Source organism: Streptomyces sp. SN-593 (genome assembly GCF_016756395.1).
GTDB classification, from domain to species: Bacteria; Actinomycetota; Actinomycetes; order Streptomycetales; family Streptomycetaceae; genus Actinacidiphila; species Actinacidiphila reveromycinica.
On record NZ_AP018365.1, the window covers coordinates 6,281,603 to 6,385,000 of the forward strand.

General features: G+C 74.4%; 87 protein-coding genes, 2 pseudogenes and 1 riboswitch (2 of these 90 only partly in view). Of the genes and pseudogenes, 71 read left to right on the plus strand and 18 right to left on the minus strand.

From position 1 onward, the window contains the following. From nsdA to RVR_RS26805, 6 genes are all read left to right on the plus strand, one after another. Positions 1-150: the final stretch of a transcriptional repressor NsdA gene (gene nsdA / locus RVR_RS26780; RefSeq protein WP_202239222.1), read on the plus strand. Its footprint begins 1,314 nt before the window's first position; only the last 150 of its 1,464 coding nucleotides appear in the window; its start codon lies beyond the left edge, outside the window; its stop codon occupies positions 148-150. A 269-nt stretch (positions 151-419) separates the two neighbouring features. After that, positions 420-1,745 (plus strand): ammonium transporter, encoded by a 1,326-nt coding sequence (locus RVR_RS26785; protein ID WP_202236453.1) that lies wholly within the window; start codon positions 420-422, stop codon positions 1,743-1,745. Continuing rightward, complete coding sequence (locus RVR_RS26790) at positions 1,742-2,080, plus strand: P-II family nitrogen regulator (protein WP_202236454.1); 339 nt, start codon at positions 1,742-1,744, stop codon at positions 2,078-2,080. The genes RVR_RS26785 and RVR_RS26790 overlap by 4 nt, the downstream gene beginning before the upstream one ends. Positions 2,081-2,237: 157 nt before the next feature. Then, positions 2,238-4,670 carry a [protein-PII] uridylyltransferase gene (locus RVR_RS26795; RefSeq protein ID WP_202236455.1) on the plus strand — a complete coding sequence of 811 codons (2,433 nt, stop codon included), beginning with the start codon at positions 2,238-2,240 and terminating at the stop codon, positions 4,668-4,670. A gap of 107 nt (positions 4,671-4,777) precedes the next feature. Then, a complete protein-coding gene (gene ffh / locus RVR_RS26800; RefSeq protein WP_202236456.1) occupies positions 4,778-6,319 on the plus strand; it encodes a signal recognition particle protein in 1,542 nt (513 codons plus the stop codon). 206 nt (positions 6,320-6,525) lie between these two features. Continuing rightward, a complete protein-coding gene (locus RVR_RS26805; RefSeq protein ID WP_202236457.1) occupies positions 6,526-7,062 on the plus strand; it encodes a GNAT family N-acetyltransferase in 537 nt (178 codons plus the stop codon). A 63-nt stretch (positions 7,063-7,125) separates the two neighbouring features. On the opposite strand, the gene RVR_RS26810 is transcribed toward RVR_RS26805, so the two are convergent. Beyond that, on the minus strand, positions 7,126-7,629 hold the full coding sequence (locus RVR_RS26810) for a ribonuclease FAU-1 family protein (RefSeq protein ID WP_202236458.1): 504 nt from the start codon (positions 7,627-7,629) through the stop codon (positions 7,126-7,128). A gap of 156 nt (positions 7,630-7,785) precedes the next feature. After that, a complete protein-coding gene (locus RVR_RS26815) occupies positions 7,786-8,679 on the minus strand; it encodes an MDR/zinc-dependent alcohol dehydrogenase-like family protein (protein ID WP_202236459.1) in 894 nt (297 codons plus the stop codon). A 237-nt stretch (positions 8,680-8,916) separates the two neighbouring features. Between RVR_RS26815 and proS the strand changes: the two genes are divergently transcribed. The 18 genes from proS (at position 8,917) to RVR_RS26905 (ending at position 24,555) form a co-directional block, all read left to right on the plus strand. Beyond that, positions 8,917-10,329, plus strand: a complete 1,413-nt coding sequence (gene proS / locus RVR_RS26820; protein ID WP_202236460.1) for a proline--tRNA ligase — start codon at positions 8,917-8,919, stop codon at positions 10,327-10,329. A gap of 317 nt (positions 10,330-10,646) precedes the next feature. Further along, positions 10,647-11,237, plus strand: a complete 591-nt coding sequence (locus tag RVR_RS26825; protein ID WP_202236461.1) for a hypothetical protein — start codon at positions 10,647-10,649, stop codon at positions 11,235-11,237. A gap of 147 nt (positions 11,238-11,384) precedes the next feature. Beyond that, complete coding sequence (gene rpsP / locus RVR_RS26830; protein ID WP_202236462.1) at positions 11,385-11,825, plus strand: 30S ribosomal protein S16; 441 nt, start codon at positions 11,385-11,387, stop codon at positions 11,823-11,825. 2 nt (positions 11,826-11,827) lie between these two features. Further along, positions 11,828-12,067, plus strand: a complete 240-nt coding sequence (locus tag RVR_RS26835; protein WP_202236463.1) for an RNA-binding protein — start codon at positions 11,828-11,830, stop codon at positions 12,065-12,067. A gap of 160 nt (positions 12,068-12,227) precedes the next feature. Further along, positions 12,228-12,896, plus strand: a complete 669-nt coding sequence (rimM, locus tag RVR_RS26840) for a ribosome maturation factor RimM (RefSeq protein ID WP_202236464.1) — start codon at positions 12,228-12,230, stop codon at positions 12,894-12,896. 1 nt (position 12,897) lies between these two features. Continuing rightward, entirely contained in the window at positions 12,898-13,719 is an 822-nt protein-coding gene (gene trmD / locus RVR_RS26845) for a tRNA (guanosine(37)-N1)-methyltransferase TrmD (RefSeq protein ID WP_202236465.1), read from the plus strand. A gap of 146 nt (positions 13,720-13,865) precedes the next feature. Then, a complete protein-coding gene (gene rplS, locus RVR_RS26850) occupies positions 13,866-14,216 on the plus strand; it encodes a 50S ribosomal protein L19 (protein WP_202236466.1) in 351 nt (116 codons plus the stop codon). 45 nt (positions 14,217-14,261) lie between these two features. Beyond that, a complete protein-coding gene (gene lepB, locus RVR_RS26855; RefSeq protein ID WP_202236467.1) occupies positions 14,262-14,969 on the plus strand; it encodes a signal peptidase I in 708 nt (235 codons plus the stop codon). Then, positions 14,962-16,122, plus strand: a complete 1,161-nt coding sequence (gene lepB / locus RVR_RS26860) for a signal peptidase I (protein ID WP_202236468.1) — start codon at positions 14,962-14,964, stop codon at positions 16,120-16,122. The genes lepB (RVR_RS26855) and lepB (RVR_RS26860) overlap by 8 nt, the downstream gene beginning before the upstream one ends. A 142-nt stretch (positions 16,123-16,264) precedes the next feature. Beyond that, a complete protein-coding gene (gene lepB / locus RVR_RS26865; protein WP_202239224.1) occupies positions 16,265-17,206 on the plus strand; it encodes a signal peptidase I in 942 nt (313 codons plus the stop codon). 34 nt (positions 17,207-17,240) lie between these two features. Then, positions 17,241-17,981 (plus strand): signal peptidase I, encoded by a 741-nt coding sequence (gene lepB / locus RVR_RS26870; protein WP_202236469.1) that lies wholly within the window; start codon positions 17,241-17,243, stop codon positions 17,979-17,981. Between the two features lie 110 nt (positions 17,982-18,091). After that, on the plus strand, positions 18,092-18,418 hold the full coding sequence (locus RVR_RS26875) for a DUF2469 domain-containing protein (RefSeq protein ID WP_018562949.1): 327 nt from the start codon (positions 18,092-18,094) through the stop codon (positions 18,416-18,418). 96 nt (positions 18,419-18,514) lie between these two features. Continuing rightward, entirely contained in the window at positions 18,515-18,877 is a 363-nt protein-coding gene (locus RVR_RS26880) for a YraN family protein (protein WP_202236470.1), read from the plus strand. Next, positions 18,877-20,595, plus strand: a complete 1,719-nt coding sequence (locus RVR_RS26885) for a YifB family Mg chelatase-like AAA ATPase (RefSeq protein WP_202236471.1) — start codon at positions 18,877-18,879, stop codon at positions 20,593-20,595. The genes RVR_RS26880 and RVR_RS26885 overlap by 1 nt, the downstream gene beginning before the upstream one ends. A 41-nt stretch (positions 20,596-20,636) precedes the next feature. Then, on the plus strand, positions 20,637-21,902 hold the full coding sequence (gene dprA / locus RVR_RS26890; RefSeq protein WP_430393183.1) for a DNA-processing protein DprA: 1,266 nt from the start codon (positions 20,637-20,639) through the stop codon (positions 21,900-21,902). 279 nt (positions 21,903-22,181) lie between these two features. Continuing rightward, the gene (gene whiG / locus RVR_RS26895) at positions 22,182-23,018 is read left to right on the plus strand and encodes an RNA polymerase sigma factor WhiG (RefSeq protein ID WP_202236472.1); all 837 of its coding nucleotides are present in this window, start codon (positions 22,182-22,184) and stop codon (positions 23,016-23,018) included. Between the two features lie 65 nt (positions 23,019-23,083). After that, positions 23,084-23,641, plus strand: coding sequence for a TetR/AcrR family transcriptional regulator (locus RVR_RS26900; protein WP_202239239.1), 558 nt, complete (start codon positions 23,084-23,086; stop codon positions 23,639-23,641). Positions 23,642-23,670: 29 nt separating this feature from the next. Beyond that, positions 23,671-24,555 (plus strand): TIGR03620 family F420-dependent LLM class oxidoreductase, encoded by an 885-nt coding sequence (locus tag RVR_RS26905; RefSeq protein ID WP_202236473.1) that lies wholly within the window; start codon positions 23,671-23,673, stop codon positions 24,553-24,555. A gap of 201 nt (positions 24,556-24,756) precedes the next feature. On the opposite strand, the gene RVR_RS26910 is transcribed toward RVR_RS26905, so the two are convergent. Beyond that, a complete protein-coding gene (locus RVR_RS26910) occupies positions 24,757-25,518 on the minus strand; it encodes a peptidoglycan DD-metalloendopeptidase family protein (protein ID WP_202236474.1) in 762 nt (253 codons plus the stop codon). A gap of 276 nt (positions 25,519-25,794) precedes the next feature. Here RVR_RS26910 and rpsB point away from each other — a divergent pair, with 276 nt between their 5' ends. From rpsB to RVR_RS26955, 9 genes are all read left to right on the plus strand, one after another. Then, positions 25,795-26,721 (plus strand): 30S ribosomal protein S2, encoded by a 927-nt coding sequence (rpsB, locus tag RVR_RS26915; RefSeq protein WP_202236475.1) that lies wholly within the window; start codon positions 25,795-25,797, stop codon positions 26,719-26,721. Between the two features lie 115 nt (positions 26,722-26,836). Beyond that, a complete protein-coding gene (gene tsf / locus RVR_RS26920) occupies positions 26,837-27,673 on the plus strand; it encodes a translation elongation factor Ts (RefSeq protein WP_202236476.1) in 837 nt (278 codons plus the stop codon). 244 nt (positions 27,674-27,917) lie between these two features. Then, positions 27,918-28,727: a UMP kinase gene (gene pyrH / locus RVR_RS26925; RefSeq protein ID WP_202236477.1), complete on the plus strand. Its 810-nt coding sequence runs from the start codon at positions 27,918-27,920 to the stop codon at positions 28,725-28,727. A 109-nt stretch (positions 28,728-28,836) separates the two neighbouring features. After that, entirely contained in the window at positions 28,837-29,394 is a 558-nt protein-coding gene (gene frr / locus RVR_RS26930) for a ribosome recycling factor (RefSeq protein ID WP_202239241.1), read from the plus strand. 164 nt (positions 29,395-29,558) lie between these two features. Beyond that, on the plus strand, positions 29,559-30,485 hold the full coding sequence (locus tag RVR_RS26935; protein WP_430393184.1) for a phosphatidate cytidylyltransferase: 927 nt from the start codon (positions 29,559-29,561) through the stop codon (positions 30,483-30,485). Positions 30,486-30,611: 126 nt separating this feature from the next. Next, complete coding sequence (gene rlmN, locus RVR_RS26940) at positions 30,612-31,730, plus strand: dual-specificity RNA methyltransferase RlmN (RefSeq protein WP_202236479.1); 1,119 nt, start codon at positions 30,612-30,614, stop codon at positions 31,728-31,730. 41 nt (positions 31,731-31,771) lie between these two features. After that, positions 31,772-31,913: riboswitch (TPP riboswitch) on the plus strand. A 20-nt stretch (positions 31,914-31,933) separates the two neighbouring features. Further along, entirely contained in the window at positions 31,934-33,004 is a 1,071-nt protein-coding gene (locus RVR_RS26945; RefSeq protein ID WP_202239243.1) for a thiamine ABC transporter substrate-binding protein, read from the plus strand. Beyond that, positions 32,983-34,668, plus strand: a complete 1,686-nt coding sequence (locus RVR_RS26950; protein ID WP_430393185.1) for an ABC transporter permease — start codon at positions 32,983-32,985, stop codon at positions 34,666-34,668. Before RVR_RS26945 ends, RVR_RS26950 begins: the two co-directional genes overlap by 22 nt. Further along, positions 34,665-35,726 carry an ABC transporter ATP-binding protein gene (locus tag RVR_RS26955; protein ID WP_202236480.1) on the plus strand — a complete coding sequence of 354 codons (1,062 nt, stop codon included), beginning with the start codon at positions 34,665-34,667 and terminating at the stop codon, positions 35,724-35,726. The genes RVR_RS26950 and RVR_RS26955 overlap by 4 nt, the downstream gene beginning before the upstream one ends. A gap of 369 nt (positions 35,727-36,095) precedes the next feature. Here the strand turns inward: RVR_RS26955 and RVR_RS26960 are convergent, their stop codons facing one another. The 5 genes from RVR_RS26960 to RVR_RS26980 all read right to left on the minus strand — a co-directional run bounded on the left by RVR_RS26960 (position 36,096) and on the right by RVR_RS26980 (position 41,572). After that, complete coding sequence (locus RVR_RS26960; protein ID WP_237405421.1) at positions 36,096-37,172, minus strand: LOG family protein; 1,077 nt, start codon at positions 37,170-37,172, stop codon at positions 36,096-36,098. A gap of 389 nt (positions 37,173-37,561) precedes the next feature. Then, positions 37,562-38,674 carry a hypothetical protein gene (locus tag RVR_RS26965; protein ID WP_202236481.1) on the minus strand — a complete coding sequence of 371 codons (1,113 nt, stop codon included), beginning with the start codon at positions 38,672-38,674 and terminating at the stop codon, positions 37,562-37,564. Positions 38,675-38,762: 88 nt separating this feature from the next. Next, positions 38,763-39,569, minus strand: coding sequence for an ABC transporter ATP-binding protein (locus RVR_RS26970; protein WP_202236482.1), 807 nt, complete (start codon positions 39,567-39,569; stop codon positions 38,763-38,765). Between the two features lie 159 nt (positions 39,570-39,728). Further along, complete coding sequence (locus tag RVR_RS26975) at positions 39,729-41,108, minus strand: aspartate aminotransferase family protein (RefSeq protein WP_202236483.1); 1,380 nt, start codon at positions 41,106-41,108, stop codon at positions 39,729-39,731. A 2-nt stretch (positions 41,109-41,110) separates the two neighbouring features. After that, positions 41,111-41,572 carry an Lrp/AsnC family transcriptional regulator gene (locus RVR_RS26980; protein WP_202239249.1) on the minus strand — a complete coding sequence of 154 codons (462 nt, stop codon included), beginning with the start codon at positions 41,570-41,572 and terminating at the stop codon, positions 41,111-41,113. Between the two features lie 206 nt (positions 41,573-41,778). Between RVR_RS26980 and RVR_RS26985 the strand changes: the two genes are divergently transcribed. Beyond that, a complete protein-coding gene (locus tag RVR_RS26985) occupies positions 41,779-43,224 on the plus strand; it encodes a gamma-aminobutyraldehyde dehydrogenase (RefSeq protein ID WP_237404984.1) in 1,446 nt (481 codons plus the stop codon). 135 nt (positions 43,225-43,359) lie between these two features. Here the strand turns inward: RVR_RS26985 and RVR_RS26990 are convergent, their stop codons facing one another. Together RVR_RS26990 and RVR_RS26995 are read right to left on the minus strand one after the other, a co-directional pair. After that, positions 43,360-44,067, minus strand: coding sequence for a glycerophosphodiester phosphodiesterase (locus tag RVR_RS26990; RefSeq protein WP_202236485.1), 708 nt, complete (start codon positions 44,065-44,067; stop codon positions 43,360-43,362). A gap of 4 nt (positions 44,068-44,071) precedes the next feature. Beyond that, positions 44,072-45,202, minus strand: coding sequence for an adenosine deaminase (locus tag RVR_RS26995; protein WP_202236486.1), 1,131 nt, complete (start codon positions 45,200-45,202; stop codon positions 44,072-44,074). A 406-nt stretch (positions 45,203-45,608) separates the two neighbouring features. Between RVR_RS26995 and RVR_RS27000 the strand changes: the two genes are divergently transcribed. From RVR_RS27000 to RVR_RS27030, 7 genes are all read left to right on the plus strand, one after another. Next, positions 45,609-46,838, plus strand: coding sequence for a polyamine ABC transporter substrate-binding protein (locus tag RVR_RS27000; protein WP_202236487.1), 1,230 nt, complete (start codon positions 45,609-45,611; stop codon positions 46,836-46,838). A gap of 37 nt (positions 46,839-46,875) precedes the next feature. Then, a complete protein-coding gene (locus RVR_RS27005; protein ID WP_202236488.1) occupies positions 46,876-48,132 on the plus strand; it encodes an ABC transporter ATP-binding protein in 1,257 nt (418 codons plus the stop codon). Then, positions 48,129-49,070, plus strand: coding sequence for an ABC transporter permease (locus RVR_RS27010; RefSeq protein ID WP_202236489.1), 942 nt, complete (start codon positions 48,129-48,131; stop codon positions 49,068-49,070). The genes RVR_RS27005 and RVR_RS27010 overlap by 4 nt, the downstream gene beginning before the upstream one ends. Beyond that, positions 49,070-49,867 (plus strand): ABC transporter permease, encoded by a 798-nt coding sequence (locus RVR_RS27015; protein WP_202236490.1) that lies wholly within the window; start codon positions 49,070-49,072, stop codon positions 49,865-49,867. Before RVR_RS27010 ends, RVR_RS27015 begins: the two co-directional genes overlap by 1 nt. A 1-nt stretch (position 49,868) precedes the next feature. Further along, positions 49,869-51,263 carry an NAD(P)/FAD-dependent oxidoreductase gene (locus tag RVR_RS27020; RefSeq protein WP_202239251.1) on the plus strand — a complete coding sequence of 465 codons (1,395 nt, stop codon included), beginning with the start codon at positions 49,869-49,871 and terminating at the stop codon, positions 51,261-51,263. A 140-nt stretch (positions 51,264-51,403) separates the two neighbouring features. Then, positions 51,404-51,853, plus strand: coding sequence for a hypothetical protein (locus tag RVR_RS27025; protein WP_202236491.1), 450 nt, complete (start codon positions 51,404-51,406; stop codon positions 51,851-51,853). Between the two features lie 94 nt (positions 51,854-51,947). Continuing rightward, the gene (locus RVR_RS27030; protein ID WP_202236492.1) at positions 51,948-53,453 is read left to right on the plus strand and encodes a CoA-acylating methylmalonate-semialdehyde dehydrogenase; all 1,506 of its coding nucleotides are present in this window, start codon (positions 51,948-51,950) and stop codon (positions 53,451-53,453) included. Here RVR_RS27030 and RVR_RS27035 read toward each other — a convergent pair. Together RVR_RS27035 and gabT are read right to left on the minus strand one after the other, a co-directional pair. Next, positions 53,425-54,024: a phosphatase PAP2 family protein gene (locus tag RVR_RS27035; protein ID WP_237404986.1), complete on the minus strand. Its 600-nt coding sequence runs from the start codon at positions 54,022-54,024 to the stop codon at positions 53,425-53,427. The two genes, RVR_RS27030 and RVR_RS27035, sit on opposite strands and share 29 nt — an antisense overlap. Before the next feature lie 438 nt (positions 54,025-54,462). Beyond that, positions 54,463-55,794: a 4-aminobutyrate--2-oxoglutarate transaminase gene (gene gabT / locus RVR_RS27040; RefSeq protein ID WP_202236494.1), complete on the minus strand. Its 1,332-nt coding sequence runs from the start codon at positions 55,792-55,794 to the stop codon at positions 54,463-54,465. A 227-nt stretch (positions 55,795-56,021) separates the two neighbouring features. Here gabT and RVR_RS27045 point away from each other — a divergent pair, with 227 nt between their 5' ends. The 9 genes and pseudogenes from RVR_RS27045 to RVR_RS27085 all read left to right on the plus strand — a co-directional run bounded on the left by RVR_RS27045 (position 56,022) and on the right by RVR_RS27085 (position 69,295). Further along, positions 56,022-58,394, plus strand: a complete 2,373-nt coding sequence (locus tag RVR_RS27045) for a type IV secretory system conjugative DNA transfer family protein (RefSeq protein ID WP_237404987.1) — start codon at positions 56,022-56,024, stop codon at positions 58,392-58,394. A gap of 82 nt (positions 58,395-58,476) precedes the next feature. Continuing rightward, complete coding sequence (locus RVR_RS27050; protein ID WP_202236495.1) at positions 58,477-60,069, plus strand: PucR family transcriptional regulator; 1,593 nt, start codon at positions 58,477-58,479, stop codon at positions 60,067-60,069. A 250-nt stretch (positions 60,070-60,319) separates the two neighbouring features. Further along, the gene (locus tag RVR_RS27055) at positions 60,320-61,780 is read left to right on the plus strand and encodes an aldehyde dehydrogenase family protein (protein WP_202236496.1); all 1,461 of its coding nucleotides are present in this window, start codon (positions 60,320-60,322) and stop codon (positions 61,778-61,780) included. Positions 61,781-61,931: 151 nt separating this feature from the next. Then, the gene (locus tag RVR_RS27060; protein WP_202236497.1) at positions 61,932-63,854 is read left to right on the plus strand and encodes an acyl-CoA dehydrogenase family protein; all 1,923 of its coding nucleotides are present in this window, start codon (positions 61,932-61,934) and stop codon (positions 63,852-63,854) included. 229 nt (positions 63,855-64,083) lie between these two features. Then, positions 64,084-65,334, plus strand: a complete 1,251-nt coding sequence (gene dxr / locus RVR_RS27065; protein WP_202236498.1) for a 1-deoxy-D-xylulose-5-phosphate reductoisomerase — start codon at positions 64,084-64,086, stop codon at positions 65,332-65,334. Next, positions 65,331-66,386, plus strand: a pseudogene (locus RVR_RS27070) (M50 family metallopeptidase); the annotation flags it as partial. The gene dxr and the pseudogene RVR_RS27070, both read left to right, overlap by 4 nt. Positions 66,387-66,471: 85 nt before the next feature. Then, positions 66,472-67,626: a flavodoxin-dependent (E)-4-hydroxy-3-methylbut-2-enyl-diphosphate synthase gene (ispG, locus tag RVR_RS27075; RefSeq protein WP_202236500.1), complete on the plus strand. Its 1,155-nt coding sequence runs from the start codon at positions 66,472-66,474 to the stop codon at positions 67,624-67,626. Positions 67,627-67,759: 133 nt separating this feature from the next. Then, positions 67,760-68,605, plus strand: a complete 846-nt coding sequence (locus tag RVR_RS27080) for a GNAT family N-acetyltransferase (protein ID WP_202236501.1) — start codon at positions 67,760-67,762, stop codon at positions 68,603-68,605. 144 nt (positions 68,606-68,749) lie between these two features. Continuing rightward, positions 68,750-69,295, plus strand: coding sequence for a GNAT family N-acetyltransferase (locus RVR_RS27085; RefSeq protein ID WP_202236502.1), 546 nt, complete (start codon positions 68,750-68,752; stop codon positions 69,293-69,295). 37 nt (positions 69,296-69,332) lie between these two features. On the opposite strand, the gene RVR_RS27090 is transcribed toward RVR_RS27085, so the two are convergent. Genes RVR_RS27090 through RVR_RS27100 form a run of 3 tightly spaced genes read right to left on the minus strand, consistent with a single transcriptional unit; the run spans position 69,333 to position 71,283 of the window. Beyond that, on the minus strand, positions 69,333-70,292 hold the full coding sequence (locus RVR_RS27090; RefSeq protein WP_202236503.1) for an aminoglycoside phosphotransferase family protein: 960 nt from the start codon (positions 70,290-70,292) through the stop codon (positions 69,333-69,335). Positions 70,293-70,334: 42 nt separating this feature from the next. Continuing rightward, entirely contained in the window at positions 70,335-70,754 is a 420-nt protein-coding gene (locus RVR_RS27095; RefSeq protein WP_202236504.1) for a ferritin-like domain-containing protein, read from the minus strand. Positions 70,755-70,761: 7 nt separating this feature from the next. After that, on the minus strand, positions 70,762-71,283 hold the full coding sequence (locus RVR_RS27100) for a hypothetical protein (protein ID WP_202236505.1): 522 nt from the start codon (positions 71,281-71,283) through the stop codon (positions 70,762-70,764). A 138-nt stretch (positions 71,284-71,421) separates the two neighbouring features. Here RVR_RS27100 and rimP point away from each other — a divergent pair, with 138 nt between their 5' ends. The 12 genes from rimP to RVR_RS27160 all read left to right on the plus strand — a co-directional run bounded on the left by rimP (position 71,422) and on the right by RVR_RS27160 (position 89,622). Next, complete coding sequence (gene rimP, locus RVR_RS27105; protein ID WP_202236506.1) at positions 71,422-72,018, plus strand: ribosome maturation factor RimP; 597 nt, start codon at positions 71,422-71,424, stop codon at positions 72,016-72,018. Positions 72,019-72,020: 2 nt separating this feature from the next. Further along, positions 72,021-73,004 (plus strand): transcription termination factor NusA, encoded by a 984-nt coding sequence (gene nusA, locus RVR_RS27110; protein WP_202236507.1) that lies wholly within the window; start codon positions 72,021-72,023, stop codon positions 73,002-73,004. A gap of 106 nt (positions 73,005-73,110) precedes the next feature. Next, on the plus strand, positions 73,111-73,389 hold the full coding sequence (locus RVR_RS27115) for a YlxR family protein (RefSeq protein ID WP_202236508.1): 279 nt from the start codon (positions 73,111-73,113) through the stop codon (positions 73,387-73,389). Positions 73,390-73,566: 177 nt separating this feature from the next. Beyond that, positions 73,567-76,668, plus strand: a complete 3,102-nt coding sequence (infB, locus tag RVR_RS27120; protein WP_202236509.1) for a translation initiation factor IF-2 — start codon at positions 73,567-73,569, stop codon at positions 76,666-76,668. Between the two features lie 109 nt (positions 76,669-76,777). After that, on the plus strand, positions 76,778-77,071 hold the full coding sequence (locus RVR_RS27125) for a DUF503 domain-containing protein (protein ID WP_202236510.1): 294 nt from the start codon (positions 76,778-76,780) through the stop codon (positions 77,069-77,071). A 44-nt stretch (positions 77,072-77,115) separates the two neighbouring features. Then, positions 77,116-77,625 carry a 30S ribosome-binding factor RbfA gene (gene rbfA / locus RVR_RS27130; protein ID WP_202236511.1) on the plus strand — a complete coding sequence of 170 codons (510 nt, stop codon included), beginning with the start codon at positions 77,116-77,118 and terminating at the stop codon, positions 77,623-77,625. Continuing rightward, positions 77,622-78,518 (plus strand): tRNA pseudouridine(55) synthase TruB, encoded by an 897-nt coding sequence (gene truB / locus RVR_RS27135; RefSeq protein WP_202236512.1) that lies wholly within the window; start codon positions 77,622-77,624, stop codon positions 78,516-78,518. The genes rbfA and truB overlap by 4 nt, the downstream gene beginning before the upstream one ends. Before the next feature lie 435 nt (positions 78,519-78,953). After that, the gene (locus RVR_RS27140; RefSeq protein ID WP_202236513.1) at positions 78,954-83,342 is read left to right on the plus strand and encodes a serine protease; all 4,389 of its coding nucleotides are present in this window, start codon (positions 78,954-78,956) and stop codon (positions 83,340-83,342) included. Positions 83,343-83,558: 216 nt separating this feature from the next. Next, positions 83,559-86,399: a PEP/pyruvate-binding domain-containing protein gene (locus RVR_RS38695; RefSeq protein WP_272933112.1), complete on the plus strand. Its 2,841-nt coding sequence runs from the start codon at positions 83,559-83,561 to the stop codon at positions 86,397-86,399. Next, positions 86,396-87,325 (plus strand): hypothetical protein, encoded by a 930-nt coding sequence (locus RVR_RS27150; protein WP_202236514.1) that lies wholly within the window; start codon positions 86,396-86,398, stop codon positions 87,323-87,325. The genes RVR_RS38695 and RVR_RS27150 overlap by 4 nt, the downstream gene beginning before the upstream one ends. A gap of 525 nt (positions 87,326-87,850) precedes the next feature. Continuing rightward, positions 87,851-88,522 (plus strand): phosphatase domain-containing putative toxin, encoded by a 672-nt coding sequence (locus RVR_RS27155; protein WP_237404988.1) that lies wholly within the window; start codon positions 87,851-87,853, stop codon positions 88,520-88,522. Positions 88,523-88,662: 140 nt separating this feature from the next. Then, entirely contained in the window at positions 88,663-89,622 is a 960-nt protein-coding gene (locus RVR_RS27160) for a bifunctional riboflavin kinase/FAD synthetase (protein ID WP_202236515.1), read from the plus strand. Positions 89,623-89,827: 205 nt separating this feature from the next. On the opposite strand, the gene RVR_RS27165 is transcribed toward RVR_RS27160, so the two are convergent. Then, the gene (locus tag RVR_RS27165; protein ID WP_430393247.1) at positions 89,828-92,638 is read right to left on the minus strand and encodes a MinD/ParA family ATP-binding protein; all 2,811 of its coding nucleotides are present in this window, start codon (positions 92,636-92,638) and stop codon (positions 89,828-89,830) included. A 972-nt stretch (positions 92,639-93,610) separates the two neighbouring features. Then, a pseudogene (locus tag RVR_RS39200) lies at positions 93,611-93,736 on the minus strand (SCO5717 family growth-regulating ATPase); the annotation flags it as partial. 295 nt (positions 93,737-94,031) lie between these two features. Between RVR_RS39200 and RVR_RS27170 the strand changes: the two are divergent. The 6 genes from RVR_RS27170 to RVR_RS27195 all read left to right on the plus strand — a co-directional run bounded on the left by RVR_RS27170 (position 94,032) and on the right by RVR_RS27195 (position 100,501). After that, complete coding sequence (locus RVR_RS27170; RefSeq protein WP_202236516.1) at positions 94,032-94,739, plus strand: chloramphenicol phosphotransferase CPT family protein; 708 nt, start codon at positions 94,032-94,034, stop codon at positions 94,737-94,739. A gap of 152 nt (positions 94,740-94,891) precedes the next feature. Beyond that, the gene (rpsO, locus tag RVR_RS27175) at positions 94,892-95,179 is read left to right on the plus strand and encodes a 30S ribosomal protein S15 (protein ID WP_033173003.1); all 288 of its coding nucleotides are present in this window, start codon (positions 94,892-94,894) and stop codon (positions 95,177-95,179) included. A 346-nt stretch (positions 95,180-95,525) separates the two neighbouring features. Then, on the plus strand, positions 95,526-97,745 hold the full coding sequence (locus RVR_RS27180; RefSeq protein WP_202236517.1) for a polyribonucleotide nucleotidyltransferase: 2,220 nt from the start codon (positions 95,526-95,528) through the stop codon (positions 97,743-97,745). After that, positions 97,742-99,118 (plus strand): M16 family metallopeptidase, encoded by a 1,377-nt coding sequence (locus RVR_RS27185; protein ID WP_202236518.1) that lies wholly within the window; start codon positions 97,742-97,744, stop codon positions 99,116-99,118. Before RVR_RS27180 ends, RVR_RS27185 begins: the two co-directional genes overlap by 4 nt. 88 nt (positions 99,119-99,206) lie before the next feature. After that, positions 99,207-100,004 (plus strand): 4-hydroxy-tetrahydrodipicolinate reductase, encoded by a 798-nt coding sequence (dapB, locus tag RVR_RS27190; protein ID WP_202236519.1) that lies wholly within the window; start codon positions 99,207-99,209, stop codon positions 100,002-100,004. A gap of 5 nt (positions 100,005-100,009) precedes the next feature. Beyond that, on the plus strand, positions 100,010-100,501 hold the full coding sequence (locus RVR_RS27195) for a tetratricopeptide repeat protein (RefSeq protein WP_202236520.1): 492 nt from the start codon (positions 100,010-100,012) through the stop codon (positions 100,499-100,501). 7 nt (positions 100,502-100,508) lie between these two features. Here RVR_RS27195 and RVR_RS27200 read toward each other — a convergent pair whose 3' ends face one another. Then, complete coding sequence (locus RVR_RS27200) at positions 100,509-101,051, minus strand: hypothetical protein (RefSeq protein ID WP_202236521.1); 543 nt, start codon at positions 101,049-101,051, stop codon at positions 100,509-100,511. 167 nt (positions 101,052-101,218) lie between these two features. On the opposite strand from RVR_RS27200, the gene thyX reads away from it, so the two are divergent. The 3 genes from thyX to RVR_RS27215 all read left to right on the plus strand — a co-directional run. Further along, positions 101,219-101,980 carry an FAD-dependent thymidylate synthase gene (gene thyX, locus RVR_RS27205; protein ID WP_202236522.1) on the plus strand — a complete coding sequence of 254 codons (762 nt, stop codon included), beginning with the start codon at positions 101,219-101,221 and terminating at the stop codon, positions 101,978-101,980. Between the two features lie 182 nt (positions 101,981-102,162). Next, positions 102,163-103,062 (plus strand): 4-hydroxy-tetrahydrodipicolinate synthase, encoded by a 900-nt coding sequence (dapA, locus tag RVR_RS27210; protein ID WP_202236523.1) that lies wholly within the window; start codon positions 102,163-102,165, stop codon positions 103,060-103,062. A 253-nt stretch (positions 103,063-103,315) separates the two neighbouring features. Beyond that, positions 103,316-103,398, plus strand: partial view of a ribonuclease J gene (locus RVR_RS27215; protein ID WP_202236524.1) — the beginning only. 1,603 nt of this gene lie beyond the right edge of the window; 83 of the gene's 1,686 nt are visible here — the first part of the coding sequence; the start codon lies at positions 103,316-103,318; the stop codon falls past the right edge of the window.

The window sequence follows — 103,398 nt, forward strand, 5'->3', positions numbered from 1 at the left end:
GTCGCCAAACGGGTCCGCTCCGAGCGGGTCAACACCCGCATCCGCAAGACCACCCACGCCGCTGTCCGCGACTTCGGTGACGTTCCCGAGGTGATCGCGTTGGCGGAGCGGCTTTCCGAGGAACTCCCGGAAGTCGCCGAACCCGCGTGAACGGCGCACTCCCCACGACCGGTCGAACGCACTGATCGGCCGCTCGGACGATCACCCGGGCGCCAGGCTGATGGCCTGCTTTCCCACCCGTATACATCCTTCACCGAACACCCGGATGGTTCATCTCCGCGTAACACGGGTGACTTCTTCGTCACGGCGGTGAAACATCCTATGGCATCGGGTGAAACCCGCCTCGGCCAACCTCAAGGCCAATACCGGCCCACCCCTGCACCGCCCGCACGGGCCGTTCGGATGACGAGGAGACGCCGATGGCACCAGCCATCATCACACTGGCCGCGGACGCGCCCAAGCTCGACACCGGCAATACCGCATTCCTGCTCCTGAGCTCCGCGCTCGTGATGCTGATGACACCGGGGCTGGCGTTCTTCTACGGCGGAATGGTCCGCGTGAAGAGTGCCCTGAACATGCTGATGATGAGTTTCATCAGCCTCGGGATCATAACGCTGCTGTGGACCGGATACGGGTTCAGTTTCGCCTTCGACGGCGACAACGGCGGATTCCTCGGCGGCACGAGCTGGCTCGGCCTGCGGGACATCGCGCCGGACGACCTGTGGGGCGCCACCGGCACCCCGGTCTTCGCGTTCGCCGCGTTCCAGCTCATGTTCGCGATCATCACCCCGGCGCTGATCAGCGGCGCGCTCGCCGACCGGGTCAAGTTCACCGCCTGGTCGCTGTTCATCGCCGTGTGGGCGACCGTCGTGTACTTCCCGGTGGCCCACTGGGTGTGGGGCGGCGGCTGGCTCGGCCAGAAGGGCGTGATCGACTTCGCCGGCGGCACCGCGGTGCACATCAACGCCGGTGCGGCGGCCCTCGGCGTGATCCTCGTCATCGGCAAGCGGGTCGGCTTCAAGCGCGACCCGATGCGCCCGCACAGCATGCCCTGGGTGATGCTCGGCGCCGGCCTGCTGTGGTTCGGCTGGTTCGGCTTCAACGCCGGCTCGGAGATCACCGCCGACGGCGTCGCGTCGACCGTCTTCATCAACACCCAGATCGCCACCGCGGCCGCCATGATCGGCTGGCTCGCCTACGAGCGGCTGCGCCACGGCTCCTTCACCACCCTGGGCGCCGCCTCCGGCGCCGTCGCCGGCCTGGTCGCGATCACCCCCTCCTGCGCCTCCGTCAGCCCGCTCGGCGCCATCGCGGTCGGCGTCATCGCCGGTGTCATCTGCGCCGCGGCGGTCAGCCTGAAGTACCGCTTCAACTACGACGACTCGCTCGACGTGGTCGGCGTCCACATGGTCGGCGGCATCGTCGGCTCCCTGCTGATCGGCCTGCTGAACACCGGCGGTGTCGGCCAGGACGTCAAGGGCGTCTTCTACGGCGGCGGCTGGCACCAGCTCGGCGTCCAGGCGATCGGGGTCTTCTCCGTCCTCGGCTACTCCCTGGTCTGCTCCGCGATCCTCGCCAAGCTCATCGACATGGCGATGGGCTTCCGGGTCCCCGAGGACGTGGAGATCAGCGGCATCGACCAGGCCGAGCACGCGGAGACCGCATACGACTTCACCGGAGTCGGCAGCGTCTCGCACGCGGCCCCCTCGGGCGTCGAGACCGTGACCAGGAAGGTGGACGCGTGAAGCTCATCACCGCCGTCGTCAAGCCGCACCGGCTCGACGAGATCAAGGAAGCCCTCCAGGCGTTCGGCGTCCAGGGCCTGACCGTCACCGAGGCCAGCGGCTACGGCCGCCAGCGCGGCCACACCGAGGTCTACCGGGGCGCGGAGTACACCGTCGACCTCGTGCCCAAGATCCGGATCGAGGTCCTCGTCGAGGACGCCGACGCCGACGAGCTCATCGAGGTCGTGGTCAAGGCGGCCCGAACGGGCAAGATCGGAGACGGGAAGGTGTGGAGCCTGCCGGTCGACACGGCCGTCCGGGTCCGCACCGGCGAGCGCGGCCCCGACGCGCTCTGACGACCCAGGGGATGCGACCGGGGGCGGGCGGGCGGTGCCACGCGGCCCCGCGCCCCAGGCGCGCGCCGGCGTGAGCCGGCCGGCCTCCGGCCGCACCCCGGGCCGCAGGCCCCGGCCACCCCGCGCCGCGGCCCGACCACGAGACAGCGGAGCACGAGTGACCGACAGCGTCGAAGCGGAAGGCCACGGCTACGCGGCGGCCCGGCTGCACCTCCTCACCGAGGAGGGGCGGTCCGGGCCGCCGCGCCGTGCCGCCCTGGCCACCCTCACGGACCGGTGGCTGGCCGGCCTGGCCACCGAGGCCGCCCGGGAGACCGGCACCACCGGCTGGGCACTGGTCGCGGTCGGCGGCTACGGCCGCGGCGAGCTGTCCCCGCGCAGCGACCTCGACCTGCTGCTCCTGCACGACTCCCCGCAGCCCGTCGCCCCCCTCGCCGACCGCCTCTGGTACCCGGTGTGGGACCTCGGACTCGCCCTCGACCACTCCGTCCGGACCCCGGAGGAGGCCCGCAAGACCGCCGCCGACGACCTGAAGGTCCAGCTCGGCCTGCTCGACGCGCGGCACGTCGCCGGCGACGCCGCCCTCACCTCCGCGCTGCGCAGCACCGTCCTCGCCGACTGGCGCAACCAGGCCCCGAAGCGGCTGCCCGAGCTGCGCGAGATGTGCGCCGAGCGCGCCGAGCGCCAGGGCGAGCTGTCGTACCTGCTCGAACCCGACCTCAAGGAGGCCCGCGGCGGCCTGCGCGACGCCACCGCACTGCGCGCCGTCGCCGCCTCCTGGCTCGCCGACGCCCCCCGCGAAGGGCTGGAAGAGGCCCGTACCCGGCTGCTCGACACCCGCGACGCCCTGCACCTGGTCACCGGCCGCGCCACCGACCGGCTCGCCCTCCAGGAGCAGGACCAGATCGCCGAGGCCCTCGACCTGCCCGACGCCGACGCCCTGCTGCGCCAGGTCTACGAGGCCGCCCGCCGCATCTCCTACGCCTCCGACGTGACCTGGCGCGAGGTCGCCCGGGTCCTGCGGGCCCGCGAGTCCCGCCCGCGCCGCCGCGGCCTGCTCGGGCGCGGCCGCACCCCCAGCTCCCAGACGGCCGCCGAGCGGGTCCCGCTCGCCGAGGGCGTCGTGGAGCAGGAGGGCGAGGCGGTCCTCGCGCTGGCCGCCAGGCCCGAGCGCGACCCCGTGCTGCCGCTGCGCGCGGCCGCCGCGGCCGCCCAGGCCGGCCTGCCGCTGTCCCTGCACGCGGTACGGCGCCTCGCGGCCGCCGCCCGGCCGCTGCCCGTGCCGTGGCCGGCCGAGGCCCGCGAGCAGCTCCTCACGCTGCTGGGGGCGGGCGAGTCCGCCGTACCGGTCTGGGAGGCCCTGGAGGCCGAGGGACTGGTCACCCGGCTCATCCCCGACTGGGAGCGGGTCCGCTGCCGGCCGCAGCGCAACGCCGTGCACCGCTTCACCGTCGACCGGCACCTGGTGGAGGCGGCCGTCCAGGCGTCCGGCCTCACCCGCCGGGTCGGCCGCCCCGACCTGCTGCTGACCGCGGCCCTCCTGCACGACATCGGCAAGGGCTGGCCCGGCGACCACAGCGAGGCGGGCGAGGTGATCGCCCGCGACGTCGCCGCCCGGATCGGCTTCGGGGCCGCCGACGCGGAGACCCTCGCCCTGCTGGTCCGCCACCACCTGCTGCTCATCGACACCGCGACCCGCCGCGACCTGGACGACCCCGAGACCGTCCGCACCGTCGCCGAGGCCGTCCGCGACACCTCCACCCTCGAACTGCTCGCCGCCCTCACCGAGGCGGACGCGCTGGCCACCGGGCCCGCCGCGTGGAGCACTTGGCGCGCCTCCCTGCTCGCCGACCTGGTGGAGCGGGTGGCCGGCGCCCTGGACACCGGGGACCTGCCCGACAGCGCCGACCGCGAGCCCACCGCCGAGGAGGAGCGGCTGGCGATCGAGGCGGCCCGCACCCGCGGCCCGGTCCTGGCCCTGCACGCCAGGGCCGAGCCGGAACCCGAGGGCGACGCGCAGGACGAGGCGCTCGGCGTCGAACTGCTCCTGGCGGTGCCCGACCGGCCCGGCCTGCTCGCGCACGCCGCCGGGGTGCTGGCACTGCACCGGCTCACCGTGCGCGCCGCCGACCTGCGCGCGGTCGATCCGGTGGGGGAGGGGCCCGTGGCGCTGCTGAGCTGGCGGGTGTCGGCGGAGTACGGCGCGCTGCCCGAGGCCGCGCGGCTGCGGGCCGACCTCGCCCGCGCCTTCGACGGCTCCCTCGACATCGAGGCGCGGCTCGCCGAGCGGGAGGCCGCCTACCCGCGGCGGCGCGGTGTGGTGCCGCCGCCGCCCCGGGTCACCATCGCCCCCGGGCACACCTCGCAGACCGCCACCGTGCTGGAGGTGCGCGCCCACGACGCCCCCGGCCTGCTGCACCGCATCGGCCTCGCGCTGACCGCGACCGCCGTCACGGTGCGCTCGGCGCGCATCTCCACCCTGGGCGCCAACGCGGTCGACGCCTTCTACCTCGTCGGGAAGGACGGCGACCCGCTCCCGCCGGCCCGCGCGGCCGAGGTGGCGCACCAGGTCGAGGCCGCCCTGCGGTGACCGCCGATTCCGGCGGCTTGCGCCCGGGGCCTCCGGACCGGCGCGCGGGGCGGATACCCTGGAAGGCGACTGTCCTAGCCCCCGACCCCTGAGGACCTGCGACCACCGTGTTCGACACTCTGTCTGATCGCCTCGCGAATACCTTCAAGAGCCTCCGGGGCAAGGGCCGCCTGAGCGAGGCGGACATCGACGCCACGGCACGCGACATCCGCATCGCGCTGCTGGAAGCCGACGTCGCGCTCCCGGCGGTGCGGGCCTTCATCGCCAACGTCAAGCAGCGGGCCCTGGGCGCCGAGGTCTCCCAGGCGCTGAACCCCGCGCAGCAGGTCATCAAGATCGTCAACGACGAGCTGGTCACGATCCTGGGCGGGGAGACCCGGCGGCTGCGCTTCGCCAAGCAGCCGCCGACCGTGATCATGCTCGCCGGCCTCCAGGGCGCCGGCAAGACGACCCTCGCGGGCAAGCTGGGCCGGTGGCTGAAGAAGGAGGGCCACGCCCCCCTGCTGGTCGCCTGCGACCTCCAGCGCCCGAACGCGGTCAACCAGCTCTCCGTGGTCGCCGAGCGGGCCGGCGTGGCGGTCTACGCGCCCGAGCCCGGCAACGGCGTGGGCGACCCGGTCAAGGTCGCCCGGGACTCCATCGAGTTCGCGAAGACCCAGCAGTACGACATCGTCGTGATCGACACCGCCGGCCGGCTCGGCGTCGACCAGGAGATGATGCAGCAGGCCGCGGACATCCGGGACGTCACGCACCCCGACGAGATCCTGTTCGTGGTCGACGCGATGATCGGCCAGGACGCGGTGAACACCGCGGAGGCGTTCCGCGACGGCGTCGGCTTCGACGGCGTGGTGCTCTCCAAGCTCGACGGCGACGCCCGCGGCGGCGCCGCCCTGTCGATCGCGCACGTGACCGGCAAGCAGATCATGTTCGCGTCCAACGGCGAGAAGCTGGACGACTTCGACACCTTCCACCCGGACCGCATGGCGTCGCGGATCCTGGGGATGGGCGACGTCCTGTCGCTGATCGAGAAGGCCGAGCAGACCTTCAGCCAGCAGCAGGCCGAGGAGATGGCCGCCAAGCTGGCGAAGGGCCCCAAGGAGTTCACGCTCGACGACTTCCTGGCGCAGATGGAGCAGGTCCGCAAGATGGGCTCCATCTCCAAGCTGCTCGGCATGCTGCCGGGCATGGGCCAGATCAAGGACCAGATCAACAACCTGGACGAGAAGGACGTCGACCGCACCGCCGCCATCATCAAGTCGATGACGCGCGCGGAGCGGGCCGACCCGCACATCATCAACGGCTCCCGCCGGGCGCGTATCGCCAAGGGCTCGGGCGTCGAGGTCAGCGCGGTCAAGAGCCTTGTGGAGCGGTTCTTCGAGGCGCGCAAGATGATGTCCCGGATGGCGCAGGGCGGCGGCATGCCGGGGATGCCCGGGATGCCGGGCATGGGCGGCGGCCCCGGCCGGCAGAAGAAGCAGCAGAAGCAGGCCAAGGGCAAGCGGCAGTCGGGCAACCCGATGAAGCGGAAGGCCGAGGCCGCCGCGGCCGCGGCCCGGCGCGAGCAGCAACAGCAGCAGGGCGGCCCCGCGGGCCTGCCCGGCGGCAAGGACTTCGAACTGCCGGACGAGTTCAAGAAGTTCATGGGCTGACACCTCGTGGGTGGCAGGGGCCGGCGGTCGCGGACCGTCGGCCCCTGCCGCGCGTCCACGCGGAAAGGAAGGGCGCGCGCGGGCGTGTGCCGCCCGTGCGCCCAGGCGGTGGGCCCGCCCGCCGCGCGGTCCGCCACCCCGCGCGCCCCCTTCCTTTCCGCGTGGACGGCGCGCGGTGGCCGGGGGTCGGCTGCGATGATGCGATCATGCGTATTTCGATCCGCGAGCCCCGGGCGGGGGACGCCGAGGCCCACCGCGCCGCCGTGCTGCGATCCGCGGCCCACCTGAGCCCGTGGAACCCGGTCGAGCCGGACGCGCTGCCCGAACTGCTGCGGCGGCAGGGCGCCGGCCTGCGGACGTACCTGATCGTCGACGACGACGAGGCCGGGCAGGTCGGCGGAGCGGGCGGGATCGTCGGCACCTGCAACGTCGCCAACATCGTGCTGGGCCGCTTCCGCAACGCGGCGCTCGGCTACGACAGCTACCTGCCGTACGCGGGCACCGGGCGGATGACGCCCGGGCTGCGGCTGGTGGTCGACCGCTGCTTCGGCGCCCGGCCGCAGGGTCTCGGGCTGCACCGGCTGGAGATCAACATCCAGCCCGACAACGACCGCTCGCTGGCGATGGCCCGGCGGCTCGGCTTCCGCCACGAGGGCTTCTCGCCGCGCATGCTGTTCATCAACGACGCCTGGCGGGACCACGAGAGGTTCGCGCTCACCGCCGAGGAGTGGCGCGGCCCTTAGGACCTGTCCGGCGGGCCTGTCCGGCGGACCGCCGGGCGTCGTGGCGGCCGGAGGGGGCCGCGCTCACAGCAGGGAGGCCGGCCCGCCGCCCCGGGCCACCCGCTCCAACTCGTCGAGCGCGCGTACCGCCGCCCTCGCGGCGTCCGGGTCCCGCCCGGCCAGCCCGCTCGCCGCGAACTCGTCCTCGTCCAGCCGCAGCACCTCGGAACCGTCGGCGGACACCCACAGGTCGAGGTCCAGGTCCTCGGAGAGCAGCGTGGCGCCCCGCACGACGACCGGGCGGGTGACGTCGCAGTACCAGCCCTTCATGGCGCCGGCCGGGTCGCGCACCTCCTTGACCGCGTACCAGCGGTCGCGCCAGTAGTGCTCGGTGAAGGTGTCGCCGGGTGCGAAGCGGACGAAGCCGAAGTCGCGGACGGTCGGCAGCGACCAGGGCGCGGTGACGGTCACCCGGACGCCGTCGTCGAAGCGCACGGCGGCGTCGTAGCGGACCTTCTCCCGTCCGGCCTTGAGCAGGCGGACGACGGCGGGGGTACCGGGGGACAGGGGAGCGGAGGGCGTCGGCATGCGGTCACTGTGGCCCGGGCCGGCGGGCGGCGGCCAACCGTTTTCCCGCCGCTGTGCGGATCGGGCGGATCGGGGCGGCACGGGCACGAGGGGCGCTCGGGAGCACCGGCCGGCGCACCGCAGGGGACACCGGGGCCCATGGGGCACGGGGGACGCTCAGACGCGGGCGATCAGGTAGCGGAAGACGTTCTCCATGCGCACCGAGCCGTCGGGCCGGCGGTAGGGGTGCAGGGCCTCGGCGAGTTCCTTGTCGACCTGCTGGCTGTCGGTGGCGGCGACGGCCGCGTCGAACAGCCCGGTGGACAGCAGCCCGCGCACGGCGCTGGGCAGGTCGGGGTAGCCGAAGGGGCACGCCACGCGCCCCGAGCCGTCCGGCCGCAGCCCGGCCGTCCGGGCCAGGTCCTCCAGGTCGTCGCGGCCGCTGAGCCGCGGGGCGGGGGCCGCCCCGGCGCGGGGCTCGGCCAGCCGCGTGGCGATGCCCAGCACCCGGGAGGTGGCGCAGCGCTCGGGCGGGCCCCAGCCGGCCAGCACGACGGCGCTGCCGGGGCGCGAACCGCGCGCCACCGCGGCGAGCGCGGGGCCGAGTTCGCCGGCGGGCGCGGCGGGCTCGAAGGCGGTGACGACGTCGTAGCCGCGGGCGGGGGTGTCGGTCCGGCCGCGGGGCGGGGGCGCCGGCACCGCGGCGCCGCCGACGGGGGCGGGAGTCGCCGGGCGGCCGCGCAGGTCCGCCAGGCGCAGCTCCCCCGCCAGCAGCCGGGTGCGCCGCTCCGGCGGGCGGTCGCGCTCGCGGGCCGCCAGCCGCTCGCGGGCCAGGGCCAGCCGCTCGCCGTCACGGTCGTGGCCGGTGACGGCGGCGCCCCGCGCGGAGGCGAGCATCAGGGCCAGCCCGCTGCCGCAGGCCAGGCCGAGCAGCCGGGTGCCGGCGCCGACCTCCAGCCGGTCGTACACCGCGTCGTAGAGCGGTACGAGCATCCGCTCCTGGATCTCCGCCCAGTCCCGTGCCCTGCCCCGGGCGTCCGGCCTGGAACCGCGATAGAGCGTAGCCGTCATGAATGAGCTCCCATCAGCCGACCGGAACCGCCGTGTGCTCCCCGTGCCGTGGTGCTGGGGGGACGCGGGTCCCCTCATGCCAGACAACTGCCGTTTCGCGCCGCCGTCCAGAGGGCGGGTGACGCGTTCTCGTGAACTTCCGGAGACGTCCGTGTTGCGCCCGGCCCGCATGCGCCGGGCGTGCGCCGCCCGGCGGCCGATTCACGCTGGGGTGGCGCGGGGCCGTACCATCGGCCCATGGCTAAGGCTCCCGTTCTCACCCCCCAGGCGGACGACTTCCCGCGCTGGTACCAGGACCTGATCAACAAGGCCGAACTGGCCGACAACGGACCGGTGCGCGGCACCATGGTGATCAGGCCGTACGGCTACGGCCTGTGGGAGCGGATGCAGGCCGACATGGACGCGCGGATCAAGGCAGTCGGTGCGCAGAACGCGTACTTCCCGCTCTTCATCCCGCAGTCCTACCTCACCCGCGAGGCCGAGCACGTGGAGGGCTTCGCGCCGGAGCTGGCGGTGGTGACCCACGGCGGCGGCAAGGAGCTGGAGGAGCCGATCGTCGTCCGGCCGACGTCCGAGACGATCATCAACGAGTACTTCTCCAAGTGGGTGCAGAGCTACCGCGACCTGCCGCTGCTGATCAACCAGTGGGCGAACGTGGTGCGCTGGGAGCTGCGGCCGCGGCTGTTCCTGCGCACCACCGAGTTCCTGTGGCAGGAGGGGCACACCGCCCACGCCACCCAGGAGGACGCCCGCGAGTTCGCCTCCCGCATCCAGTACGACGTGTACGGCGACTTCATGGAGAACGTCCTGGCGATGGACGTGGTGCCGGGCCGCAAGACCGTGAAGGAGCGGTTCGCCGGCGCGATCAACACCCTCACCCTGGAGGGGATGATGGGTGACGGCAAGGCGCTGCAACTGGGCACCAGCCACGAGTTGGGGCAGAACTTCGCGAAGGCGTTCAACACCTCCTACCTGTCCAAGGAGGGCACCCAGGAGCACGTCTGGCAGACGTCCTGGGGCAGCACGACCCGGATGATCGGCGCGCTGGTGATGATGCACGGCGACGACAACGGGCTGCGGGTGCCGCCGCGGCTGGCGCACGTGCAGGTCGTGGTGCTGGCGATCAAGGACGACGAGGCCGTCGTGGCGAAGGTGCGCGAGGTCGGCGAGAAGCTCCGCGCGGCCGGGCTGCGGGTCGTCGTGGACGACCGGACCGACACCCCGTTCGGGCGGCGCGCGGTCGACTGGGAGCTCAAGGGGGTGCCGCTGCGGGTCGAGATCGGCCCGCGCGACCTGGCCGGGGGCACCGCGATGCTGGCCCGCCGCATCCCGGGCGGCAAGGAGCCGGTCTCCCTGGACGCGCTGGACACGGTGCTGCCCAAGGCGCTGGAGGAGGACCAGGCGCGGCTGCTCCAGGAGTCCCGCGACCGCCGGCTGTCCCGGACGGTGGACGTGGCGACGGTCGGCGAGGCCGTGGAGGCCGCGGCCGACGGCTGGGCCCGCATCCCGTGGGCGGACCTCGGCGCGGAGGGCGAGGCGAAGCTGGCCGAGCAGGGCGTGTCGGTGCGCTGCCTGGTCGCCGAGGACGGCTCGGTGCCGGTCGCGGACGACGCCCCGGGCACCGTGGCGATCGTGGCCCGCGCCTACTAGGGCCTTGTCCGGCGGGGCGTGCCGGGCGCCGTGAGTCCGGCAGGATCCGCCGGACAGGCCCTTGGCCGCCGGTCTCCTCCCGGCACCGGGGGCGGGAGCCCCTCCGGTGTCCGCTGACCGATCAGCGGCGTACGGAATATGTTCATACGTCCACGCTTGGGGCGGGTGCGCAGGTTCACCGGTGTTACTCCGGTCCCTCCGCACCCGCCCTGCGTCATGCGTATCCATGCGCAACATCCGGAACTGACCGATCAGTGCAAATTAATTGGGCTAGCCCGGAATAGGAACACCGGGGGCGCCCGGCTCGTTGTCACGGCGTGAGCACGACACCACCTGTTCTCGCCGCCGAGCTGGCAGTCGCCTGGGCCGATATTCAACGGCACCATCCCGAGCTGCCCGATCTGGCCGCGCCCGAGTCCCTGATCGGTGAGTCCTCGTCCGCCTGCGGCACCGAGCTCTCCTTCGAAAGGCTGCTGCACGAAGCCGTGCACGGCATCGCCGCGGCCCGCGGCATCCGCGACACCTCGCGCGCCGGCCGCTACCACAACCGCAGATTCCTCGCCATCGCCGACGAGATGGGCCTGGACCACGCCGAGGAACCGCATCCCAGCAGCGGCTTCTCGCTCGTGGTGATGAGGCCCGAGACCCGGAAGCGGTACCGGGGCACCATCGAGCGCCTTCAGCGCGCGCTGAAGGCGCACACCGTGGCCACCACCGCGGACACCGCCCGCTCCTTCCGTGGGCCCGCCGCCCGGCACGGCTCCTCGGGCGGCGGCGTGCGGGTCAAGGCCGTCTGCGACTGCGGGCGGAATGTCCGGGTGGTCCCCTCGGTGCTGGCCCAGGCCCCGATCATGTGCGGAGCGTGCGGGCAGCCGTTCCGCATCCCGGAGGTCGTTGGGGTCGGCTGACTGTGGCAGAATGTTCAGCTGAGAACTCGACAGCCGTGCAGGAACCCTCTCTCCTTCGGCTGACGCGTCCGCCGGGCGCACGACCTCCACAACCCCACGTGGCCGTCCGCGTGCCCAAACACGTCAACTCCAGGAGAACCCACTCCCGTGGCAGTCAAGATCAAGCTGAAGCGCCTGGGCAAGATCCGCGCGCCTCACTACCGCATCGTCGTCGCCGACTCCCGTACCCGCCGTGACGGCCGGGCCATCGAGGAGATCGGCCTGTACCACCCGGTGCAGAACCCCTCGCGCATCGAGGTCGACTCCGACCGCGCGCAGCACTGGCTCTCCGTCGGCGCGCAGCCGACCGAGCCCGTGCTCGCCATCCTGAAGCTCACCGGCGACTGGCAGAAGTTCAAGGGCGAGCCCGCCCCGGCCCCGCTGCTCCAGCCGGAGCCGAAGGCCGACAAGCGCGCGCTGTTCGAGGCCGCTGCCAAGGACACCGCCGACGAGCCGAAGGGTGAGGCGATCACCCCCAAGGCCAAGAAGGCTGACAAGAAGGCCGACGACGCCGAGGCCACCGCCTCGGCCGAGTCCACCGGGGCCTGAGCGTGCTTGAGGAGGCCCTTGAGCACCTCGTGAAGGGCATCGTCGACAGTCCTGACGATGTGCAGGTCGGTATGCGGACCCTGCGCCGGGGCAGCGTGCTCGAGGTCCGGGTGCACCCCGACGACCTCGGCAAGGTCATCGGGCGCAACGGCCGCACCGCCCGCGCGCTGCGCACCGTCGTGGGCGCCCTCGGCGGCCGCGGTGTCCGGGTCGACCTCGTCGACGTGGACCAGGTGCGCTGAGCGCATCTGCCGCGGTCCCGTGCGTGCCGGCACCCGCCGGCACACCGGGTTTTCGTTGCACCGGGCCGGAGGCGGCTTCCCCGCCTCCGGCCCGACGCGTTTCCCGCCGCGTCCCAGGGGCGCGGCTTCCCCCGTTCCCCCAGCGGAAGTTGAGCAGGACGTGCAGCTCGTAGTCGGCCGGATCGGCCGCGCCCACGGCATCAAGGGCGAGGTGAGCGTCGAAGTGCGCACCGACGAGCCGGAGCTGCGGCTCGCGCCCGGCGCCGTACTCGCCACCGACCCGGCCGCGACCGGGCCGCTGACCATCGCCACCGGCCGGGTGCACAGCGGCCGCCTGATGCTGCGCTTCGAGGGCGTCACCGACCGCAACGGCGCCGAGGCGCTGCGCGGAACCATGCTGATCGCCGAGGTCGACCCGGACCAGACCCCGGAGGACCCCGAGGAGTTCTACGACCACCAGCTGATCGACCTCGACGTGGTGACCGTGGACGGACGCGAGATCGGCCGGATCGCCGAGATCACGCACCTGCCCTACCAGGACCTGCTGGTGGTGGCGCGTACCGAAGGCGGCGAGGTGCTGGTGCCGTTCGTCACGGAGATCGTGCCCGAGATCGACCTGGAGCAGCAGCGGGCCGTGATCGACCCGCCGCCCGGGCTGCTGGACGAGGCGGAGGTGCAGGTGGCCGGCACGCGGAAGGCGGCCGGGCCGGCCGAGGGCGGTGCTTCCGGGGGGAACGAGGGCGTCCCCGGGCGGGACGGCTCCGCGCCCGGCGGGGGCGGCGGTGCTTCCGGTGAGGTCGGCGGCGCTTCCGGCGGAGGCGGCGCCTGACATGCGGATCGACGTCGTCACGATCTTCCCCGAGTACCTCGAACCGCTGAACGTCTCCCTGGTCGGCAAGGCGCGCGCGGCCGGCCGCCTCGACGTCCGCGTGCACGACCTGCGCGGCTGGGCGCACGACCGCCACAACACCGTGGACGACACCCCCTACGGGGGCGGCCCCGGCATGGTGATGATGACCGGCCCCTGGGGCGAGGCCCTCGACCAGACCCTCGCCGACGGCTACGAGCAGGGCGCCCACGACCCGGTCCTGGTCGTGCCCACCCCCAGCGGCCGCCCCTTCACCCAGGAGACCGCGGTCGAACTGTCCCGGTGCCCCTGGCTGGTCTTCACCCCCGCGCGCTACGAGGGCATCGACAGCCGCGTCACCGCCGAGTACGCCACCAGGATGCCGGTCCACGAGGTCTCCATCGGCGACTATGTCCTGGCCGGCGGCGAGGCCGCGGTCCTGGTCGTCACCGAGGCCGTCGCCCGGCTGCTGCCCGGCGTGCTCGGCAACGCGCAGTCGCACGCGGACGACTCCTTCGCCCCCGGCGCCATGGCCGACCTGCTGGAGGGCCCGGTCTACACCAAGCCGCCGACCTGGCGCGGCCGCGGCATCCCCGACGTGCTGCTCAGCGGCCACCACGGGAAGGTCGCCCGCTGGCGCCGCGACGAGGCGCTGCGCCGTACCGTCGCCCACCGGCCCGACCTGGTCGAGCGGGCCGACCCCGCGGCCTTCGACAGGAAGGACCGCGAGATGCTCAGCATCCTGGGCTGGCAGCCCGGCCCCGACGGCCGATTTGGGCGCAACCCCGACGCCGTGGAAGAATGACCCGCTGTCGCCTGCCCGGCTCGCGCCCCTGCCACAGGGGGACAGCCGCCGCCCGGTGCCGGGCGACCACACCGTAGGACACCGAACATCCAAGACGAGCATGCCGTCGATGACCTGTGGCATCGGCGAGGAAGCGACGAACGACCATGACCAACCTCATCGAGAGCGTCAACAGCGCGAGCCTGCGCACCGACGTGCCGGCCTTCCGCCCCGGCGACACCGTCAACGTCCACGTGCGCGTCATCGAGGGCAACCGCTCCCGTGTGCAGCAGTTCAAGGGCGTCGTCATCCGCCGCCAGGGCGCGGGCGTCAGCGAGACCTTCACGGTCCGCAAGGTCAGCTTCTCCGTCGGCGTCGAGCGCACCTTCCCGGTGCACACGCCGATCGTCGAGAAGATCGAGGTCGTCACCCGCGGCGACGTGCGCCGCGCCAAGCTGTACTACCTCCGTGAGCTGCGCGGCAAGGCCGCGAAGATCAAGGAGAAGCGCGACAACTGAGCGTTTGACCTTCCCTTGGGGCGGGCCGGATAAGCTTCCGCCCCGATGGACAGCGAAGCAGTGACACCGGAGCGCGACCGTTCCCCCACCGCCGACGAGGCGGACCCGGAGGAGCGGTCGCGTTCCGTCGTGAGGGAGCGGCTCGCCCTGTGGTGGGAGGACTGGAACCGCACCCTGCTGCTCGCGCTCGCCTGCTGCGCCGCGCTGCTGCTGGTCAGCCACTTCGTGGTGGAGCCCTTCGAGGTGCCCAGCTCGTCCATGGAGAACACGTTGCGGGTCGGCGACCGGGTGCTCGTCGACAAGCTGGCGTACCGGTTCGGCGGCACGCCGGCGCGGGGGGACGTGATCGTGTTCGACGGGAAGGACTCCTTCTCCACCACCGGCGGCACCGACTACGTCAAGCGCGTGATCGGTGTCGGCGGGGACCGCGTCATCTGCTGCGACGCCCGGGGCCGGATCACCGTCAACGGCCGCGCCCTCGACGAGGACGGCTACCTCAAACCGGGGAACGCGCCGTCCCGCGACCCGTTCGACATCGTGGTGCCCCCGGGCCGGCTGTGGGTGATGGGCGACCACCGCGACGACTCCGCCGACTCCCGCGACCACCTCGGCGACCCCGGCGGCGGCACCGTGCCCGTGGGCAAGGTCATCGGCCGCGCCGAGTGGATCGCCTGGCCGCCCGGCCACTGGACCCGGCTGCGCCGCCCCGCCACCTTCTCCCAGGTGCCCGCGCCGGCCGGTGCGCATGGGTAACCGGGGCCGCCCGCGCGGGACGGACGCCCCGCCCGCGGCGCCGGTCAGCGGCAGCCGGGTGGAGCGGCGGAAGCTCGCCCGCAAGGTCAGGCGCAAGCGGCGCCGCGCGACGGCCCGCGAGGTGCCGCTGCTGATCCTGGTGGCGCTGGTCATCGCGCTGGTGCTGAAGACCTTCCTGGTCCAGGCGTTCGTGATCCCGTCCGGGTCGATGGAGCAGACCATCCGGATCGGCGACCGGGTGCTCGTCGACAAGCTCACCCCGTGGTTCGGCGCCGAGCCGCACCGCGGCGACGTGGTGGTCTTCAAGGACCCCGGCGGCTGGCTCCAGGGCGAGCCCGCGCCGAAGCCCGACCCCGTGGTGATCAAGCAGGTCAAGCAGGCGCTCGCCTTCATCGGGCTGCTGCCCGCCTCCGGTGAGCAGGACCTGATCAAGCGGGTGATCGGGGTCGGCGGCGACACGGTGCAGTGCTGCGACGCCCAGGGCCGGCTGACGGTCAACGGCAAGCCGCTGGACGAGCCGTACCTGTACCCCGGCAACCCGCCGTCGACCATCAAGTTCACCGTCCACGTCCCCCTCGGCCGGCTGTGGGTGATGGGCGACCACCGCTCGGACTCGGCGGACTCGCGTTACCACATGGACGAGGTGGTCGACGGCAAGCGCACCGAGGGCACCATCTCGGAGAAGCAGGTCGTCGGCCGCGCCTTCGTGATCGGCTGGCCGATCGGGCACTGGCGGCGGCTGCAGGAGCCGCCGACCTTCGGTTCGGTGCCGCGGGCGGACGCGGCGCTCCCGGCCCGCACAGCGGGCGCGACTATGGTGGATGGGACCGACAGCTCGGCCAACAATGCTCAAAGGACCGACCCGCTCCCGACTCCTGCGGAACTCCCGCTCGTTATGGGAATGGTGGGCCTGCGCCGAACCCGGCGCAGGCGACGTAATCGAATGAGGAGTGGATGTGGGGGACCTGGTGGTCGGCGCGCGGTCCGGTTCCGGCGAGCCCGAGAAGGGGGATGGCCGCCCGGTGCCCCCTGCGGACGGCACGGAGGCCGATGGCGTGGTCCCCGAGGGCTCGACGGGCAACGGCACGTACGGCACCCCGCCCGCCGGCAGGGTCCCCGGACCCGCTGGGGGCGGCCACGCCGGCGGCCATGACCCCGGCCGGGACCCCGGGCCCCAGGACGGGTACCGGCCCGGCGGCCCGGAAGGAAACGGTTACCCGTCCGGCTACGACCAGGGCGCGGACCAGGGCCGGGAGTACGACCCGGGTGCGGGGTACGGACCCGGGTACGTCCCCGTGGCCGGCAGCGGTCCGGGGGACGTGGACGGCGTCGGCGGCGCGCAGCGCTACGACGCCGGCGGCCCCGGCGATCCCGGCGGCACGGGCAGCGGCGGCCCGTCCGGCGGCGAGCCGGCACACGCCGCCGAGCGCGCGCCGCGCTCCTTCTGGAAGGAACTGCCGCTGCTGGTCGGCATCGCCCTGGTGCTGGCCCTGCTGATCAAGACCTTCCTGGTGCAGGCGTTCTCCATCCCGTCCGACTCCATGAACAACACCCTGCTCAAGGGCGACCGGGTGCTGGTCGACAAGCTGACCCCGTGGTTCGGCTCCTCGCCGACCCGCGGCGAGGTCGTCGTCTTCCACGACCCGGGCGGCTGGCTGCCGGAGAACCCGCCGCCGAGCAGCAACCCGGTGGTGCGCGGCCTGCAGAAGACCCTCAGCTTCGTCGGCCTGATGCCGTCGGCCGAGGAGAAGGACCTGATCAAGCGGGTGATCGGGGTCGGCGGCGACACCGTGAGCTGCAAGGGCACCGGCCCGGTGATGGTCAACGGCAAGCCGCTGAACGAGCCGTACGTCTACCCGGGCAACACCCCGTGCAGCCCGGACAAGCCGTTCACCGTCCACGTCCCCAAGGGCCACATCTGGGTGATGGGCGACCACCGCCAGGACTCGCTGGACTCGCGGTACCACATGGACGAGGTGATCGACGGCAAGCACACCGACGGCACCGTCTCGAACAAGCAGGTCGTCGGCCGCGCGATCGTGGTCGCCTGGCCGATCAACCGCTGGGACTGGCTGGGCATCCCCGGCACCTTCTCGCAGCCGGGCATCAATGCGGCCGGCACCGCGGGGCCGGCGGCCGTCGGCCTGGCGGGGGCGGTCCCGCTGGTGATGCTGCGGCGGCGCAGGCTGCTGCGCAGGCACGAGGCGGCGGGCGCGTCCGAGGGCGCGGAGAGCTGACCCGGGCGCGTACCGACGGGTAGGGTGCGGCTGCATGAGCGCGACACGTACGAGCGGCGGTCAGGCGATATCCACGGGCCGCGGCGGGACCGGGCACCGGCTGTCCGGGATCGCCGTGGCCCTGGGCTGCGTCCTCTTCCTGGGCGGCTTTGCGTGGGCCGCGATCGTCTACCGGCCCTACACGGTGCCCACCGACTCGATGGAGCCCACGGTCCGCCCCGGCGACAAGGTGCTGGCCGAGCGCGTCTCGGGCGACCAGGTGCACCGCGGCGACATCGTCGTCTTCAAGGACAAGCTCTGGGGGGACCTGCCGGAGGTCAAGCGGGTCGTCGGGGTCGGCGGCGACACGGTCTCCTGCTGCGACGCGCAGGGCCGCCTCATGGTCGACGGCAAGCCCGTCCAGGAGACGTACCTGGCCGCGCCGGGGCAGGCGTCGGCGTCGAAGTTCGACACGAAGGTCCCGAAGGGCGAACTGTTCCTGGTCGGGGACAACCGGGCGGTCTCGCAGGACTCCCGGCTGCGGCTGGACGACGCCCAGCGCGGCGCGGTGCCGGCCGGCGACGTGAAGGCACGGGTGGAGGCCACCGCATGGCCGCTGGGCCGGGCCGGTGCGGTGGCGCGCACTTCCGCCTTCGACGGCCTGTCCGGCGGCGGAGCGTCGTCCTACGGCCCGCTGCGCTGGCTGCTGGCCTCGATCGTGGCCGGGGTGGTGCTGATCCTGGGCGGGGCCGCGTACCCGCCGCTGGCCGGCCTCTTCCGGCGGCGATCGGGCTGACGACCCGTCGTGTCCGCCTCGGCGCTCGCGGTGCGATACGGCGGTGTGCGGCTCCGGCGGTCTCCGGGTAGCGCACAATGGGGTCACGTACGGCTGAAGGGGAACATGCCATGAGCGCCGAGGACCTCGAAAAATACGAGACCGAGATGGAGCTGAAGCTCTACCGGGAGTACCGCGACGTCGTCGGCCTGTTCAAGTACGTGATCGAGACCGAGCGGCGTTTCTACCTCACCAACGACTACGAGATGCAGGTGCACTCGGTCCAGGGCGAGGTGTTCTTCGAAGTGTCGATGGCCGACGCGTGGGTCTGGGACATGTACCGGCCGGCCCGCTTCGTCAAGCAGGTGAGGGTGCTCACGTTCAAGGACGTGAACATCGAGGAGCTGAACAAGGCCGATCTGGACCTGCCGTCGGACGACTCCGGGTTCAACGGCTGAGGGTGTTCGTCGGCTGAGAGGTTATCCACAGGGCGACGCCCAAGATCATCTTCGGTGGGCCGCCTTCTGTCACAGTGAGTGACGGAGGTGGTACTGATGAACGCACGAGGTGCGCTGGGGCGGTACGGCGAGGGCGTGGCCGCCAGGACCCTGCAGGACGCCGGGCTGGCCATCCTGGAGCGGAACTGGCGGTGGGGCCGCCGGGGCGAGATCGACATCGTCGCGGCCGACGGCGACGCGGTGGTGGTGTGCGAGGTGAAGACCCGCCGGGAGGGCGGCCACCAGCACCCCATGGCGGCGGTCACGCCTGCCAAGGCGGCGAAGCTGCGGTCGCTCGCCGAGCGGTGGGCCGCCGAGCACGGCGGAGCGCCACCGGGCGGTGTCCGGATCGACCTCGTCGGCGTGCTGCTGCCCGCCCGCGGCGCGCCCCGCGTCGAGCACGTGCGGGGGGTGGCGTGATGGGGTTCGCGCGCACCTGCTCGGTCGCCCTGGTCGGCGTGGAAGGCGTGGTGGTCGAGGTCCAGGCCGACCTGGAGCCGGGTGTCGCCGCCTTCGCGCTGGTCGGGCTGCCGGACAAGAGCCTGGTGGAGAGCCGCGACCGGGTCCGCGCGGCGATCGTCAACAGCGGGGAGACCTGGCCGCAGAAGAAGCTGACGGTGGGACTGAGCCCCGCGTCGGTGCCCAAGGGCGGCTCCGGCTTCGACCTGGCGGTGGCCTGTGCGGTGCTGGCCGCGGGCGGCCGCATCGCACCGAGCGCCATCGCGGACCTGATGATGATCGGCGAGCTGGGGCTCGACGGGCGGGTCCGCCCGGTGCGCGGCGTGCTGCCGGCCGTGCTCGCCGCGGCCGACGCGGGATACCGGCAGGTGGTGGTGCCCGAGCGCACCACATCGGAGGCGGCGCTCGTGCCCGGTGTGTCGGTGCTGGGCGTGCGCAGCCTGCGTCAGTTGGTCGCGGTGCTCAACGACGAGGTGGTGCCCGAGGAGCCGGAGGAGGACACCGCGGCCGGCCGGGAGCGGCCCGACCCGATGCTGGCGGGGCTGGCGGTGCCCGGCGCGGGCGGCGGGCTGCGCGGCGGAAGGGCCGGCGCGTTCGCGGGGACCGGGTTCGGCGGCGCGGGGTTCGGCGGCTCCGGCTTCGCCGGGGGCGAGGGCGCCGGCGAAGCGGGCGGCGGCCCGCACTGCCCCGACCTGGCCGACGTCGCCGGCCAGCGGGCGGCCCGGCTCGCTCTGGAGGTCGCCGCGGCCGGGGGCCACCACCTGTACCTGCACGGTCCGCCGGGCGCGGGCAAGACGATGCTCGCCGAGCGGCTCCCGGGCATCCTGCCGCCGCTCACCCGCCAGGAGTCGCTGGAGGTCACCGCGGTCCACTCGGTCGCCGGCATCCTCCCGACCGGCCGCCCCCTGGTCGACACCCCGCCCTACTGCGCGCCGCACCATTCGGCGACCATGCCCGCGCTGGTCGGCGGCGGCAGCGGACTGCCGCGGCCGGGCGCGGTCTCGCTCGCCCACCGTGGAGTCCTCTTCCTCGACGAGGCACCGGAGTTCAGCTCCCAGTCGCTTGAGGCACTGCGCCAGCCGCTGGAGTCCGGCCACGTCATCGTGGCCCGGGCCGCCGGGGTGATACGGCTCCCGGCCCGCTTCATGCTGGTGCTGGCCGCGAACCCGTGCCCGTGCGGGCGGTACTCCGTGCTCGGCGGCGGCTGCGACTGCTCGCCGAGCGCGGTGCGGCGCTACCAGGCCCGGCTGTCCGGCCCGCTGCTGGACCGGGTGGACCTGCGGGTGGACGTCGAGCCGGTCGGTCGGGCCGAGCTGATGGGGCAGGCCGGTGAGGGTCCGACGGGGGAGCCGTCGGCCATGGTGGCCGCCCGGGTCGTCGCCGCCCGGGCCAGGGCCGCCGCCCGCTACCAGGACACCCCCTGGAAGCTGAACAGCGAGGTGCCGGGCCACGAACTGCGCACCCGCTGGCAGGTCGCGCCGGGTGCGCTCCGCGCGGTGGAGCGGGACATGGAGCGCGGCCTGCTCACCGCGCGCGGCCTGGACCGGGTGCTGCGCGTGGCCTGGACCCTCGCCGACCTCGCGGGCGCCGACCGGCCGAGTCCCGAACACGTTCTGCTGGCACTCCAGTTGCGCACCGGGGTGAACAGGGGGGTGCCGGTTGTGGCGGGAGCACGGTGAGGGCGGGGGAGGAGGGCGCCGGGGCGGGAGCAGGCCGGGCAGTGGGTGCGGTGCGCGGGCCGGCGGCCGGCGGGGGCTGGGAAGGGGGCAGGGACGAGGCCGAGGAGGAGCTGCGGGCGGCCTACGCCGAGGGCGGGCTGACGGGCGTCGTGGGGCCGGGCGCGGTGGTCGGGTGGCAGGAGCGGCTCGCCCGGGTCGCGCTGACCCGGGTGGCCGACCCCGGGGACGAGGTGATGGGCCGAGCGGTGCGGGAGTTGGGTCCGCGGGCAGCGCTGCGTGCCGCACTGGGCGGGCGGCGGCTGCCGGGGGCGGGCGGACGGCGGACGGAGAGCTACGGCATCAGGGCCGCCCGGGCCGACCCGGTGGCGGACCTTGCCGCGGCGCACCGGGCCGGCGGCCGGTTCCTCTGCCCGGGCGACGGCGACTGGCCCGGCCAGCTCGACGACCTGGGGGAGGGGCGGCCGTACGGGCTGTGGGTGCGCGGGGCGCCCTCGCTGCGGCTGTGGGCCCTGCGGTCGGTCGCGGTGGTGGGTGCCCGGGCCTGCACGGACTACGGCCGGCACATGGCGGTGCGGCTGGGCGCGGGCCTCGCGGGCGCAGGCTGGACGGTGGTGTCCGGAGCGGCGTACGGCGTGGACGGCGCCGTGCACCGGGCCGTGCTGGAGGCGGGCGGCGCCACGGTCGGCGTGGTGGCCAGCGGCATCGACGTGGCCTACCCGCGGGGGAACGCCGGACTGATCGGCGCGATCGCCGAGCGGGGGCTGCTGGTCGGGGAACTGCCGCCGGGAGACCATCCGACCCGGTCGAGGTTCGTGCTGCGCAACCGCGTCATCGCTGCACTGACCAGGGGCACGGTCGTGGTCGAGGCCCGGTACCGCAGCGGTTCCCTGATCACCGCGCGCCGGGCGGCCGAGCTGGGCCGGATCACCATGGGGGTGCCCGGGCCCTGTACCAGCTCCATGTCGGAAGGGGTGCACGAACTGCTGCGCGGCGGCGCGGCGATGGTCACCGACGCGGCCGAAGTGGTCGAGTTGGTCGGGGAGATCGGCGCCGACCTCGCACCGGTGCGGCGCGGGCCGGTGCTGCCCCGGGACCTGCTGCGGCCGGACGCGGCACGGGTGTTGGAGGCGCTGCCGGGCCGCGGCGACGCGGCGGAGCAGGACATCGCCGACGCGCTCGGCAGGTCCACCGCCGACACGCTCGGACGGCTGCACGAGTTGCGGGCGCTCGGGTTCGTCGAACGGGAGTGCGGGCGCTGGCGGTTGGTCCGTACCGCGCGCGACGGACCGGGAGGTGGGCCAGGTTGACGCGACCGACACCCCATCAGGTGACAGGGAACCTCGCTGACCTGCGGTGTTCGCAGGGCGGACGGTGAGGCGGCGGGAGGCGGCGCATGATTGCCCTCACGCCCCCACCTGGTCCGGTGCGCCCCCGCGCGCGCCGCCCGGACCGCCCGCACCCGTAGAGGAACGTATCTGCGCATGTCCCACACGGATGCCGTAGCAATCCGCGACACTATGGTCACGCTACGCTCGCGGAGGTTTGATCTCCCGCCCACGCCACGGCAGAACGGCTCACGACAACGTATGCCCCAGCACACCCCCGGGTCCGAACCGGCGGCGGTGGCCACCGCCCGGGCCATCCCCCGGCCCGCCGCACCCACCTCGCTCGACGCGCTGTGGCGGACCTACAAGTCCACGGGGGACGCGCGGCTGCGGGAGCAGCTCATCCTGCACTACTCGCCGCTGGTCAAGTACGTGGCCGGCCGGGTCAGCGTCGGACTGCCCGCGAACGTGGAGCAGGCCGACTTCGTCTCCTCCGGCGTGTTCGGCCTGATCGACGCGATCGAGAAGTTCGACCCGGACCGCGCCATCAAGTTCGAGACCTACGCCATCACCCGCATCCGCGGCGCCATGATCGACGAGCTGCGCGCGCTGGACTGGATCCCCCGATCGGTCCGGCAGAAGGCCCGCGCGGTCGAGCGGGCCTACGCCACGCTGGAGGCGAAGCTGCACCGCACCCCCAGCGAGCCCGAGGTCGCCGCCGAGATGGGCGTGGGCCTGGAGGAGCTGCACGGCGTGTTCAGCGCGCTCTCACTCGCCAACGTGGTCGCCCTGGAGGAGCTGCTGCACGTCGGCGCCGAGAGCGGCGACCGGCTCAGCCTGGTCGACACCCTGGAGGACACCGGCGCGGACAACCCGTCCGACGTCGCCGAGGACCGCGAGCTGCGCAGGCTGCTCGCCCGCGCCGTCAACACCCTGCCCGAGCGGGAGAAGACCGTGGTCACCCTGTACTACTACGAGGGGCTCACACTCGCCGAGATCGGCCAGGTACTGGGCGTCACCGAGAGCCGCGTCAGCCAGATCCACACCAAGTCCGTGCTCCAACTCCGGGCGAAGCTGGCGGACATGGGGGCACGCTGAGCAGGACTGTCTACAGTGGGGTAATGCCGAGAATTCGAGCGGCCTCGGTGGCCGAGCACCGGACGATGCAGCGCCGCGCCCTGCTGGACGCCGCCCGCACCCTGCTGACCGAGGGCGGCACCGACGCCCTCACCTTCCCCGCGCTCGCCGAGCGGACCGGGCTGGCCCGTTCCTCGGTCTACGAGTACTTCCGCTCGCGGGCGGCCGTCGTGGAGGAGCTGTGCGCGGTCGACTTCCCGGTCTGGGCCGCGGAGGTCGAAGCCGCGATGCAGGCCGCCGAGAGCCCCGCGGACAAGATCGAGGCGTACGTCCGCAGCCAGCTCACCCTGGTCGGCGACCGCCGGCACCGCGCGGTGGTGGCGATCTCCGCGGGCGAGCTGGACGCCGGCGCCCGGGAGAAGATCCGCGCCGCGCACGGCGGCCTGGTCGCCATGGTGGTGGCCGCGCTGTCCTGTCTCGGGCACCCCGAGCCCCGGCTCACCGCCATGCTGCTGCAGGGCGTGGTCGACGCGGCGGTCCGCCGGATCGAGCTGGGCGCCGCGGAACTGCCCGCGGAGATCGTCGAGGCGGCCGTCGCCATGGCCCTGCACGGCGTCACCCGGTCGGCGGACGGCTCGGAATAGCCCGTCCGCACCGTCCTGTTGGTGATGTCATGACGACAGAAGCCTCAGGAGCAGCACACCAGCAGATCGGCCGGGTCGGGGTGTGGGACCACCGGCTGGCGCAGGAGGACGCCGAGTTCCAGGACGAGAACCGGGAGGCCGCCGCCGAACTCGACGCCCTCGGGTACGGCGCGATCTGGCTCGGCGGCTCGCCCCGGGTGGCCCGCGCGGTGCCGCTGCTGGCCGCGACCCGGCGCATCACCGTGGCGACCGGCATCCTCAGCGTCTGGAACCAGCCCGCGGCCGAGGTCGCCCAGGACGTCGCCGACCTGGAGCCCGGCGCCGCCGAGCGCTTCCTGCTCGGCCTCGGGGTCAGCCACGCCCCGATCACCGAGGGGTACACCCGTCCGTACGCGAAGATGGTCGACTTCCTCGACGGCCTGGACTCCGCGCCCGTCCCGGTGCCGCCCGCCCGGCGGGTGCTGGCCGCCCTCGGTCCGCGGATGCTCGGGCTGTCCGCGGACCGCTCGGCCGGCGCGCACCCGTACCTGGTCACGGTCGAGCACGTCGCGCAGGCCCGCGCGGCCCTCGGCCCGGGCAGGCTGCTCGCGCCGGAGCTGGGCGTCGTCCTCGACCCCGACCTCGCCCGCGGCCGCGCGACGGCCCGCGCCGCCCTGTCCGGGTACCTCCGGCTCCCGAACTACGTCGACAACTGGCGCCGGCTCGGCTTCACCGAGGAGGACTTCGCGGACGGCGGCAGCGACGCGCTGCTGGAGGCCCTCTTCGCGATCGGCGACACGGCGGACGTGCGGACGCGGGTCGCCGCCTACCACGAGGCCGGCGCCGACCACGTGGCCATCCAGGCGCTGCGCTCCGACGGCGCCCTTCCGCGGGAGGAATGGCGCCGCCTCGCCAGGGCGCTGCCGTTGAACTGACCGGTTCCGGGCGGGCCGCCTCCGAAGGGGCCCGCCCGTTTACCGGTGGTGCCCGCTCACCGGCGGTGCCCGCCTGCCGTTGGGGGCGCCCGCCCCCACCCGCGGGGCCCGCCCACCGCTGGTCGGCTCTTGCGCGGGCGGCTCTCCCGTCAGTCGGCCCAGCCGTCGGTCCGCCGTCGACCGGCCCACCCGTCCGTCCGCTCACCCCGCCGTCACCGTCCCGCCCTCCGGGAAGGGCACCCCCTCCACCGGCAGCAGCCGGGACGGTCCGGCCCGGCGCAGCGCCGGCGGCAGCAGGGTGAGCGGGTCGAGGTACACCTCGCCGCGCAGCAGCCCCCAGTGCACGCAAGCCGCCGGGCAGTGCGGGGGTGCCCCCGCGGCCATCTCGCCGATCCGTTCCCCGGCGGCCACTCGCGTGCCCACCGCCACCGCGGGCCGCACCGGTTCGAAGGTGGTGCGCAGACCGCCGGGCAGCGCCACGACCACCACCGGCACCCCCGCGACCGGCCCGGCGAAGGCCACCTCGCCCGCGGCCGCGGCCCGCACCGCCGTCCCCGGCCGGGCCGGCAGATCGACCCCGCGGTGCCCGGCCGCCCATGGTGTCGCGGGCGGCTCGAACGCGCGCAGCACCAGCGGCCGTCCCCGCGCCCCCGGCCCCGTCACCGGCCAGCACCGCGCCGCGTCCCCGGGCGGTCCGGTACAGCCCGCCCGCACCGCCGGGCCGCCCCCGCCCGGCACACCCCCACCCGCCATGCCTCCCGGGGCACCGCCGCCCCGGTCCCCGAGCCGGTCCACCGCAGGGCTCGCGAGCAGGTCCACCGCCCGGTCCGCTCCCCGGACCCGCACCGCCGGGCCGCCCCCACCTCCCCGCGCGCGCCCGCCCTCGGTGCCCGCCGCCGCGCTCCCGCCCGCCGCCAGCACCGCCACCGCCACCACCGTCAACCACGCCGCCGTGTACGCCATGTCCCCCACGATGACGCACCGCACCCACCCCGCGATGATCTTGGTCCCGGTCCTGTGGACAACTCGGGTGTCGCCCGCGGCTCCGGCGGTCCCGTACACTTTCTCTGGCGACCCGGGTCACCGGGTCGACTTCGCACGCCCCGCCACCAACCCCGGACCTTGATGGTCACGGGCGGTGGCCGCGCCCCTCGGTCCCCTGTGGCACGGCGCGTCGGGACGTCAGGCGCGGCCACCGTCCGGCGGCCGCGGTAACCGAGTACCTCAAGGAGTACGGCCATGGCCGTCGTCACGATGCGGGAGCTGCTGGAGAGCGGCGTCCACTTCGGGCACCAGACCCGCCGCTGGAACCCGAAGATGAAGCGCTTCATCTTCACCGAGCGCAACGGCATCTACATCATCGACCTGCTCCAGTCGCTGTCGTACATCGACCGCGCCTACGAGTTCGTCAAGGAGACCGTCGCGCACGGCGGCTCCATCATGTTCGTCGGCACCAAGAAGCAGGCGCAGGAGGCCATCGCCGAGCAGGCGTCCCGCGTCGGCATGCCCTACGTCAACCAGCGCTGGCTGGGCGGCATGCTCACCAACTTCTCGACCGTCTACAAGCGCCTGCAGCGCCTGAAGGAGCTCGAGGAGATCGACTTCGCGGACGTGGCCGCCTCCGGCCTCACCAAGAAGGAACTGCTGGTCCTCTCCCGCGAGAAGGACAAGCTGGAGAAGACCCTCGGCGGTATCCGCGAGATGCAGAAGGTGCCCAGCGCCGTCTGGATCGTGGACACCAAGAAGGAGCACATCGCGGTCGGTGAGGCGCGCAAGCTCCGCATCCCGGTCGTCGCGATCCTCGACACCAACTGCGACCCCGACGAGGTCGACTACAAGATCCCGGGCAACGACGACGCGATCCGCTCCGTCACGCTGCTCACCCGCGTGATCGCCGACGCCGTCGCCGAGGGCCTCATCGCCCGCTCCGGCGCCGCCACCGGCGACAAGAAGGCCGAGGGCGTCGCCGAGCCGCTCGCCGAGTGGGAGCGCGACCTGCTCGAGGGCGAGAAGAAGGCCGACGCCGAGCCGGCCGACGCGGCCCCGGCCGAGGCGCCCGCCGCCGACGCCGCCCCCGCCGAGGAGGCCCCGGCCGACGCTGCTGCGGCCGAGGCCGCCGAGGAGAAGCCCGCGACCACCGAGGGCGACGCCGCCACCGGCGCCTGACCGCCCCGCGGACGCGAGCGTCCGGGAACAGCACCACGCGTGACGACGGCGGGGGCCCAGCGCCCCCGCCGTTCACCCGTAGATACACCGACCATCCGGGAAGAGACTCACACCCATGGCGAACTTCACCGCCGCCGACGTCAAGAAGCTCCGCGAGCTCACCGCCGCGGGCATGATGGACTGCAAGAACGCCCTCACCGAGGCCGAAGGCGACCTGGACAAGGCCGTCGAGATCCTCCGCGTCAAGGGCCAGAAGGGCGTCACCAAGCGCGAGGGCCGCTCGGCCTCCAACGGTGCCGTCGTCTCCCTCATCGCCGCCGACAACTCCGAGGGCGTCCTCGTCGAGCTGAAGTGCGAGACCGACTTCGTCGCCAAGGGTGACAAGTTCGTCGCCGTCGCCGACGCGATCGCCGCCCACGTCACGGCCACCAAGCCGGCCGACCTCGCGGCGCTGCTCGGCTCCGAGATCAAGGACGGCCAGACCGTCCAGGCGTTCGTCGACGAGGCCAACGCCACCCTCGGCGAGAAGATCGTGCTGGACCGCTTCGCGCAGTTCACCGACGGCTACGTCGCCTCCTACCTGCACCGCACCAGCCCGGACCTGCCCCCGCAGGTCGGCGTGCTGGTCGAGCTGGACAAGGCCGACGCGCAGACCGCCAAGGACGTCGCGCAGCACATCGCCGCCTTCGCCCCGAAGTTCCTCAGCCGCGACGAGATCGACGAGGAGACCGTGGCGAACGAGCGCCGGGTCGCCGAGGCCACCGCGCGCGAGGAGGGCAAGCCCGAGGCCGCCCTGCCGCGTATCGTCGAAGGACGGGTCAACGGCTTCTTCAAGGAGAACGTCGTCCTGGAGCAGGCGTTCGCCAAGGACGCCAAGAAGACCGTGCAGAAGGTGCTCGACGAGGCCGGTGTCACGCTGAAGCACTTCGCGCGCTTCCGCGTCGGCGTCTGACGTCCGCTCCATCGGCGCCCGCCGGTCCGGCCGCAGACACGGGTTCGGCCGCCGCGGGCTGCCATCCACGTCCGCACGGTCGCCCCGCGGCCGCGCGGTGCAAGACGGACGGTCCCGCTGGGGCCGTACGCGGCCGGTCGCCCGCCGGCCGGCCGCAGAGGTGACGAGGAGGCCATTGCCGTAACGGGAACCGACAAGGACCCACGGCAATGGCCTCCTCGGTACGTGCACGAGGAGATCTCCCATGGATGATGGTGCCGAAGGCGCCGGCAAGGCCCGCGACCACACCCACGACCACGGCGGACGCCGCCCCGAAGGCCGCGACGGGACCACTCCGCGCCGCTACCTGCTCAAGCTCTCCGGCGAGGCGTTCGCCGGAGGTGGCGGTCTGGGCGTCGACCCCGACGTCGTGCACGCCATCGCCCGGGAGATCGCCGCGGTGGTCCGCGACGGCTACGAGATCGCGGTCGTGCTCGGCGGCGGCAACTTCTTCCGCGGCGCCGAACTCCAGCAGCGCGGCATGGACCGGGCCCGCTCCGACTACATGGGCATGCTCGGCACCGTGATGAACTGCCTCGCCCTCCAGGACTTCCTGGAGAAGGAGGGCATCGAGACCCGGGTGCAGACCGCCATCACCATGGGCCAGGTCGCCGAGCCGTACATCCCGCTGCGGGCCGTCCGGCACCTGGAGAAGGGCCGCGTGGTCATCTTCGGCGCGGGCATGGGCATGCCCTACTTCTCCACCGACACCACCGCCGCCCAGCGCGCACTGGAGATCGACGCGGTCGCGATGCTGATGGGCAAGAACGGGGTGGACGGGGTCTACGACTCCGACCCCAAGCACAATCCGAACGCCGTCCGCTTCGACGCCCTGGAGTACGGCGAGCTGATCGCCCGCGACCTGCGGGTCGCCGACCTCACCGCGATCACCCTCTGCCAGGACAACAAACTGCCCATCCTGGTCTTCGAACTGCTCGCCGAGGGCAACATCGCCCGCGCCGTCAAGGGTGAGAAGATCGGCACGCTGGTCAACGACCAGGGCACCAGGGCGTGACCGGCGCCGCCGGTATGGACAACAGGCTGCCCGGTCCGAGACCGTGCAGGAAGACGTGCGCAGGGGCCCCGACCCGACGGCTCTGCCTTCTGAATACCAGGAGCACATGGTGATTGAAGAGACCCTCCTCGAGGCCGAGGAGAAGATGGAGAAGGCCGTCGTCGTCGCCAAGGACGACTTCGCGGCGATCCGCACCGGCCGTGCGCACCCGGCGATGTTCAACAAGATCGTCGCCGAGTACTACGGCGCGATCACCCCGATCAACCAACTCGCCTCCTTCGCGGTGCCCGAGCCGCGGATGGCGGTGATCACCCCCTTCGACAGCAGCAGCCTGCGCAACATCGAGGAGGCGATCCGCAACTCCGACCTCGGCGTGAACCCCAGCAACGACGGCCGGATCATCCGCGTGGTGTTCCCGCAGCTCACCGAGGAGCGCCGGCGCGAGTACATCAAGGTCGCCAAGACCAAGGGCGAGGACGCGAAGATCTCCATCCGCAGCGTCCGCCGCAAGGCCAAGGAGACCCTGGACAAGCTCGTCAAGGACGGCGAGACCGGCGAGGACGAGGTGCGCCGCGCGGAGAAGGAGCTGGACGACACCACGTCGAAGTACGTGGCGCAGATCGACGAGCTGCTCAAGCACAAGGAGGCGGAGCTGCTGGAGGTCTGACCTCCGCGCCCTGCCCGGACCGCACGCTCCCCCCGGCCGACCACCAACCTGACGACGACGCGAGGCGACGCTCCGTGAACGATTCTTCCTGGGGCGCTTCGCCACGCGCCGGTCACGCGGCGGGTTCCGCCACGGAACCCGGGGTCAGGAGGAAGATCTCCACCATGCCGCCGCCACCGCCCTCGCCGCCCCAGGACCCGACGCCACCCGGTCCGGGCCCCGGTGGCGGCTTTGGAGCCCACGGCTCCGAGCCGCCGGCCGCGCCGCCGGCGAAGAAGTCCGCCGGCCGCGACCTGCGGGCGGCGATAGGGGTCGGAGTCGGCCTGGGCGCGGTGGTGGTCGCGGCGCTGTTCGTGGTGAAGGCGGTCTTCGTCGGCATCGTCGTGGTGGCGGTGGTCGTCGGGCTGTGGGAGCTGACCTCCCGGCTCGCCGAGCGCAAGCAGATCCAGGCGCCGCTGGTCCCGCTGGCCCTCGGCGGCACCGCGATGGTGATCGCGGGATACGTCCGCGGCGCCGACGGGGCGTGGATCGCGATGGCGCTGACCGTGCTCGCGGTGCTGGTCTGGCGGATGGCCAAGCCGCCGGAGGACTACCTGCGTGACGTCACCGCGGCCGTCTTCGCCGCCTTCTACGTCCCGTTCCTCGCCACGTTCGTCGTCATGATGCTGGCCGCCGACGACGGCCCGCGGCGGGTCCTGGTCTTCCTCCTGCTCACCGTGATCAGCGACACCGGCGCCTATGCGGTCGGCTGGCGCTTCGGCAGCCACAAGCTCGCGCCGCGGATCAGCCCCGGCAAGACCCGGGAGGGCCTGGCCGGCGCGATCAGCTTCGCGATGGTCGCCGGCGCCCTGCTCATGCAGTACTTCGTGGACGGCGGCCGCTGGTGGCAGGGCCTGCTGCTGGGGCTCGCCGCGGCCGTCAGCGCCACCCTCGGCGACCTCGGCGAGTCCATGATCAAGCGCGACCTCGGCATCAAGGACATGGGCACGCTGCTGCCGGGCCACGGCGGCATCATGGACCGCCTCGACTCCCTGCTCCCCACGGCGCCGGTCGTCTGGCTGCTCCTGGTGGCGTTCGTCGGCCAGGGCTGACCCCCGGCCCCGCCTCCCACGCCGCCCGGCCCCCACCTCCCACGCCACCTGGCCCGCACCCTTGTCCACAGCCCCCCACTTCCCCGACGAGGGCACCGCGCGGAGTCTGCGACACTGGTAGGCATCATGCCTGTACCCGGAGAACTGACGTTTGCCGTGCCACGCGGGGCCAAGAAGCCGCCGCGGCACCTTGCCGACCTCTCGCCCGCGGAGCGGAGGGAGGCCGTGGCGGCGCTGGGGGAGAAGCCGTTCCGGGCCAAGCAGTTGTCGCAGCACTACTTCGCCCGCTACACCGACGACCCGGCGACGTGGACCGACATCCCGGCCGGCGCGCGCGGCCGCCTCGCCGGCGACCTGCTGCCCGAGCTGATGACCGTGGTCCGACACGCGTCCTGCGACGACGGCGACACCCGCAAGACGCTCTGGCGGCTCTTCGACGGGACCCTGGTCGAGTCGGTGCTGATGCGCTACCCGGACCGGGTGACGATGTGCATCTCCTCGCAGGCCGGCTGCGGCATGAACTGCCCGTTCTGCGCCACCGGCCAGGCCGGCCTGGACCGCAACCTGTCGACTGCGGAGATCGTGCACCAGATCGTCGCCGGGATGCGGGCGCTGCGCGACGGCGACGTGCCCGGCGGCGGGCCGGGCGCCCCCGACCGGCTGTCGAACATCGTCTTCATGGGCATGGGCGAGCCGCTGGCGAACTACCGCCGGGTGGTCGACGCGATCCGCCGCCTCACCGACCCGGCGCCCGACGGGCTCGGGCTGTCCCAGCGGGGCATCACCGTCTCCACGGTCGGCCTGGTCCCCGCGATGCACCGGTTCGCCGACGAGGGCTTCAAGTGCCGGCTCGCGGTGTCCCTGCACGCCCCCGACGACGAGCTGCGCGACACCCTCGTGCCGGTCAACACCCGCTGGAAGGTCCGCGAGGTGCTGGACGCCGCCTGGCGCTACGCCGACGTCTCCGGCCGCCGCGTCTCCGTCGAGTACGCCCTGATCCGCGACGTCAACGACCAGGCGTGGCGCGCCGACCGGCTCGGCCGGCTGCTGAAGAACCACCGGGTGCACGTCAACCTGATCCCGCTCAACCCCACCCCCGGCTCGAAGTGGACCGCCTCCCGTCCGGAGGACGAGCGGGCGTTCGTGGCCGCGCTGGAGTCCCACGGCGTGCCGGTGACCGTCCGCGACACCCGTGGCCAGGAGATCGACGGGGCCTGCGGTCAGCTCGCCGCTTCCGCACGCTGATACGGTGCGCTGGTGCGTTCATCGCACCAGCGGGACAAATGAACATCCGACAGGGGAGCGCCTGAGACGGCGCTGAGAGTGCGGCTGGGACGACGCGACGGCAGGACCGTCGCCGGGCCCAGGCCGCAGACCCTCCCACCTGATCCGGGTCATACCGGCGTAGGGAGTCAACGACAGTGAACAGCACCATCCGTCGGCGTGCCATGGGCGCGCTCGTCCTCGCCACCGCGGGCGCCACGCTCCTGGCCGGCTGCGGCGGTTCGGGCTCCGGGTCCGGGAGCGCGTCCGGCACCCCGTCGAAGACCGTCACCCTGGTCAGCCACGACTCGTTCGCCGCCTCCAAGTCGGTGATGGCGCAGTTCACCAAGGAGACCGGCTACACCGTCAAGGTGCTGCGCGGCGGGGACGCGGGCGCGGCGGTCAACCAGGCGATCCTCACCAAGGACCACCCGCGCGGCGACGTGTTCTTCGGCGTGGACAACACCCTGCTCTCCCGCGCCCTCGACAACGGCCTGTTCGACCCGTACACGGCCAAGGGCCTGGACCAGGTGCCCTCCGACGTCCAGCTCGACGCCGCGCAGCACCGCGTCACGCCGATCGACTCCGGCGACGTGTGCGTCAACTACGACCGCGCCTACTTCACCTCGCACCACCTCGCGCCGCCGCAGACCTTCGCCGACCTGGTCAAGCCGCAGTACAAGAACCTGCTGGTCACCGAGAACGTGTCCACCTCCTCACCGGGCCTGGCCTTCCTGCTGGGCACGGCCGCCACCTACGGCGACGACGGATGGCAGGCGTACTGGAAGAAGCTGAAGGCCAACGGCGTCCAGGTCGTCGACAGCTGGGAGCAGGCGTACGACAGCACCTTCTCCGGGTCGGCCGCGGGGAGGAAGGCCAAGGGCGACAAGCCGCTGGTGGTCTCCTACGCCTCCAGCCCGCCCGCCGAGGTGGTCGGCGTCACCCCGCAGCCCGCGCAGTCACCCGTCGGCGTGGCCACCGGCACCTGCTTCCGCCAGATCGAGTTCGCCGGGGTGCTGCACGGCGCGAAGAACCCCGCCGGCGCGAAGGCGTTCATCGACTTCATGCTCAGCCGGACCTTCCAGCAGGACATGCCGCTCCAGATGTACGTCGACCCGGTGGTCAAGGGCGCCGTCGAGCCGGAGCTGTTCACCAAGTACGGCGCGAAGGTCCCGCACCCGACCACGATCGCGCCCGACAAGATCGCCGCGAAGCGGGACGACTGGGTGAAGTCGTGGAACTCGATCGTCCTGTAGAGCCGCGCGCGTCCGGTCGCGGGAGGCGGCCCCGCCCCCTCGCGGCCGGACTCGCCCTGGCCGCGCTGCCGCTGGCGTTCTTCGCCGCCTTCTTCGCCTACCCGGTGGCGTCCATCGTCAGCCGCGGCCTGCACCAGGGCGGCCGCTGGCAGTTCGGCCGGATCGGCGACGTGCTCGGCGACGGCTCGGTGCGCCACGTGCTGTGGTTCACCTGCTGGCAGGCCGCCGCGTCCACCGCCCTGACGCTCGCGGTCGCGCTGCCGGGGGCGTACGCCTTCGCACGGCTGGACTTCCCCGGCAAGCGGCTGCTGCGGGCCGTGGTGACCGTGCCGTTCGTGCTGCCGACCGTGGTCGCCGGCTCGGCGTTCCTCGCGCTGCTCGGGCAGGGAGGCTTCACCGACAGCCTCTTCGGGGTGCGCCTGGACACCTCCGTGTGGGCGATCCTGATCGCGCACGTGTTCTTCAACTACGCCGTGGTGGTCCGTACCGTCGGCGGCCTGTGGGCGCAGCTCGACCCGCGCCAGGAGGAGGCCGCCCGCATGCTCGGCGCGGGCCGCCTCGCCGCCTGGCGCCGCGTCACCCTCCCCGCCCTCGCCCCGGCCGTCGCGTCGGGCGCGGTGATGGTGTTCCTGTTCACCTTCACCTCCTTCGGCGTGATCCAGATCCTCGGCGGCCCGACCCGCGCCACCCTTGAGGTCGAGATCTACCGGCAGACCGCCGAGATCTTCGACCTGCCCACCGCCGCGGTGCTCACCCTGCTCCAACTCGTCGCGGTCGTCGCGATCCTGGCCGTGCACGCGTCGGCCACCCGCCGCCGCGAGTCGGCGCTGCGGCTGGTCGACCCGGCCGGCACCGCGCACCGCCCGCGCGGCGCGGGGGAGCGCACGCTGCTCGCCGCCGTCCTCGCCTCGATCGCGGTGCTGATCCTGCTGCCCCTCGGCGTGCTGGCCGCCCGCTCGTTCGACGGTCCGAACGGCTACGGCCTCACCTTCTACCGCGCGCTCGGCACCACCAGCGCCGACGGCACCTTCCTCGTCTCGCCGCTGCACACGGTCTGGAACTCGGTGCGGTACGCGGCCGCGGCGACCGTGATCGCCCTGGTGGTCGGCGGGCTGGCGGCGGCCGCGCTGACCCGCCGCGCCGGCCGGCTGACCCGCGGCTTCGACGGGCTGCTGATGCTGCCGCTGGGCACCTCCGCGGTCACCGTCGGGTTCGGCTTCCTCATCGCCCTGGACAAGCCGCCGCTGGACCTGCGCGACTCCTGGCTGCTGGTGCCCCTGGCCCAGGCGCTGGTCGGCGCGCCCTTCGTGGTGCGGGTGATGCTGCCGGTGCTGCGGGCGGTCGACGAGCGCCTGCGGGAGGCCGCCGCGATGCTGGGCGCGTCCCCGGCACGGGTCTGGCGCGAGGTCGAACTCCCCCTGGTACGGCGGGCGCTGGGCATCGCGGCCGGTTTCGCCTTCGCCGTCTCGCTCGGCGAGTTCGGCGCCACGGTCTTCATCGCCCGCCCCGACAGCCCCACCCTGCCGGTCGCCGTCGCCCGCCTGCTCGGCCGGGCCGGCGAGATGAACTACGGCCAGGCGATGGCGCTGAGCACCATCCTCATGGTCGTCTGCGCGGCCAGCCTGCTGATCCTTGAGTACCCGCTGTCAAAGAGGTCGCGATGACCGACGCCCTGGCCGGAGGGGCCGCCATGACCGAAGCCCTGCTGCGCGTGGACGCGGCCACCGTACGGTTCGGGGCGCGCACCGCGCTGGACGCGGTGAGCCTGGACACCGCCGCACACCAGATCGTCTGCGTGCTCGGGCCCTCCGGCAGCGGCAAGTCCACGCTGCTGCGCGCGGTCGCCGGGCTCCAGGCACTGGACGGCGGCCGGGTGCTGCTGGACGGCGCCGACCAGGCGGGCGTGCCCGCGCACCGCCGCGGGATCGGGCTGATGTTCCAGGACCACCAGTTGTTCCCGCAGCGCGACGTGGGCGGGAACGTGGCGTTCGGGCCGCGGATGCACGGGATGCCGCGCGCCGCCCGCGACCGGCGGACCGCCGAACTGCTCGACCTGGTCGGTCTGCCCGGAGCCGCGGCCCGCCCCGTCGCCACGCTCTCCGGCGGCGAGCAGCAGCGGGTCGCCCTCGCCCGCGCGCTCGCGCCCGAGCCGCGGCTGCTGATGCTCGACGAGCCGCTGGGCCAGCTCGACCGCTCGCTGCGCGAGCGGCTCGTGGTCGAACTGCGGCGCCTCTTCGGGCAGTTGGGCACCACGGTGCTCGCCGTCACCCACGACCAGGGCGAGGCGTTCGCGCTCGCCGACCGGGTGGTGGTGATGCGGGACGGGCGGATCGTGCGCAGCGGCACCCCGCTGGAGGTGTGGCAGCGGCCCGGCTCGGAGTTCGTGGCCCGCTTCCTGGGGTTCGACAACATCACGGACGCCGCCGTCAGCGGCGGGGTCGCCGTCACCGCGTGGGGCAAGCTGCCCGTCCCCGACGGTACGCCCGACGGCGGGCACCGCGTCCTCGTGCGCCCCTCCGGGGTGCGGCTCGGCCCCCTGGACGGCGGCGGACCGCGCTGCGAGGTGGTCGCGCGGACCTTCCGGGGCGGCCATGTGGGCGTGGTGCTCCGGCCCGAGCAGGGGCCGGCGCTCGAAGCGGAGTGCGCGCTGCGCGAGGCGCCGGAGATCGGTGAGCGCGTGGGAGCTTCGTTCGCCCCCGAGGACGTGGTCGTCCTCGCGTAGGGCCCGTCCGGCGGATCCCGCCGGTCCCGCGACGCCCGGCGCCGCACCTCCCCGCGTTGTCGAACCCTCCGCGTACGAGACCCGGTACGAGGACGGTTCTCCGCCGTGCGACGCACGGCACCGGACGCCGCGAGCCCGACCGGCACGATCCGCCGGACGGGCCCCAGCCGCTCCACGGCGCCCCGCCGGCCGTCCCCGGGAACACCTCGGGGTGCCGTCGCTCCCGGCGAAACGGCGGCAGCGGGTCAGGGGCGCGGGGAACCGCGGGGTCGGCCACGGCCGGGCGTGCGGTCCGGTGGCCTGCGGGGCGTGGCCGGGCAGAGCGGCCGGCGGGGCAGGGCGGCCGGACCGCTGAGGCGACGGAAACCGCTACCCGTCGAGGCGCTCCAGGGCCGCGGGGACGTCGTCCACGCTGTCCACCAGGGCGAGCCGGCCGCTCATGGAGCGGCCCTCCGCCAGGGCCTGGAGGAGCGGCCAGGCGGGCAGCTTGGTGGTCCAGTGCGCGCGGTCCACCAGCACCATCGGCGCCGGATCGCCGTGCGAACCGTAGTAGTTGGCGGTGGCGGCGTCGAAGACCTCCTGGACGGTGCCGGCGGCACCCGGGAGGAAGACCGCACCGGCCGAGCACCGCGAGAGCAGGCCGTCCTCGCGGGTGGCGTTCGCGAAGAACTTCGCGATGTGCGCGGCGAACGCGTTCGGCGGCTCATGGCCGTAGAACCAGGTGGGCAGACCGTAGGAGGGCCCGCCGTCCGGCCAGCGCTCGCGCACCTCGAAGGCGGCCGACGCCCAGGCGTCCACGGACGGTGTGAAGGACGGGGTGCCCGCCAGCACGTCGAGTGCCTTGCCGAGCATCACGTCGTCGTACGCGGCCGCGTACGCGCCGAAGTTCGCCGCCTCCATCGCGCCCGGCCCGCCGCCGGTCGCCACGGTCAGCCCGGCCGCGGCGAGTGTGCGGCCCAGCCGGGCGGCACCCGCGTACTCCGGCGTGCCGCGCTCCATCGCGTGGCCGCCCATCACGCCCACCACCCGCTCGCCGCCGAGCCGCTCGTCCAGCGCGTCGGAGACCGCGTCGTCGTGGATGGACCGCAGCATCGAGGCGAACACGTCGCGCTCCGCGGAGGTGCGCAGCCACCACGCGTACGTCTGCGCGTCCGGCGTCGCGCCGTACCCGCCCTCGGCCAGACCCGCGTACAGCTCCTCGGGCCGGTAGGGCCGCGCGCGGTAGGGGTCGAACGGCAGGCCGGGCACCGGCGGGAAGACCAGCGCGCCGCCGGCCCGCACGTGGGCCAGGGCCTGCGGCTCCATCGGGCAGCCGAGGAAGACCGCCTGCGAGGTGTCGGTGACCAGCAGCGCGAAGGTCCGCGAGGTCAGGTCCACCGCCTGCACCCGGCAGTCCGCGAAGGACCCGCCGAGCGCGACGGCGTCGAACTCCTCCAGCGTCTCCACCTCGCGGGCCCGGCGCGGGCCCTCCGGCGCGGCGCCGGCCGGCGCCTTCGGCGGTTCGGGCGGCACCGGTGGGCGGCGGGACCCGTACGCGGGGCGGGGCAGCCGCGGACGGGGCGGATGGGGCGAATCGGGGGGAGTAGGCGCTGGCACGCCAGCACGATAGCGCGCCCGGCCGGTCGCCGGGCCGAGGCGGAGGGGGACCCGGACGGCGCGCTGTTGACGCCGAGGGACCGGGCCGGCGCTCCGCCGACGGGGCGTCCTGGCGGCGCGCGGGGCGGGGGAGTGCCCGGCGCCGCAGCGTCCAGGGGGAAGCGTCCGAGGGCGCCCGCGGGTGCGCGGCGCCGTGCGCGCAGGCCCCCGCGCGCCGCCGCCCGCCCGGACCTGCGGGGCTACGGCGTGGGCGAGAGCGCCGCGACCAGCAGTGCCGGCAGCAGGCACGCGACCGCCAGCGCGGCGCCCCGCAGGGCCGCCGACGCGCGCAGCACGGAGGCGGGCGCCGCCAGTTCGCGCAGCGCGGCGGTCGCGGAGGCGCGCGCCGCGCGGGACTCCATGACGGCCACCGCCGCCGAGGCCAGTACGCACATGCAGACCAGCACCACCGCGAAGGTGGTCACCGGCCCGGGCGTGCGGCCGTTGTCCTGGTGCAGGCCGTAGCCGGACAGCCCGGCCGCCACCGTCGCCGAGAGCAGGCCGAGCGGGCGGCCGAGCCGCCGCGCCTCCTGCTGGAGCCCGCGGCCGGACAGCAGCCGCAGCCCGCCGGGCCGGAACGCGGCGAGCAGCCGCCCGCAGCCGTGGACCAGCCCGGGGCCGGCCAGGACCAGGCCGGCGGTGGCCAGCGCCCAGCCGCCGACCGCGGCCGGTGCCATCGCCCCGAGACCGCTGGGCAGCGGGAAGGTGTGCCGGTCCGGCGCCGTCGCCTCGACCGCCAGCCCGACGGCGACCAGCGCGACGCCCCACGGCAGCTCGCCCGGCATGTCGTCGCCCGGCTCCGCTCCGGCCCGCAGCCGCGCGGCGCTCGCGGCGCCGGCCGCCAGCGGGACCAGCGCGAGCAGGGTGACCGCTCCGGCCGGCGGCAGGCTGCGGCCCGCGGCGAGCAGCCCGGGCCCCACGCCGTGGTAGGGCACGCCGGTCACGTCGCCGCGCAACTGGAGGAAAGCGAGCAGGGCCAGCACGCTGCCGAACACGCACACCGCGGTCACGGTCGCCGCGGCCAGCAGCACCACGCCGTTGCGGCCGAGGCCGGCCGCGGCCAGTCCCTCCCGGGGCCAGGTGCTGGACTGCGCGCGGCCCACCACGACGGCGAGCTGCACGCTGACGGCGACCGGCACCACGCACCAGCCGAGCCGCACCACCGCGTCGGAGGTGTCGCCGCCCGGGTGGGCCAGGGCCCAGCCGAGGGCCGCCAGCAGGAGCAGGCCGGCGCCGCAGGAGGCGAGGGCGACCAGGGCCCACCGGCCCAGCGCGGCGGGTCCGGCCCCGCGCAGCAGCCGCAGGCTCAGCACGGACCGCTCCCCCCGCGTCCGGCCGCGACCGGTCGCGGCCCGGTCCGCCGGCCGCCGGCGGCCGGGCCCGGGTGCACGCCGCGGGCACTCATACGGTCGCCGGGCGGGGAGTGGACAGGTCCTTGCTCTGCCCCTGCTGAGGGCCCTTCCCCTGGCCCTTCCCCGGCCCCTTGGCCTGGTCCTCGCCCTGGCCTTGGTCCTGGCCCGGGTCGTGGGCAAAGGGCGCCACCCGGCCGTCGGCGAAGGGCACGATGCGGTCGGCGTGGGCGGCGATGTCGGGGTCGGTGGTGGCCAGCACGACCGTGATGCCGTGGGTGCGGGCCGCGCTGGTGAGGGTGCGCAGCACCAGGGTGCGCTCGTCCCGGTGCAGCGGGGCGGTCGGCTCGTCGGCGAAGACCACGGCGGGCCCGGTGACCAGTGCTCGTGCCACGGCGACCCGCTGGCGCCTGGCGGCGGACAGACCGGTCGGCCGCCGCCGGGCGATGTCGCCGATGTCGAGGCGGTCGAGCCACTCGCGGGCGGCGGCCCGGGCGACCCTGCCGCTCTCACCGCGCAGCAGCAGCGGGAGGGCGGCGTTCTCCCAGACGTTCAGCTCGGGCAGTAGCTGCGGGTCGGCGCCCACCCAGCCGAAGCGGTCGCGGCGCAGCCGTTCGCGGGCGGTCTCCGGCAGGGTGTGCACCGGGCCGCTGTTGAACCACACCTCGCCCTCGTCCGGGACGAGCTGCCCGGACAGGCAGCGCAGCAGCGTCGACTTGCCCGAGCCGCGCGGGCCGGCGAGCGCGAGGATCTCCCCGGCCCGCACGCCCACCGAGACACCGAGCAGCGCGGGCGTGCCCTGGTAGGAGTGACGCAGGGCGCGAGCCCAGAGCACGTCGTTGTCGGGCGGGGCCTCCATGCCGTACCTCCGCGGATCGCGAGTTCACCCGGGCAACGAGCCCGGGACGTGTCCGGTCACTGCTCGGCACGCTATGCGCGCATCGCGGCCCCGCCCCGCAGGCGCAGCCGCGATGCCCCCGATCGGCCGAGCCCGCCCCCGGGCGGGGGCGGGGCGCCGTCAGAGCTTGGTCCACGCCTCCTGGAGCACGCCGCGCAGGATGGACTCGATCTCGTCGAAGAGCGGCTGCTCGGAGATGAGCGGCGGCGCGAGCTGGATCACCGGGTCGCCGCGGTCGTCGGCGCGGCAGTAGAGCCCGTTGTCGAAGAGCGCCTTGGACAGGAAGCCGTACAGGACGCGCTCGGTCTCCTCGTCGGTGAACGTCTCCTTGGTCGCCTTGTCCTTGACCAGCTCGATGCCGTAGAAGAAGCCGTTGCCCCGCACGTCGCCCACGATCGGCAGGTCGCGCAGCTTGTCGAGGGTGGCCCGGAAGGCGGCCTCGTGGTCGAGCACGTGCTGGTTGAGGCCCTCCCGCTCGAAGATGTCGAGGTTGGTGAGGGCCACGGCGGCCGAGACCGGGTGGCCGGCGAAGGTGTAGCCGTGCAGGAACGTGTTGTCGCCGTGGTAGAACGGCTCGGCCAGCCGGTCGGAGACGATGCACGCGCCGATCGGGGAGTACCCGGAGGTCATGCCCTTGGCGCAGGTGATCATGTCGGGGACGTAGTCGAACTTGTCGCAGGCGAACATCGTGCCCAGCCGCCCGAAGGCGCAGATCACCTCGTCGGAGACGAGCAGCACGCCGTACCGGTCGCAGATCTCGCGGACCCGCTGGAAGTAGCCGGGCGGCGGCGGGAAGCAGCCGCCGGCGTTCTGCACCGGCTCCAGGAAGACCGCGGCGACCGTCTCGGGGCCCTCGAAGAGGATCTCCTGCTCGATCTGGTCGGCGGCCCAGCGGCCGAACGCCTCCGGGTCGTCGCCGTGGATCGGGGCGCGGTAGATGTTGGTGTTGGGCACCTTGCGGGCGCCGGGCACCAGCGGCTCGAACGGGGCCTTGAGCGCCGGCAGCCCGGTGATGGACAGCGCGCCCTGCGGGGTGCCGTGGTAGGCGACCGCGCGCGAGATCACCTTGTACCGGGTGTGGTTGCCGGTCAGCTTGTGGTACTGCTTCGCCAGCTTCCAGGCGGTCTCCACCGCCTCGCCGCCGCCGGTGGTGAAGAAGACCTTGTTCAGGTCGCCGGGGGCGTATCCGGCCAGCCGCTCGGCGAGCTCGACCGCCTTGGGGTGGGCGTAGCTCCAGATCGGGAAGAAGGCCAGCTCCTGCGCCTGCTTGTAGGCGGTCTCGGCGAGTTCGTGGCGTCCGTGTCCGGCCTGCACCACGAACAGCCCGGACAGGCCGTCGATGTAGCGCTTGCCGCGTGCGTCGTAGATGGAGGAGCCCTCGCCGCGGACGATGGTCGGCACCGGGGAGTCCTGGTAGTCCGACATGCGGGTGAAGTGCATCCACAGGTGGTCGTACGCGGACTTCGACGAGTCGGGCTGATCGGCGTGCGAAGCGGTCATGGCTATCTGGTTCCCCAGGTGTAGGTCTGCTTGCGGAGCTTGAGGTAGACGAAGGTCTCGGTGGAGCGGACACCCGGCAGCGCGCGGATGCGCTTGTTGATCATCTCCAGCAGGTGGTCGTCGTCCTCGCAGACGATCTCCACCAGCAGGTCGAAGGAGCCGGCCGTCAGCACCACGTACTCGACCTCGTCGAGGGCCGCGAGCGCGTCGGCGACCGGTTCGAGGTCGCCCTCGACGTTGACGCCGACCATCGCCTGGCGGCGGAAGCCGACGGTGAGCGGGTCGGTCACCGCGACGATCTGCATGACGCCCTGGTCGAGCAGCTTCTGCACCCGCTGGCGCACCGCGGCCTCGGACAGCCCCACCGCCTTGCCGATCGCCGCGTAGGGGCGGCGCCCGTCCTCCTGGAGCTGTTCGATGATCGCCTTCGACACCGCGTCTATGGAGGCGGCGGCGCCGTTCATGTCACGAGTGGCCACGCGCACCACTGTGCAGGAGAGGTCGACGGTCCCGCAAGCCCCGCACGATGAATTCCGTTGTGTTAAGCCGTCTGTAACACTGAATCGGTTGTTGTAGCCCGGCGGGTGTGTCGAATACGGCAGTCCTGGCGTTAGGCTGGGCTGTGTCTCACTACATGGACACGAACCGGATGGACCAGGGAGCAAGCGCCGTGACCGAACTCCGTACTCTGCGCAACCACATCGACGGAGAATTCCGCGACGCCGCCGACGGGCGCACCACCGAGGTGGTCAGTCCGGTCACGGGCCGGGCGTACGCGACCGCGCCGCTGTCCGGCAAGGCCGACGTGGACGCGGCCATGGCCGCCGCACAGGCCGCCTTCCCGGGCTGGCGCGACACCACGCCCGCCGAGCGGCAGAAGGCGCTCCTGCGGATCGCCGACGCGATCGAGGCGCGCGCCGACGAACTGGTGGCGGTGGAGAGCGAGAACACCGGCAAGCCGCTCGCGCTGACCGCGAGCGAGGAGGTCCCGCCGATGGTGGACCAGATCCGGTTCTTCGCCGGCGCGGCCCGGATGCTGGAGGGCCGGTCGGCGGGCGAGTACATGGAGGGCCTGACCTCCATCGTGCGGCGCGAGCCGGTAGGGGTCTGCGCGCAGGTCGCGCCGTGGAACTACCCGATGATGATGGCGGTGTGGAAGTTCGCCCCGGCGATCGCGGCCGGCAACACCGTGGTGCTCAAGCCGTCGGACACCACCCCGGCCTCGACCGTGCTGCTCGCCGAGATCCTCGCCGGGGTGCTGCCCAAGGGCGTCTTCAACGTGGTCTGCGGCGACCGCGACACCGGTCGGCTGATGGTCGAGCACCCGGTGCCGGCGATGGCGTCCATCACCGGCTCGGTCCGGGCCGGCATCGAGGTCGCCGGGTCCGCCGCCAAGGACGTCAAGCGGGTGCACCTGGAGCTGGGCGGCAAGGCCCCGGTGGTGGTCTTCGACGACCTGGACAGCCAGGCCCTGGCCAAGGCCGCCGAGGACATCGCGGTCGCCGGCTTCTTCAACGCCGGCCAGGACTGCACCGCCGCGTGCCGGGTGCTCGTGCAGGAGGGCGTGCGCGAGGAGTTCACCGCGGCGCTGGCCAAGGTCGCCGCCGGCACCAGGACCGGCCTGCCCGACGACGAGGACGTGCTCTTCGGCCCGCTCAACAACGCCAACCAGCTCGCCCAGGTCGCCGGCTTCGTCGACCGGCTGCCCGCGCACGCCAAGGTCGAGGCCGGCGGTCACCGGGTGGGCGAGGAGGGCTACTTCTACGCGCCCACCGTCGTCTCCGGGCTGCTGCAGGACGACGAGGCCGTGCAGCGCGAGGTGTTCGGCCCGGTCATCACCGTGCAGTCGTTCACCGACGAGGAGCAGGCCGTGGCCTGGGCCAACGACGTGGACTACGGCCTGGCCTCCTCGGTGTGGACGAAGGACCACGGCCGGGCGATGCGGATGTCCAAGAAGCTCGACTTCGGCTGCGTGTGGATCAACACCCACATCCCGCTGGTCGCCGAGATGCCGCACGGCGGGTTCAAGCAGTCCGGCTACGGCAAGGACCTGTCCGCCTACGGCTTCGAGGACTACACCCGGATCAAGCACGTCATGACGTCGCTGGAGGCGTGAGCGGCGTGGTGTGAGCGGCGTGGCGCGACGACCGGGGTGTGACGACCGGAAGGCGGCGTTCGCGGCGTGCCGTGCGGGCGCGTGCGCGGGCGCGGGTGCGGGGTACCCGCGCCCGCGGCGCGGCCGGGGTACGGGTCAGCCGGTCCTGCCCCGCAGCCGCAGCAGCACCTCCGGCCGGTTGGTGGTGATGGCGTCCACCCCGGCCGCGACCAGGCGGGCCATCGAGCGCCGCCGGTCGGCCGTCCAGGCGGCGACCAGCAGCCCGCGGTCGTGCGCCCACGCGACCGTCGCCGGGTCCGCCAGGCCGAAGCGGAGGTTGAGCCAGCGCGGCGCGAGGCCGTCCAGCAGCGTGCCGGCCGGGCGCGCGGAGGTGGTCCACGTCATGGCGACCTCGGCCGCGGGTTCCAGCGCGCGCACCTCGCGCATCGCGGACAGCTTCCCGCAGTAGTAGACCCGGTCCGCCGCGCCCGCTTCCCGTACGGCCGCGACGGCCGCGGGCGCCTGGGCGGCCTCCGTGAGGTCGATCAGCATCCGGGCCGGGCCGGGCCGCCGCAGGAGTTCGGCGAGCGCGTCCGCGAAGGACGGCACGCCGCCGCCGGTCGCCTCGGCCACCTCCTGGTATGCCAGCGAGGCCACCGGCGCCGCGACGCCCCACAGCCGCTCCAGCGTCGGGTCGTGCAGCAGCACCGGCACGCCGTCACGGGTGAGGCGGACGTCCACCTCGACCACGTCGGCGCCCCTGTCCAGGGCCGAGCGCACCGACGGCAGCGTGTTCTCGCGGTGGACGTAGGGGTCGCCCCGGTGCGCGACGACGGCGACCGGGTGCCCGGGGCGCGCTGCCACGGCGTCAGCTCCGGGCGGCGGGAACGCCCGGGCCGCCGCCCGGGGTGCCGTACGCCGCGGTGTAGGCGTCGATCTCCGCCGCCAGCCGCGCCTTGCCCGCCGGCTCCAGGAAGGACGCGTGCACCGCGTTCTTCGCCAGCTCCGCGACGCCGGCGCGGTCCAGCTCCAGCAGCCGGGCGGCGACGGCGTACTCGGTGTTGAGGTCGGTGCCGAACATCGGCGGGTCGTCGCTGTTGACGGTGACCAGCACGCCCGCCTCGACCATCCGCCGGATCGGGTGCTCCTCCAGCGTCGGCACCACCCGGGTGGCGATGTTGGAGGTCGGGCACACCTCCAGCGGGATGCGGTGCTCGGCGAGGTGGTCCAGCAGCCGGGGGTCCTGCACGGCGCTGGTGCCGTGGCCGATCCGCTCCGCGCCCAGGAGCTCCAGCGCGTCCCAGACCGTCTGCGGGCCGGTCGCCTCCCCGGCGTGCGGCACGCTGTGCAGTCCGGCCGCCCTGGCCCGGTCGAAGTACGGCTTGAACTGCGCCCGCGGCACCCCGATCTCGGGCCCGCCGAGCCCGAAGGAGACCAGGCCCTCCGGCCGCAGGTCCACCGCCAGGTGCGCGGTCTCCTCCGCCGAGGCCAGGCCCGCCTCGCCGGGGATGTCGAAGCACCAGCGCAGCACCACGCCCAGTTCCGCCTCGGCGGCCTTGCGCGCGTCCTCGATCGCCTCCATGAACGCCTGCTCGGGGATGCCCCGGCGGGTCGAGGAGTAGGGGGTCACGGTCAGCTCGGCGTAGCGGATCTGCTGCCGGGACATGTCCCGCGCCACCTCGTAGGTCAGCAGCCGGATGTCCTCGGCGTCCCGGATCAGGTCCACCACCGACAGGTAGACCTGGATGAAGTGGGCGAAGTCCCGGAACGTGAAGTAGTCGGCGAGCGCGGCCGGGTCCGAGGGCACCGCGGAGTCCGGGTGCCGCGCGGCCAGTTCGGAGACGATCCGCGGGGAGGCCGAGCCGACGTGGTGGACGTGCAGCTCGGCCTTCGGCAGCCCGGCGATGAAGGAGTCCAGTCCGGTGCCCGGAGCGGTCCCCGGGGCGGGGGCGGCGCCGGCCCGGACGGCGGGGGAGGGGCCGGGTGCGGTCTCGGACATGCGGGGTTCCTCCGGTGGACGTGCGGGACGGGCCGGTGCGCCGGCCGGTGCCGTTCATCGTAATGGGCCCGTCCGCGCGGGCCCGGGCACGCCGGCGGGCGACACGGCCGCGCCCGGGCGTGCGGGGCGGCACCCGCCCGGCGGGCCGCACGTTCGTGCCGCCGGGCACCGGTGCCGAGGGCGGCCGGGCGCAGAATCCGTCGATTAACCAAAAGGCAACAACGGAATCCCTTGTTGGAGGCGGTCCGCTCTGCCAGGATCATCCATCATTCCAGGCTTTGACCACGCTGGTACATGGACTCGCGACCCCGGTGGGGTGTCCCGGCCGCACCTGGCCGGTCCGCTCCGCCGCCCCCGGCCACCCGCCCGGCGCCACCCGGCCGAAACCCTCGGAAGGGCACCACCCATGGAGCAGTTCGAGACCCTCTCCCCGCCCCAGCGCGCCGCCATGGCGCGCAGCATGACCAGCGGGCGGGCCGCGCTCGCCCGCCGCTCGCTGCTGCGGGTCGCCGGGCTCGGCGCGCTCGCCGGCGTCGGCCTCACCGGCTGCGGCATCCCCGCGGCCGGCCGCAAGGGCGCGACCGCCTCCACCGACCACTCGGCGCAGGAGAAGGTGGTCGACTTCTCCAACTGGACCGAGTACATCGACGTCACCGACGACGGCAAGCACCACCCCACCCTCGACGCCTTCACCAAGCGCACCGGCATCAAGGTGAAGTACACCGAGGACATCAACGACAACGTCGAGTTCTTCGGCAAGATCAAGCCGCAGCTCGCCGCCGGCCAGGACACCGGCCGCGACCTGATGGTGCTCACCGACTGGCTGGCCGGCCGGATGATCCGGCTCGGCTGGGTGCAGCAACTGGACTCCGCGAACCTGCCGCACGCCTACGCCAACCTGGAGCAGCGCTTCCGCAGCCCCGACTGGGACCCCGGGCGCGCCTACTCCTACCCCTGGCAGGGCATCAGCACCTGTATCGCCTACAACAAGAAGGCCACCGGCGGGCGGAAGGTCACCTCCGTCTCCCAACTGCTGGAGGACGGCTCGCTCAAGGGCAGGGTCGCCATGCTCTCCGAGATGCGGGACACCATCGGGATGACCCTGCTGGACATGGGCGAGCTGCCCGAGAAGGTCACCGACGACACCTTCGACGCGGCCGTCGCCCGCATCCAGAAGGCCGTCGACAGCCAGCAGATCCGGAAGTTCACCGGCAACGACTACACCGACGGCCTCAGCAAGGGCGACATCGCCGCCTGCGTCGCCTGGGCCGGCGACCTGGTCCAGCTGCGTCTTGACGACCCGGACATCGAGTACGTCTTCCCCGACGCGGGCTTCCTGTCCTCCACCGACAACCTGCTGATCCCCGACAAGGCGCGGCACAAGACGAACGCGGAACGGCTGATCGACTACTACTACGAGCCGCCGGTCGCCGCCCAGGTCGCGGCGTACATCAACTACGTGTGCCCGGTCGCCGGGGTGAAGCCGTACCTGGCCAAGATCGACCCGAAGCTGGCGAGCAACCCGCTGATCATCCCCGACGCGTCGATGGACGCCAAGGGCCACGAGTTCCGCTCGCTCACCGACACCGAGGACGCGCGGTACGAGGACAAGTTCTCCAAACTCATCGGCGCCTGACCCCGGCCTGCTCCCGCACCCACCGAGGACACTCCCCATGACGACCCCCAGCACGAGCACAGCCAAGTCCGCCGACGCCGTACGCCTCACCGGGATCAGCAAGTCCTACGGCGCCTTCACCGCCGTGCACCCGCTCGAACTGTCGGTGCCGGCCGGCTCGTTCTTCGCGCTGCTCGGCGCCTCCGGCTGCGGCAAGACCACCACCCTGCGGATGATCGCCGGCCTGGAGACCCCCAGCACCGGCGCGGTGCACCTCGGCGGCCAGGACGTCACCGCCCTGCCGCCGTACAAGCGCCCGGTCAACACGGTCTTCCAGAACTATGCGCTCTTCCCGCACCTGGACATCTACGAGAACGTCGCGTTCGGGCTGCGCCGGCGCGGCATCAAGTCGGTGCGCAAGCAGGTCGGCGAGATGCTCGAACTGGTGCAGCTCGGCCCGCTGGCCCGGCGCCGGCCGCACCAGCTCTCCGGCGGCCAGCAGCAGCGCGTCGCGGTGGCCCGGGCACTGATCAACCAGCCGAAGGTGCTGCTGCTGGACGAGCCGCTCGGCGCCCTCGACCTGAAGCTGCGCCGCCAGATGCAACTGGAGCTCAAGCGCATCCAGACCGAGGTGGGCATCACCTTCGTCCACGTCACCCACGACCAGGAGGAGGCCATGACGATGGCCGACACGGTCGCGGTGATGAACGCCGGCCGGGTCGAGCAGATGGGCGCGCCCGCCGACCTCTACGAGAACCCCGCCTCCACCTTCGTGGCGAACTTCCTGGGCACCTCCAACCTGATCGAGGCCGAGGTCGCCGGCGTCTTCGACGACACCCTGCGGCTGGAGCGCGCCGGGTACGAGCTGGCGCTGCCGGCCGCCCGCTGCCGCACCCCGGCGGCCGCCGGCGGCCGGGTGCTGGCCGGGGTCCGCCCGGAGAAGATCACCCTGGCCCACCGCGACGACGAGGACGGCGTGCCCGCCGGCCGCAACCGGATACCCGGCCGGATCGTGGACTCCAGCTTCATCGGCGTCTCCACCCAGTACGTGGTCGACAGCCCCGTCGGCGCCGGCCTGGAGGTCTTCGTGCCGAACGTCGAGCGCGACACCCGCCTGGTGCCCGGCGCACCGGTCGTCCTGCACTGGAACCCCGAGCACACCTTCGGCCTGGACGCCGGGCAGGACATCGGCGCCGGGCTCGGCGCGGGACTCGACGACGCGGCGCCCGGAGCGGCGTCCGGCGGCCCGCAGCCGGGCGAGGGCGGCGACGACGGCACCGGGCGCACCGAGCCCGCCGAGGGGGCCGCCGTATGAGCGCCGCCACCCAGCCCGCGCCGGCGCCCGCCGCGGCGGCGCCCCCGCCGCCCGAGGCGGTGCGCCGCGCGGCCGCCCGCCGCCGCCGGGTGCCCTACCTGCTGCTGCTGGCCGGTGTCGCCTGGCTGCTGGTCTTCTTCGTGGCCCCGATGGTGTACCAGGCGTCGACGTCCGTGCAGACCGGCACGCTGGAGGACGGCTTCAAGGTCACCTGGCACTTCGCCACCTACTGGGACGCGCTCAGCGAGTACTGGCCGCACTTCGTGCGCTCCCTGGTCTACGCCGCCGTCGCCACCGCGCTGTGCCTGCTGATCGGCTACCCGCTGGCGTACACCATCGCCTTCCGCGCCGGGCGGTGGCGCAACCTGGTGCTGGTCCTGGTGATCGCGCCGTTCTTCACCAGCTTCCTGATCCGCACCCTCGCCTGGGAGACGATCCTCGCCGACCAGGGCCCGGTGGTCTCCCTCCTCAACGACCTCCACGTGCTGGACGTGACGTCCTGGCTGCGGATCACCCAGGGTCACCGGGTGCTGGCCACCCCGCTGGCGGTCGTGTGCGGCCTGACCTACAACTTCCTGCCGTTCATGATCCTTCCGCTGTACACCTCGCTGGAGCGGGTGGACGGTCGGCTGCACGAGGCGGCCGGCGACCTGTACGCCACGCCCCTCACCGTCTTCCGCAAGGTGACCTTCCCGCTGTCGATGCCCGGGGTGGTGGCCGGCACCCTGCTGACCTTCATCCCCGCCTCCGGGGACTACATCAACGCCGAGTTGCTGGGCTCCACCAACCAGCAGATGATCGGCAACGTCATCGAGGCGCAGTTCCTGCGGGTCCTCGACTACCCGACGGCCGCCGCCCTGTCGTTCATCCTGATGGCGGTCATCCTCGCCGTCGTCACCGTCTACATCCGCCGTGCCGGAACGGAGGAGCTGGTCTGATGCGCCTCGTCCGCCGGCTGCGCGCCAACCTCGTGGTGATCGCGGGCGTCCTCGCCCTCGTCTACATGATCCTGCCGAACGCGGTGGTGCTCGCCTTCTCCTTCAACAAGCCCAAGAGCCGCTTCAACTACACCTGGAACCAGTTCTCCACCGACGCCTGGCAGCACCCCTGCGGGGTCTCGGGCATGTGCGGCTCGCTCGGCCTCAGCCTGAAGATCGCCGTCTACGCCACCATCGCCGCCACCGTGCTCGGCACCATGACCGCCTTCGCGCTGGCCCGCTACCGCTTCCGCGGCCGCGCGGCCACCAACATGCTGATCTTCCTGCCGATGGCGATGCCCGAGGTGGTGATGGGCGCCTCGCTCGGCACCCTCTTCCTCAACATGCGCATCCAGTTCGGCTTCTGGACCATCCTCATCGCGCACGTCATGTTCTGCCTGAGCTTCGTGGTCACCGCGGTCAAGGCCCGCGTGATGAGCATGGACCCGCGCCTGGAGCAGGCCGCGCAGGACCTGTACGCCACCCCGACGCAGACCTTCCTGCGGGTCACGCTGCCGCTGGCCGCGCCCGGCATCGCCGCCGGCGCCCTGCTGTCCTTCGCGCTGTCCTTCGACGACTACATCATCACCAGCTTCAACGCCGGCAACAGCGTCACCTTCCCGATGTTCGTCTGGGGCTCGGCGCAGCGCGGCACCCCGGTGCAGGTCAACGTGATCGGCACCGCCATGTTCGTGCTCGCGGTGCTGCTGGTGCTGGCCGGCCAACTGGTCGGCGGCCGCAGGAAGGCGCGTGGCTGACGTGGACGCCGCCCGCGCCCTCGCCTCCGTCCGCCCGGTGCCGTACTGGCTCGACGACCCGGCGCGCCCGGAGGCCGAACCGGCGCTGTCCGGCGTGGAGCACTGCGACCTGCTGGTGGTCGGCGGCGGCTACAGCGGGCTGTGGACCGCGCTGCTGGCCAAGGAGCGCGACCCGGGCCGGGACGTGGTGCTGATCGAGGGCGGCAGGATCGGCGCGGCCGCCTCCGGCCGCAACGGCGGCTTCTGCGCGGCCAGCCTCACCCACGGATTCGCCAACGGACTCGCGCGCTGGCCCGACGAGTTCGCCGCCCTGCAGGAACTCGGCGCGCGCAACCTCGACGCCATCGAGGACGCGGTGCGGCGCCACGGCCTGGACTGCGAGTTCGAGCGGACCGGCGAGATCGACGTGGCCACCGCCCCGTACCAGGTCGACGAGCTGCGCCAGGCGCACGCCACCGCGCGGCGGCACGGCGTCGACCTGGAGTTCCTCGACCGCGACCAGGTGCGCGCCGAGGTCGACTCGCCCACCTTCCACGCCGGGCTGTACGACCGGCGCGGCGTCGCCCTGGTCCACCCGGCCAAGCTCGCCTGGGGCCTGCGGCACGCCGCCGACCGGGCCGGGGTGCGGATCTACGAGCACACCCCCGCCCTGTCCCTGGTCCGCTACGGCGCCGCCCTCGCGGTGCGCACCCCCTACGGCCGGGCGCTGGCCCACCACGTGGCGCTGGGCACCGGCGTGTTCCCCTCGCTGCTGCGCCGGACCCGGCGCCACACCGTGCCGGTCTACGACTACGCCCTGACCACCGAGCCGCTCACCGCCGAACAGCGCGCCGCGATCGGCTGGCGCGGCCGGCAGGGGCTGGGCGACAGCGCCAACCGCTTCCACTACTTCCGGCTCACCGCCGACGGCCGGGTGCTGTGGGGCGGCTACGACGCGGTCTACCCGCGCGGCGGCCGGATGAGCGCCGCCTACGACCAGCGGCCGGAGACGTACCTGCGGCTGGCCCGGCACTTCTTCGCGTGCTTCCCGCAGTTGGAGGGGGTCAGGTTCAGCCACGCCTGGGGCGGCGCCATCGACACCTGCACCCGCTTCTCGGCGTTCTTCGGCACCGGGTTCGGCGGCCGGGTCGCCTACGCGGCCGGGTACACCGGGCTCGGGGTCGGCGCCACGCGGTTCGGGGCCGAGGTGATGCTCGACCTGCTGGCCGGGCGGACCACCGAGCGCACCGCGCTCGCCATGGTCCGCCGGCGCCCGCTGCCCTTCCCGCCCGAGCCGCTGGCCACCGCCGCGATCGGGCTGACGCAGTGGTCGCTGGCGCGCGCCGACCGGGCCGCGGGGCGGCGCAACCTGTGGCTGCGCGCCCTGGACCGGGCCGGCCTCGGCTTCGACTCGTGAGCGGCCCGCCGCGCCGGCCCGCCGCGCGGTGTGAGGCGGGTCACAGCCGATGAGGGGCCGAACCCGCGTAATGAACCGGCCCCGACGCCCTCTCCCGTGTGACGGCACACGCCTCGCACGACGGACGGAGGGGTCCAAGGATGGCCGACACGGGCGCGAAGGGCGCGGTGGAGTGGCTGGCTTCGGTCGCGGACGACCCGCGGGGATGCAGACGGGAGTGGGAGCGCAGCCCGCTCGGCGTGGCGCTGCTGCCCGCCGGGCGGCAGTGGGACGTGCTGATCGTGCCGGTCCGGATCGGCTACCCCACCCTCGACGTGCTGACCCGGCTGATGGGCCGGACCGGCCCGGTGCTCGCCGACTTCGGCGAGGAGCGGATGGGCTTCTTCGTGCCGCCGGGCACCGCGGCGCGCTGGCTCGGCACCGGGGTGCGCGGCGCCGGCCGCGGCACCTGGATCGTGGTGCCCTACCCCGGCCGGCCGACCGGGGGAGTGCGCTGGCTGATCCCGCCGGACGGCACCGGGCACCTGACCGACCCGGTCGTGCTCGAACTCGCGATGCACGAGGCGGCCGCCCGGCTCGCCGGCGGCTGAGGGCGACCCGCCCCCGCCGTCGCGCCCGGGTCCTTGTGGCACCCCGCCGCCCGTGGCGACACTGGCGGCAGACGACGACGGAAGGGCTCACCCCGTGACGACCTCGACCTCGCACATCACGCACTGGATCGCCGGCCGCGCCTGGACGGGCACCGCCGAGCGGCACGGCGACGTCTACGACCCGGCCACCGGCCGCGTCACCGGGCGGGTGGACTTCGCCGGGCCCGACGTCGTGGACGAGGCGGTCGACGCCGCCACCGCGGCGTTCGGCGGCTGGCGCGACGCCTCCGTCGCCCGGCGCACCGGGGTGCTGTTCGCCTTCCGCGAGCTGCTCCACGCCCGCCGCGACGAGCTGGCCGCGCTGATCGTCTCCGAGCACGGCAAGGTGCACTCCGACGCGCTCGGCGAGGTCGCCCGCGGCCTGGAGGTCGTCGAGTACGCCTGCGGCATCCCGCAACTGGCCAGGGGCGCCTACACCGAGCAGGCGTCCACCGACATCGACGTCTACTCGCTGCGCCAGCCGCTGGGCCCGGTCGCGATCGTCTCGCCGTTCAACTTCCCCGCCATGGTGCCGATGTGGTTCTTCCCGCTCGCCATCGCCACCGGCAACACCGTCATCGTCAAGCCGTCCGAGAAGGACCCGTCCGCGGCGAACTTCCTCGCCGCCCTGTGGCGGGAGGCCGGCCTGCCCGACGGCGTGTTCAACGTCGTGCACGGCGACCGCGCCGCCGTCGACCGGCTGCTGGAGCACCCCGGCGTCAAGGCGGTCTCCTTCGTCGGCTCCACCCCGGTCGCCCGGTCCGTCTACGAGGCCGGCACCCGCCACGGCAAGCGCGTCCAGGCCCTGGGCGGTGCCAAGAACCACATGCTGGTGCTGCCCGACGCCGACCTCGACCTCGCCGCGGACGCGGCGGTCAACGCCGGCTACGGCGCCGCCGGCGAGCGCTGCATGGCGGTCTCCGTGCTGGTCGCGGTCGACCCGGTCGGCGACGACCTGGTGGCGCGGATCAAGCAGCGCATCGCCACCCTGACCGTCGGCCCCGGCTCGGCGCCCGGCTCCGCGATGGGCCCCCTGGTCACCGGCGCGCACCGGGACAAGGTCACCGGCTACCTCGACTCCGGCACCGCCGACGGCGCCGTGCTGGTCGCCGACGGCCGCAAGCACGCCGTGGACGGCGACCCCGGCGGCTTCTGGCTCGGCCCGACCCTCTTCGACCACGTCCGCCCCGGCATGTCCGTCTACGACGACGAGATCTTCGGCCCGGTGCTCTCCGTGGTGCGCGTGCCCAGCTACGACGCCGGGCTGGAGCTGATCAACGCCAACCCGTACGGGAACGGCACCGCGCTGTTCACCTGCGACGGCGGGGCGGCCCGGCGCTTCCAGCGCGAGGTGGAGGTGGGCATGGTCGGCATCAACGTGCCGATCCCGGTGCCGGTGGCGTACTACTCCTTCGGCGGGTGGAAGTCCTCGCTGTTCGGCGACGCGCACGCCTACGGCGAGGACGGGGTGCGCTTCTTCACCCGCGGCAAGGCCGTCACCCAGCGCTGGCCCGACCCCTCGCACGCGGGGCTCAACCTGGGCTTCCCGACCAACTCCTGACCGCCCCCGGCACCCGCTGCGCGGCCGCCACGGCCGCCAGCAGCGCCACCGCCAGGCACCAGCTCGCCAGCACGTCCAGCGGCCAGTGGAAGTCGCACCACACCAGCGCGACCCCCACCAGCAGCGCCAGCAGCGCGGTGCCGACGGCCAGCAGCACGCGCAGCGCCGTACGCCGCACGTACGGCAGCAGCACCAGTGCGGCCAGCCCGAACGCCACGGAGGAGGTCGCGGTGTGGCCGGACGGGAAGTAGCCGTAGTCCGGGTCGGCGCGCACCCGGCCCGGCGCCGGGCGGTCCACCGCCGACTTCACCCCGCCCACCACCACCGGGAGCAGGCACAGCGCCAGCGCCGCGGCGGCCGGCGGCACCCACCAGCGGCGCAGCCCCGCCCGGCGCCCCAGCCGGGCGGCCAGCAGCAGAGCGGCCAGTGACACCGGCACGGCCACCGCGATGTCGCCGAGGTCGCACAGGACGTGCGCGGCGCCGTCGAACCCCGGGTGCGCGGCGGCCGCCCGCCGCGCGGCGCGCAGCGCCCGCCAGTCGTCCGCGACCAGCCGGCCGCCGCTGGACACCTGCCAGGTCAGCAGGCAGAAGGCGGTGACGGCGAGGGCGAGGAGGCCGGCGAGCGCGGCGAGGGCCCGGAAAGGAGTCAGCCGCCCCGGAACAGGGGGGAGAGTTCCGGGGCGGCCAGGGCGATCGCCGTACCGTCCGTCCCGGGGGGTTTGGGACGAACGGCCAGCCGATCGGCGAGGATCACCGGGGCCAGAGGTCCCGGCGTTTTCGTGCGCGAGGGCACTGCTGCGCCGGTGATGGGGATTCATCGGCGCGGTGTCGCCCGCGGCCTCCTCACTGGGATTCGGCCACGTGCGGGGTGTTCCTCGGAAACCGTACGTCACAGGCGGCTCATCAGGGCCGCCGATCACCCGTCCGCCATCAGGCTCGCACACCTTCTTCACGACCCCGTCCCCCGTGTCCCACGGGCCACACCCGCCACACGGCACGTCTCACGTTCACACGCCGGCGAAGGCCGCCTCGATGATGTCCAGGCCCTCCCGCAACAGATCCTCGCCGATCACCAGGGGCGGCAGGAAGCGCAACACGTTCCCGTACGTGCCGCACGTCAGCACGACCAGGCCGGCCGCGTGGCACGCCTTGGCGACCGCGGTGGTCAGCGCCGGGTCCGGCTCCTTCGTGCCCGGCCGCACCAGCTCGACCGCGATCATCGCGCCCCGGCCGCGGACCTCGCCGATCGCCGGGAACTTCTCCTGCAGCGCGCGCAGCCGCGGCGTCATCACCTCGCCGATCCGCCGCGCCCGGGCCGGCAGGTCCAGCTCGCGCATCGTCTCGATCGCGCCGAGCGCGGCCGCGCACGCCACCGGGTTGCCGCCGTAGGTGCCGCCCAGGCCGCCGGAGTGCGCCGCGTCCATGATCTCCGCGCGGCCGGTCACCGCGGCCAGCGGCAGCCCGCCCGCGATGCCCTTCGCCGTGGTGATCAGGTCCGGCACCACACCCTCGTCCTCGCACGCGAACCACTGGCCGGTCCGGCAGAAGCCGGTCTGGATCTCGTCGGCCACGAACACGATGCCGTTGTCCCGGGCGAACTGCGCCATCCGCGGCAGGAAGCCCTTCGCGGGCTCGATGAAGCCGCCCTCGCCCGCGATCGGCTCGATCACGATCGCGGCGACGTGCTCGGCGCCGATCTGCTTGGTGATCATGTCGATCGCCTGGGCCGCGGCCTCCTCGGCCGCGTGCTCGGGCCCGGTCAGCCAGCGGTAGCCGTACGCCAGCGGCACCCGGTACACCTCCGGCGCGAACGGCCCGAAGCCCTCCTTGTACGGCATGTTCTTGGCGGTCAGCGCCATCGTGAGGTTGGTCCGGCCGTGGTAGCCGTGGTCGAACACCACCACGGCGGGGCGCCTGGTGTACGCGCGGGCGATCTTCACCGCGTTCTCCACCGCCTCCGCGCCGGAGTTGAACAGCGCGGACTTCTTCGCGTGGTCGCCCGGGGTGAGCGCGGCCAGCTCCTCGCACACCTCGACGTAGCCCTCGTAGGGCGTGATCATGAAACAGGTGTGGGTGAAGTCCGCGAGCTGGGCCGAGGCCCGCCGGACCACCGCCTCCGCGCTGTTGCCCACCGACGTCACGGCGATGCCCGAGCCGAAGTCGATCAGCCGGTTGCCGTCCACGTCCTCCACGATGCCGCCGCCCGCGCGGGACACGAACACCGGCAGCGTCACCCCCACCCCGTCGGCCACCGCGGCCGACTTGCGGGCCGCCAGCTCCCGCGACTTCGGTCCTGGTACCTCGGTGACGAGCCTGCGCTCCTGCGGAACTGTGGTCATGACGGCGCTCTCCCTACGTGTGCTGTGACGCTCCCCGGTTTTCTCCGGAGGGTAGGCGGGGCCCGGGGCACCCGCATACGCCGATAGGTAACACTGCGGGCCGCGGTTTCGCCGGTTCGGACAGTGCGCGCGGCGGCGCCGGAATACGCCAAGATCCTTTTGTCCACGTAGCGGCTCGACTACATTGTGCGCATCGGCGGCGATGATGGGGTGAGGGCAGGCGCGCGATGGATGCCAAGGACCGCAACACCCGTCCCCAGGGCGCCCCGTACGGGCAGCCCGCCCCGCCGCCCCGGCCGCCGAACACCCCGGTGCCGCGGCCGGCCGCGCCACCGCCCGCCCCGGCGCAGGCGCCGCCGCTGTCCGCGGTCGAGCGCTGGCTGCGCACCCCGCGCGTGTCGGACGCCCCCGGGATCTACGCCTACGGGCACGTGCCCCGGCCGCCGGACGACCCCGACCGGATGACCGACCGCAGGCTGATCGGCGGGGCGGTGCTGGCGCTGCTGTGCTGGTTCCTGCTGTGGTCGCTGATGAAGAACGGCTACGTCCCGCTCTGGAAGCGCCCGCTGACCATGCTCACCCCCGGTGCCTGGTGGCACGGCAGCCACCCCTCACGGATGGGCCAGTTCGCCGCCGCCTTCTACGAGTGCCTGTGGCTGGCACTGCTCACCCACTACTTCGCGAAGATCGGCAGTTGGCGGGAGGTGGGCCGGCGCTACCTGAGCGAGCCGCGCGCCCGGGCCGCCGCCGCCGCGGCGATCGGCGTGGCCGTCTGGGTGCTCAGCGACAAGAACGTCCTGCCGCTGATGTCGCTGATACTGCCGTTCTACCCGCCGTCGTCCTTCCAGCACGGCCAGCAGGCGGCGCTGCGCGTGCAGTACGAGGTCGACGTGATCGCCGCGCTGGTCGTGGCGGTCGCGGCCGCGAAGTACGGCCGCTGGGCCGACCTGCTGCGCGGGCGCACCGGGCCCGGCGGCCGGCAGCCGTACGCGCCCGGAGCCGTACCGAAGCAGGGCCCCGGCGAGCCCGCGGCGCTCCCCGCGCCGGCCGAGTGGGCGGAGCTGCGGGCGGCCGGGTACGCCGCGGTGGCCGACCGGCTCGCGCAGGACGTGCGCACCGGCCGGATGAACGACGTCGACTGCGCCCGGGTGCGCCGGGCATGGCAGGCGGTGCACCAGCGGCACGAGGGCGCGCAGGAGTTCGCGGACGGCGTGCTGCGGCTCGGCGGCGCCGCCATGGTGCACCCCTCCGGCGCCCGTGACGTGCCGCGGCGGACCGCCGACCACGACCTGCTCGGCGGCCAGGTGCGGATCGGCACGGGCGTGGAGGACAAGCGCAACGGCTACCAGTACCGCGGCGCGGGCATCGCCCTCGACCCGGGCGTGCTCGGCACCGGGCTGCTCGCCGTCGGGCCGCCCGGCGCCGGCAAGAGCCGACTGCTGATGCGCCCGGTGGTCGAGTCGCTGTGCCTCCAGGCGCTCGCCGGCCGCGCCGCGGTCGTCGCGGTCGCCGGCGCCGACGTGGACCTCGGCCCGGCCGAGGCGTACGACGTGGTGATCTCGCTCGCCGACCCCGCCTCGCGCTACGACCTCGACCTGTACGGCGGCACCACCGATCCCGACACGGCCGCCTGGCTGCTCGCCGAGGCGCTGACCGACGGACCGGAGACCGACCAGCGCCGCGCCGCCACCGCGCTGGGCCAGTTGCTGGGCCCCTACGCCGCCGCGCACGGCCGGTTCCCGCCGGTGCCGGTGCTGCGCGAACTGCTGGAGGGGCTGCCGCACGCCTTCGCCGCGCTGCGCGAGGCCGTCGACGCGGTGGGCATGCCGGGCCTGGTGCGCGAACTCGACGCCCGGGAGCGGCAGAGCGCCCGGCCCGGCGACATCGGCACCGCGCTCGCCGACCGGATCGGGGTGCTCGACCGGCCCGCGTTCGCCGGCTTCTTCGACACCTCGGGGCGCAGCCGGCCGTTCGCCATGCACGCGCTGGCGCACCCGCTGCGGGTCCGGGTGGAGCTGCCCGAACGCGGCCACGCCGAGGCGTCCCGCATCCTGGTGCGGCTGCTGCTCGCCCAGTTCACCGCCGCGGTCTCCGCCCGCCGGGACCGCTCGCTGTTCGCCTGCATCGTGGTCGACGACGCCGCCCAGGCGCTGTCGGAGGGGACGCTGCGGGCGCTGCCGTCCCTGCGCGGCCTCAACGCCGGCGCGCTGTTCGGGCTGCGCTCGCTGGACGCGCTGCCGGAGGGGCTGCGCGGGGCGGTGGTCGGCGCGGTCGGCTGCCGGATGGTGTTCGCGGGCGTCTCGCCGCGCGACGGCCGGTTCTTCTCCGAGACGTGGGGCACCATGCGGGTGCAGACCCGCGACGTCACCCGGACCCCCGACCAGTCCGGCGGGCTGCCCCGGCGGCTGAGCCGCGGCGTACGGCGGCTGTTCACCGGAGAGGTCGTCACCACCGAGTCGGTCACCGTCCGCGAGGTGGAGCGGGAGCGCTGGTCGGCCGCCGACCTCTCCCATCAGGTTCCCGTGGGGCACGCGGTGGTGTCGCTGACCACGACCACGGGCGAGCACGCGCCACCCGTGCTGGTCGACCTGCGCACGTGAGGGGGTGCGGTACGGTGCGGGGGAATCCAGGGTGCCGGCGGCCGGTCGGCGGGCCTGCGTCCTCGAACGGCACCAGGTAGGCATGCCTCTCACGCTCGCGTCGCTCGCGCACCACACGTCGCTCAGGCTCACCGCGCTCGCCGCGGGCGAGCGGCTCGGCGCGCAGGTGCGCTGGGTGCACACCAGCGAGCTGGAGGACCCCGCGCCCTACCTGGAGGGCGGCGAACTCCTCCTCACCACCGGCCTGAAGCTGGACACGGCCGACACCGGGGCGGTGGCCGCCTACGTGCGGCGGCTGGCGGCGGCCGGCGTGGTCGGGCTCGGGTTCGGCGTCGGCGTGGGCCACGACGAGGTGCCGCGGGCGCTGGTCGAGGCCGCGCAGGAGGCCGGCCTGCCCCTGCTGGAGGTGCCGCGGGCCACGCCCTTCATCGCGATCAGCAAGGCGGTGTCGGCGGCGGTGGCCGCCGACCGGTACCAGGCGGTGACGGCCGGCTTCGAGGCGCAGCGGGAGCTCACCAGGGCGGCGCTGGCGCCCGACGGGACCGCCGCGCTGCTGGCCCGGCTGGCCGCGCACCTCAACGGCTGGGCGGCGCTGTACGACGCGTCCGGCGCGGTACTGGCCGCGGCACCGGAGTGGGCGGGGCGCAGGGCCGCGCGGCTGGGCGGCGAGATCGACCGGCTGCGGGCCGTGCCGGCGCCCGCGAGCGCGGCGGTGGCCGGCCCGGCCGGCAGCGAGGACCGGGTCGAGCTCCAGTCGCTGGGCACCGGGCGGCGGCCGCGCGGCTTCCTCGCGGTCGGCACCGAGGAGCGCCTCGACACCTCCGCGCGGTACGTCGTGCACGCCGCGGTCGCGCTGCTGACGCTGTCGCTCGAACAGTCCCGGGCCCTGGTCGCCGCCCAGGGCCGGCTCTCCGCGGCGCTGTTGCGGATGCTGCTGGCCGGCGAGACCGAGCACGCCCGCGCCACCGCCGGGCCGCTGTACGGCACGCTCCTGGACGCGCCGGTGCGGATGCTCGTCGCCGAGGCGGGCGGAAGCGCGGCCGGCGCACAGGCGCCGCTCGGGTCGGAGGCGCCGCAGGGCGTCGAGGCACCCGGGCTCCCCGAGGCGCTGGCGCTGCTGGCCGAGCGCACGGAGGCCGCCGCGGTCCGCGCCGCCGAACCCGTCCTGGTCGTCACCGAGGGCGAGCGGCTGATCGTGCTCGCGGCCGAGGGCGCCGCGGCGCTCACCGTGGCCGCCGACCTGGCCGGGGCCGAGGAGGGGGTGGCGGTCGGCGTGTCGGCGCCGGTCGATCCCGCCGACGCGCCCACCGCCCGCGGCCAGGCCGAACGCGCCCTCGCGGTGGCCCGGCGGCGCGGTGTGAACCTGGTCGAGCACGGCGAGGTCGGGGTCGGCTCGGTGGTCCCGCTGCTCGCCGACGACGCGGTGCGCGCCTTCGCGGAGGGGCTGCTGCGGCCGCTGCGGGAACACGACGCGACCTCGCGGGGGGACCTGGTGGCGTCGCTCGCCGCGTGGCTGGCCCGCCACGGCCAGTGGGACGCCGCCGCCGCGGACCTCGGCGTGCACCGGCACACCCTGCGGTACCGCATGCGGAGGGTCGAGGAGATCCTCGGGCGCTCCCTGGACGACCCGGACGTGCGCATGGAGCTGTGGCTCGCCCTCAAGACGGAGCAGTGAGACGGATCAGTGAGACGGAGCGGTGCGGGGGCGCCCCGGACCTTCCGGGGCGCCGGTGCCCGGTCCCCCAACCGACCGGGCACCCGGTGGGCGGCGGAGGTTCCACCGCGCGCTCGGCGGGCACGCCCCCCACTCCGGGGGTGATCGGGCGGTCCGGCGCGGGTCGCTGGCCAATCCGTAGCGGAGGACGGCGGTCGTGCTCCACCGCGGACAACAAAGCGCCCCGCACCTGCGAACTAGCGTGGGGCCCATGACGACCATAGACACAGCGCCGCACGCGTTCTGGCTCGCCGGCCGCCCGGTCCGCGGCGCGCAGGAGTTCGACGTGACCAGCTCGTGGGACGGCGGCCTGGTCGGCCGGGTCTCGGTCCCCGACGAGGAGCAGGTCGAGCAGGCCGTCGCGGCGGCGGCCGCGGCCACCGACGCGTTCGCGGCGACCCCCGCCCACGTGCGCGCCGCGGCGCTCGACCACGTGGCGAAGCGGCTCGCGGAGCGCGCCGGGGAACTGGCCGCGCTGATCACCGCGGAGAACGGCAAGCCGTTGAAGTGGGCACGCGGCGAGGTCGGCCGCGCGGTGTCGGTGTTCCGGCTCGCCGCCGAGGAGGCTCGGCGCTTCAACAGCGGCGAGGCGCAGCGCCTGGACACCGACCCGGGCGGCGTCGGCCGGCTGGCGCTGACCCGCCGCTTCCCGCGCGGCCCGGTGCTGGGCATCGCGCCGTTCAACTTCCCGCTGAACCTGGTCGCGCACAAGGTCGCCCCGGCGATCGCGGTCGGCGCGCCCATCATCCTCAAGCCCGCGCCGGCCACCCCGCTGTCCGCGCTGGTGCTCGGCGAGCTGCTGGCCGAGACCGAGGGGCTGCCGGAGGGCGCCTGGAGCGTGCTGCCGGTGCCGAACGACCGGATGCCCGAGCTGGTGCGCGACCCGCGGCTGCCGGTGATCTCGTTCACCGGGTCGGACACCGTCGGCTACCAGATCGCGGACTCGGTGCCGCGCAAGCACGTCACGCTGGAGCTGGGCGGGAACGCCGCGGCCGTGGTGCTCGCGGACTGGTCGAGCGAGGAGGACCTGGAGTGGGCGGCGACCCGGATCGCCACCTTCGCCAACTACCAGGCGGGCCAGTCCTGCATCTCGGTGCAGCGGGTCATCGCCGACGCCTCGGTGTACGACGCGCTCGCCGAGAAGGTCGTCGCCAAGGTGCGCGCCCAGGTCACCGGCGACCCGACCGACGAGGCCACCGACGTCGGCCCGCTGGTCAGCGAGGCGGCCGCGGAGCGCGTGGAGCAGTGGGTGGACGACGCCGTCGCCAAGGGCGCGAAGCTGCTCACCGGCGGCACCCGGGAGGGCGCGGCGTACGCGCCGACGGTGCTCGCCGAGCTGCCCGCCGACGCGGTGCTGGCCACCGCGGAGGCGTTCGGGCCGGTGCTGTCGCTGCACCGCGCCGACGGCGTGGCGGAGGCGTTCGCGGCCGTCAACGACTCGCGGTTCGGTCTTCAGACCGGCGTGTTCACCCACGACCTGCAGACCGCCTTCCGGGCCCACCGGGAGCTGGAGGTCGGCGGCGTGATCATCGGCGACGCGCCCTCCTACCGCGCCGACCAGATGCCCTACGGCGGGGTCAAGGACTCCGGGCAGGGCCGCGAGGGCGTCAAGTTCGCGATGGACGACTACACCTACGAGCGGGTGCTGGTGCTGACCGGGCTCGACCTGTAGCGGGCACCCGGCGGCCGCGCAGGCCGCCCGGGGCACGACGGCCGGGCCGCCGACAGCGCGTCGGCGGCCCGGCCGTCCTTCTGTGGCCGGTTCGCCCGATGTCGGATAGGACGGACACGTACACCGGTCCTCCCCGGAGGTGACGCCCACCGTGTCCGCACCCACCGCAACGCGCAACGTCTCGGAACGCGAGGCCCGGCAGGTCGCCGAGGCCGCCCGCGAGCAGGAATGGCACCGGCCCAGCTTCGCCAAGGAGCTGTTCCTCGGCCGGTTCCGGCTCGACCTGATCCACCCGCACCCGCTGCCCTCGCCCGAGGCGGTGGCGACGGGCGAGGCGTTCCTCGCCCGGCTCGGCGACTTCCTGCGGACCGAGGTGGACGCCGCCCGGATCGAGCGCGAGGCGCTCATCCCCGACGAGGTGGTGCGCGGTCTGAAGGAGCTGGGCGCCTTCGGCATGAAGATCGACACGGCCTACGGCGGCCTCGGCCTCACCCAGGTGTACTACAACAAGGCGCTGGCCATGGTCGGCTCGGTGAGCCCCGCGGTGGGCGCGCTGCTGTCGGCCCACCAGTCGATCGGCGTGCCACAGCCGCTGAAGATGTTCGGCACCCAGGAGCAGAAGGACGCCTTCCTGCCGCGCTGCGCGCGCACCGACATCAGCGCCTTCCTGCTCACCGAGCCGGACGTCGGCTCCGATCCGGCCCGGCTGGCCACCACGGCGGTGCCGGACGGGGACGACTACCTGCTCGACGGCGTCAAGCTGTGGACCACCAACGGCGTCGTCGCCGACCTGCTCGTGGTGATGGCCCGGGTGCCGCGGTCCGAGGGCCACCCCGGCGGCATCAGCGCCTTCGTGGTCGAGGGGGACGCCGAGGGCGTCACCGTGGAGCACCGCAACGCCTTCATGGGGTTGCGCGGCATCGAGAACGGCGTCACCCGCCTGCACCGGGTACGGGTGCCCGCGGCCCACCGGATCGGCCCCGAGGGCGCCGGCCTGAAGATCGCGCTCACCACCCTGAACACCGGCCGGCTCTCGCTGCCCGCGGCCTGCGTCGGAACGGCCAAGTGGTGCCTGAAGGTGGCCAGGGAGTGGTCGGCCGCCCGCGAGCAGTGGGGCAAGCCGATCGCCGAGCACGAGGCGGTCGGCGCGAAGATCGCCTACATGGCGGCCACCACGTTCGCCCTGGAGGCGGTGGTCGACCTCTCCTCGCAGATGGCCGACGAGGACCGCAACGACATCCGCATCGAGGCCGCGCTCGCCAAGCTCTTCGGCTCCGAGGCGGCCTGGAAGATCGCCGACGAGCTGGTGCAGGTCCGCGGCGGCCGCGGCTTCGAGACCGCCGACTCGCTCGCCGCCCGCGGCGAGCGCCCGATCCCCGCCGAGCAGATGCTGCGCGACCTGCGGATCAACCGGATCTTCGAGGGCTCCACCGAGATCATGCACCTGCTGATCGCCCGCGAGGCCGTGGACGCCCACCTGTCGGTCGCCGGCGACCTCATCGACCCCGACAGCACCCTTGCCGACAAGGCCAGGGCGGGCGCCAGGGCCGGCGGCTTCTACGCCCGGTGGCTGCCGAAGCTCGTCGCCGGTCCGGGCCAGCTTCCCACCTCCTACGCGGAGTTCGGCCGGCTCGCCGGACACCTGCGGTTCGTCGAGCGCGCCTCCCGCAAGCTCGCGCGCAGCACCTTCTACGCCATGTCCCGCTGGCAGGGCCGGATGGAGCTGAAGCAGAACTTCCTGGCCAGGATCGTGGACATCGGGGCCGAGCTGTTCGCGATGAGCGCGGTGTGCGTGCGCGCCGAGCACCTGGCCGCCCGGGGCGGGAACGGTGCGGCCGCCCGCGGGCTCGCCGACGCGTTCTGCCGCCAGTCCCGGATCCGGGTGGAGGAGCTGTTCGGCCGGCTGTGGACCAACACCGACGACGCCGACCGCCGCCTGGCCCGGGCGGTCCGCGACGGCGCGGTCGGCTGGCTGGAGGAGGGCATCGCGGACACCGGTGCGGAGGGCGCGTGGATCGCCGACGCGAGCCCGGGCCCGGCCACCACCGGGAACGTGCGGCGCCCGGTGCGCTGAGGAGCCGTACGCCCGCGGCCGGGGCGCCGCGCACCGCCGGTTCGGGCGGGTGCGGAGCCGCGCACAGCCTCCGGGCGTACGCTGGCCGGCGCCCCCTGCCGACCGGCGCACCGACCGGCGCACCGGGGCGCGTACCGACCACCCGCCTACACCGCCCGCCACCCGCCGCGACCCCGCCCGACCCGGGCCCGTGCGTGGGAGGGGGCCCGGGCAGGACACAATGACCTCCATGACGGACGCTCTCGCTGACCCGCACTACCGCCCGCACGTGCCCGCCGGACCCGACGACGGGCCCCGGGAGATCGTGATCCTCGGCTCGACCGGCTCGATCGGCACCCAGGCCATCGACGTGGTGCTGCGCAACCCCGACCGGTTCCGGGTGGTCGCGCTGTCCGCCGCGGGCGGGCGGGTCGCGCTGCTGGCCGAGCAGGCGCACCGGCTGGACGTGCGCACCGTCGCCGTCGCCGACGAGAAGGCGGTCCCCGCGCTGCGCGAGGCGCTGGCCGGGCACTACGGCGGCCGGCCGCTGCCGGAGATCCTCGCCGGGCCGCAGGCCGCCACCGAGGCCGCGGCCCTGCCGTGCCACTCCGTGCTGAACGGCATCACCGGCTCCATCGGCCTGCGGCCCACACTCGCCGCGCTGGCCGCCGACCGGGTGCTGATCCTCGCCAACAAGGAGTCGCTGATCGTCGGCGGCCCGCTGGTGAAGGCGCTCGCCAAGCCCGGCCAGGTCGTGCCGGTCGACTCCGAGCACTCCGCGCTCTTCCAGGCGCTGCTGGGCGGTGCCCGCGCCGAGGTCCGCAAGCTGGTCGTCACCGCCTCCGGCGGGCCGTTCCGCGGCCGCACCCGCGCCGAACTGGCCGGTGTCACCGTCGAGCAGGCGATGGCCCACCCGACCTGGGACATGGGGCCGGTGGTGACGATCAACTCCGCGACCCTGGTCAACAAGGGCCTGGAGGTCATCGAGGCGCACCTGCTCTTCGACGTCCCCTTCGACCGGATCGAGGTCGTCGTCCACCCGCAGTCCTACATTCACTCGATGGTGGAGTTCACCGACGGCTCCACCCTCGCGCAGGTCAGCCCGCCCGACATGCGGATGCCGATCGCGCTGGGCCTGGGCTGGCCGCACCGGGTGCCGGACGCCGCGCCGGGCGTCGACTGGACGAAGGCGGCCACCTGGGAGTTCTTCCCGCTCGACGACGACGCGTTCCCCTCCGTCGCACTGGCCCGACATGTCGGTAGCCTCGGGGGCACCGCGCCCGCGGTGTTCAACGCGGCCAACGAGGAATGCGTCGAAGCCTTCCGCGCCGGCCGGCTGCCGTTCACCGGGATCGTGGACACCGTCGCCAAGGTCGTCGAGGAGCACGGCACACCGGCGTCGGGAACTCGGCTGCGGGTCGAGGACGTCCTCGAAGCGGAGACCTGGGCGCGGGCCCGGGCCGGCGAACTGGCGCAAGCAACGGAGGCAGCAGGCGTATGACGGCACTCATGACGGTCCTCGGCATAGTCGTCTTCGCCGTCGGTCTGATGATCTCCATCGCGTGGCACGAGCTGGGCCACCTGATGTGGGCCAAGATCTTCAGGATCCGCGTGCCGCAGTACATGGTCGGCTTCGGCCCCACGCTGTGGTCGCGGCGCAAGGGCGACACCGAGTACGGCTTCAAGGCGATCCCGCTGGGCGGCTACATCCGGATGATCGGCATGTTCCCGCCCGGCGAGGACGGCCGGGTCACCGCCCGCTCCACCTCGCCGTGGCGCAGCATGATCGAGGACGCCAGGACCGCCGCGTACGAGGAGCTCCAACCGGGCGACGAGACGCGGATGTTCTACACGCGCAAGCCGTGGAAGCGCGTGATCGTCATGTTCGCCGGGCCGTTCATGAACCTCGTGCTCGCCGTCGCGCTCTTCCTCACCGTCTTCATGGGCTTCGGCATCAGCATGTCGACGACCGTGGTCGGCCAGGTCAGCGACTGCGTGATCTCGCAGGCCGACACCTCGCACCGCGACCCGGACAACCCGTGCCGCCCCACCGACCCGGTCGCGCCCGCCAAGACCGCCGGCCTCAAGGCGGGCGACAAGTTCGTGGAGTTCGACGGCAAGCCGGTCAAGAGCTGGTCGGAGCTGTCCGAGGACATCCGCAAGGGCGCCGGCCCGGCGACGATCGTGGTGCTGCGCGACGGCCGGCGGGTCACCCTGCACCCGGACATCACCACCAACACGGTGGCCAGGACCGACAGCGACGGGAACCCGACCGACGGCGACCCGGTGAAGGCCGGCTTCCTCGGCTTCAGCCCGGCCAGCCACATCCAGCCGCTCGGCTTCGCCGACTCCGTGGACCACATGGGCGACATGGCCAGGCAGGGCGTGGACTCGCTGGTGTCGCTGCCCCAGCGCATCCCCGACCTGTGGAACGCCGCCTTCCACCACGCCCCGCGCAAGGCCGACTCGCCGATGGGCGTGGTCGGCGCGGCCCGGGTCGGCGGCGAGGTCTTCGCGATGAAGGAACCGGCCATCGACCGGGTGGTGACGATGAGAGTCGCGGGCGCGGTGTCGTAATCTCGATGCCGGAGCCCGCTCACGCCGGGACCTCGTTCCACACCTTGGGGATGCCACGCAGATGACCGCGATTTCGCTCGGTATGCCGGATGTTCCGACCAAACTCGCCGACCGCCGCAAAAGCCGTCAGATCCAGGTCGGAAGTGTCGCGGTGGGCGGCGACGCGCCGGTCTCCGTGCAGTCGATGACCACCACCCGCACCTCCGACATCGGTGCCACCCTCCAGCAGATCGCCGAGCTGACCGCGTCCGGCTGCCAGATCGTCCGGGTCGCCTGCCCCACGCAGGACGACGCCGACGCGCTGGCCACCATCGCGAGGAAGTCGCAGATCCCGGTCATCGCCGACATCCACTTCCAGCCGAAGTACGTCTTCGCGGCGATCGACGCGGGCTGCGCGGCGGTCCGGGTCAACCCCGGCAACATCAAGCAGTTCGACGACAAGGTCAAGGAGATCGCCAAGGCCGCCTCGGCGGCGCGCGTGCCGATCCGGATCGGCGTCAACGCCGGCTCGCTGGACCGCCGGCTGCTGGAGAAGTACGGCAAGGCCACCCCGGAGGCGCTGGTCGAGTCCGCGCTGTGGGAGGCGTCGCTCTTCGAGGAGCACGACTTCCGCGACATCAAGATCTCCGTGAAGCACAACGACCCGGTGGTCATGGTCAACGCCTACCGGCTGCTCGCGCAGAAGTGCGACTACCCGCTGCACCTCGGCGTCACCGAGGCCGGTCCGGCCTTCCAGGGCACCATCAAGTCCGCGGTCGCCTTCGGCGCGCTGCTCGCCGAGGGCATCGGCGACACCATCCGGGTCTCGCTCTCGGCGCCGCCGGCCGAGGAGGTCAAGGTCGGCATCCAGATCCTGGAGTCGCTGAACCTGCGCCAGCGCCGGCTGGAGATCGTCTCCTGCCCGTCCTGCGGCCGCGCCCAGGTCGACGTCTACAAGCTCGCCGACCAGGTCTCCGCGGGTCTGGACGGCATGGAGGTCCCGCTGCGGGTCGCCGTCATGGGCTGCGTCGTCAACGGCCCCGGTGAGGCCCGCGAGGCCGACCTCGGCGTCGCCTCCGGCAACGGCAAGGGGCAGATCTTCGTCAAGGGCGAGGTCATCAAGACCGTGCCCGAGTCGCAGATCGTGGAGACCCTGATCGAGGAGGCCATGAAGCTGGCCGAGCAGATGGAGGCGGCCGGTGTCGCGTCCGGCGAGCCGCAGGTGAGCATCTCCTGACCGCACGCCTTCGGCCGGGTGCCGCGTCCGGCGTGCCGCACGCGACACCCGCCACGCCCGACCGCAGCCCCGTACGGTGCCCGCGGACCTCCTCGCCCGCCGAGGAGCCCGGCCCGTACGCTCAGGGGTGCCCGTGCTGACCCAACCGACCGCGCGCGTCCTCGAACCCGGCGACCTCGACGCCGCCCTCGCGGTGCTGGACCGCGACCCGGTCGCCAACGCCTTCGTCACCTCCCGGGTGAACATCGCCGGCCTCGACCCGTGGCGGCTCGGCGGCGAGATGTGGGGCTGGTACTCCGGCGGACGCCTCACCTCGCTGTGCTACGCGGGCGCCAACCTCGTGCCGATCTGCGCGACGCCCGAGGCGGTCAGCGCCTTCGCCGACCGGGCCCGCCGGGCCGGCCGCCGCTGCTCGTCGATCGTCGGCCCGGCCGAGGCGACCGCCGACCTGTGGGCGCGCCTCGAACCGTACTGGGGCCCGGCCCGGGAGATCCGTGCCCGGCAGCCCCTGATGACCACGCGCGCGCTGCCCGCCGACGTCGCCCCCGACCCGCTCGTGCGCCGGGTCCGGCGCAACGAGATGGAGGTGGTCATGCCCGCGTGCGTGGCCATGTTCACCGAGGAGGTCGGGATCTCGCCGCTGGCCGGCGACGGCGGGCTGCTGTACCAGGCACGGGTCGCCGAACTCGTCTCCGCCGGGCGGGCGTTCGCCCGGATCGAGAACGGCGAGGTGGTCTTCAAGGCGGAACTCGGCGCCGTCACCCGGCACACCTGCCAGATCCAGGGCGTCTGGGTCGCGCCCGCGTACCGCGGCCGCGGGCTGTCCGAGACCGGCATGGCCGCGGTGCTGCACTACGCCCTGCGCGACGTCGCCCCGGTCGCCAGCCTCTACGTCAACGACTTCAACACCCCCGCGCGCGCCGCCTACCGCCGTGTCGGCTTCACCGAGGTCGGCGCCCTGATGTCGGTCCTCTTCTGAGCCCCGCCCGCCTCGCGGCCCCCCAGGAGCGCCGCCCGGCGGGTGCCCCCGCCTCCCGGCACCGGCGCGCCCTCCGGCCCACTCAGGACACCGGGAGGGTTCCGGCGGGCGGGAGGCGATCGGGAGGCGATAAGGTCGCGCGTCATGGAGAACGTGGTGGTCCGCCCGTGCGCGCTCGCCGAGCACGTGGACGAGGCGCTGGCCGTGCAGGCGAAGGCGTTCGGGCTCGGCCCCGAAGAGGTCGCGATCCGCCGGCAGATCGTGCTGCGCCACCTGGCCTGCGCCGGCGCGCGGGCCTGGGCCGCGCACCACACGGTCGACGGCCGGATGGTCGGGTTCGTCTACGGCCTGCCCAACGACCGCGGGCACTGGTGGTCGAGCGTGGTCCAGCCGTACCTGCGGGCGCAGGACAACGACGGCTGGCTCGACGACTCCTTCGTGATCACCGAACTGCATGTGCTGCCCGACTTCCAGGCCCGCGGCATCGGCCGGCGGCTGATCACCGAGATCACCGACACCGCCACCGAGCCGCGCAGCATCCTCTCCGCGATCGACGGCGAGAGCCCCGCCCGGCACCTCTACCGCACCCTCGGCTACCGCGACCTGGCCCGCCCGGTGCACTTCCCCAGCGCCCCCCGCCCCTACGCGGTGATGGGCGCCCACCTCCCCCTGCCGCGCCCCCCGGCGTAGTCCCCCGCCGCCCGCCCGCGAAAAGGAGCGGCGGCGCTCACAGCCAGGTGGCGAACTCCAGGAGGAGTTCGGCGTCGGCGGTGTCGCCGACGGACAGGCTCCAGACACCCGCCTCGACCGCGCGGAAGCGCGACCAGCCGCGCAGCCGCTCGGGGTCCACCTCCACCGCGTCCGCGAGCTTCGCCAGGCGCCGCCGGGCCGCCGCCCGGGAGCCCGGCTGCGCGGCGAGGGTCGCGAGCCGGTCCCGCACGAGCCACGCCAGGTCGTAGGCCCGCTCGCCGACCAGCGGCTTGGGGTCGATCGCCAGCCACGGCAGGCGGTCCCCGGCGAGCACGTTCCCGTGGTGGAAGTCGCCGTGCAGCAGCACGGCCTCGGACGCGGTGCCGACCAGGTGCTCCCGGTCGGCCAGCGCCTCGTCGACCAGCGGCCGCGCGTCCTGCGCGTACGCCCGCTCCCGGCGCTCCCGCAGCAGCGGCACCAGCTCGCCGGTGTACTCCTCGACGGTGGTGAACGGGTGCCCGGCCCCGGGCGGCACCCACAGCCGCTGGAGCACCCCGGCCGCCTCCAGCATCGCCTTCGGCTCGGCCAGCGAGCGCAGCGACACGTCGGCGTGCAGCCGCTCCAGCAGCATCACGCCCTGCTCCGGGTCCGCCCGCAGCAGCCGCACCGCGCTGTGCCCGCCCCAGCACGCCAGCGCGGCGTGCTCCTGCGCGGTCTCCCGGTTGACCATGCCGACCTTGAGCACCGCCGGTGTGCCGTCGTCCGTGCGGACCAGCACGATCATGCTGATCTGGCCGCCGGCGGCGAAGACCCGCTCCGCGGTGAGCCCCCAGCGGTCGAGGTAGCCGGCGACCGTCTCCGGCAGCCGGGCCAGCCACCGCCGGCCGGCCTCCCCCTCCCAGGCGGTGACGGTGCGGGTGAGCCGCTCGGGCGGTTCGAGGACCACGCGCGCCGCCCGGCCGTCCTCGGCCCCGCCCTCGTGCGCCGCTGCGCTCATCGTGTCGCGATCCCTCCGTCGTGCGCCCCCGCGGCCCGCCGGTCAGCGCTCCTCGGCCACCCCGGGGAAGGCTACGCCGCCGCCGGTCCAGCGCACGGCACGCACCGCCGCCTCCCGCATCGCGGCCGCCGCGTCCTGCCGTATCCCGCCTATCGCGGCCGCCACCAGGTCGCCGTACGCGCCCGCGACGCGGTCCTCCAGGTATCCGGCCAGCCGCACCGCGCCGGCCGGCCCGGTCACCGCGAAGGGCAGGTCGTAGCCCGCGGCCGCGGCCACCGGGACCGCGCCCAGATCCGCCACGGTGCGGGCCATCACGTCGCGGCGGGCGCGGTGCGCGTCGTACGCCTGCTGCGCCTCGGCCCTGCGGGAGCCGGCCACCTGGCCGCCGACCACGCCGTATCCGTAGACGGCCGCGTGCTCGGCGGCGAGGGCGGCCTGCGCGGCGTCGACGATCGTGGTCATCCTGCGCTCACTTTCCGGCCGGGGAGCCGAGCAGGACCACGTGGCCGGCCCCGGCCGCGGCCACCGAGGCCAGCAGCCGGGCGAGGGCGCCCGGCGCGTCGAGCAGCGTGCGGGCCCTGCGGTCGGCGAGCGCGCGCTCGGCGGCGGCGAGCGCCGCCAGCGGCGCGGTGGGGGCGGAGGAGGACCCCGCGGGCGTGGGGGAGTCCGTTCCCCCGCCGTCGGACGCGGGCGCGGAAGCGGAAGCCGAAGGGGGCGCTGCGGCCGGCCGGCCCCCGAAGGCCCGCACGTGCGCGGCGGTGTCCGCGCGCAGCGGCGCGAGCCGCGCCGACAGCTCCGGACGGGCCGCGATCGCCGCGTCGTACCGCGCCAGCAGCGCCGCGCTGTCCCGGACCTCGCGCGCCTGGAGCGCCGCCTGCGCGCTGTCGGACCGCGTCGCCGCGGAGGCGCGGCCGCGGCCGCCGGAACACCCCGCCAGCACCCCGGCGGTCGCCATGGCCACGGCGCCACGCCGGGTCAGCTTCGGGATCATGACAGGGAGTGTAGGGGCAGTCGCCGGCATCCCGGCGGGCGCCCCGCGGCGCGTCCGGGGGCCTCCGGACTCGGGTAAAGTTCCGCTCAACACGCGACCTTCCATGACAACAGCAGACGCGGCCGAGGAGTCACCCGGATGAGCACCACCCAGAGCGAGAGGCTGCGCGCGCTGCTTGAGCCGCTGGTCGGCGAGGCGGGACTGGAGCTGGAAGAGGTCAAGGTGGCGGTGGCCGGCCGGCGCCGCCAGCTCATGGTGGTCGTGGACGCGGAGGACGGCGTGCAGCTCGACGCCGTGGCCGAGCTGAGCCGCGCGATGTCGCAGGCCCTCGACGCGTCCGACGCCATGGGCGACACCGAGTACGTCCTGGAGGTCAGCTCGCCCGGCACCGACCGGCCGCTGACCGAGCCGCGGCACTTCCGCCGCAACACCGGCCGCCTGGTCAAGCTCCAGCTCAAGGAGCGCGGCGAGCTGATCGCACGGATCATGGCGGTGGACGACGAGGGCCTGGACCTGGAGGTCCCGGGCGTCAAGGGCCGCAGGCCCAAGCCCGCCCGGGCGGACTTCGCCGAGATCGCCAGGGCCCGGGTCGAGATCGAGTTCAGCCGTAAGAGCGGCGCCGACGACGACAGTGACGACGACAGTGACGACGACAGTGACGGCGGCGGGGCGGACGACGAGGCGGACGACGGCGACGAGACCGTCGACGACGACGAGAACACTGAGGAGGCGTAGCCGTGGACATCGACATGAAGGCCCTGCGGGGCTTGGTGACCGAACGGCAGATCTCGTTCGACCTGCTGGTCGAGGCGATCGAGTCGGCACTCCTCATCGCGTACCACCGGGAGCCGGGCAGCCACCGCCGCGCGCGGGTCGAGCTGGACCGGACCAGCGGGCAGATCACCGTGTGGGCGACGGAGGACCAGGAGGAGGCGGGGGAGGGCGCCGAGCCGCGCGAGTTCGACGACACCCCCAGCGGCTTCGGCCGGATCGCCGCGTCGACCGCCAAGCAGGTGATCCTCCAGCGGCTGCGCGACGCCGAGGACGACGTCACCTTCGGGGAGTACGCCGGCCGGGAGGGCGACATCGTCACCGGCGTGGTCCAGCAGGGCAAGGACCCCAAGAACGTGCTGGTCGACATCGGCAAGCTGGAGGCGATCCTGCCCGTGCAGGAGCAGGTCCCCGGCGAGGACTACGGTCACGGCACCCGGCTGCGCGCCTACGTGGTGCGTGTCGCCAAGGGCACCCGCGGCCCCTCGGTCACCCTCTCGCGCACCCACCCGAGCCTGGTGAAGAAGCTCTTCGCCCTGGAGGTGCCCGAGATCGCCGACAACTCGGTGCTGATCGAGGCGATCGCCCGCGAGGCGGGCCACCGTACGAAGATCGCGGTCCGCTCCACCCGGTCCGGGCTGAACGCCAAGGGCGCCTGCATCGGCCCGATGGGGGCCCGGGTGCGGGCGGTGATGGCCGAGCTGCACGGCGAGAAGATCGACATCGTGGACTGGTCGGACGATCCCGCCGAGATGGTCGCCAACGCGCTGTCCCCGGCGCGGGTCTCCCACGTCGAGGTGGTGGACGCCGCCGCCCGGTCCGCCCGGGTGACCGTGCCGGACTACCAGCTGTCGCTGGCGATCGGCAAGGAGGGCCAGAACGCGCGGCTCGCCGCCCGCCTGACCGGCTGGCGGATCGACATCAGGCCGGACACCGAGCAGCAGGACTGACCCGCCGGGCCGGCACCGGCCGGGGCGGGACGGTGAGTTCCGGACGAACAACCGTACGTTGACCCACTCGAAGGAGTGAGGTTGGCGCGGGGAGGTAGACTTAGAGGTGTCTGGTCGGACGCTGACGCCAGCATGCCCGGAGCGAACGTGCATCGGCTGCCGTCAACGCGCGGCCAAGAGCGATCTGCTGCGTGTGGCGGTGAGCGGGGGCGCGTGCGTTCCCGATCTTCGCGGTACGCTGCCCGGTCGGGGTGCGTATCTGCATCCCGCCCTTGCCTGCCTCGACCTGGCGGTCCGCCGTCGGGCGTTCGCCCGGGCCTTCAGAGGACCGGTCGCGCCGGACACCGCGGAGTTGCGCCGGTACGTCGAGCAGGCAGCCCCGTAGCACCGGCAGAACCGTAGGCAGCACGACAGGAACGGCACGGGCACACCGTGCGGTCAGGTACCTCGCGAGATGGAAGTAGGTCGAGATTGCGATGAGCACTCGATGAGTACGCGATGAGTACGCCCATGAAGTAGCGACGGTCCGGTGGACGATCACCCCGGACCTAAAAGGAGCGAAGTGGCTAAGGTCCGGGTATACGAACTCGCCAAGGAGATGGGAGTCGAGAGCAAGGTCGTCATGGCCAAGCTCCAGGAACTCGGCGAATTCGTCCGTTCGGCGTCCTCGACGATCGAGGCGCCGGTTGTCCGCAAACTGACTGACGCTTTCCAGGGACCCGGCGGCGGCGCCGGCAAGTCCGCTGCGAAGCCCTCCGCGCCGCGCAAGGCGGCGCCCTCCCCGGCGGCAGGCCGTCCGGGGCCCAAGCCGGCAGGCCCCGCCCAGGGCACGTCGGCCCGTCCGGCTGCCCCGGCCCCGAAGCCGGCCGGCGGCCCGACCACCCCTGCCGGTCCGAGCGGCGGCCCCGCGCAGTCCGGGCCGCGTCCCGGCCCCCGGCCGACCCCCGGGCCCAAGCCCGCGCCGGCCGCGCCCGTGCCCGCCGCGGAGTTCCAGGCGCCCCCGTCGGCGCCCCCGGCCCCGGCCGCCGGCCAGCGTCCCGGCGCGCCGACCCCCGGTCCGCGTCCGGCCCGTCCGGCCCCGTCCGGTGGCCAGCGCGACGGTGGCCAGCGTGACGGCGGTCAGCGTGACGGCGGCCGCCCCGGCGGCAACCGGCCCGCGCCCGGCCAGGGCCAGGGCGGTGCCCGTCCCGGCGCCCCGCGCCCGGCCGGCCCGCGTCCCGGCAACAACCCGTTCACGTCCGGCTCCACCGGCATGCCGCGCCCCGGTGGCGCGGCGCGTCCCGGTGGCGGCCAGGGCGGTGCCCCGCGTCCCGCGGGTCCCGGCGGCGGCGCTCCGCGTCCCGGTGGCGCCCCGCGTCCCGGCGGCGGTCAGGGCGGCCCCGGCGGCGCCCGTCCCACCCCGGGCGGCATGCCCCGCCCGCAGTCCTCGGGCCCGCGCCCGAACCCGGGCATGATGCCCCAGCGCCCCGCGCCCTCCACGGGCGGGCGTCCGGGCGGTCCCGGTGGCCGTTCCGGCGGTCCCGGCGGGCGTCCGGGCGGCCCCGGCGGTCGTCCCGGCGGCGGTGGCGGCTTCGCCGGCCGTCCGGCCGGTCCCGGCGGCGGCGGTCGTCCCGGTGGCGGCGGCGGCTTCGGCGGTCCTCGTCCCGGTGGCGGTGCCCCCGGCGGCGGTGGCGGCTTCGGTCCGCGCCCCGGCGGCTTCGGCGGGCGTCCCGGCGGCCCGGGTGGCCGTGGCGGAACGCAGGGTGCCTTCGGCCGTGGTCCTGGCGGCCGTCCGGCCCGGGGCCGCAAGAGCAAGCGCCAGCGGCGCCAGGAGTACGAGGCCATGCAGGCCCCGTCCGTGGGCGGCGTGCTGCTGCCCCGCGGCAACGGCCAGACCGTGCGCCTGTCGCGCGGTGCCTCGCTCACCGACTTCGCCGAGAAGATCAACGCCAACCCGGCGTCGCTCGTCCAGGTGATGCTGAACCTCGGCGAGATGGTCACCGCCACCCAGTCGGTGTCCGACTCCACCCTGGAGCTGCTCGCCGGCGAGATGAACTACGTGCTGGAGATCGTCAGCCCGGAGGAGGAGGACCGCGAGCTGCTCGAGTCGTTCTCCATCGAGTTCGGTGAGGACGAGGGCGGCGAGGAGGCCCTGGTCTCCCGGCCGCCGGTGGTGACCGTCATGGGTCACGTCGACCACGGTAAGACCCGCCTGCTCGACGCGATCCGCAAGACCAACGTGGTCGCGGGCGAGGCCGGCGGCATCACCCAGCACATCGGCGCCTACCAGGTCGCCACCGAGGTCAACGGCGAAGAGCGCGCGATCACCTTCATCGACACCCCGGGCCACGAGGCGTTCACCGCCATGCGTGCCCGCGGTGCGAAGTCCACCGACATCGCGATCCTCGTGGTCGCGGCGAACGACGGTGTGATGCCGCAGACGATCGAGGCGCTCAACCACGCCAAGGCCGCGGACGTGCCGATCGTGGTCGCGGTCAACAAGATCGACGTCGAGGGCGCCGACCCGACGAAGGTGCGCGGCCAGCTCACCGAGTTCGGCCTGGTCGCCGAGGAGTACGGCGGCGACACCATGTTCGTCGACATCTCCGCCAAGCAGGGCCTGCACATCGACAGCCTGCTGGAGGCCGTGGTCCTGACCGCGGACGCCTCGCTCGACCTGCGCGCCAACCCGAAGCAGGACGCGCAGGGCATCGCGATCGAGGCGCACCTCGACCGCGGCCGCGGCGCCGTGGCGACCGTCCTGGTCCAGCGCGGCACCCTGCGGGTCGGCGACACCATGGTGGTCGGCGACGCGTACGGCCGGGTCCGGGCCCTGCTCGACGACAGCGGCGCCAGCGTGGAGGAGGCGGCCCCGTCGACTCCGGTCCTGGTGCTCGGTCTGACCAACGTGCCCGGCGCCGGCGACAACTTCCTCGTCGTGGACGAGGACCGCACGGCCCGGCAGATCGCCGAGAAGCGTGCCGCCCGCGAGCGGAACGCGGCGTTCGCCCGCAAGGGCCGCAGGTTCTCGCTAGAGAACCTGGACGAGGCGCTCAAGGCCGGTGAGGTGCAGGAACTCAACCTCATCATCAAGGGCGACGCGTCCGGTTCGGTCGAGGCCCTGGAGTCGGCACTGCTCCAGCTCGACGTCGGCGAGGAGGTCGACATCCGCGTGCTGCACCGCGGCGTGGGTGCGGTCACCGAGTCCGACATCAACCTGGCGACCGGCTCCGACGCCATCGTCATCGGCTTCAACGTGCGCGCCGCCGGGCGTGCCACCCAGATGGCCGAGCGCGAAGGCGTCGACGTCCGCTACTACTCGGTGATCTACCAGGCCATCGAGGAGATCGAGGCGGCGCTCAAGGGCATGCTGAAGCCCGAGTACGAGGAGGTGGAGCTCGGCACCGCCGAGATCCGGGAGATCTTCCGCTCCTCCAAGCTCGGCAACATCGCCGGTGTGCTGGTGCGCTCCGGCGAGGTCCGGCGCAACACCAAGGCCCGCCTGCTGCGCGACGGCAAGGTCATGGCGGAGAACCTCAACATCGAGGGCCTGCGCCGCTTCAAGGACGACGTGACCGAGATCCGTGAGGGTTACGAGGGCGGTATCAACCTCGGCAACTACAACGACATCAAGGTCGACGACGTCATCGCCACCTACGAGATGCGGGAGAAGCCGCGCGGCTGATCCCACGGCCCGCCGCCGCAAGGCGGCGGGCGGCACACCGGTCCGGGGCCGGTCGACGGCAGGAAAAGCCGTCGATCGGCCCCGGCCGTCGCCTGTACCGTTCATGGTCATGTACGTAGGCACGCTGTGCTTCGACCTGCTGCTCGGTGACGTACGGTCACTGAAGGAGAAGAGGTCCGTCGTCCGCCCGATCGTCGCCGAACTGCACCGCAGGTTCGCGGTGAGCGTGGCCGAGACGGGGGACCAGGACCTCTACCGCAGGGCCGAGATAGGGATCGCGACGGTGTCCGGCGACCTCGGGCACGTCAAGGACGTCCTCGACCGGTGCGAGCGCTGGATGGCGGCTCGGCCGGAGGTGGACCTGCTGTCCACGCGGCAGCGCATCCACGGTGACGACGAATGACCGGACGACGGACCGAACGAACCGAGTGAAGAGAGAAGAAGACGATGACCGACACCGCGCGGGCGCGGAAGCTCGCGGACCGCATCCGGGTCGTGGTCGCCGAGACCCTCCAGCGGCGGATCAAGGACCCGCGGCTGGGGTACGTGACGATCACCGACACCCGGGTCACCGGTGACCTGCGGGAGGCGACGGTCTTCTACACGGTCTACGGCGACGACGAGGAGCGCGCCGCCTCCGCCGCCGCCCTGGAGAGCGCGAAGGGCGTGCTGCGCTCGGAGGTCGGCCGGCAGACCGGGGTGCGCTTCACGCCCACCCTGGCGTTCGTCGCCGACGCGCTGCCCGACAACGCCCGCACCATCGACGACCTGCTGGCCAAGGCCCGCGCGGCCGACGAGCAGGTGCGCAAGACCGCCACCGACGCGCAGTACGCCGGCGACGCCGACCCGTACCGCAAGCCGGCCGAGGAGGACGACGACCTCGACGACGCGGCCGGCGACGGCGCCGACGGCCCGGCCGCCGCGGCCGGCGACGAGGACGGTCGCGGCCAGGCATGAGTCCCAGGAAGGAAGGCCCGTCGGGCTTGGTCGTCGTCGACAAGCCCGGGGGGCTCACCTCGCACGGCGTGGTGTCCCGGATGCGCCGGCTGGCCGGCACCCGGCGGGTCGGCCACGCCGGCACCCTCGACCCGATGGCCACCGGCGTGCTGGTGATCGGGGTGGAGCGCGCCACCCGGCTGCTCGGACACCTCGCGCTCACCGAGAAGGAGTACGCGGCCACCATCCGGCTCGGCCGGACCACCGTCACCGACGACGCCGAGGGCGAGGTCACCGCGGAGGTGTCCGCCGCCGGGGTCACCCGGACCGCCGTGGACGCGGGGGTCGCCGCGCTCACCGGGGCGATCCTCCAGGTGCCCTCCAAGGTCAGCGCGATCAAGGTCGACGGGGTGCGGTCCTACACCCGGGTGCGCGAGGGCGAGGAGTTCGAGCTCGCCGCCCGGCCGGTGACGGTCAGTGCGTTCACGGTGGGCGAGGTGCGGGTGCCCGACGGCGCGCCGGACCTGCTGGACATCGACGTGACCGTGACCTGCTCCTCCGGCACGTACATCCGGGCACTGGCCCGGGACCTCGGCGCCGGACTCGGCGTCGGCGGCCACCTCACGGCGCTGCGCCGCACCCGGGTCGGGCCGTACGACCTGACGGGCGCGCGCACCCTGGAGCAACTGGAGGAGGCGTTCGAGGTACTGCCGATCGAACGGGCCGCCGCCGCGGCCTTCCCGCGCTGGGACGTCGACGCCGACCAGGCGCGGCTGCTCGGCAACGGGGTCAGGATCGCCACGCCCGCCCTCGGCCCGGGTACCCACGCGGCGTTCGGGCCCGACGGGCGCTTCCTGGCACTGGTCGAGGAGCACCAGGGCCGCGCGAAGATCGTCGCGGGCTTCGGGCAGTAGTTCCGGGGGGCGGGGCGCGCGCCGCCCCGCCCGTACCCGGTTCTGCCCCTCCCGCGGCCGTGACCTGGCGGCACCGGTCCGCTCCGCGGCCCGTGCTCAGCGCGTCGTCCCGCCGGTTCAGCCCGCCGGCCCGCCGGCCGGTCCGCCCGCCGTGCGGCTGCCGCGCCGTGCGGGGACGCCTCGCCTCCGCCGTGCGGCGGGACCGCCTGTCCCCTTGGCCGTCCCGCCCCACGACCCCCTCCACCCCCCCTGGGCTGTCCCTATCCATCCAGGCCCCCGAAATCACCCGGATGGACGGGCGCTCGGAGTGAACGCGGGGTCGCACGGGGGCGCGTTCTCCCGGTGATCTTGGCACCGGACCTACCGCCCCCTACCGTCGATAGCGGGACGAAACGGGGTGCAGGGGGGCGCGGGTGGAGTGGGGGAGAACCGGTCATGACAGTGGTGCGCAGTGGTGGAAGGACCCGGGGGCGGGCCGGGCACGCCGGTGAACAGGCCGGCGGACGGACCGGCGCGCCGGACGGCGCGACCGGTGCCGACGGCGGCGCGGGCGCGCTCATCCGGGTCTGTGACCTGGCCGGACGCCCGCGCGGCACCGGCTTCCTGGCCGACCGGGAGGGCACCTTGGTCACCAGCCACGAGGCGGTCGACGGGCTCGCCCGCCTGGTGCTGCACGCCCCGGGCGAGCAGGTGTGCCTGGTCGAGGCCGAGGCGGTCACCCCCTTGCCGGGGTGCGGCCTCGCGCTGGTGGCGACCGAGGGGCTCGACGTGCGCCCCCTGCCGATCGCGCCCGCCGGCTCCGTCTCCGGCCACCGCGAGCGCCGCGCGGTGCTGCGGCTGCCCCGACCCGTCCCGGCGACCGTGCTGGGCACCACCGCGGTCACGTACACCGCCACCGACCGCTTCCACCTGCTGGAGGGGGTCCACGAACTGGCTCTCGACGGCGCCGACCTGGCGGAGGCCGGCCCCCAGGCGTCCGGTACCCCGGTCGTCGACGCGGCGACCGGCGCCGTGCTCGCGGTGGTGGTCACCGCCCTGCATGCCGGGCACCGCGCCGGCGGCTTCGCGGTGCCGTTGCACACCGCCTCCGCGCCCGCGCCGCTGGCCGAGCTGATCTGCCGGTCCGCCGCGACCGTGCCGGCGTACGGCGCGCACCTCAACCTCGCCGGTGCCCTGCACCTGGCCGACACGGCCGTGGACTGCGCCGCCGTCGCTCCGGAACCGTGGCGGGACCCGGTGGCGAGACCCGGCACCGCCGCCGCCCTCGACCGCTTCCTCAGCCGTCGCGGCGAAGCCGCCCCGCTCGCCTGCGGGCTGGTCGGCGAGCCCGGCACCGGCCGCAGCACCGAACTCGCCGCGCTGGCCGACCGCCGGCGCCGGGACGCCGACCCGGCGCCGACGGTCTGGTTGCGCGGCGCCGATCTGCGCCCCGGGGACGGCAGCGTCAAGGACGCCGTGGAGCGCGCGCTGCGCGCCGCCGTCCGGGTGGTCGACACCGAGCACCGGCGCACCCCCGGACGGCCGTCGCGGGCCCCGTCGGCGTACGTCCCGGCGGACCCCGCCGAGGAGGTCGCCTTCCTCGCCCGCGCCGCAGGCCGCCCGCTGGCCGTCCTGCTCGACGCGCCCGAGGAGATGCCGCCCGTCCTCGCCCACGAACTCGCCGGGTGGATCGCGGCCACCGCCGGCTGGCTGCGCACCAGCAGGGCCCGGCTGGTCGTGGCCTGCCGCCCGGAGTTCTGGGAGCAGGCCGGCGCGCTGATCCCGGCCGAGCTGCTGTACGACCCGCCGGCCGTGGCGGGTGGCGGCACCAACGGTGGCGCGGGCAGTGGGGCGGGTGGCGGACCGAGCGGTGGCGCGGACAGCGGGACGCGCGGTGCGCTGGGCCGTACGGCGGGTGGCGGCACCGGCGCACCGGGCGAACCGGGCGTCTGCGCGCGGCCGTTGCCGCCCTGCGTGCGGATGGGGGACCTGGCCGGACTGCAGGCGGCCGAGGCGCGGGAGCGGCACGACCTGCCCGACGGCGCGCTGCGCGCCCAGGACGCGGGGCACCCGCTGGCGCTGCGGATGCTGTCCCGGTTGCGGACCGAGATCGGCGCGTGCGCCGAGGAGGGGCCGCCGCCGAGCCGCGCGGAGGTCTTCGCGGCGTACCTGGACGCCGCGTGCCTGCGGATCGCCGTCCGGCTGGGCGCCGAGACCCCCGCCTCGCCGCCGGTCCGCGGCCGCGGGCTGCGCCGGCTGGCCGCCCGGGTGGCCGGGCAGGCGCACGAAGCGGCCCGGCGCTGCCTCGGCCCCGGCCAGGGAGAGCTGGACCGCGAGGCGTTCGAGGAACTGTTCCCCTGGCGTACGGGCTGGGCCTCCGCGGTGCTCGCGGAGGGCCTGCTCGTGCCGGCGGGCGCGGGCTACCGCTTCGCCCACGAGGAGTTCGGCGACTGGATCCAGTCCCTCCACCTCGACCTGCCCTCGGCGCTGAACGCCCTGGTGCACCGCTGGTCGCCCTGCCCCGGGCACCCCCTGCCGCCCGTCGTGCCCGGGGACGCGCCGGTCCGGCTCCCCTCGCGGACCGCCGGGCGCTGCGCGGGGGCGGGCACCGGAGCGCGGGTCCTGGCGGGGCTCGGTGGTGCGGCCGGCCGGTCGGCCGCGGTGCCGCCGGTACCGCCCGCGCCGCCGGTCGGACCGTCCGGCCGGCCCCGCTCGCTGCCGGTGCCCCGGCACCGGGCCGGGCCGGTGGTCGGGGCGCTGCTGCTCGCACCGCCCGGCGCGCTGGCGGAGCATCTCGGGGCGCTGGTCGAGGTCCTGGACGACGGGCGGACCGGGGAGCCCGGCCCGTGGGCCCCCTGGTCCCGTCCGCCGGGGCCGGCCTCCGTCCCACCGCCCGCGGCCTCCGTACGGGCGCCGGCCGGGCCGGGCTCCGGCGGCGCGGAGGGCGAGGCGGACCTGGAGGCGGACACCGTCCCCAACGCCCGGGGCCGGGCCCTGGTACGGACGCGGGGACCGGGACCGAGACCGGGGCCGGGGCCGGGGGAGTCCCCGCGGGAGGTCGTGGCCCCCGGGCCGCCCGGAGAGGCCCGCCGCAGGAGCGAGGCGCAGTGGTGGGCCGCGCACCTGCTGCGGGAGGCGCTGCTGCGGGTCGGGGACGCCGGGCCGCTGGTGCCCGTGCTGCGCGCATTGGCCGGTCGGATCGTCGTGCGCGCGATCGCGGTCGGCGGCTTCGTGCCGGAACACCTGGGCGCGCTGGGCGGGTTCGGGCCGTGGTTCTGGCGCGCGCTGCCGCTTCCGGTCCCCGACCGGCTGGAGTTGCTGAGGGTGCTGCTCCCGGCCGACGGTCCGCCCGGCGCGGGGCAGCAGGACCGGTTCCTGGGCGTGGTGGCGGGGCTGGTGCGCGAGCAGGGCGGGCAGGCGGTGCCCGCCGTGTGCGGCTGGTTCGACGACGACCGCCCGCTCCAGGCGGCGCACCCGTTCGCCGTCGGCGGGCGCCTGACCGTGGCCTGCGCCGCGCAGGCCCTGCTGCACACTCACAGCCGCCGTGCCCCTCAGACGCTGACCGAGGCCCTGGTGGACGCCGGGCACCCCGGCGCCGACGCGGTGCTCGCCGCACTCGCCGAGGACGACCCGGGCGCGGTGTGCCGGGCCGTCGACCGATGGGCGCACGACCCGCGCCCGGACCGCCGGGTGGCCGCTGCCACGTACGGCGCCCGGGTCGCACGCTTCGCCCGCGGTCCCGCCGACCGCGAATTGCTGCGCTACGCGGCGCTCGCGCTGCTCGCCCGGGCCGACGAGACCGGTCTGCACGGCGCCGCGCTGGGGGTGCTGGTCCGCGACTCCGCGACTCGGGTGCGCTACCTGCCGGCCGCGCTGCGCGGCTTCGCGGCGGGCGACCCCGGCCTGGCCCCCGACGCGCTCGTGGAGGCGATGGACACGCACCCCGAGATGGTGCTCGACGCTTTCCGGACACGATTGCGGGAGGCGGGCGGGGCACTCCCGAGCCGGGACGGTGACCGTAGCCGGGACGGTGACCGGAGTCGGGACGGTGACCGGAGGCCGGACGCAGGTCGGGACAGGGACGGCGGTCGGGACAGGGACGGCGGTGCGGCCGGCCACCTCCCGGGCACCCCCATGGGCACCGCCCCCGGCGCCGAGCCGGGCGCGGCCGGGGGCGCCGCCGGGAGTGCCGCCGCCCGAACGGGCGCTGCGGGCGGGAGACGTCCGGTGGGTCCGCCGGGCGGAGCCGAGGGCCGTGCGGCGGCGCGGGCGGCCGAGGTGCTCGCCGCGCTGGCCGCCGTCAGGGAGCCGGTCCTCGCCCGCCGGGCCGCCGTCCTCGTCCAGGACCACCTCCAGCAGCACCCGGAGGCCGCGCCGGACGTCGCCCGGTACCTCGACCTGCGGCTCGAACACGGCCCGGGCGCCCGCCCGTTGCTGCTCCACGTCACCGCGGAGCTGTTGCGCGACCATCCCGCACCCGTCCGGGCCGCCCTGCTGCCCGTCTTCGCGACCCCCGGCACCCACCTCTCCCAGCCGCTGCGCCACGAACTGCTCGACGCGGCCCTGGAGACCGAGCGCGACGCCGACGTGCTCGCCGCACTCCTCGCCGCCGCGGCCCGCGCCGCCCCCACCCAGCACCCCCTGCTCACCCGCGACCTCGTCCACCGGCTGGCCCTGCTGATGACCCGCACCCCCGAGGGCGCCGTCCGCTTCGACCGCACCGTCGTCGCCCTCGCCGCGGACCACGCCGCCTTCGCCCACCTGTTGCGCACCTGGCTCACCGACGTCACCTGGGACGCGCTGCTGGGCCCGAGCGCCCGGCACGACCTCCTCGTGGCCTCCTGAGCCGGGCGGCGGGCCGCCGTGCCGCGCCCCGCGCCGGTCCGTGGCCGGAACACGGCGGTCGGACTCCGCGGCGAGGCAACCCGGCGGCGACGGCGGAAGGTCTCCGGGGTGAAGAAGCGTTGTCCTTACGGGTAGGGGCTGTTGGGGGCGGTCGTGCGGCTGCGACCGGTTGTCCCGGGCGTCCCGAAGGGCGGCGACCGCCGGAAGGAGCAGGCAATGGGCATGGGGATCGAGGCAGAAAGCGCCACCGCCCTGGCGGTGGCGCCGCTGGACACCGCCGTGGCCGCCGACCCGTCCGTGGCGGGCGCGAAGGCGGCGAACCTCGCGCGGGCCGCCGCCGCGGGACTGCCGGTGCTGCCCGGTTTCGTGCTGGTCGCCGCCGACCGGGCGCCGGACGCCCCCGCGGGCACCGAAGCGCTCCGGTCCGCGTGGGAGCGGCTGGTGGCGAGCACCGCGCGGGCGGCGGCCGCGGCAGGCGGGGATGTCCAGGCCGCGGGCGCGGAATCGTCCGCGGGCGCCGAATCGTCCGCAGGAACGGGACCGTCCTCAGGACCGCACCTCTCCGCGGGAACGCGACCGCACCCGTCCCCAGGACCGCAACTGTCCGTAGGACCCGAACCGGACGGTGTGGCACCCGCGCGGGACGCGGAGGCAGGTGGCACGGTACCGGGCGCGGAGCGCGTCGCACTCGTGGTGCGCTCCTCCTCCGCCCACGAGGACACCGAGGACTCCTCGATGGCCGGCCGCTTCGACTCGGTGCTCGACGTGCGCGGCTGGGACGCCTTCACCCGGGCGGTCCGCCGGGTGCTGGACTCCGCGCTGCGGGTCGCCCCGGACGGCGGCGCGGACACCGGCCACCCGATGCACGGGATGGCGGTGCTGGTGCAGCCGATGCTCCAAGCGGCCGCCGGCGGGGTGATGTTCGGGGCAGACCCGGTCGAGGGACGGTACGACCACATCCTGGTCAGCGCGGTCACCGGCGGCCCCGACCGGCTCGTGGACGGCAGTACCCAGGGCGTGCGCTACCAGCTCACCCGCCGCGGGCGCCTGCTGCGCGCCGAGCCGCCGCAGCCGCACGGCGGCGGCCCGCTCGGCCGCCGCCGGCTGGCCCAGCTCGTCCGGCTGGCCCGTCGCACCGAGAAGGTCTACGGCGGCCCGCAGGACGTCGAGTTCGGGTTCGACGCCGCCGGCCGGCTCTGGCTCTTCCAGGCCCGGCCGATCACGGCGATGGCGGCCCGCCCGGCGCGCGGCGCGCGGCTGCTGGGGCCCGGGCCGGTCGCCGAGACCCTGCCGGGCGTGCTCCAGCCGCTGGAGGAGGACCTGTGGCTGGCCCCGATGAACCAGGGCCTCACCCTCGCCTTGGACATCGCGGGCGCCGCGCCCCGCCGCAAGCTGCGCCGGCTGCCGGTGGCCACCGCGGTGGACGGCCGGGCCGCGGCCGACCTGGCGCTGCTCGGTGCGGTGCCCGCCGCGCACCCGGTGCTCGACTTCATCAACCCCGCGCCCGGCGCGCGCCGGGCCGCCGCGGCCTGGCGGGTCGGCCGGCTGCGGACGGCGCTGCCGCTGCTCGCCCGGGACCTGATGGCCGACGTCGACCGGCAGTTGCACTCGTTCGCCGCGCCCCGGCAGATGCTCAGCGGCGAGTTGCTGACCGCGGTCGCCTGGGGCCGTACGGTGCTCGCGTCGCTGCACGCGCAGGAGTCCCTGGCCGGCGCGCTGCTGGACACCGACGCCGGGAGCACCGCCGCGGGCGAGGCGCTGGCCGTGCTCGCCGAGGGGCGCGAGAGCGGCCGTACCGACCGCGAGCTGGTCCGCCGTCAGCCGGTGCTGCTGGCCCTGCTGCCGCCGTCGCTCGGCGCGCACGCGGACCTGCCCGAGCACGTCGGCTGGAACGGGGTGCCGCGCGGGGTCGGCTTCCTCTCCGTCCGGGAGGGGCTGCGGCTGCGCATCCGGTGGGTCCAGGAGATGCAGGCGTCGATGGTGCGGGAGATCGGCGGCCGGATCGACGCGCACTGCCCGACCGACGAGCGGGGGCGGATCGCCCAGTTGCGCTGGCAGGAGCTGACGGCGGTGGCCGACGGCGGGGCCCGCCCCGCCGACCTCGCCGAGCGGCGGCCGCGCCCGCCGGCCGCGCCCCTTCCGGCGGCCTTCCGGCTGGGCGCCGACGGCCGGCCGCAGGCGGTGCGGACCGGGCGCGGCCGTGGAGGCGCGGAGGGCGGCGGCCAAGGCGCGGGCGGCGGCGGCCAAGGCGCGGGCGGCGGCCACGGCACGGGTACCGCGTGGGACGGCGAGGGGCCGCGCCCGCCGCACCCGGTGCTGGTCGTCCGCACCCTCGATCCCGCGCTCGCGCCGCTGCTGCCGGGGCTGGCCGGGCTGGTCGCCGAGACCGGCAGCGTGCTCTCCCACCTGGCGGTGCTCGCCCGCGAATACCACGTGCCGACCGCGGTGGGCGTGGCGCACGCCGTCGAGCGCTACGGCCCGGGCACGGCCCTGACGGTGGACGGCGCGACCGGCGCGGTCGAGGCGGTGCGGCCCGCCGGAAGGCCCGGGACCGCGGCCGAGGGCGGCCCGGAGCGAGAGGCGGCGCCCCCGCCCCACCGCGCCGCCGGGCCCGACGAGGGCGCCGGGCCCGCCGCCGGCCCGGGGCCCGAGGGAGGCGGCGGGCCGGACTCCGGCTCCGCCACCCGCCCCGGCCGCGACGCGGGCCACGGCTCCGGGGCGGGCTCCGATGCCGCTTCGGACACCGGCCCGGACCGCGGCCCCGGCTCCGGCCGTGGCGAGGGCCATGACGCTGGCCATGACGACGGCCCGGACGAGGGCCGCGGGTCCGTTCCCGCGGGCGACGGCCCCGACGAGCAGCCGGCCGCACCCGTCGGCGTGCCGGCGGCCCGGTCCGCGCCTCCGTCGGACGCCGACCGGTCCGCCGCGCCCGGGGGCCCCGCGGACCCGGACACGCCGTCCACGTCGCAGAGACCGCAGGAGCCGCGCGACTCGGAGGGACCGGAGCGCCCCGGCGCCACCCGCGGCGCATCCCGGGGCAAGGGGGCCGCGGCATGAAGTACGTCAGCTACCTGTTCGGCGGCCTGTCCACCCTCGCCGCCGCGATCTACCTCGTCATCTACCTCTACCGCTGGGAGTGGCAGCGGGCCGTGCTCTGCGGGGTGCTGCTGCTCGCGGTGGAGGGCTTCCTGGTCTGCGCGATCCTGCTCGGCCGGATGGGCCGACTGGAGCGCCGGCTGAACGACGCGGACGCGCGCGCCGAGGAGATCCGGCGCCGGCTGGAGCACGCCCGCGAGCAGTCCGCCCCGCACCCCTTCCGCTGGCTCGGCGCCGAGCACCGAGACGGGGCCGGCCGGGGCGGCGGCACCACGGGCACGTTCGTCTTCGTGCCGATCCTGATGGTGACCGGTGCCGCGCTGTCCGGGGTCGCCTGGGTGATCCAGCGGATCGCGGCCGCCACCGCGCGGCCCGGGGCGGAGCGACGCCTCGCCGGGCGGCTTGCCCCGCTGGCGGCGCCGCCGGGCGGCGTGCACGGCGCCGTACCGCAGTTGGAGGACCGGCCGGCGGTGCCGCCCGCCCGCCGGGCGCGCGTGCTGCTGTCCGTGGTCGGCTCGGTGGCCGGGCTGGCGCTGCTGGTGTGGGGGGTGCACGCGCTCGCCGACGCGACCGAGACGCGGGAGGAGGCGCGGCCGAACGCCGCGGCCACGACCGTCGTCTTCCAGGTCGAGGTGCACGGCAGGAGCGACGCGCCCGCCCGCGAGTTGGCGGCCCGCGACCTGTGGGAGGGCTGCCGCCGGTCCACCTCCGCGCCGAGCCCGGACGCGAGCCTGGGCGTCCTGTCCGACGGCGTCTACGCGGGTGTGATCCGCCCGGCGCTCAGCTCCCATGACGTGATGCGGCTGCGCGGCTGCCTGACCGACGCCTCCGCCAACCGTGCGACGGCCAGGATCCTCGGTGACGGCCAGGCCGCCCTCCCGCACTGACACCGCCCGCACCCGCACTGGCACCTCCCGCACCGACCACACCCCGTACGGGCCCTTCCCGCGCCCACATCCTCGGCACGGGCGCCTTCCACCAGGGCACTTCCTCCACGGACGGTCCCGCCTCGGACGGTTCCGCCCCCGGACACCCCGCACGGTCGTGCCGTGCCCCGGCCGCACCCCGCGCCGCTCAGTGCCCCGCCCCGGCGCGGCCGGGTCGGCGCCCGCCGCCCTTCGGCGGCCCCCTCGCGGCGAGGGCGCCGTACCCGCCCGGGCACGCACCGGCGCCGCCGCTCCGCTCCGGCGGCGGGTAGCCTGCTCGTACGGCGCCGGCCCCGGGCAGGGACGGCGGCCACCGTCCCCCGTTCCACCCAGGTGGTGAACAGCGCCTTGTCCCAGGCACCTACCTCACCGTCCCCCGTGGCGCCCGCGCTCTCCCCGGCGCCCGCCGTGGCGGCCTCCCCGTGCGCTTCCGCACCTCCGCTGCCGCCGGCCGCCCCACCGCTGCCGCTGCCGGTGCCGCCCGGCGTGCGAGGACCCGCCCGGCCCGCGCGGGTCCTCGCCCGCCGCACCGCCAAGGTGCTGCTGTGCTGCCTGCTCGGCTACGGCGTGCTGTGGGCGGGCGCGGCCGGCGGCATGGTCGCGCTGACCGCGTGGGCCCGGCACGACGCCTCCGGCGGCCGCCACACCTCCGCCGGGATCAACCACTTCCTCAAGGTCGGCGCCAAGGTCTACCGCGGGTCCGCGCCCACCGCGCCCGGCTACCGGGAGCTGGCCGACGACGGCATCCGCACGGTGGTGGACCTGCGCGCGGAGAACCTGTCCGCCCGGGAACTGGCGCTCCCCGCGCAGGCCGGGCTGACCGTGGTCAGGCTGCCGATCCGGGACGGCCAGACCCCCACCGAGCAGCAGGTCGACGACTTCCTGCGGATCGTCAGGGCGTCCGACGGCCCGGTGTACGTGCACTGCGGCGCGGGCGTCGGACGGACCGGTGCGATGATCGCCTCCTACCTGGTGCGCACCGGCCAGGCGACCGCCGGGCAGGCCGCGCTGCGGACGGTGGCGGTCGGCCCTCCCTCGATCGAGCAGGTCTACTACGTCCTGCACGCGCAGCGGCACACCAGCAGGCAGCCGCCCGCGCTGGTGAGCGGGATCAGTCGGCTGCTCGACGCGCCCCGCCGGATCAAGGCGTCGCTGTGAGGCGGCGCCCGGCGGCATGGCAGGCTTGTCGGTAGCGCGGTCGTGTGCCGCGCCACGGCCGCGCGCACGCGGCGCGGGCACGGCGAAGACAGCGAAGATGCGGCCTCACGGCAGCCGAACAGCAGAAGCGGAGCGTCAAGGTGCAGCGGTGGCGGGGCTTGGAGGACGTACCCGGGGACTGGGGCCGCAGCGTCGTCACCATCGGGTCGTACGACGGTGTGCACCGCGGCCACCAGCTCATCATGGGGCGGGCGGTGCAGCGGGCCGGTGAGTTGGGGCTGCCCTCGGTCGTGGTCACCTTCGACCCGCACCCCAGCGAGGTGGTCCGCCCCGGCAGCCACCCCCCGCTGCTGTCGGCCCACCACCGCAGGGCCGAACTCGTCGCGGAACTCGGTGTGGACGCGCTGCTGATCCTCCCGTTCACCAGCGAGTTCTCCAAGCTGACGCCGAGTGAGTTCGTGCGCACCGTGCTGGTGGACGGCCTGCACGCCAAACTCGTGGTGGAGGGGCCGAACTTCCGGTTCGGCCACAAGGCCGCCGGCGACGTGGACTTCCTGTCCGCGCTCGGCCTGAAGTACGACTACGACCTGGAGGTCGTGGACCTGTTCGTGCGCGGGACCGCCGGCGGCGGCGAGCCGTTCTCCTCCTCGCTGACCCGGCGGCTGATCGCCGGGGGCGACGTGGCGGGGGCCGCGGAGGTGCTGGGCCGCCCGCACCGGGTGGAGGGCGTGGTCGTGCGCGGCGCGCAGCGCGGCCGCGAACTCGGCTTCCCCACCGCCAACGTGGAGACGCTGCCGCACACCGCGATCCCCGCGGACGGCGTCTACGCCGGCTGGTTGCACGTGGACGGCGAGCCGATGCCCGCCGCGATCTCCGTCGGCACCAACCCCACCTTCGACGGCACCGCCCGCACCGTCGAGGCGTACGCCATCGACCGCGTCGGCCTCGACCTCTACGGCCTGCACGTCGCGGTGGACTTCCTCGCCTACCTGCGCGGCATGGAGAAGTTCGACACGATCGAAGCCCTCCTGGAGCGCATGTCCGACGACGTCAAGCGCGCCCGCGAACTCCTCGAAACCACCGAACCCCCGCGCACCTGACCGCGCGCGTCCGACCGTTGGGCCCACCCGGGCCCGCCCGGTCGTTCCCGGCGCTCGGGCGGCGCCCCGGTGCCGGCCTTCGTCACGGCCCCTGTCCTACGGCAGGGGCCGCCGCCGTGGTGGTCCACGACGGCGGCCCCGGGCCACGCGTCCGATCCGATGCCCGAGGCCCGACGCCGTATCCGACGCGCCGGGCCTCGGGCGGTCAGTACTGCGGCGGCGGGGGCGCCGGGTACCCGTAGCCCTGCTGCGGGTCCTGCGGCGGCTGGCCGGGCTGGCCCGGTTGCCCCGGTTGCCCCTCCTGCGGCCAGCCCTGCTGGGGCTGCGGCGCCTGCGGCTGCGCCGACTCCGGCTGGAAGCCCGGCCGGTCCGGTGCCTGCGGCATCTGCGGCCCCTGCGGCATCTGCGGCGCCGGCGTGTACGGCTGCGGCGGCCCCTGCGGCGCGGCACCGTACTGGCCGGGCGGGACCTGACCGGGCGGCATCGGCTGTGCGCCGTAGGGACCGGGCTGGGCGGGGGGAGGACCGTACGGTCCGGCGGGCGGGCCGTAGGGTCCCGGGCCTTGCTCGGGGCCGGCACCGGGGTGCGGCGCGTGCGGCCCGGGCTGCCCCGGCGCGGGGTACGCCTGCGGACCGCCCTCCTGCGGGCCGCCGTACGGGGCCGGCGGCGGGTACGCCCCCGGCTGGCCCGGCTGCTGGCCGGCGGCCGGGTAGCCGGGCTGGCCCGGCATCGGCGGCGCCTGTACCGGCGGCGGGTTGCTGCCGTCCTGCGTCCACAGCCCCTGCGCCTGCTGCGCCCGTACGAAGTCCTCGGCCACCATCGCGGACAGGTTGAAGTACGCCTCACGCGTCTTGGGCCGCATCATGTCGAGGTCGACCTCGGCGCCCGCCGCGAGGTGCTCGTCGAACGGCACCACCTGCACGCCCCGGCAACGGGTCCGGAAGTGCGCCACGATGTCGTCGACCTTGATCATCTTCCCGGTCTCGCGCACCCCGGAGATCACCGTGATGCTGCGTGCGACCAGGTCCGCGTAGCCGTGCGCGGACAGCCAGTCGAGCGTGGTGCTCGCGCTGGACGCGCCGTCGACGGACGGCGTCGAAACGATGATGAGCTGGTCGGCCAGGTCCAGCACCCCGCGCATCGCGCTGTAGAGCAGGCCGGTGCCCGAGTCGGTGAGGATCACCGGGTACTGGCGGCCCAGCACGTCGATGGCCCGCCGGTAGTCCTCGTCGCTGAACGCCGTCGAGACCGCCGGGTCCACGTCGTTGGCGATGATCTCCAGGCCCGAGGGCGCCTGCGAGGTGAACCGCCGGATGTCCATGTAGCTGTTGAGGTACGGGATCGCCTGTACCAGGTCGCGGATGGTCGCACCGGTCTCCCGGCGCACCCGGCGGCCGAGCGTGCCCGCGTCGGGGTTGGCGTCGATCGCGAGGATCTTGTCCTGCCGCTCGCTGGCGAGGGTGGAGCCGAGCGCGGTGGTGGTGGTCGTCTTGCCGACACCGCCCTTGAGGCTGATCACCGCGATCCGGTAGCAGGACAGCACGGGGGTGCGGATGAGCTCCAACTTCCGCTTCCGCTCCGCCTCCTCCTTCTTCCCGCCGATCTTGAACCGGGACGGCTGGGCGTTGGCACCCGGCTTCTTCGGCTTCGGCTGGTTGCGCAGCAGCCGGTCCGAACTCAGCTCGACGGCCGCGGTGTAGCCGAGCGGCGCGCCTCCCTGCGCGGTGCGCTGGCGCTGGTCGGGTGTCACGGTCGGCCAGCCGCCGGCCCGCGGGTCCACGGGAGCGGTCGGCGCGGCGGGCGCGGCGGGCGCCGGGGGCGCGGCCTCGGGGGCGCCGGGCTGCCCCGGCTGGTTCTGCTGCGGGAAGCCGTACGCGCCGTGCTGGGGCAGCGGTTGGAGCGACCCCGCCTCGGGCTGCGGGGCTCCGGGCTGCCGCGGGAAGCCGTAGCCGCCGTCCGGACCGGCCTCGGCGGCCGGGACCTCCGGCTGTCCCAGTGGCGGCCACCCCTGCTGCCCGGGCTGCTGCGGTACGCCGCCGGGCGGCCCGGCCTGCTGCTGCGGCAGCCCGGTCGGCGCCGGGGCGGGTGCGTACGGCTGCGAGCCGTCCGCGGGGGGCAGCGCGTGAGGCGGCGCGGGTGCGGGTGCCTGCGGCCGGCCCTGCTGCGGTACGGGCGCACCCTGCTGCGGGAAGCCGTAACCGGCCGGTGCCGGCTGAGCGGTGACGGCCTCGGGCGCCTGGGGCGCCTGGGGCGCCTGCGGAACCTGGGGGGCCTGCGGGATGGCGGGCGGTGCGGGCACGGGTGCCGGTGGGGCCGGCGCGGGCGCGGGCTGCGGCTGGGCGTACCCCGTGGGGCCCGCCTGCGGCTGGGGCGCGGGGGAGTGCTGCGGGGGGAAGCCGTATCCGGCGGGCCGGGGCTCCTGCGGCGCGGCCGGCGGCGGGGGAACCGCCGCGGGCTGCGGCAGGGCGTACCCGGCCGGGCTCGGGAGTTCGTAGCCGGACGGCGATGCCGGGGGCTGGGGCTGGGGACTCTGCGGCGGCAGGGGCGCGGGCGCGGCGGGCTCGACCGGTGCGGCAGGGCCCGCGGCTGGCTGCGGCTGGGCGTACCCCGAGGGAGCGGGCGGCTGGTCCGCGGGCGCACCCGGTACCGGCGCGGCGGGCTGCGCCGGGCCGGACTGCTGGGGGAACCCGTAGGTGTTCGGCAGTTGCGCGGGCTCGCCCTGCTGGGCGGGGGATTGTGGTGCCTCGGGCTGCGCCGGTCCGGATTGCTGGGGGAACCCGTAGGTGTTCGGCGGTTGCGCGGGCCCGCCCTGCTGGGCGGTCGGCGGCGCGGGGTAGCCGTACCCGGCCGGGATGACCGGTGCGCCCACCGGCGGCGGGAAGTCCAGGCCCGGCAGTTCGGCGGCCGGTGCCACCGGAGGAGCCGGTGCCAGCGGGGGAGCGGGTGCGACCGGTGCTGCCGGTGCGGGCGGGGCCGGCTCCTCGGCGCGCTGGAACTGCGGCGGCAGCGGCGGCACCGGCCCCCGCGGGGCGTCCGGCGTCCAGGGCTTCGGGTCGGTGGCGGGCGGCACCGGCAGCGGTGTCCACACCGGCGCGCGCTTCTGCGGCGGCGCGTCCTCCGCCTCGGACGGCTGTGCGGTCGGGGGTGCCGGCGGCGTCGGTGCCGCCGGCACCGGCGCCTCGGGCGCCGTCGCGGCCGCCGGCTCCGCGGCCTCGGGGACCGCCGCGACCGGTCGTGCGTCGTCCTGCGGCCCCTCGTCCGCGGACGGGTCCTCGTCCGCCGGCTGCTCGCGCCCGGGCCGCCCGACCTTCGCCAGCATCGCGGCCGCCCGCTCCTCGATCTCCCGCCGCATCGCGGCGGGGGTGAAGTGGAGCGTCGAGTCGCCCGACGGCTGCCGCGAGCGCGCCGCTTCGGCGGCGGCCTCGTCCTTCGACATGAGTTCGGACCCCGGCGGCAGAGGAGGCGCGCCGTCGTCATCGTCGTCATCGTCGTCGGGCGAGGAGGGCTCGTCGTCCTCGACGAGCGGCGCCCCCTCGTCCGCCTGGTCGGCGGCGGAAGGCCGCGGGATGGACGGCACGGACGACGCGGACCAGGACGGCTTCGCGTCCTCCGGCTCCGGCACGGGCTCCGCGGCGGGCCCGGCGGCGGCCGGCCGGGGGATCGACGGCACCGAACCCGCCGACCACGACGGCCGGTCCGCGTCCGACGGGGCGGGCCCGCCCGCGCCGACCCGGCCGCCCGCGTCCGAGCCGGAGGACGGCACCGGCGGGAGGGAGGCCGCCGACCACGACGACGCGTCGCCCGGCGCGCCGCCCGTGCCCGGCTCGGCCGCGGGCCGCGGCTCCCAGACCGGCGTGCGCGGCGCCGTGGTACCGGCGCCGTCCGCCGCGGCCGTGGAGCCGGGCCCGCCGTCGCCGTCAGCGGCGTTGGCGTTCGCGTCCGCGTCCGCCTCGTCATCGGCCTCGGAACCGCTGTCGGTGCTGCTCTGCATGTACCAGGCCGGAGGGGTGAAATCGAAGCGGTACTCGCCGGTGATGTCCGAGACCTCACCCCCGGAGGGACCTTCGACAGGGGCGGCCCCGCCCACGCGGTCGTCGTCCCGATCGCTGCTCACAATGCCTCCAGGTCTGCGTCGGGGAGCAATGCGTCACCGTCTCCCCACCCCGTGCGCCGCCGGGCGTCTGCGCGCCCCGCGGTCCCCGCCACTTCGACGGACAGCCTAATAGCCGGTCGCCGTACGCCGTCAGGCCGTTCGGACACCCTTTCCGCTCCTTCCCGCCCGAATCGCCCCGGACACCTGGGGCCCGCCCGCCCCGCGCCCGCGCCCGGTGCCGCCGCCCCGCCGCCCTTCCGGCGCCGCGGAGCTATGCGCGTATACGGCGGAGCTATGCGCGTATACGATCGTCCGCATGCGTCCCGGCCGGATCATCTTCCTCAACGGCACATCCAGTTCGGGCAAGTCCAGCATCGCCCGTGAGCTTCTGGCGATCCTCGACGGCGACCCCTACTTCCACTTCCCGGTCGACGGCATCAACGCCATGCGGGCGCCCAAGGAGGTCGCCCCCGAGGCCCTCGACGCGGTGCTCACCCGCACCCGGATGGGATTCCACCGCGCCGCGGCCGGAATGGCCGCCGCGGGCAACGACCTCGTCCTGGACCACGTGCTGAGCGAGCCGTGGCGGCTGGACGACTGCCTGACCGTCATGGCCGACGTCGAGGTCTTCCTGATCGGCGTGCACTGCCCGCTGCCGGAGCTCAAGCGCCGCGAGGAGGCGCGCGGCGACCGCCCGCCGGGCCTCGCCGCCTACCAGTACACCCGGGTCCACGCGCACGGCCTGTACGACTTCGAGTGCGACACCGGCACCGCGTCCCCCCGCGAGTGCGCGGAACTCGTCAAGGAGTACGTCGAGTCGCGGGTGGCCTGCGGCCGGCCGCCGACCGCGTTCCGGCGGCTGCGCGCCGCCCGCGCCGCCCAGGCCGGCCGCACGCCGTACCCGCCCGCGTACCCGGTCGACCCTCCGGCGGACCACCCGGCCGGCCACCCGGCGCACCCGGTCCACACGCAGCAGGCCGGCCGCGCCGGGCCCGCCGCCGGCCGCGCCGTCCACCCGGGGTGACCCGCGGGTAGGACGGTCGACGTGCCCTGGTACCCTGGGTCACGGTCACGTGTGTGCACGCACCACGTGGCAGAGCCTTGCGAGTCATGTGAGATTCCCCCGCGAAGTGGACCGGGGGCGCTCGGAGGCCGTAGACACCCTGAGGAGTCCGTATGTCGCTCGACGTCGAGACGAAGAAGCAGATCATCGCCGAGTTCGGCACCAAGGAGGGCGACACCGGCTCCCCCGAGGTCCAGGTCGCGCTCCTGTCGCGCCGGATCTCGGACCTGACCGAGCACCTCAAGACCCACAAGCACGACCACCACTCGCGTCGTGGTCTGCTGATCCTGGTCGGCCAGCGCCGCCGTCTGCTGCAGTACCTGGCCAAGAAGGACATCACGCGCTTCCGTGAGCTGCGCGAGCGCCTCGGCATCCGTGCCGGTGCGGCTGGCGTCCGCTAGGAAGCCGACCAGGGAGCGGTTCCCGTCCAACGGGACCGCTCCCTTTTCCGTACGACCTTCCGAACGGCGGCTTCGAGCAGCCGTTCGGCGGTTCCCGCGGCACCGCGCGGGCCGCGCGCATTGCGTGCGCGATCCGGCCCGTGTCTGATGCAATGGGAGCCGTTGACAGACGAACGAGGAGGAGCGTCCTCCTAACCGCCGCATACGCCGGTCCTCGGTAGTGGCCCCCAGGTGGCAGCCGCCACCGGAGGCTTCGATCGAAGACCGGCCCCGGCGGGACGACGCGACTCCACCGAAGGCCCGGCAGGGACACGCCCTGCGGGCAAGGACGAGGAGAAACCAGATAGTGGAGAACGAGACCCACTACGCCGAAGCCGTGATCGACAACGGCGCCTTCGGCACCCGCACCATCCGCTTCGAGACGGGCCGCCTGGCCCGTCAGGCGGCCGGCTCCGCGGTCGCCTACCTGGACGACGACACCATGGTGCTGTCGGCCACCAGCGCCTCGAAGCAGCCCAAGGAGCACTTCGACTTCTTCCCCCTCACGGTGGACGTCGAGGAGCGCATGTACGCGGCCGGCCGCATCCCCGGCTCCTTCTTCCGCCGCGAGGGCCGCCCCTCCGAGGACGCGATCCTCACCTGCCGGCTCATCGACCGCCCGCTGCGCCCGTCCTTCGTCAAGGGCCTGCGCAACGAGATCCAGGTCGTCTGCACCGTCATGGCGCTCAACCCCGACCACCTCTACGACGTGGTCGCCATCAACGCCGCCTCCTGCTCCACGCAGCTCGCGGGCCTGCCCTTCTCCGGCCCCATCGGCGGTGTCCGGGTCGCGCTGATCAAGAACCAATGGGTGGCGTTCCCGACCCACAGCGAGCTGGAGGAGGCCGTCTTCGACATGGTCGTCGCCGGCCGCGTGCTCGACGACGGCGACGTCGCGATCATGATGGTCGAGGCCGAGGCCACCGCGCACACCATCAAGCTCGTCGAGGGCGGTGTCGAGGCGCCGACCGAGGAGGTCGTGGCCGCCGGCCTGGAGGCCGCCAAGCCGTTCATCAGGGTGCTGTGCAAGGCGCAGTCCGAGCTGGCCGCCAAGGGCGCCAAGCCGACCACCGAGTTCCCGGTCTTCCTGGACTACCAGGACGACGTGCTGGAGGCGCTGGAGTCCGCGGTCACCGGCGAGCTCGCGCAGGCGCTCACCATCCCCGGCAAGCAGGCCCGCGAGGCCGAGCTCGACCGGGTCAAGGGCCTGGCCGCCGAGAAGCTGCTGCCGCAGTTCGAGGGGCGCGAGAAGGAGATCTCCGCCGCCTACCGCGCCCTGACCAAGAAGCTGGTCCGCCAGCGCGTCATCCGCGACAAGGTCCGCATCGACGGCCGCGGCGTCACCGACATCCGCACCCTGGCCGCCGAGGTCGAGGCCATCCCGCGGGTGCACGGCTCGGCGCTGTTCGAGCGCGGTGAGACCCAGATCCTGGGCGTCACCACCCTCAACATGCTCCGCATGGAGCAGCAGCTCGACACGCTCGCGCCCGAGACCCGCAAGCGCTACATGCACAACTACAACTTCCCGCCGTACTCCGTCGGCGAGACCGGCCGCGTCGGCTCCCCCAAGCGCCGCGAGATCGGCCACGGCGCGCTCGCCGAGCGCGCCCTGATCCCGGTCCTGCCCACCCGCGAGGAGTTCCCCTACGCGATCCGGCAGGTCTCCGAGGCGCTCGGCTCCAACGGCTCCACCTCGATGGGCTCGGTCTGCGCCTCCACCATGTCGCTGCTGAACGCCGGTGTGCCGCTCAAGGCCCCCGTCGCCGGTATCGCCATGGGCCTGATCTCCCAGGAGATCGAGGGCGAGACGCACTACGTCGCGCTGACCGACATCCTCGGTGCCGAGGACGCGTACGGCGACATGGACTTCAAGGTCGCCGGCACCAAGAAGTTCGTCACCGCCCTCCAGCTCGACACCAAGCTCGACGGCATCCCCGCGTCGGTGCTGGCCGCGGCCCTCAAGCAGGCCCGCGACGCCCGCCTGCACATCCTCGACGTGATGATGGAGGCCATCGACTCCCCGGACGAGATGTCCCCCAACGCGCCGCGGATCATCAGCATCAAGATCCCGGTGGACAAGATCGGCGAGGTCATCGGCCCCAAGGGCAAGATGATCAACCAGATCCAGGAGGACACCGGCGCCGACATCTCCATCGAGGACGACGGCACCGTCCTGATCGGCGCCACCGAGGGCTCCCAGGCCGAGGCGGCGCGGGCGACGATCAACCAGATCGCCAACCCGACCATGCCCGAGGTCGGCGAGCGGTACCTGGGCACCGTGGTGAAGACCACCACCTTCGGCGCCTTCGTCTCGCTGATGCCCGGCAAGGACGGACTGCTGCACATCTCGCAGATCCGCAAGCTCGCCGGCGGCAAGCGCGTCGAGAACGTCGAGGACGTCCTCGGCGTCGGCGCCAAGGTGCAGGTCGAGATCGCCGAGATCGACCAGCGCGGCAAGCTCTCGCTGATCCCGGTCATCGAGGGCGAAGAGGACGACGCGGACAAGAAGGACGAGTCGGCCCAGTGACGACCCGCTCCACCGCAGTGACGGCCCGCCCCTCCACCAAGGGGCGGGCCGTCCGCACGCGGACCCTGCTGCCCGGCAGCGACGGCACCGGCACCGTACGCCGCTCCGTGCTGCCCGGCGGGCTGCGCGTCGTCACCGAGACGCTGCCCACCGTGCGCTCGGCGACCTTCGGCATCTGGGCTGGCGTCGGCTCCCGCGACGAGACCCCCGTGCTGGGCGGTGCCACCCACTACCTGGAGCACCTGCTCTTCAAGGGCACGCACCGGCGCAGCGCCCTGGACATCTCCGCGGCGATCGACGCCGTCGGCGGCGAGATGAACGCCTTCACCGCCAAGGAGTACACCTGCTACTACGCCAGGGTGCTCGACACCGACCTGCCGCTCGCCATCGACGTGGTCAGCGACATGCTCACCGGGTCCCTGATCCGCCAGGAGGACATCGACGCCGAGCGCGGCGTCGTCCTGGAGGAGATCGCCATGACCGAGGACGACCCCGGCGACCAGGTGCACGACCTGTTCACCACCGCGCTCCTCGGCGACTCCCCGCTCGGCCGCCCCGTCCTCGGCACGGTCGACACCGTCAACGCCCTCACCCGCGACCAGGTCGCCCGCTTCTACCGCAAGCACTACGACCCCACCCGGCTCGTCGTCGCCGCCGCGGGCAACATCGACCACGCCACCGTCGTCCGCCAGGTCCGCCGCGCCTTCGAACGCGCCGGCGCCCTGACCGACCCCGACGCCGTACCGAAGCCGCCGCGCGCCGGGAAGCGCACCATCCGCGGCGGCGGCCGCGTCGAGATCCTCGACCGGCGCACCGAGCAGGCCCACGTCGTGCTCGGCATGCCCGGCCTGTCCCGCACCGACGAGCGCCGCTGGGCGCTGGGCGTCCTGAACACCGCGCTCGGCGGCGGCATGAGCTCCCGGCTCTTCCAGGAGGTCCGGGAGAAGCGCGGCCTGGCCTACTCCGTGTACTCCTACACCTCCTCCTACGCGGACTGCGGCATGTTCGGCGTCTACGCCGGCTGCCAGCCGCGCCGCCTGCCGGACGTGCTCAAGATCTGCCGCGACGAACTGCACCACGTCGCCGAGCACGGCCTCAGCGACGAGGAACTGCGCCGTGCCATCGGCCAGCTCTCCGGCTCCACCGTGCTGGGCCTGGAGGACACCGGCGCCCTGATGAACCGGATCGGCAAGAGCGAGCTGTGCTGGGGCGAGCAGTTGTCCGTGGACGACCTGCTGGCCCGGATCGCCGCGGTGACCCCGGGGGAGGTGCGCGAGGTGGCCCGCGATGTACTGGGGCAGCGCCCCTCGCTCGCCGTCATAGGGCCGGTGAAGGAGAAGCAGGCCGCGCGGCTGCACGAGGCGATCGCGTAGCCGCCGGGCCGCCCCAGGCGCGTCCCGGCACCGTGTCACACCCGCACGCCCTGCTGCGTGACCCTTACACCCGGAGGACTCCCCAACGATGAGCAAGCTGCGCGTGGCCGTCATCGGTGCGAAGGGCCGGATCGGCTCGGAAGCGGTCCGTTCCGTCGAGGCCGCCGACGACCTCGACCTGGTCGCCACCCTCGGCCGCGGCGACCCACTGGAGGCGCTGGCCGACGCCGGCGCCCAGGTGGCCGTCGAACTCACCCATCCCGACTCCGTCCTCGGCAACCTGGAGTTCTGCGTCGGCCACGGCATCCACACCGTGGTCGGCACCACCGGCTGGACGCCCGAGCGGCTCGACACCGTGCGCGGCTGGCTCGACGCCTCGCCCGGCACCGGCGCGCTCATCGCCCCCAACTTCTCCATCGGCGCCGTCCTCACCATGCGCTTCGCCCAGCAGGCGGCCCCCTGGTTCGAGTCCGTCGAGGTCATCGAGCTGCACCACGACAACAAGGCCGACGCGCCCAGCGGCACCGCCACCCGCACCGCGCAGCTCATCGCCGCCGCCCGCTCCGAGGCCGGCCGTCCGCCGCAGCACGACCCCACCACCCACGGCCTCGACGGAGCCCGCGGCGCCGACGTCGACGGCGTCCCGGTGCACTCCGTACGGCTGCGCGGCCTGCTCGCGCACCAGGAGGTCCTGCTCGGGGGCACGGGGGAGACGCTCACCATCCGCCACGACTCGCTGCACCACAGCAGCTTCATGCCCGGCATCCTGCTCGCGGTCCGCACCGTCCCCACCGTGCCCGGGCTCACCTTCGGCCTGGAGCACTTCCTCACCGACGGGCCCGGCGCGGCGGACGGCTCCGCGGCCACCGGGCACCAGGGAGCCTGAACCCGATGCGCGCCAAGCTCAGCTACACCGTCTCCGCGATCGTCCTCGTCTTCTACTTCGTGCTCGTCGGCGACCGCGGGGTGCTGCTGATCGCCGACGGCCGGCCCGTCACCGTGGCGTTCGGGGTGGCCGTGCTGGTGCTCCCGCTGATCGGCGCCTGGTTCCTCTGGCACACCACCCAGTTCGCCCGCCAGGCGGGGCGGCTCGGCCGGGAACTCGAAGCGGAGGGCGGCCTGCCCGTCGACGAGCTGACCCGCACCCCCAGCGGCCGTATCGACCGCGCCTCGGCCGACGCGGTCTTCGCCAGGCGCCAGGCCGAGACCGAGGCCGCCCCCGACGACTGGCGCAACTGGTTCCGCCTCGCCGTCGCCTACTTCGACGCCCGCGACACCCCGCGGGCCCGCAAGGCGATGCAGCGCGCCATCCGCCTGCACGACGCCGAGGCGGCCGCCGGGCCGGTGGGTGCGGCGCCGCGGGCGGCGGAGGACCCGAGGTAGCGGGCGGTCAGCGCAGTTCCAGCGACCAGCCCTCGATGGCGTCCGCCGCGATGTCGAACGCCTCGGTGCGCCCCAGGAAGTCCGCGTTGTGGTCGGTCATCAGCGGCCGCAACGCGCTCCCGCGCCGGGAGATCAGCAGCGCCTGTCCCTGCACGCTGCGCGGCAGTCCCAGCACCCGCACCGGCTGCTGCGCGGTACGCACCGAGGTCACCTGCTGCCAGGGCACCGTGACCGTGGCGAAGTACCCCACCTGCCGCAGCCCCTTGCCGCTGAGCCACACCCCCATCCGCAGCAGCCGCAGCGTGCCGGCGATCACCAGGGCCGCGAGCAGCACCAGCACGCCCGCCCCCTGCACGCTCTTGGCCGCGACCATGATCAGCGCGGCGAACAGCAGGTAGGCGGCGAGCATCAGCGCCAGAGCGGCGACCGCGACCCGCCAGGGGCCGGGGCGGTACGGGCGCATCCAGCGGTCCCGCAGGTCGTGCGGCAGCGGACGGCCGGTCGCGTACTCGTCGTCAACGGCGGCTGCGGAGCGGAAGGGCAAGGACACGCGGAGGATCCTCTTCGGCTGCTGTGCGGTGCGGGGACTATGACGGGTGAGGTTATCCGTCCGGGCCACCGGCGGCCAAGCTCCGGGTCCGCGGACGCCCGCGGCTGCCCGCCGGACCCACCCCATAAGCTGAGCGGCGCACAACAGACAACAGGAAGGACCCGCCGGTGTCCACCGACCAGCCGTCCACCGAGGCCGCCGCGCCCACCCCGGCCCCCGTCCGCTTCCGCGACGACGTGACGGTCGAGCTCGTCAAGCACAGCGCGTCGGACACCGACGTCCTGTGGGCGGCCCGGGTCTCCACGGCCGGTGAGCAGTCCCTCGAGGAGCTGACCAAGGACCCCGACCGCTCCAAGGGCCTGATCAACTACCTCGTCCGCGACCGCCACGGCAGCCCCTTCGAGCACAACTCGATGACCTTCTTCGTCAGCGCCCCGATCTTCGTCTTCCGCGAGTTCATGCGCCACCGCGCCGGATGGTCGTACAACGAGGAGTCCGGCAGGTACCGGGAGCTGCAGCCGGTGTTCTACGTGCCGGGGGAGGAGCGCAAGCTGGTCCAGCAGGGGCGGCCGGGCAAGTACGAGTTCGTGCGGGGGAGCGCGGAGCAGCGGGAGGCCGCGCTCGCCGTGATGGCGGAGTCCTACGAGCGGTCCTACGCGGCGTACCAGGAACTGCTGGCGGCCGGCGTGGCCAGGGAAGTGGCCAGGTCGACGCTGCCGGTGGGCCTGTTCTCCTCGATGTACGCGACCTGCAACGCCCGGTCGCTGATGCACTTCCTCGGGTTGCGGACGCAGCACGAGCTCGCCCGGGTGCCGTCGTTCCCGCAGCGCGAGATCGAGATGGTCGGGGAGCTGATGGAGGCGGAGTGGGCGAAGCTGATGCCGCTCACGCACGCCGCGTTCAACGCGAACGGCCGAGTCGCCCCGTAGTAAATGTCCGAAGTGTTCGGATTGCAGGTATTCACGAAGTTCATCTAGGCTGCGGAAACGGACTCCGGTGCTGCTTGAACCCCCGAGCAGGCAGCGCCGGAGTCCTCATCGCGGGCCCCGTCGTCCACAGGCGCGGCGACCGTGGCTGCGCGGCCGCACACCCACCCAGTAACGTGGGACGCATGGCTCCGACTACCAACCCTGACGCGCCCTTCGGCCGGGTGCTGACCGCCATGGTCACGCCCTTCACCGCCGACGGCGCGCTCGACGTCGACGGCGCACAGCGACTCGCCGCCCACCTCGTGGACCAGGGCAACGACGGACTCGTCGTCAACGGCACCACGGGAGAGTCGCCCACCACCAGCGACGACGAGAAGGACCGGCTGGTCCGAGCCGTACTCGAAGCCGTGGGCGACCGCGCCCACGTCGTCGCCGGCGTCGGTACCAACGACACCGCGCACAGCGTCACCCTCGCCCGCCAGGCCGAGCGCGCCGGCGCCCACGGCCTGCTCACCGTCACGCCGTACTACAGCAAGCCCCCGCAGGAGGGCCTGTACCGGCACTTCACGGCCATCGCCGACGCCACCGGCCTGCCGGTCGTCCTCTACGACATCCCCGGCCGCAGCGGCGTCCCCCTCGACACGGAGACCCTGGTCCGGCTCGGCGAGCACCCCCGGATCGTCGCCAACAAGGACGCCAAGGGCGACCTGGGCGCCGCGAGCTGGGCGATCTCCCGCAGCGGCCTCGCCTGGTACTCCGGCGACGACATGCTCAACCTGCCGCTGCTGTCGATCGGCGCGGTCGGCTTCGTCTCCGTCGTCGGCCACCTCGTCTCCCCCGAGCTGCGCGCCCTGCTGGACGCGTTCACCAGCGGCGACGTCGCCAAGGCCACCGAGATCCACCAGCGCCTGCTGCCCGTCTACACCGGCGTCTTCCGCGCCCAGGGCGTCATCACCACCAAGACCGCCCTCGCGCTGCGCGGACTGCCCGCAGGCCCGCTCCGCCTCCCGCTCGTCCCCCTCGACGAGGAAGAGACCGAGCAGCTCAGGAAGGATCTCGCCGCCGGCGGGGTACACCTCTGAGCACGCGCGGAGCACCACAGGACTTCACAACTGAATACAGCAGTACTCCGCGGCACCAGCCGGGCCCCCACGGGTCACGCGCGGACCGCGGAGGAGCACCCGAGCCGTCGGTCCGCGCACAGCCGGACCACGAACACGTCAACGTCGGAAAAGAATTCCGAACGCGACAGCACCACGAGAACACCGGAACAGCGTCGCGCCGGCCACGGCCCCCACGAGGGGCCCTCTGGCATGCGCGGTAAGGAGAAAACCTTTGAGTCATCCGCACCCTGAACTCGGTCCCCCGCCGCCGCTCGCCGAGGGCGGTCTGCGCATCACGCCGCTCGGCGGCCTGGG

Bases quoted from the DNA above. Each gene is read 5' to 3' on its own strand.
- RVR_RS26785 (WP_202236453.1), top strand. From the start codon at position 420: ATGGCACCAGCCATCATCACACTGGCCGCGGACGCGCCCAAGCTCGAC.
- RVR_RS26805 (WP_202236457.1), top strand. From the start codon at position 6,526: ATGCGTATTTCGATCCGCGAGCCCCGGGCGGGGGACGCCGAGGCCCAC.
- RVR_RS26810 (WP_202236458.1), bottom strand. From the start codon at position 7,629: ATGCCGACGCCCTCCGCTCCCCTGTCCCCCGGTACCCCCGCCGTCGTC.
- RVR_RS26815 (WP_202236459.1), bottom strand. From the start codon at position 8,679: ATGACGGCTACGCTCTATCGCGGTTCCAGGCCGGACGCCCGGGGCAGG.
- proS (WP_202236460.1), top strand. From the start codon at position 8,917: ATGGCTAAGGCTCCCGTTCTCACCCCCCAGGCGGACGACTTCCCGCGC.
- trmD (WP_202236465.1), top strand. From the start codon at position 12,898: ATGCGGATCGACGTCGTCACGATCTTCCCCGAGTACCTCGAACCGCTG.
- rplS (WP_202236466.1), top strand. From the start codon at position 13,866: ATGACCAACCTCATCGAGAGCGTCAACAGCGCGAGCCTGCGCACCGAC.
- lepB (WP_202236467.1), top strand. From the start codon at position 14,262: ATGGACAGCGAAGCAGTGACACCGGAGCGCGACCGTTCCCCCACCGCC.
- lepB (WP_202236468.1), top strand. From the start codon at position 14,962: ATGGGTAACCGGGGCCGCCCGCGCGGGACGGACGCCCCGCCCGCGGCG.
- lepB (WP_202236469.1), top strand. From the start codon at position 17,241: ATGAGCGCGACACGTACGAGCGGCGGTCAGGCGATATCCACGGGCCGC.
- RVR_RS26875 (WP_018562949.1), top strand. From the start codon at position 18,092: ATGAGCGCCGAGGACCTCGAAAAATACGAGACCGAGATGGAGCTGAAG.
- RVR_RS26880 (WP_202236470.1), top strand. From the start codon at position 18,515: ATGAACGCACGAGGTGCGCTGGGGCGGTACGGCGAGGGCGTGGCCGCC.
- RVR_RS26885 (WP_202236471.1), top strand. From the start codon at position 18,877: ATGGGGTTCGCGCGCACCTGCTCGGTCGCCCTGGTCGGCGTGGAAGGC.
- whiG (WP_202236472.1), top strand. From the start codon at position 22,182: ATGCCCCAGCACACCCCCGGGTCCGAACCGGCGGCGGTGGCCACCGCC.
- RVR_RS26900 (WP_202239239.1), top strand. From the start codon at position 23,084: ATGCAGCGCCGCGCCCTGCTGGACGCCGCCCGCACCCTGCTGACCGAG.
- RVR_RS26905 (WP_202236473.1), top strand. From the start codon at position 23,671: ATGACGACAGAAGCCTCAGGAGCAGCACACCAGCAGATCGGCCGGGTC.
- RVR_RS26910 (WP_202236474.1), bottom strand. From the start codon at position 25,518: ATGGCGTACACGGCGGCGTGGTTGACGGTGGTGGCGGTGGCGGTGCTG.
- rpsB (WP_202236475.1), top strand. From the start codon at position 25,795: ATGGCCGTCGTCACGATGCGGGAGCTGCTGGAGAGCGGCGTCCACTTC.
- tsf (WP_202236476.1), top strand. From the start codon at position 26,837: ATGGCGAACTTCACCGCCGCCGACGTCAAGAAGCTCCGCGAGCTCACC.
- pyrH (WP_202236477.1), top strand. From the start codon at position 27,918: ATGGATGATGGTGCCGAAGGCGCCGGCAAGGCCCGCGACCACACCCAC.
- RVR_RS26935 (WP_430393184.1), top strand. From the start codon at position 29,559: ATGCCGCCGCCACCGCCCTCGCCGCCCCAGGACCCGACGCCACCCGGT.
- rlmN (WP_202236479.1), top strand. From the start codon at position 30,612: ATGCCTGTACCCGGAGAACTGACGTTTGCCGTGCCACGCGGGGCCAAG.
- RVR_RS26945 (WP_202239243.1), top strand. From the start codon at position 31,934: ATGGGCGCGCTCGTCCTCGCCACCGCGGGCGCCACGCTCCTGGCCGGC.
- RVR_RS26955 (WP_202236480.1), top strand. From the start codon at position 34,665: ATGACCGACGCCCTGGCCGGAGGGGCCGCCATGACCGAAGCCCTGCTG.
- RVR_RS26970 (WP_202236482.1), bottom strand. From the start codon at position 39,569: ATGGAGGCCCCGCCCGACAACGACGTGCTCTGGGCTCGCGCCCTGCGT.
- RVR_RS26975 (WP_202236483.1), bottom strand. From the start codon at position 41,108: ATGACCGCTTCGCACGCCGATCAGCCCGACTCGTCGAAGTCCGCGTAC.
- RVR_RS26980 (WP_202239249.1), bottom strand. From the start codon at position 41,572: ATGAACGGCGCCGCCGCCTCCATAGACGCGGTGTCGAAGGCGATCATC.
- RVR_RS26995 (WP_202236486.1), bottom strand. From the start codon at position 45,202: ATGTCCGAGACCGCACCCGGCCCCTCCCCCGCCGTCCGGGCCGGCGCC.
- RVR_RS27000 (WP_202236487.1), top strand. From the start codon at position 45,609: ATGGAGCAGTTCGAGACCCTCTCCCCGCCCCAGCGCGCCGCCATGGCG.
- RVR_RS27005 (WP_202236488.1), top strand. From the start codon at position 46,876: ATGACGACCCCCAGCACGAGCACAGCCAAGTCCGCCGACGCCGTACGC.
- RVR_RS27010 (WP_202236489.1), top strand. From the start codon at position 48,129: ATGAGCGCCGCCACCCAGCCCGCGCCGGCGCCCGCCGCGGCGGCGCCC.
- RVR_RS27015 (WP_202236490.1), top strand. From the start codon at position 49,070: ATGCGCCTCGTCCGCCGGCTGCGCGCCAACCTCGTGGTGATCGCGGGC.
- RVR_RS27025 (WP_202236491.1), top strand. From the start codon at position 51,404: ATGGCCGACACGGGCGCGAAGGGCGCGGTGGAGTGGCTGGCTTCGGTC.
- gabT (WP_202236494.1), bottom strand. From the start codon at position 55,794: ATGACCACAGTTCCGCAGGAGCGCAGGCTCGTCACCGAGGTACCAGGA.
- RVR_RS27045 (WP_237404987.1), top strand. From the start codon at position 56,022: ATGGATGCCAAGGACCGCAACACCCGTCCCCAGGGCGCCCCGTACGGG.
- RVR_RS27050 (WP_202236495.1), top strand. From the start codon at position 58,477: ATGCCTCTCACGCTCGCGTCGCTCGCGCACCACACGTCGCTCAGGCTC.
- RVR_RS27055 (WP_202236496.1), top strand. From the start codon at position 60,320: ATGACGACCATAGACACAGCGCCGCACGCGTTCTGGCTCGCCGGCCGC.
- dxr (WP_202236498.1), top strand. From the start codon at position 64,084: ATGACGGACGCTCTCGCTGACCCGCACTACCGCCCGCACGTGCCCGCC.
- ispG (WP_202236500.1), top strand. From the start codon at position 66,472: ATGACCGCGATTTCGCTCGGTATGCCGGATGTTCCGACCAAACTCGCC.
- RVR_RS27085 (WP_202236502.1), top strand. From the start codon at position 68,750: ATGGAGAACGTGGTGGTCCGCCCGTGCGCGCTCGCCGAGCACGTGGAC.
- RVR_RS27090 (WP_202236503.1), bottom strand. From the start codon at position 70,292: ATGAGCGCAGCGGCGCACGAGGGCGGGGCCGAGGACGGCCGGGCGGCG.
- RVR_RS27095 (WP_202236504.1), bottom strand. From the start codon at position 70,754: ATGACCACGATCGTCGACGCCGCGCAGGCCGCCCTCGCCGCCGAGCAC.
- RVR_RS27100 (WP_202236505.1), bottom strand. From the start codon at position 71,283: ATGATCCCGAAGCTGACCCGGCGTGGCGCCGTGGCCATGGCGACCGCC.
- rimP (WP_202236506.1), top strand. From the start codon at position 71,422: ATGAGCACCACCCAGAGCGAGAGGCTGCGCGCGCTGCTTGAGCCGCTG.
- RVR_RS27125 (WP_202236510.1), top strand. From the start codon at position 76,778: ATGTACGTAGGCACGCTGTGCTTCGACCTGCTGCTCGGTGACGTACGG.
- rbfA (WP_202236511.1), top strand. From the start codon at position 77,116: ATGACCGACACCGCGCGGGCGCGGAAGCTCGCGGACCGCATCCGGGTC.
- truB (WP_202236512.1), top strand. From the start codon at position 77,622: ATGAGTCCCAGGAAGGAAGGCCCGTCGGGCTTGGTCGTCGTCGACAAG.
- RVR_RS27140 (WP_202236513.1), top strand. From the start codon at position 78,954: ATGACAGTGGTGCGCAGTGGTGGAAGGACCCGGGGGCGGGCCGGGCAC.
- RVR_RS38695 (WP_272933112.1), top strand. From the start codon at position 83,559: ATGGGCATGGGGATCGAGGCAGAAAGCGCCACCGCCCTGGCGGTGGCG.
- RVR_RS27150 (WP_202236514.1), top strand. From the start codon at position 86,396: ATGAAGTACGTCAGCTACCTGTTCGGCGGCCTGTCCACCCTCGCCGCC.
- RVR_RS27170 (WP_202236516.1), top strand. From the start codon at position 94,032: ATGCGTCCCGGCCGGATCATCTTCCTCAACGGCACATCCAGTTCGGGC.
- rpsO (WP_033173003.1), top strand. From the start codon at position 94,892: ATGTCGCTCGACGTCGAGACGAAGAAGCAGATCATCGCCGAGTTCGGC.
- dapB (WP_202236519.1), top strand. From the start codon at position 99,207: ATGAGCAAGCTGCGCGTGGCCGTCATCGGTGCGAAGGGCCGGATCGGC.
- RVR_RS27195 (WP_202236520.1), top strand. From the start codon at position 100,010: ATGCGCGCCAAGCTCAGCTACACCGTCTCCGCGATCGTCCTCGTCTTC.
- dapA (WP_202236523.1), top strand. From the start codon at position 102,163: ATGGCTCCGACTACCAACCCTGACGCGCCCTTCGGCCGGGTGCTGACC.